Annotated in this window: 105 protein-coding genes and 2 pseudogenes (1 of these 107 cut by a window edge); 53 read left to right on the top strand and 54 right to left on the bottom strand. The window is 65.3% G+C overall.

Translation table 11 applies throughout. From position 1 onward, the window contains the following. The first annotated feature begins 337 nt into the window (after positions 1-337). The 5 genes from KAK09_RS07430 to KAK09_RS07410 all read left to right on the top strand — a co-directional run bounded on the left by KAK09_RS07430 (position 338) and on the right by KAK09_RS07410 (position 6,463). Positions 338-1,063 carry an alpha/beta fold hydrolase gene (locus KAK09_RS07430; RefSeq protein ID WP_210878286.1) on the top strand — a complete coding sequence of 242 codons (726 nt, stop codon included), beginning with the start codon at positions 338-340 and terminating at the stop codon, positions 1,061-1,063. Beyond that, positions 1,060-2,208, top strand: coding sequence for an alpha-D-ribose 1-methylphosphonate 5-triphosphate diphosphatase (locus tag KAK09_RS07425; protein ID WP_210878285.1), 1,149 nt, complete (start codon positions 1,060-1,062; stop codon positions 2,206-2,208). The genes KAK09_RS07430 and KAK09_RS07425 overlap by 4 nt, the downstream gene beginning before the upstream one ends. Before the next feature lie 41 nt (positions 2,209-2,249). After that, positions 2,250-2,972, top strand: a complete 723-nt coding sequence (locus tag KAK09_RS07420) for a metallophosphoesterase family protein (RefSeq protein WP_210878284.1) — start codon at positions 2,250-2,252, stop codon at positions 2,970-2,972. Positions 2,973-3,044: 72 nt separating this feature from the next. Next, positions 3,045-4,220, top strand: coding sequence for an acetyl-CoA C-acyltransferase family protein (locus KAK09_RS07415; RefSeq protein WP_210878283.1), 1,176 nt, complete (start codon positions 3,045-3,047; stop codon positions 4,218-4,220). A gap of 80 nt (positions 4,221-4,300) precedes the next feature. After that, positions 4,301-6,463, top strand: a complete 2,163-nt coding sequence (locus KAK09_RS07410) for a response regulator (RefSeq protein ID WP_210878282.1) — start codon at positions 4,301-4,303, stop codon at positions 6,461-6,463. Here KAK09_RS07410 and yaaA read toward each other — a convergent pair. The 4 genes from yaaA to KAK09_RS07390 all read right to left on the bottom strand — a co-directional run bounded on the left by yaaA (position 6,448) and on the right by KAK09_RS07390 (position 11,297). Then, positions 6,448-7,212 carry a peroxide stress protein YaaA gene (gene yaaA / locus KAK09_RS07405; RefSeq protein ID WP_210878281.1) on the bottom strand — a complete coding sequence of 255 codons (765 nt, stop codon included), beginning with the start codon at positions 7,210-7,212 and terminating at the stop codon, positions 6,448-6,450. The two genes, KAK09_RS07410 and yaaA, sit on opposite strands and share 16 nt — an antisense overlap. 132 nt (positions 7,213-7,344) lie before the next feature. Next, positions 7,345-8,694 carry an NADP-specific glutamate dehydrogenase gene (gene gdhA, locus KAK09_RS07400; RefSeq protein WP_210878280.1) on the bottom strand — a complete coding sequence of 450 codons (1,350 nt, stop codon included), beginning with the start codon at positions 8,692-8,694 and terminating at the stop codon, positions 7,345-7,347. 175 nt (positions 8,695-8,869) lie between these two features. Then, the gene (gene recQ, locus KAK09_RS07395) at positions 8,870-10,930 is read right to left on the bottom strand and encodes a DNA helicase RecQ (protein ID WP_210878279.1); all 2,061 of its coding nucleotides are present in this window, start codon (positions 10,928-10,930) and stop codon (positions 8,870-8,872) included. A 79-nt stretch (positions 10,931-11,009) separates the two neighbouring features. Beyond that, positions 11,010-11,297 (bottom strand): YggT family protein, encoded by a 288-nt coding sequence (locus tag KAK09_RS07390; RefSeq protein WP_210878278.1) that lies wholly within the window; start codon positions 11,295-11,297, stop codon positions 11,010-11,012. Between the two features lie 137 nt (positions 11,298-11,434). Between KAK09_RS07390 and KAK09_RS07385 the strand changes: the two genes are divergently transcribed. The 9 genes from KAK09_RS07385 to rplP all read left to right on the top strand — a co-directional run bounded on the left by KAK09_RS07385 (position 11,435) and on the right by rplP (position 17,855). Continuing rightward, positions 11,435-11,971: an acyl-CoA thioesterase gene (locus KAK09_RS07385; RefSeq protein ID WP_210878277.1), complete on the top strand. Its 537-nt coding sequence runs from the start codon at positions 11,435-11,437 to the stop codon at positions 11,969-11,971. Positions 11,972-12,029: 58 nt separating this feature from the next. Beyond that, on the top strand, positions 12,030-13,412 hold the full coding sequence (locus KAK09_RS07380; protein ID WP_210878276.1) for an MFS transporter: 1,383 nt from the start codon (positions 12,030-12,032) through the stop codon (positions 13,410-13,412). Next, positions 13,394-14,314 carry a penicillin-insensitive murein endopeptidase gene (gene mepA / locus KAK09_RS07375; protein WP_210878275.1) on the top strand — a complete coding sequence of 307 codons (921 nt, stop codon included), beginning with the start codon at positions 13,394-13,396 and terminating at the stop codon, positions 14,312-14,314. The genes KAK09_RS07380 and mepA overlap by 19 nt, the downstream gene beginning before the upstream one ends. A gap of 258 nt (positions 14,315-14,572) precedes the next feature. Then, positions 14,573-14,995: an alternative ribosome rescue aminoacyl-tRNA hydrolase ArfB gene (gene arfB, locus KAK09_RS07370; RefSeq protein WP_210878274.1), complete on the top strand. Its 423-nt coding sequence runs from the start codon at positions 14,573-14,575 to the stop codon at positions 14,993-14,995. Positions 14,996-15,212: 217 nt separating this feature from the next. Then, positions 15,213-16,055: a 50S ribosomal protein L2 gene (gene rplB / locus KAK09_RS07365; protein ID WP_210878273.1), complete on the top strand. Its 843-nt coding sequence runs from the start codon at positions 15,213-15,215 to the stop codon at positions 16,053-16,055. Between the two features lie 3 nt (positions 16,056-16,058). Next, positions 16,059-16,337, top strand: a complete 279-nt coding sequence (rpsS, locus tag KAK09_RS07360; protein ID WP_210878272.1) for a 30S ribosomal protein S19 — start codon at positions 16,059-16,061, stop codon at positions 16,335-16,337. Between the two features lie 3 nt (positions 16,338-16,340). After that, positions 16,341-16,721 carry a 50S ribosomal protein L22 gene (rplV, locus tag KAK09_RS07355; protein WP_210878271.1) on the top strand — a complete coding sequence of 127 codons (381 nt, stop codon included), beginning with the start codon at positions 16,341-16,343 and terminating at the stop codon, positions 16,719-16,721. Then, the gene (gene rpsC / locus KAK09_RS07350) at positions 16,721-17,428 is read left to right on the top strand and encodes a 30S ribosomal protein S3 (protein WP_210878270.1); all 708 of its coding nucleotides are present in this window, start codon (positions 16,721-16,723) and stop codon (positions 17,426-17,428) included. The genes rplV and rpsC overlap by 1 nt, the downstream gene beginning before the upstream one ends. A 13-nt stretch (positions 17,429-17,441) precedes the next feature. Further along, a complete protein-coding gene (rplP, locus tag KAK09_RS07345; protein WP_210878269.1) occupies positions 17,442-17,855 on the top strand; it encodes a 50S ribosomal protein L16 in 414 nt (137 codons plus the stop codon). 315 nt (positions 17,856-18,170) lie between these two features. Here rplP and KAK09_RS07340 read toward each other — a convergent pair whose 3' ends face one another. The 3 genes from KAK09_RS07340 to nth are packed head-to-tail and all read right to left on the bottom strand — an operon-like array spanning position 18,171 to position 20,075. Further along, positions 18,171-18,440 carry a DksA/TraR family C4-type zinc finger protein gene (locus KAK09_RS07340; RefSeq protein ID WP_210878268.1) on the bottom strand — a complete coding sequence of 90 codons (270 nt, stop codon included), beginning with the start codon at positions 18,438-18,440 and terminating at the stop codon, positions 18,171-18,173. A gap of 10 nt (positions 18,441-18,450) precedes the next feature. Then, entirely contained in the window at positions 18,451-19,434 is a 984-nt protein-coding gene (locus KAK09_RS07335; RefSeq protein ID WP_210878267.1) for an adenosine kinase, read from the bottom strand. Beyond that, positions 19,431-20,075, bottom strand: coding sequence for an endonuclease III (gene nth / locus KAK09_RS07330; protein WP_210878266.1), 645 nt, complete (start codon positions 20,073-20,075; stop codon positions 19,431-19,433). Before nth ends, KAK09_RS07335 begins: the two co-directional genes overlap by 4 nt. Before the next feature lie 96 nt (positions 20,076-20,171). On the opposite strand from nth, the gene KAK09_RS07325 reads away from it, so the two are divergent. Together KAK09_RS07325 and KAK09_RS07320 are read left to right on the top strand one after the other, a co-directional pair. Next, positions 20,172-21,047 carry a methylated-DNA--[protein]-cysteine S-methyltransferase gene (locus KAK09_RS07325; RefSeq protein WP_210878301.1) on the top strand — a complete coding sequence of 292 codons (876 nt, stop codon included), beginning with the start codon at positions 20,172-20,174 and terminating at the stop codon, positions 21,045-21,047. Positions 21,048-21,108: 61 nt separating this feature from the next. Beyond that, entirely contained in the window at positions 21,109-21,768 is a 660-nt protein-coding gene (locus KAK09_RS07320) for a YiaD family glycine zipper/OmpA-like lipoprotein (protein ID WP_210878265.1), read from the top strand. Between the two features lie 81 nt (positions 21,769-21,849). Here KAK09_RS07320 and fdhF read toward each other — a convergent pair whose 3' ends face one another. From fdhF to rpmB, 5 genes are all read right to left on the bottom strand, one after another. Further along, positions 21,850-24,624 carry a formate dehydrogenase subunit alpha gene (fdhF, locus tag KAK09_RS07315; RefSeq protein ID WP_210878264.1) on the bottom strand — a complete coding sequence of 925 codons (2,775 nt, stop codon included), beginning with the start codon at positions 24,622-24,624 and terminating at the stop codon, positions 21,850-21,852. Between the two features lie 143 nt (positions 24,625-24,767). Continuing rightward, positions 24,768-25,220, bottom strand: a complete 453-nt coding sequence (locus tag KAK09_RS07310; protein WP_210878263.1) for a copper chaperone PCu(A)C — start codon at positions 25,218-25,220, stop codon at positions 24,768-24,770. A gap of 208 nt (positions 25,221-25,428) precedes the next feature. Beyond that, complete coding sequence (locus tag KAK09_RS07305) at positions 25,429-25,884, bottom strand: copper chaperone PCu(A)C (protein WP_210878262.1); 456 nt, start codon at positions 25,882-25,884, stop codon at positions 25,429-25,431. 40 nt (positions 25,885-25,924) lie between these two features. After that, the gene (locus KAK09_RS07300; protein WP_210878261.1) at positions 25,925-26,293 is read right to left on the bottom strand and encodes a hypothetical protein; all 369 of its coding nucleotides are present in this window, start codon (positions 26,291-26,293) and stop codon (positions 25,925-25,927) included. A gap of 82 nt (positions 26,294-26,375) precedes the next feature. Then, complete coding sequence (gene rpmB / locus KAK09_RS07295) at positions 26,376-26,666, bottom strand: 50S ribosomal protein L28 (protein ID WP_210878260.1); 291 nt, start codon at positions 26,664-26,666, stop codon at positions 26,376-26,378. A gap of 201 nt (positions 26,667-26,867) precedes the next feature. Between rpmB and KAK09_RS07290 the strand changes: the two genes are divergently transcribed. Continuing rightward, on the top strand, positions 26,868-27,266 hold the full coding sequence (locus tag KAK09_RS07290) for a (R)-mandelonitrile lyase (protein ID WP_210878259.1): 399 nt from the start codon (positions 26,868-26,870) through the stop codon (positions 27,264-27,266). Between the two features lie 11 nt (positions 27,267-27,277). Here the strand turns inward: KAK09_RS07290 and KAK09_RS07285 are convergent, their stop codons facing one another. From KAK09_RS07285 to KAK09_RS07245, 9 genes are all read right to left on the bottom strand, one after another. Continuing rightward, complete coding sequence (locus KAK09_RS07285) at positions 27,278-28,324, bottom strand: threonine aldolase family protein (protein ID WP_210878258.1); 1,047 nt, start codon at positions 28,322-28,324, stop codon at positions 27,278-27,280. Then, the gene (locus KAK09_RS07280; RefSeq protein ID WP_210878257.1) at positions 28,321-28,794 is read right to left on the bottom strand and encodes a YcgN family cysteine cluster protein; all 474 of its coding nucleotides are present in this window, start codon (positions 28,792-28,794) and stop codon (positions 28,321-28,323) included. Before KAK09_RS07280 ends, KAK09_RS07285 begins: the two co-directional genes overlap by 4 nt. Then, positions 28,791-29,729 (bottom strand): bifunctional riboflavin kinase/FAD synthetase, encoded by a 939-nt coding sequence (locus tag KAK09_RS07275; RefSeq protein ID WP_210878256.1) that lies wholly within the window; start codon positions 29,727-29,729, stop codon positions 28,791-28,793. The genes KAK09_RS07280 and KAK09_RS07275 overlap by 4 nt, the downstream gene beginning before the upstream one ends. A gap of 20 nt (positions 29,730-29,749) precedes the next feature. Next, a complete protein-coding gene (locus tag KAK09_RS07270) occupies positions 29,750-33,097 on the bottom strand; it encodes an efflux RND transporter permease subunit (RefSeq protein WP_210878255.1) in 3,348 nt (1,115 codons plus the stop codon). Between the two features lie 4 nt (positions 33,098-33,101). After that, positions 33,102-34,442, bottom strand: a complete 1,341-nt coding sequence (locus KAK09_RS07265) for an efflux RND transporter periplasmic adaptor subunit (protein ID WP_210878254.1) — start codon at positions 34,440-34,442, stop codon at positions 33,102-33,104. A 102-nt stretch (positions 34,443-34,544) separates the two neighbouring features. Beyond that, positions 34,545-35,087 carry a molybdenum cofactor biosynthesis protein B gene (gene moaB, locus KAK09_RS07260; RefSeq protein WP_210878253.1) on the bottom strand — a complete coding sequence of 181 codons (543 nt, stop codon included), beginning with the start codon at positions 35,085-35,087 and terminating at the stop codon, positions 34,545-34,547. A 4-nt stretch (positions 35,088-35,091) separates the two neighbouring features. After that, on the bottom strand, positions 35,092-35,712 hold the full coding sequence (locus KAK09_RS07255; RefSeq protein ID WP_210878252.1) for a LysE family translocator: 621 nt from the start codon (positions 35,710-35,712) through the stop codon (positions 35,092-35,094). Then, positions 35,709-36,491: a uracil-DNA glycosylase gene (locus tag KAK09_RS07250; RefSeq protein ID WP_210878251.1), complete on the bottom strand. Its 783-nt coding sequence runs from the start codon at positions 36,489-36,491 to the stop codon at positions 35,709-35,711. The genes KAK09_RS07255 and KAK09_RS07250 overlap by 4 nt, the downstream gene beginning before the upstream one ends. Before the next feature lie 50 nt (positions 36,492-36,541). Next, on the bottom strand, positions 36,542-36,997 hold the full coding sequence (locus KAK09_RS07245) for a YaiI/YqxD family protein (RefSeq protein WP_210878250.1): 456 nt from the start codon (positions 36,995-36,997) through the stop codon (positions 36,542-36,544). 120 nt (positions 36,998-37,117) lie between these two features. On the opposite strand from KAK09_RS07245, the gene KAK09_RS07240 reads away from it, so the two are divergent. The 6 genes and pseudogenes from KAK09_RS07240 to KAK09_RS07220 all read left to right on the top strand — a co-directional run bounded on the left by KAK09_RS07240 (position 37,118) and on the right by KAK09_RS07220 (position 39,938). Beyond that, positions 37,118-37,693 carry a carboxymuconolactone decarboxylase family protein gene (locus KAK09_RS07240; RefSeq protein WP_210878249.1) on the top strand — a complete coding sequence of 192 codons (576 nt, stop codon included), beginning with the start codon at positions 37,118-37,120 and terminating at the stop codon, positions 37,691-37,693. A 5-nt stretch (positions 37,694-37,698) separates the two neighbouring features. After that, positions 37,699-37,905 (top strand): hypothetical protein, encoded by a 207-nt coding sequence (locus KAK09_RS07235; protein WP_210878248.1) that lies wholly within the window; start codon positions 37,699-37,701, stop codon positions 37,903-37,905. 4 nt (positions 37,906-37,909) lie between these two features. Beyond that, positions 37,910-38,755, top strand: a complete 846-nt coding sequence (locus KAK09_RS07230) for an urea carboxylase-associated family protein (protein WP_210878247.1) — start codon at positions 37,910-37,912, stop codon at positions 38,753-38,755. Between the two features lie 87 nt (positions 38,756-38,842). Then, positions 38,843-39,343: pseudogene (locus KAK09_RS18695) on the top strand (ISKra4 family transposase); the annotation flags it as partial. Beyond that, positions 39,338-39,635, top strand: a pseudogene (locus KAK09_RS07225) (helix-hairpin-helix domain-containing protein); the annotation flags it as partial. The pseudogenes KAK09_RS18695 and KAK09_RS07225, both read left to right, overlap by 6 nt. A 66-nt stretch (positions 39,636-39,701) precedes the next feature. After that, positions 39,702-39,938, top strand: coding sequence for an Lrp/AsnC ligand binding domain-containing protein (locus KAK09_RS07220; RefSeq protein WP_210878246.1), 237 nt, complete (start codon positions 39,702-39,704; stop codon positions 39,936-39,938). Between the two features lie 193 nt (positions 39,939-40,131). On the opposite strand, the gene KAK09_RS07215 is transcribed toward KAK09_RS07220, so the two are convergent. After that, entirely contained in the window at positions 40,132-40,467 is a 336-nt protein-coding gene (locus KAK09_RS07215; RefSeq protein ID WP_210878245.1) for a hypothetical protein, read from the bottom strand. Positions 40,468-40,725: 258 nt separating this feature from the next. On the opposite strand from KAK09_RS07215, the gene rfbC reads away from it, so the two are divergent. From rfbC to KAK09_RS07180, 7 genes are all read left to right on the top strand, one after another. Further along, positions 40,726-41,289, top strand: a complete 564-nt coding sequence (rfbC, locus tag KAK09_RS07210) for a dTDP-4-dehydrorhamnose 3,5-epimerase (RefSeq protein WP_210878244.1) — start codon at positions 40,726-40,728, stop codon at positions 41,287-41,289. Between the two features lie 3 nt (positions 41,290-41,292). Continuing rightward, positions 41,293-42,336 carry a dTDP-glucose 4,6-dehydratase gene (rfbB, locus tag KAK09_RS07205; protein WP_210878243.1) on the top strand — a complete coding sequence of 348 codons (1,044 nt, stop codon included), beginning with the start codon at positions 41,293-41,295 and terminating at the stop codon, positions 42,334-42,336. After that, positions 42,333-43,199, top strand: coding sequence for a dTDP-4-dehydrorhamnose reductase (gene rfbD / locus KAK09_RS07200; RefSeq protein WP_210878242.1), 867 nt, complete (start codon positions 42,333-42,335; stop codon positions 43,197-43,199). Before rfbB ends, rfbD begins: the two co-directional genes overlap by 4 nt. Next, the gene (gene rfbA / locus KAK09_RS07195) at positions 43,196-44,068 is read left to right on the top strand and encodes a glucose-1-phosphate thymidylyltransferase RfbA (RefSeq protein ID WP_210878241.1); all 873 of its coding nucleotides are present in this window, start codon (positions 43,196-43,198) and stop codon (positions 44,066-44,068) included. Before rfbD ends, rfbA begins: the two co-directional genes overlap by 4 nt. Positions 44,069-44,217: 149 nt before the next feature. After that, complete coding sequence (locus KAK09_RS07190) at positions 44,218-44,484, top strand: spike base protein, RCAP_Rcc01079 family (RefSeq protein WP_210878240.1); 267 nt, start codon at positions 44,218-44,220, stop codon at positions 44,482-44,484. A gap of 50 nt (positions 44,485-44,534) precedes the next feature. Beyond that, entirely contained in the window at positions 44,535-45,776 is a 1,242-nt protein-coding gene (locus tag KAK09_RS07185) for a phage head spike fiber domain-containing protein (RefSeq protein ID WP_210878239.1), read from the top strand. Then, on the top strand, positions 45,773-46,240 hold the full coding sequence (locus KAK09_RS07180; RefSeq protein ID WP_210878238.1) for a hypothetical protein: 468 nt from the start codon (positions 45,773-45,775) through the stop codon (positions 46,238-46,240). Before KAK09_RS07185 ends, KAK09_RS07180 begins: the two co-directional genes overlap by 4 nt. Here the strand turns inward: KAK09_RS07180 and KAK09_RS07175 are convergent. Both KAK09_RS07175 and KAK09_RS07170 read right to left on the bottom strand, forming a co-directional pair. Then, on the bottom strand, positions 46,230-46,991 hold the full coding sequence (locus tag KAK09_RS07175; RefSeq protein ID WP_210878237.1) for an ABC transporter permease: 762 nt from the start codon (positions 46,989-46,991) through the stop codon (positions 46,230-46,232). The two genes, KAK09_RS07180 and KAK09_RS07175, sit on opposite strands and share 11 nt — an antisense overlap. Beyond that, the gene (locus KAK09_RS07170) at positions 46,988-47,917 is read right to left on the bottom strand and encodes an ABC transporter ATP-binding protein (RefSeq protein WP_210878236.1); all 930 of its coding nucleotides are present in this window, start codon (positions 47,915-47,917) and stop codon (positions 46,988-46,990) included. The genes KAK09_RS07175 and KAK09_RS07170 overlap by 4 nt, the downstream gene beginning before the upstream one ends. A gap of 194 nt (positions 47,918-48,111) precedes the next feature. On the opposite strand from KAK09_RS07170, the gene KAK09_RS07165 reads away from it, so the two are divergent. After that, a complete protein-coding gene (locus tag KAK09_RS07165) occupies positions 48,112-48,831 on the top strand; it encodes an SGNH/GDSL hydrolase family protein (RefSeq protein WP_247651105.1) in 720 nt (239 codons plus the stop codon). 66 nt (positions 48,832-48,897) lie between these two features. On the opposite strand, the gene KAK09_RS07160 is transcribed toward KAK09_RS07165, so the two are convergent. Beyond that, positions 48,898-49,425 (bottom strand): CoxG family protein, encoded by a 528-nt coding sequence (locus tag KAK09_RS07160; RefSeq protein WP_210878235.1) that lies wholly within the window; start codon positions 49,423-49,425, stop codon positions 48,898-48,900. A 143-nt stretch (positions 49,426-49,568) separates the two neighbouring features. Here KAK09_RS07160 and KAK09_RS07155 point away from each other — a divergent pair, with 143 nt between their 5' ends. Beyond that, on the top strand, positions 49,569-50,639 hold the full coding sequence (locus KAK09_RS07155; protein ID WP_210878234.1) for a CaiB/BaiF CoA transferase family protein: 1,071 nt from the start codon (positions 49,569-49,571) through the stop codon (positions 50,637-50,639). Between the two features lie 148 nt (positions 50,640-50,787). Here KAK09_RS07155 and KAK09_RS07150 read toward each other — a convergent pair whose 3' ends face one another. Further along, positions 50,788-51,507, bottom strand: a complete 720-nt coding sequence (locus KAK09_RS07150) for an NYN domain-containing protein (protein WP_210878233.1) — start codon at positions 51,505-51,507, stop codon at positions 50,788-50,790. 54 nt (positions 51,508-51,561) lie between these two features. Continuing rightward, the gene (gene yghU, locus KAK09_RS07145; RefSeq protein ID WP_210878232.1) at positions 51,562-52,431 is read right to left on the bottom strand and encodes a glutathione-dependent disulfide-bond oxidoreductase; all 870 of its coding nucleotides are present in this window, start codon (positions 52,429-52,431) and stop codon (positions 51,562-51,564) included. 156 nt (positions 52,432-52,587) lie between these two features. Between yghU and KAK09_RS07140 the strand changes: the two genes are divergently transcribed. Continuing rightward, positions 52,588-52,836 carry a hypothetical protein gene (locus tag KAK09_RS07140; RefSeq protein ID WP_210878302.1) on the top strand — a complete coding sequence of 83 codons (249 nt, stop codon included), beginning with the start codon at positions 52,588-52,590 and terminating at the stop codon, positions 52,834-52,836. Between the two features lie 59 nt (positions 52,837-52,895). Beyond that, a complete protein-coding gene (locus KAK09_RS07135) occupies positions 52,896-53,240 on the top strand; it encodes a DUF2794 domain-containing protein (RefSeq protein ID WP_210878231.1) in 345 nt (114 codons plus the stop codon). Here KAK09_RS07135 and KAK09_RS07130 read toward each other — a convergent pair. From KAK09_RS07130 to KAK09_RS07115, 4 genes are read right to left on the bottom strand one after another with little or no spacing between them, the layout of a single operon-like run. Beyond that, positions 53,221-54,192 (bottom strand): agmatinase, encoded by a 972-nt coding sequence (locus KAK09_RS07130; protein ID WP_210878230.1) that lies wholly within the window; start codon positions 54,190-54,192, stop codon positions 53,221-53,223. The genes KAK09_RS07135 and KAK09_RS07130 overlap by 20 nt on opposite strands. After that, positions 54,189-54,965: a C40 family peptidase gene (locus KAK09_RS07125; RefSeq protein WP_210878229.1), complete on the bottom strand. Its 777-nt coding sequence runs from the start codon at positions 54,963-54,965 to the stop codon at positions 54,189-54,191. The genes KAK09_RS07130 and KAK09_RS07125 overlap by 4 nt, the downstream gene beginning before the upstream one ends. After that, positions 54,962-56,341 (bottom strand): leucyl aminopeptidase family protein, encoded by a 1,380-nt coding sequence (locus KAK09_RS07120; protein ID WP_210878228.1) that lies wholly within the window; start codon positions 56,339-56,341, stop codon positions 54,962-54,964. Before KAK09_RS07120 ends, KAK09_RS07125 begins: the two co-directional genes overlap by 4 nt. 57 nt (positions 56,342-56,398) lie before the next feature. Next, the gene (locus KAK09_RS07115) at positions 56,399-56,779 is read right to left on the bottom strand and encodes a hypothetical protein (RefSeq protein WP_210878227.1); all 381 of its coding nucleotides are present in this window, start codon (positions 56,777-56,779) and stop codon (positions 56,399-56,401) included. 157 nt (positions 56,780-56,936) lie between these two features. Between KAK09_RS07115 and KAK09_RS07110 the strand changes: the two genes are divergently transcribed. Next, on the top strand, positions 56,937-57,587 hold the full coding sequence (locus tag KAK09_RS07110; protein WP_210878226.1) for a carbonic anhydrase: 651 nt from the start codon (positions 56,937-56,939) through the stop codon (positions 57,585-57,587). A gap of 42 nt (positions 57,588-57,629) precedes the next feature. On the opposite strand, the gene KAK09_RS07105 is transcribed toward KAK09_RS07110, so the two are convergent. The 8 genes from KAK09_RS07105 to KAK09_RS07070 all read right to left on the bottom strand — a co-directional run bounded on the left by KAK09_RS07105 (position 57,630) and on the right by KAK09_RS07070 (position 65,997). Next, positions 57,630-59,828 carry a 3-hydroxyacyl-CoA dehydrogenase NAD-binding domain-containing protein gene (locus KAK09_RS07105; RefSeq protein WP_210878225.1) on the bottom strand — a complete coding sequence of 733 codons (2,199 nt, stop codon included), beginning with the start codon at positions 59,826-59,828 and terminating at the stop codon, positions 57,630-57,632. Between the two features lie 15 nt (positions 59,829-59,843). Beyond that, positions 59,844-61,055, bottom strand: a complete 1,212-nt coding sequence (locus KAK09_RS07100; protein ID WP_210878224.1) for an acetyl-CoA C-acetyltransferase — start codon at positions 61,053-61,055, stop codon at positions 59,844-59,846. A gap of 15 nt (positions 61,056-61,070) precedes the next feature. Continuing rightward, a complete protein-coding gene (locus KAK09_RS07095; RefSeq protein ID WP_210878223.1) occupies positions 61,071-61,706 on the bottom strand; it encodes a glutathione S-transferase family protein in 636 nt (211 codons plus the stop codon). A gap of 151 nt (positions 61,707-61,857) precedes the next feature. Further along, the gene (locus tag KAK09_RS07090; RefSeq protein ID WP_210878222.1) at positions 61,858-62,991 is read right to left on the bottom strand and encodes an acyl-CoA dehydrogenase family protein; all 1,134 of its coding nucleotides are present in this window, start codon (positions 62,989-62,991) and stop codon (positions 61,858-61,860) included. A 25-nt stretch (positions 62,992-63,016) separates the two neighbouring features. After that, on the bottom strand, positions 63,017-63,229 hold the full coding sequence (locus KAK09_RS07085) for a hypothetical protein (RefSeq protein ID WP_210878221.1): 213 nt from the start codon (positions 63,227-63,229) through the stop codon (positions 63,017-63,019). Positions 63,230-63,254: 25 nt separating this feature from the next. Beyond that, positions 63,255-65,033, bottom strand: coding sequence for an acyl-CoA dehydrogenase C-terminal domain-containing protein (locus tag KAK09_RS07080; protein WP_210878220.1), 1,779 nt, complete (start codon positions 65,031-65,033; stop codon positions 63,255-63,257). Between the two features lie 30 nt (positions 65,034-65,063). Further along, positions 65,064-65,465, bottom strand: coding sequence for a MerR family transcriptional regulator (locus tag KAK09_RS07075; protein WP_210878219.1), 402 nt, complete (start codon positions 65,463-65,465; stop codon positions 65,064-65,066). A gap of 163 nt (positions 65,466-65,628) precedes the next feature. Beyond that, a complete protein-coding gene (locus tag KAK09_RS07070) occupies positions 65,629-65,997 on the bottom strand; it encodes a MerR family transcriptional regulator (protein WP_210878218.1) in 369 nt (122 codons plus the stop codon). A 113-nt stretch (positions 65,998-66,110) separates the two neighbouring features. On the opposite strand from KAK09_RS07070, the gene KAK09_RS07065 reads away from it, so the two are divergent. The 3 genes from KAK09_RS07065 to KAK09_RS07055 are packed head-to-tail and all read left to right on the top strand — an operon-like array spanning position 66,111 to position 68,363. Beyond that, on the top strand, positions 66,111-66,533 hold the full coding sequence (locus tag KAK09_RS07065; protein ID WP_210878217.1) for a PaaI family thioesterase: 423 nt from the start codon (positions 66,111-66,113) through the stop codon (positions 66,531-66,533). After that, on the top strand, positions 66,533-67,042 hold the full coding sequence (locus KAK09_RS07060; RefSeq protein WP_210878216.1) for a PaaI family thioesterase: 510 nt from the start codon (positions 66,533-66,535) through the stop codon (positions 67,040-67,042). Before KAK09_RS07065 ends, KAK09_RS07060 begins: the two co-directional genes overlap by 1 nt. Continuing rightward, complete coding sequence (locus KAK09_RS07055; RefSeq protein WP_210878215.1) at positions 67,035-68,363, top strand: MATE family efflux transporter; 1,329 nt, start codon at positions 67,035-67,037, stop codon at positions 68,361-68,363. Before KAK09_RS07060 ends, KAK09_RS07055 begins: the two co-directional genes overlap by 8 nt. On the opposite strand, the gene KAK09_RS07050 is transcribed toward KAK09_RS07055, so the two are convergent. Next, positions 68,347-69,981 (bottom strand): MFS transporter, encoded by a 1,635-nt coding sequence (locus KAK09_RS07050; protein WP_210878214.1) that lies wholly within the window; start codon positions 69,979-69,981, stop codon positions 68,347-68,349. The two genes, KAK09_RS07055 and KAK09_RS07050, sit on opposite strands and share 17 nt — an antisense overlap. Continuing rightward, positions 69,978-70,652, bottom strand: coding sequence for a thiamine diphosphokinase (locus KAK09_RS07045; protein ID WP_210878213.1), 675 nt, complete (start codon positions 70,650-70,652; stop codon positions 69,978-69,980). The genes KAK09_RS07050 and KAK09_RS07045 overlap by 4 nt, the downstream gene beginning before the upstream one ends. Positions 70,653-70,801: 149 nt before the next feature. On the opposite strand from KAK09_RS07045, the gene KAK09_RS07040 reads away from it, so the two are divergent. Then, on the top strand, positions 70,802-72,640 hold the full coding sequence (locus KAK09_RS07040; RefSeq protein ID WP_247651104.1) for a hypothetical protein: 1,839 nt from the start codon (positions 70,802-70,804) through the stop codon (positions 72,638-72,640). A 63-nt stretch (positions 72,641-72,703) separates the two neighbouring features. Here the strand turns inward: KAK09_RS07040 and KAK09_RS19005 are convergent, their stop codons facing one another. From KAK09_RS19005 to KAK09_RS07025, 4 genes are all read right to left on the bottom strand, one after another. Further along, on the bottom strand, positions 72,704-72,838 hold the full coding sequence (locus KAK09_RS19005; RefSeq protein ID WP_272491250.1) for a hypothetical protein: 135 nt from the start codon (positions 72,836-72,838) through the stop codon (positions 72,704-72,706). Positions 72,839-72,979: 141 nt separating this feature from the next. Next, the gene (gene mutT / locus KAK09_RS07035; protein ID WP_210878212.1) at positions 72,980-73,378 is read right to left on the bottom strand and encodes an 8-oxo-dGTP diphosphatase MutT; all 399 of its coding nucleotides are present in this window, start codon (positions 73,376-73,378) and stop codon (positions 72,980-72,982) included. Then, positions 73,375-74,604: a bifunctional glutamate N-acetyltransferase/amino-acid acetyltransferase ArgJ gene (argJ, locus tag KAK09_RS07030; RefSeq protein WP_210878211.1), complete on the bottom strand. Its 1,230-nt coding sequence runs from the start codon at positions 74,602-74,604 to the stop codon at positions 73,375-73,377. The genes mutT and argJ overlap by 4 nt, the downstream gene beginning before the upstream one ends. A gap of 3 nt (positions 74,605-74,607) precedes the next feature. After that, a complete protein-coding gene (locus tag KAK09_RS07025) occupies positions 74,608-75,459 on the bottom strand; it encodes a peptidylprolyl isomerase (RefSeq protein WP_210878210.1) in 852 nt (283 codons plus the stop codon). Positions 75,460-75,648: 189 nt separating this feature from the next. Between KAK09_RS07025 and secA the strand changes: the two genes are divergently transcribed. From secA to KAK09_RS07010, 3 genes are all read left to right on the top strand, one after another. Beyond that, positions 75,649-78,339 carry a preprotein translocase subunit SecA gene (secA, locus tag KAK09_RS07020; protein ID WP_210878209.1) on the top strand — a complete coding sequence of 897 codons (2,691 nt, stop codon included), beginning with the start codon at positions 75,649-75,651 and terminating at the stop codon, positions 78,337-78,339. A gap of 92 nt (positions 78,340-78,431) precedes the next feature. Continuing rightward, complete coding sequence (locus tag KAK09_RS07015) at positions 78,432-79,385, top strand: hypothetical protein (RefSeq protein WP_210878208.1); 954 nt, start codon at positions 78,432-78,434, stop codon at positions 79,383-79,385. A gap of 24 nt (positions 79,386-79,409) precedes the next feature. Continuing rightward, a complete protein-coding gene (locus KAK09_RS07010; protein WP_210878207.1) occupies positions 79,410-80,975 on the top strand; it encodes a substrate-binding domain-containing protein in 1,566 nt (521 codons plus the stop codon). Positions 80,976-80,977: 2 nt separating this feature from the next. Here the strand turns inward: KAK09_RS07010 and radC are convergent, their stop codons facing one another. From radC to dnaK, 3 genes are read right to left on the bottom strand one after another with little or no spacing between them, the layout of a single operon-like run. Then, positions 80,978-81,730 carry a RadC family protein gene (gene radC / locus KAK09_RS07005; RefSeq protein WP_210878206.1) on the bottom strand — a complete coding sequence of 251 codons (753 nt, stop codon included), beginning with the start codon at positions 81,728-81,730 and terminating at the stop codon, positions 80,978-80,980. A gap of 47 nt (positions 81,731-81,777) precedes the next feature. Continuing rightward, positions 81,778-82,932 carry a molecular chaperone DnaJ gene (dnaJ, locus tag KAK09_RS07000; protein ID WP_210878205.1) on the bottom strand — a complete coding sequence of 385 codons (1,155 nt, stop codon included), beginning with the start codon at positions 82,930-82,932 and terminating at the stop codon, positions 81,778-81,780. A 60-nt stretch (positions 82,933-82,992) separates the two neighbouring features. Next, positions 82,993-84,906: a molecular chaperone DnaK gene (dnaK, locus tag KAK09_RS06995; RefSeq protein ID WP_210878204.1), complete on the bottom strand. Its 1,914-nt coding sequence runs from the start codon at positions 84,904-84,906 to the stop codon at positions 82,993-82,995. Between the two features lie 337 nt (positions 84,907-85,243). Between dnaK and phnF the strand changes: the two genes are divergently transcribed. Genes phnF through KAK09_RS06940 form a run of 11 tightly spaced genes read left to right on the top strand, consistent with a single transcriptional unit; the run spans position 85,244 to position 94,523 of the window. Next, on the top strand, positions 85,244-85,999 hold the full coding sequence (gene phnF / locus KAK09_RS06990; RefSeq protein WP_210878203.1) for a phosphonate metabolism transcriptional regulator PhnF: 756 nt from the start codon (positions 85,244-85,246) through the stop codon (positions 85,997-85,999). A gap of 55 nt (positions 86,000-86,054) precedes the next feature. Further along, positions 86,055-86,981: a phosphate/phosphite/phosphonate ABC transporter substrate-binding protein gene (locus KAK09_RS06985; protein WP_272491249.1), complete on the top strand. Its 927-nt coding sequence runs from the start codon at positions 86,055-86,057 to the stop codon at positions 86,979-86,981. Continuing rightward, on the top strand, positions 86,981-87,808 hold the full coding sequence (locus KAK09_RS06980; protein ID WP_210878201.1) for a phosphonate ABC transporter ATP-binding protein: 828 nt from the start codon (positions 86,981-86,983) through the stop codon (positions 87,806-87,808). The genes KAK09_RS06985 and KAK09_RS06980 overlap by 1 nt, the downstream gene beginning before the upstream one ends. Beyond that, complete coding sequence (gene phnE / locus KAK09_RS06975; protein WP_210878200.1) at positions 87,801-88,832, top strand: phosphonate ABC transporter, permease protein PhnE; 1,032 nt, start codon at positions 87,801-87,803, stop codon at positions 88,830-88,832. Before KAK09_RS06980 ends, phnE begins: the two co-directional genes overlap by 8 nt. Positions 88,833-88,842: 10 nt before the next feature. Further along, positions 88,843-89,292 (top strand): phosphonate C-P lyase system protein PhnG, encoded by a 450-nt coding sequence (gene phnG, locus KAK09_RS06970; protein WP_210878199.1) that lies wholly within the window; start codon positions 88,843-88,845, stop codon positions 89,290-89,292. Further along, a complete protein-coding gene (gene phnH, locus KAK09_RS06965) occupies positions 89,289-89,846 on the top strand; it encodes a phosphonate C-P lyase system protein PhnH (RefSeq protein WP_210878198.1) in 558 nt (185 codons plus the stop codon). The genes phnG and phnH overlap by 4 nt, the downstream gene beginning before the upstream one ends. Positions 89,847-89,849: 3 nt before the next feature. Beyond that, the gene (locus KAK09_RS06960; RefSeq protein WP_210878197.1) at positions 89,850-90,956 is read left to right on the top strand and encodes a carbon-phosphorus lyase complex subunit PhnI; all 1,107 of its coding nucleotides are present in this window, start codon (positions 89,850-89,852) and stop codon (positions 90,954-90,956) included. Continuing rightward, entirely contained in the window at positions 90,943-91,842 is a 900-nt protein-coding gene (locus KAK09_RS06955; protein ID WP_247651103.1) for an alpha-D-ribose 1-methylphosphonate 5-phosphate C-P-lyase PhnJ, read from the top strand. The genes KAK09_RS06960 and KAK09_RS06955 overlap by 14 nt, the downstream gene beginning before the upstream one ends. Beyond that, positions 91,839-92,669 (top strand): ATP-binding cassette domain-containing protein, encoded by an 831-nt coding sequence (locus KAK09_RS06950; RefSeq protein ID WP_210878196.1) that lies wholly within the window; start codon positions 91,839-91,841, stop codon positions 92,667-92,669. Before KAK09_RS06955 ends, KAK09_RS06950 begins: the two co-directional genes overlap by 4 nt. A gap of 7 nt (positions 92,670-92,676) precedes the next feature. Next, positions 92,677-93,381: a phosphonate C-P lyase system protein PhnL gene (phnL, locus tag KAK09_RS06945; protein ID WP_210878195.1), complete on the top strand. Its 705-nt coding sequence runs from the start codon at positions 92,677-92,679 to the stop codon at positions 93,379-93,381. Next, entirely contained in the window at positions 93,378-94,523 is a 1,146-nt protein-coding gene (locus tag KAK09_RS06940; RefSeq protein ID WP_210878194.1) for an alpha-D-ribose 1-methylphosphonate 5-triphosphate diphosphatase, read from the top strand. Before phnL ends, KAK09_RS06940 begins: the two co-directional genes overlap by 4 nt. Before the next feature lie 58 nt (positions 94,524-94,581). Here KAK09_RS06940 and KAK09_RS06935 read toward each other — a convergent pair whose 3' ends face one another. From KAK09_RS06935 to KAK09_RS06910, 6 genes are all read right to left on the bottom strand, one after another. Beyond that, positions 94,582-94,929, bottom strand: a complete 348-nt coding sequence (locus tag KAK09_RS06935; protein WP_210878297.1) for a hypothetical protein — start codon at positions 94,927-94,929, stop codon at positions 94,582-94,584. A gap of 119 nt (positions 94,930-95,048) precedes the next feature. Further along, positions 95,049-95,639, bottom strand: a complete 591-nt coding sequence (locus KAK09_RS06930) for an extensin-like domain-containing protein (RefSeq protein ID WP_336244433.1) — start codon at positions 95,637-95,639, stop codon at positions 95,049-95,051. An 8-nt stretch (positions 95,640-95,647) separates the two neighbouring features. After that, entirely contained in the window at positions 95,648-96,565 is a 918-nt protein-coding gene (locus tag KAK09_RS06925) for a prephenate/arogenate dehydrogenase family protein (protein WP_210878192.1), read from the bottom strand. Further along, positions 96,565-97,647 carry a histidinol-phosphate transaminase gene (gene hisC / locus KAK09_RS06920; protein ID WP_210878191.1) on the bottom strand — a complete coding sequence of 361 codons (1,083 nt, stop codon included), beginning with the start codon at positions 97,645-97,647 and terminating at the stop codon, positions 96,565-96,567. Before hisC ends, KAK09_RS06925 begins: the two co-directional genes overlap by 1 nt. A 66-nt stretch (positions 97,648-97,713) precedes the next feature. Continuing rightward, on the bottom strand, positions 97,714-97,869 hold the full coding sequence (locus KAK09_RS06915) for a hypothetical protein (RefSeq protein ID WP_210878190.1): 156 nt from the start codon (positions 97,867-97,869) through the stop codon (positions 97,714-97,716). 55 nt (positions 97,870-97,924) lie between these two features. Beyond that, positions 97,925-98,038, bottom strand: partial view of a hypothetical protein gene (locus KAK09_RS06910; RefSeq protein WP_210878189.1) — the 3' portion only. It continues 24 nt past the right edge of the window; only the last 114 of its 138 coding nucleotides appear in the window; its start codon lies off the right edge, out of view; it ends in the stop codon at positions 97,925-97,927.

Below are 98,038 nucleotides of genomic sequence, written 5' to 3'. Positions count from 1 at the left end.
CGATCATCGGTCCGCTCAAAATGCATGTCTGCAGGACAGGTCTCCAATCCGTCGCATATCGCCTCAGTCAACCAACCAGACAGAGAATACCGCAAATGGCTCAGGGCTTAAGTTAGCGCCTATGGGGATGGCCCCCCGCCCGCGTCATCCCCGCGAAGGCGGGGATCTTGCGCCGACCGGAGATCCTCTGGTCGAGCCAGAGGATGACAGAGCACAAGACACCCCCCGTCATCCCCGCGAAGGCGGGGATCTCCTTGTTGCAAGAGATCCTCCGACCGAACCGGAGGATGACACATCGCCCCTGTTCAAGGGCGTCCTTACCCCCTATCTCCGCACCATGATCCGCCTTGCCCTTCTTGCCCTCCTGCTCTGGAGCCCGCCCGCCCGCGCCGATTGCGTGGTGCTGCTCCATGGTCTTGCCCGTTCCGAGGCCTCGTTTCTGCTGATGCAGGAGGTGCTCGAGGTCAAGGGATATGACGTGTTCAGCCCCGGCTACCGCTCCACCGAGGCCGACATAGACCGTCTCGCGCGCGAGACGCTGCCCTTTGCCTTGCGGGTCTGTGGCGAGACGACCGTGCATTTCGTCACCCATTCCATGGGCGGCATCCTTCTGCGTCACTGGCTGCGCGACAACCGGCCCGAGACCCTTGGCCGTGTGGTCATGCTCGCGCCGCCCAATCACGGCAGCGAGTTGGTGGACGAGTTGGGCGGGTTCGAGCTTTTTTCCTGGATCAACGGACCTGCGGCGCAACAACTCTACACCGGCCGAGAGAGCTTTGCCGAGGGTCTGCCGCCGGTGGATTTCGAGCTTGGCGTGATCGCCGGTAACCGCTCGCTTAACCCGATCTATTCGAACCTGATCGAGGGGCCGGACGATGGCAAGGTTTCGGTCGCCTCGACCATGATCGAGGGCATGGCCGATCACATCACCCTGCCGGTGACGCATACGTTCATGATGAACAACCCGCTGGTCATGGCGCAGGTGCTGGAATTTCTCTCCCATGGCCGGTTCGACCACGAATTGACGCTTGGCGACGCGCTGACCGACCGGCTGCTGGAATGAGGGCGCTGTCGCTGACGCTGCGTGGGGCCGAGGTGCTCTGGCCCGCTGGCCCCGGTCCCGGCAATCTGGCGCTTGACGGAGGCCGGATCGTGACGGGGCGGGGCGGGCGAGTCGTGGACCTGTCAGGGTTCATGATCCTGCCTGGTCTCATTGATCTGCATGGCGACGGGTTCGAGCATCACCTGGCACCCCGGCGCGGCGCGCTCTCGGACCTTGGCGCGGGGCTGTTGAGCGCCGAGGCGGAGTTGGCCGCGCATGGCATCACCACGGCGGTGCTGGCGCAGTTCCTCAGTTGGGAGGGCGGGATGCGCGGCGCGGGTTTTGCCGCGCGGATGCTGGACGCGCTTGACGCGGTGCGCGCCGAGGTGGCCACCGATCTGCGGGTGCAGTTGCGGCTGGAGGTGACAGCGTTCGAGGATTACCCGGCGCTGGAGGAGATGGTGGCGCGGCATGGCGTGGGCCACGTCGTGTTCAACGATCACCTGCCGCATGACGCGCTGGCAAGGGCTGCGCGCCCGCCGCGCCTGACCGGGCAGGCGCTCAAGGCCGGACGCAGCCCGGAGGCGCATCAGGCGCTGTTGCAGGAACTGCACGGGCGGATGCCCGAGGTGCCGGACCGCCTCGCCGCGCTGGCCGCGCGGCTGCGCGCGCAGGGCGTGCGCCTTGGCAGCCATGACGATGCCACCGCCGAGGACCGCCGCGCCGCCCATGCCCTTGGCGCGCATATCGCGGAATTCCCCGAGACGGTGGCCGCCGCCCGGGCCGCCCGCGCGCAAGGTGATGCGGTGATCATGGGCGCGCCCAATCTGGTGCGGGGCGGCTCGCACAAGGGCAATGCGGGCGCGCGCGCGATGGTGGCCTTGGGCCTCGTCGATGCGCTGGCCTCGGATTATCACGCGCCTTCGCTGGCGCGCGCGGCGTTCTGCCTTGTCGATGAGGGCATCTGCGATCTGGTGGCGGCCTGGGCGCTGGTTTCCTCCGGCCCCGCGCGGATCATGGGGCTTGCGGATCGCGGCACGCTGGCCGAGGGCAGCCGCGCCGATCTGGTGGTGATCGAGCGGGCCACGCGCCGGATCGGGGCCACCATCGCGGGCGGGCGCATCAGCTATCTGACCGGCGTGGCGGCGGCGCGGTTTCTGGGCTGACGGGCTGGACAATCGCCGCGCACTCTGGCCTTTCTGCGCGCATGACAGAGCCCATCTATGCCATTCCCGACATTCACGGGCAGGATGCCCTGCTCGATGAGGCGCTCGAGCGGATCGAGGCCGATGGCGGGCCGGGTGCGCGGGTGATCTTTCTGGGCGATCTGGTGGATCGCGGATCCGACAGCCGCGCGGTGATCGAGCGGCTGATGGCAGGACAGGCCGAAGGGCGCGACTGGACCGTGCTGCGCGGTAATCACGATCAGCTTTTTCTCGATTTCCTCGATCACGGGACGATCCATTCGCCGCGTATCTTGTCGGGAAAGTCATGGCTGCATCCCCGGCTGGGCGGGGCCGGGACGCTGGCCTCCTACGGGGTGCGGGCGAGTGAAGGCGCGCCCGCATGGTCCGAGGCCCGCGCCGCCGTGCCGCGCGCGCATCGTGACTGGCTGGCGCGCCTGCCCTATTGGCACGACACAGGCGAGATGCTCTTTGTCCATGCCGGGATCAGGCCCGGATTGCCGCTGAGCGGTCAGGACCCCGCCGATCTTTTGTGGATCCGAGACGGATTTCTCGACCATGTCGGGCCGCATCCCTGGCTTGTGGTGCACGGCCATACCGCGCTCGACCACCCCACACATTTCGGCAACCGGATCGACCTTGACGGCGGCGCGGCCTATGGCCGCCCGCTCTGGCCGGCGGTGTTCGAGGGGCGGGACTGCTGGCTTTTGTCAGAGACGGGACGGATGCCGCTCGCCCCGTCGTGACCGGACATCGCCCTTGCAATGCCGTAGCCGCATAGCCAATCTGCCCTCAGGCTTGAAGAGTGGAGGACAACCATGGACGATATCGTGATTCTCGACGGGTGCCGCACGGCAATCGGCACCTTTGGCGGCGCGCTGGCGGGGACACCGCCGGGCAAGCTTGGGGCCATTGTTGCCAAGGAGGCGCTCAGCCGCGCGGGTGTGGAAGGCGGACAGATCGGCCATGTGGTCTATGGTCATGTCATCAACACCGAGCCGCGCGACATGTATCTCAGCCGCGTCGCCGCCATCGAGGCCGGTATCCCCGACACCGCGCCTGCGATGAACGTCAACCGGCTTTGCGGCTCGGGCGCGCAGGCGATCGTCTCGGTGATCCAGTCGCTCGCGCTTGGCGATGCCGATTTCGGCCTAGCCGGCGGGGCCGAGAACATGAGCCGCTCGCCGTTCATCATCCCCGATCAGCGCTGGGGCGCCAAGATGGGCGATATCAAGACGCTCGACATGATGCTCGGCGCGCTCAACTGCCCCTTCGGCACCGGCCATATGGGCGTGACCGCCGAGAACGTGGCCGCCGAACACGGCATCAGCCGCTCCGATCAGGACGCCTTTGCGCTCGAAAGCCAGCGCCGCGCGGCGCTGGCGATCTCCGAAGGGCGGTTCAAGTCACAGATCGTGCCGGTAGAGGTGCGCGTCAAACGCGATACCGTGGCCTTTGACACCGATGAACACCCCAAGGCCACCACGCCCGAGGCGCTCGCCGGCCTGAAAGCTGTGTTCCAGAAGGATGGCAGCGTGACTGCGGGCAACGCCAGCGGCATCAACGATGGCGCGGCGGCGGTGGTGCTTGCGCGCGCCGAGGCGGCGGAAAAGGCCGGGCTGAAGCCGCGCGCGCGTGTGCTCGGCTATGCCCATGCCGGGGTGCGCCCCGAGGTCATGGGGATCGGCCCGGTTCCGGCGGTGGAAAAGCTGCTGGCGCGCATCGGTCTGACCGCCGCCGATTTCGACGTGATCGAATCGAACGAGGCCTTCGCCGCTCAGGCGCTTGCCGTCAACAAGGGGCTTGGCCTTGACGCGGGCCGCGTCAACCCCAATGGCGGGGCCATCGCGCTTGGGCATCCGGTGGGCGCGACCGGGGCGATCCTCACCATCAAGGCGCTCTATGAGCTGGAGCGCACAGGTGGAAAACGCGCCATCATCACCATGTGCATCGGCGGCGGGCAGGGCATCGCGCTGGCCATCGAGGCGCTGTGAGGCACGAGCCGCGTTAAGCCAATCTTCACCGCGATGCCGGATGGTGGGCCAAACACCATCCGGCATCGCGGAGGAGGGGCATGAGCCTGGCAAACAAGCTGGCCGAGGAGCGGCGCGCGCGACTGGCCGCCGAACGTTTGCTGGAACAAAAACAGGCCGAATTGCAGGACGCCAACCGCAAGCTTGGACTGCATGCGCGCGCGCTCAGCCACGAGATTCACGAGACCCGCGCCGAGGTGGCCGAGGTTCGCGACGAGAACCGGCGCGTCAAGTCCGACCTCACCGTGGCCCACCAGAAGATCGAGATCGCCGAGCGGCGGCTCTGGCATTCGATCCAGACCATCGAGGGCGGCTTTGCCTTTTTTGACGCCGACAGCCGGATGATCGCGGCCAACCACGCCTGGCTTGCGGTGTTCGAAGGCATCGAGGATGTGAAACCGGGGATCAGCTATGTTGAAATCCTCCAGATCATCACCGAGGAGGGGATCGTCAACATTGGCGATATGACCCCGCAGGGCTGGCGCGAGCGGATGCTCGACCGCTGGCAGGGCACAACACCCCAGCCCGAGGTGCTGCGGCTGTGGAACGGGCAGTATATCCGCCTCATCGATCAGCGCGGCCATGGCGGCGACGTGGTCAGCCTTGTGCATAACATCACCGGATCCATCCGCCAGGAGAAGGAGTTGAGGGAGGCGCGCCGCCGCGCCGAGGCCGCAAGTCGCGCCAAATCGGCCTTTCTCGCCAACATGAGTCACGAGATCCGCACGCCGCTCAACGGGGTGGTGGGCATGGCCGACCTGTTGATGGAAAGCACGCTGGACGAAGAACAGAGCCTGTATGTCAACACGATCAGGCACTCCGCCGAGGCGCTGCTGGTCATCATCAACGATGTGCTCGACTACTCCAAGATCGAGGCCGACAAACTGGTGCTGCACCCTGAGCCATTCGATCTCGAGGTGTGCATACAGGAGTTGGTGACGCTGATGCAGGCCCATGCCCGCGACAAGGGCATAGATCTGCTGGTGGATTACGATCTGTTCCTGCCGACGCGGCTTGTGGGCGATCCTGGACGGGTTCGGCAGATTCTGACCAACCTTCTGGGCAATGCGGTCAAGTTTACAGAGGCCGGTCATGTGTTGATCCGCGTGACCGGGGTGCAGGCGGGCGAGGGGGCGGAGGTCGATCTGCGCATCAGCATCGAGGATACCGGCATCGGCATTCCCGCCGACAAGATTGGCCACATATTCGGCGAGTTCAACCAGGTGGACGACGCGCAAAGCCGCAAGTTCGAGGGCACCGGGCTGGGCCTTTCGATCACGCGGAAACTGGTGCGTCTCATGGGCGGCGACATCTGGGTGGAATCCGAGCCGGGGCAAGGCTCGACTTTCGGGTTCTCTTTGCTTCTGCCGGTCGCCGAGGCGGGCCAGCCTGAGGGGTTGCCGCTTGCCCCCGGCCTGCGGCGCGCGCTTGTGGTAGAGCCGCACGACATCAGCCGGGCGCTGCTCGAACGTCAGCTTGGCGCGCTCGGGTTTGTGGTGACCGCGTGCCGGAACGGGGCTGCGGCGCTTGATATTGCACCGGGTGCCGATCTTGTGGTCACCGCCCATGCGATGAGCGGTATGGACGGGATCGAGCTTACGCAGGCGCTGCGCGGGGCCGGGCACGCCATGCCGATCATTCTGCTGACCGCAAGTTCCGGCAGCCTTGCGCAGCACCCGGTGCGCACCCTCTTGCAGGCGGTGCTCCAAAGGCCGCTGGCGCGGCGCGATCTGATCGCGGCGCTCGCGGCCCTCGCGCCCCCCGATGGCGCGCCCGCCGACCCGGCGCGCGCCATGCGTGTGCTGGCCGCCGAGGACAACAAGACCAATCGTCTGGTGTTCTCAAAGATGGTGCAGGCGCTCGATATCGACCTGCATTTCGCCGAGAACGGGCGCGAAGCGGTGGCGCTGTTCCAGAGCCTCGCACCCGATATCGTGTTCATGGACATCTCGATGCCCGAAATGGACGGCAAGGAGGCCACCCGCGCCATCCGAACCATCGAGGCGCGCGAAGGTGGGCATGTGCCCATCGTGGCGATGACGGCTCATGCCATGAGCGGCGACGATGCCGATATCCTCGCCGCCGGGCTGGACCACTACCTGACCAAGCCGCTGTCGCGCGCGGTCATCGTCGATCACATCCGCGCCGCCGCGCCGTTCGATGCGCGCCCGCCCGAGGCCGAGGTGGTTCAGGTGGCAGGCTGATCGCGCAGGAACACGGGGCGGTCGGGTTCCGAAAGGTCAGGCGCATGGGCATAGCCGCCGGTGTCGAAATCCAAAAGGCTGGCCGGATCGCTCAGGCGCTTCTGGATGATGAACCGCGCCATCGCGCCGCGCGCGCGCTTGGCGTAAAAACTCACGATCTTCGCCTCGCCACCGCGCGCTTCCATGAACACCGGCGTGATCACCCGAAGGCCAAGGGCCGCTTTATCGACCGCGCCGAAATATTCCTGACTGGCGCAGTTCACGAGGGTCTCGGTCCGGATCTCTCTGGCCTGATCCTTCAACGCCTTTGCAATCCGGTTGCCCCAGAAGTCATAGAGCGTCCGGCCCCGTTCCGTCGCCAGCCGGCTGCCCATTTCGAGCCGGTAGGGCTCGATCGCATCAAGCGGGCGCAACACGCCATAAAGCCCCGAGAGAATACGCAGATGATCCTGCGCCCAGGCCATCTCGTCAGGGTCGAGCGATCCGGCTTCCAGCCCCTGGTAGGTGTCGCCCGCAAAGGCGAGCGCGGCGGGTTTCTCGTCCATCGAGCCAAAGGCTGCGAACCGGCCGGCGTTGAGTCGCGCGAGGTTTTCTGAAATCTTCATGAGCTTTTGCAAGCCCTCGGCATCAAGCCCGCGCGCCACCTGCGCCAGTTTCTCTGCCTCACCACGAAACTCGGGGCGCGTGGCGGTGATGCCCGTGATCGGGGCCATGTCCATCTTCTTGGCGGGCGAAACGACGATCAGCATTCTTTTCCTCATTCTCCACGGATTTCCGTCAGTGCCAGAGCAGGCCCCGCACGCCACGATGTAACGGCGTGCGGGGGCGCTTCAAGCCGGAAATCGGGGAGCGCGGGATCCGTCGCGTTCCGCCTTACGCGATCAGATCACGCCCTGTGCGCGCATCGCCTCGGCCACGCGGATGAAACCGCCGATATTGGCCCCCAGCACATAGTCGCCCGGCGCACCGTATTCCTCGGCGGTGTCGGCGCAGGTGTCGTGGATGTTGCGCATGATCAGGCCAAGCCGGTCCTTCGTCACCTCGAAGGTCCATGCGTCGCGGCTGGCATTCTGCTGCATTTCCAGCGCCGAGGTCGCCACGCCGCCGGCATTGGCCGCCTTGCCGGGCGCAAACAGAATACCCGCCTTCTGGAACGTTTCGACCGCGTCGGGGGTGCAGGGCATGTTGGCCCCTTCCGCCACCAGCCGAGCGCCATTCCCGATGAGCGCGCGGGCATGGGCGGCGTTAAGCTCGTTCTGGGTGGCGCAGGGCAGGACGATCTCGCAGGGCACATCCCAGATCGAACCCTTGTCGGAGGGATAGAACTTTGCCCCCTTGCGCTCCTTGACATATTCGGAGATCCGCGCGCGGCGACGTTCCTTGATATCTTTCACAAGATCGAGGTCGATGCCGTCCTCGTCCACGACATAGCCACCGCTATCGGACATCGCCACGACCATGGCGCCAAATTTCTGCGCCTTCTCGACCGCGTAGATCGCCACGTTGCCAGAGCCGGAGACGACCGTGCGCCGTCCCTCGAAATCCTCTCCGATCCGTTCCAGCATGGCCTTCGCGAAATAGACTGTGCCATATCCCGTGGCCTCGGTGCGCGCGAGCGAGCCGCCGTAGCTCAGCCCCTTGCCGGTCAGAACGCCCGCCTCATAGCGGTTGGTCAGGCGCCGATACTGGCCGAACATCCAGCCCACCTCGCGCCCGCCGACGCCGATATCGCCCGCAGGCACGTCGGTCTTGTCGCTGATATGGCGGTAAAGTTCGGTCATAAAGGACTGGCAGAAGCGCATGATTTCGCCGTCCGAACGGTCCTTGGGGTCGAAATCAGAGCCGCCCTTGCCGCCGCCGATCGGCAGGCCGGTGAGCGCGTTCTTGAAAATCTGCTCGAAGCCGAGAAACTTGATGATCGACAGGTTCACCGACGGGTGGAACCGCAATCCGCCCTTGTAGGGGCCGAGCGCCGAATTGTATTGCACGCGAAAGCCGCGATTGACGTGGACCTGACCCTTGTCATCGGTCCATGGCACGCGAAAGATGATCTGGCGCTCGGGTTCGCACAGCCGGTCGATCAGGCCCTGTTCAAGATAGCCGGGGTGCTTGGCGATCACGCGGCCAAGGCTTTCCATCACCTCGCGGAGCGCTTGATGGAACTCGGCCTCGCCGGGATTGCGTTTCAGGACTGTCGAAAAGACGGGTTCAAGTTTTTCGTCAATGCTCATGGTGGATCTGTCCCTTGTTGCCGGTTGTTTTTCAGTCTGTTTCAGACCCGGCCCATGCCATGCAGCACTGGCGTTTATTGTGTGCGGTTTGTGAGCAGATAGCCTGAAATTTAAGCAACGGAACATGGCATCGGCCCGACATTGTCCAGAGCACACTTTGCCGCAGGGCTATGGATCAGCGATGGCCAACGGCCTCGTCACTCATCGTCAGAACATCCAGGAACGCCGCGCCAAAGCGTTCGGTCCTTTGCGGTCCCATGCCCGGCATCCGCTCAAGCGCGTCGAGCGTCGCGGGCCGCCGTTCGGCGATCTGGCGCAGCGTGGAATGGGTGCAGGACAGCGGCCGGAGCGTGCCGCAATCCCCGCGCGCCAGATCGCGGCTCACCTCTGCCAGCCGGTCATAAAGCGCGCCCTCGGGCCGCCCGGCGAGTTTGCGGCGGGTGGGGTGCATTTCCTCTGTCGCGCCGGTGATGACCTCGAGAAAGGCCCCGCCGTAACGATCCAACTTGGTTGCCCCCACGCCGCCGATCCGTGCCATGGCATCAAGCGTGTCGGGGCGCGTCTCGGCCATCTCTATCAGCGTGCGGTCGGTGAAGACGATATAGGCGGGAACGCCCGCTGCCTCTGCCAGAGCGCGGCGTTTCGCCTTGAGCGCCGAGAGCAGCGGCGCGTCCTCGTCCGCGACCAGCGCGCGGGGCGCGGGGCGGGCGGCGGCCTTGAGGGTGTCGCGCCGCAGCCGGATCGTGGCCTCGCCGCGCAGGATCGGGCGCGCGGCCTCGCACATCACCAGCGCGCCGTGGCGCTCGGGGTCAGGGCGCACAAGGTCGTGCCCCATCATCTGCCGGAACACCCCCTGCCAGAGCCGTTTGTCATGGGCGCGCCCGACACCGAAGGTCGGCAGCGCATCATGGCCGCGCGTGCGCACCTTTTCGGTGGCGGTGCCGGTCAGGATGTCGATGAGATGGCCCGCGCCAAAGCTTTCGCCCGTGCGCAGGATCGCCGAAAGCGCCATGCGCACCGCCTCGGTGCCGTCAAAGGTCTCGGGTGGGGCGTCGCACAGATCGCAATTGCCGCAAGGGTTGGCCTCCTCCGCGAAATAGCGCAAGAGGCTCATACGGCGGCATTCCAGCGCCTCGGCCAGACCAAGAAGCGCATTGAGCCGTCCGTGATCGGCGCGGCGGCGCTCGGGCGGGGCCAGCCCCTCGTCGATCTGGTTGCGGCGCAGGCGGATATCGTCGGGACCGTAAAGCGTCAGCGTCTCGGCGGGGGCGCCGTCACGGCCTGCACGCCCGATCTCCTGATAATAACTCTCGATGGATTTGGGCAGGTCGGCATGGGCGACCCAGCGGATATCGGGTTTGTCCACCCCCATGCCAAAGGCGACCGTGGCCACGACGATCAGCCCGTCCTCGGTGTTGAACCGCTCCTCCACCGCGCGGCGGGCGGGTGCCTCCATCCCGCCGTGATAGGCGCAGGCGGCGTGCCCGGCGTCAATGAGTGCCTGTGCCAGCGTCTCGGTCCTGGCGCGCGTGCCGCAATAGACGATGCCCGATTGCCCCCGGCGCGCGGCGGCGAAATCGAGGATCTGGCGGCGGGGAGTATCCTTGGGGGCAAAGGCGAGGTGGATATTGGGCCGGTCAAAGCCGTAGAGAAAGGTCTGCGGCGCGGTCCCGTCAAAGAGTTTCTCGACGATTTCGGCCTGTGTCTCGGCGTCGGCGGTGGCGGTGAAGGCGGCGAGCGGCACACCTAGCGCACGACGCAATTCGCCGATGCGCAGGTAATCGGGGCGGAAATCATGACCCCACTGGCTTACGCAATGGGCCTCGTCCACGGCGATGAGGCTGACCCCGATCCGCCGCAGCATCGCCGTTGTCCCCGAGGAGGCGAGTCGCTCGGGGGCGAGGTAAAGCAGCTTGAGCCGCGCCTCGTCGAGCGCGCGCCAGACCTCGGCTGTCTCGTCCTCGGTATTGCCGGAGGTCAGCGCGCCCGCCGCCACACCCACGGCCCTCAGCGCGCGCACCTGATCGCGCATCAGCGCGATGAGCGGCGAGACCACCACCGTCACACCGTCGCGCAGAAGCGCGGGCAGTTGGAAACAGAGCGATTTGCCGCCCCCCGTGGGCATGATCGCAAGCGTGTTGCAGCCCGCGGCGACGGTTTGCACGATCTCTTCCTGACCGGGGCGGAACGCGTCGAATCCGAAGACATCGCGCAAAAGCGTGGCAGCGCCGGACATGGGGTTCCCTGCAAGATTTGACTATATCTGCTCTTGCAGAGACTGTTTCATACTAAGATTTGGTGAACAAGTCCCCGGCTCAGTAAAAAACCGCTGCGTTGTTCATCAGAACGATGCGCAGGGCATAGACACCGATCAGCACGGCAAGCGGCGCAAGGTCGATGCCGGACATGGGGGGCAGGACACGCCGCACCGGGGCATAGAGCGGCTCCAGTATCCGGTTCAGCCCATACCAGATTTGCGCCACGAGTTGCTGGCGGGTGTTGAGCACCTGAAAACTGATCAGCCATGACATGATCACATGCGCGATGATGAAGAACCACAGCACATCGAGAAGCAACATCAGGATCTGGAAAAGCGATTGCATGGGGCGCGTGTCCTCTGGTCCGGGTCGGGAACAGACCTAAGCGGGCTGCGCCCCGAGCGCAAGCCTGACGCGCGGTCGCGGTTGACGGGGCGCGCGCGGGCTGACAGGTCGGGACCAACACAGCGCGGAGACCGCCCATGTATCCCTTTGCCCGCATGATCTGGCAGCTTTACCTGCATCGCAGATCACCACCCCTGCCTGTGACGGGAACCCATGTCTCTTACCATTATTGCCTGCCTTGGGATATCGACCTCTGGCGCGAGTTGAACAACGGGCGCACGCTCACGCTTTACGATCTGGGGCGTATCCCGCTGGCGGGGCGGGTGGGCCTTATCGGCGTGCTGCGGCGCAAGGGCTGGGGGCTGACCATGGCCGGGGCAAGTGTGCGCTATCGGCGCCGGGTGCGGGCGTTCGAGCGGGTCGAGATGCGTTCGCGCCTTATCGGATGGGATGCGCGGTTCATGTATCTGGAGCAATCCATGTGGAACAGGACGGGCGAGTGCACGAGCCACATCCTCTATCGCGGGGCCGTCACCGGGCGGTCGGGCATCGTGCCCCCCGAGGAGGTGCTGGCCGCGCTAGGGGAAACGCAGGCGGCACCAGCCCTGCCGGATTGGGCCCGCGCCTGGATCGCGGCCGATGATACGCGCCCCTGGCCACCCATGCAGGAATAGCTTGCCAGTGCGGGGCCAAGCCTGTCTTATCACGGAAAAATTGAGGCCGGGAACGGGCATGGCAGAGATATCGCAGCGCAAGCGCATTTGGGGCTGGTATTTCTTCGACTGGGCCAGCCAGCCCTATCATACCTTGTTGGTCACGTTCGTTTTCGGACCCTATTTCGCCTCGGTTGCCTCGGCACATTTTCTGGGCGCCGGGCTGGATTCCGACGCGGCGGCGGCGCGGGCGCAAACAATGTGGTCGCAGGCACTGATGATCTCGGGGCTGATCATCGGCTTTGGTGCGCCGTTCATGGGGGCGTTTGCCGACCGGACCGGGAGGCGCAGGCCGTGGATTGCAGTGTTTTCCCTCATGTATGTGGTGGGCGCGGCGGCGATCTGGGGGATGCTGCCGGATGGGTCAAACCTCTGGTGGGGGCTGATGGCCTTTGCCTTCGGCTTCATCGGGGCCGAATACGCGCTCATCTTCATCAATGCGCAACTTCCCTCGCTCGGCACCGAGGAAGAGGTGGGCGCGATCTCGGGCTCGGGCTTTGCCTTCGGCTATGCGGGCGGCGTGCTGTCGCTGTTTCTCATGCTGCTGCTCTTTGTCGAACAGCCCTCGGGCAAGACGCTGATCGGGCTTGATCCGCTGTTCGGGCTGGACGCGGACGCGCGCGAGGGCACGCGCCTTGTGGGGCCGTTCACGGCGATGTGGTATGCGCTGTTCATGATCCCCTATTTCCTCTGGGTGCGAGAGAGCGGCCCGGCCACGCGCGGCGCGCGGGTCTCCGAGGCGCTCGGCTCGCTCTGGCGCACGGTGAAGGGGTTGCGCCACCGGCTCAGCCTCAGCGCCTATCTCGGCTCATCCATGTTCTACCGTGACGCGCTCAACGGGCTCTACGGGTTTGGTGGCACCTATGCGGTGCTGGTGCTGAAATGGTCGATCGTCTCGGTCGGGATCTTCGGCATCATCGGGGCGATCTCGGCGGCGCTGTTCAGTTGGGCAGGCGGACGGCTGGACAAACGCTTTGGCCCCAAGCCCGTGATCACCGTGGCGATATGGGGGCTGATCCTCGTTTGCGTGACGGTGGTGAGCATGGACCGCAGCCAGATTTTCGGCATCACGCTCTCTGAGGGTTCGCGTCTGCCCGATATCATCTTCTTCGGTTGCGGGGTGCTTATCGGCGGGCTGGGCGGCACGCTCCAGGCGGCGAGCCGGACGCTCATGGTGCGCCACACAGACCCAGACCGCCCCACGGAAAACTTCGGGCTATACGGCCTTTCAGGGCGGGCGACCGCCTTTCTGGCGCCGATGCTGATCGGGCTGGCTACGACGTTTTCGGGCAGTGCGCGGATTGGGATTTCCCCGGTCATCCTGCTTTTCCTGATCGGCCTCTTTCTGCTACGCTATGTCACGGCAGAGGGAGATCGCGGGCCATGTCGCGTGTCACGGTAATCGGCACTTTGTTTCTGGCCCTTGCGGGCTGCATGGAGCCGAAAGAGACCACGCCCGCAGCGGCGGTCGTGTCGTCTCAGAACGTGCCCGTGGCAATGCGCGGTGTGCCCGCGAAACAGCTTTTCGGGGCGCAACCGAGGGCCTCGGCGCAAGGGCCCGCGCCCCATGGCGGCTATGCACGGGGATGTCTGGCCGGTGGTGTGGAACTACCCGAGACCGGGCCGACATGGCAGGCGGTCCGCCTAAGCCGGAACCGCAACTGGGGTCATCCGAAAGCCATTGATTTCGTGAAGGACCTGTCGCGTTTCGCGGCAACGCAGCCGGGTTGGAACGGGCTTTATGTGGGCGATATCAGCCAGCCGCGCGGGGGGCCGATGCTGACGGGGCATTCGAGCCATCAGTCGGGCCTCGACATCGATATCTGGCTGCGCCCGGCCACCGATCTGACCCTCAGCCGCACGGCGCGGGAAAATATCTCCTCGGTGTCGATGCAACGTGCCGATGGGGCCTATACCAACAGCCAGTGGACCCGCGCCCATCACGAGATCGTCAAGGCGGCGGCAAGCGATCCGCGCACGGGGCGAATCTTCATTTTCGCCGGGGCCAAGGCACAGATGTGCCGCGACGAGACCGGCGACCGGGCCTGGCTGCGCAAGGTGCGGCCATGGTGGGGGCATCACTACCATTTCCATGTCAGGCTGAATTGCCCCGATGGAGCAAGAGGTTGCGAGGCGCAGGACGCCCCGCCGTCAGGCGATGGCTGCGCCGAGGCGGATCAGTGGGTGCGCAACATCCTCAACCCGCCGCTGCCCGATCCGGACGCGCCCAAGCCCAGGCCGAAACGCGACCTGACCATTCATGACCTGCCTCAGCAATGTGTGGCCGTTCTCCAGTCTCAGTAACAGATTTCGTTTTGAAATCCGGGCGATCCGTGGCAGATTTGAATCAACGGCAACAAAGCGAAAGGAGGTGGTCCAGTGTCTATGAAGGGATTGGAGCGTGAGGTCGGAACAGTTCGGGGGGCGCGCGCCTAGAGCAGCCTCGGGGCGTGATGGCCCCACTCGGATTGGTGCGCCTAACCGGCCCACCTCCGCGACTTCAGGAAGGCCGCTCCGCGAGGGGCGGCCTTTTCAATCGGGCAAGGACTGGACCGACCGGGTATGCTGAAGATCACCGACGAGATCGCCATCGAGGACTGGGAGTTGACCGAGCAGTTCATCCGCGCCTCGGGGCCGGGTGGGCAGAATGTCAACAAGGTGGCGAGCGCGGTGGAGTTGCGGTTTGAGGCTGCGCGCTCGCCGAACCTGCCCTCGCCGGTCAAGACGCGGCTCGAACGGCTGGCGGGGCGGCGCTGGACCGGGGAAGGCGCGATCGTGCTGCAATGCGACGAGACCCGCAGCCAGGCACGCAACCGCGAGATCGTGCGCGAGCGGCTGGCCGAACTGATCCGGAAGGCGCTGGTGGCACCCAGGCGACGCATCCCGACGCGGCCCACGCTTGGCGCGAAGAAACGCCGCCTCAAGGCCAAGAAGGTGCGCGGCGAGGTCAAGGCGCTGCGCGGCAAGGTAGACGGGGAGGAATAAGCGAGATTGGACCGAAAACCGGGCAATACCCTTGACGCCGGGGCCGCTCTCCCCTAACAGACCCCATCCGCAAGGCCCCGGATTCGTCCGGGGCTTAGCTGTTGTTCGCAAGAGCAAACCGAGCCGGGGACCTTCGGGGCCCTATAACCAAAGGTGGGTCCGCCCACCCGACATACAGGCGGGGCAACCCGCCATTAGCTAACGGAAGACAGAAAGCATGGCACTCAAGTCGTACAAGCCGACGACGCCGGGCCAGCGCGGGCTGGTGCTGATCGACCGTTCGGAGCTGTGGAAAGGCCGTCCGGTCAAGGCCCTCACCGAGGGTCTGACCAAGAACGGTGGCCGCAACAACACCGGACGAATCACGATGCGCCGCAAGGGCGGCGGGGCGAAACGCCTCTATCGGATCGTTGATTTCAAACGCACCAAGTTCGACATCCCGGCAACCGTCGAGCGGATCGAATACGATCCCAACCGAACCGCCTTTATCGCGCTCATCCGCTACGAGGATGGCGAGCAGGCCTATATCCTTGCGCCGCAGCGCCTTGCTGTCGGTGATCAGGTGATTGCTTCGGCCAAGGCCGATATCAAGCCGGGCAACGCGATGCCGTTCTCGGGGATGCCCATCGGCACGATCGTCCACAACATCGAGCTCAAGGCCGGCAAGGGCGGGCAGATCGCGCGCGCTGCAGGCACCTATGCGCAATTCGTCGGCCGCGATGGCGGCTATGCGCAGATCCGGCTCTCCTCGGGCGAGTTGCGCCTCGTGCGGCAGGAATGCATGGCCACAGTCGGCGCTGTCAGCAACCCGGACAACTCGAACCAGAATTACGGCAAGGCTGGCCGGATGCGCCACAAGGGCATTCGCCCGAGCGTCCGCGGCGTGGTGATGAACCCGATCGACCACCCTCATGGTGGTGGCGAGGGCCGCACCTCGGGTGGCCGTCATCCGGTCACGCCCTGGGGCAAGCCCACCAAGGGCGCGCGCACCCGCAACACGAACAAGGCGTCGCAAAAGCTCATCGTGCGCTCGCGTCATGCCAAGAAGAAGGGCCGCTAACACATGGCACGTTCTGTATGGAAAGGCCCCTTCGTCGATGCCTACGTCCTGAAAAAGGCCGAGGCGGCGCGCGAATCGGGGCGTAACGAAGTCATCAAGATCTGGTCGCGCCGCTCGACCATCCTGCCGCAATTCGTGGGTCTCACGTTTGGCGTCTACAACGGACACAAGCACATCCCGGTGAACGTCACCGAGGACATGATCGGCCAGAAGTTCGGGGAATACTCCCCCACCCGCACCTATTACGGGCATGCGGCCGATAAGAAAGCGAAGAGGAAGTAAGCCATGGGCAAGGAGAAGAATCCCCGCCGCGTGGCGGATAACGAAGCGATGGCCAAGTTGCGCATGCTGCGCACGAGCCCGCAGAAACTCAACCTCGTTGCCGCGATGATCCGGGGCAAGAAGGTGGACAAGGCGCTGACCGACCTGACCTTTTCGAACAAGCGGATCGCCCAGGACGTCAAGAAGTGCCTGCAATCGGCGATCGCCAATGCCGAGAACAACCACGGGCTTGATGTGGACGAGCTGATCGTCGCAGAGGCATGGGTCGGCAAGAACCTCGTGCTCAAGCGCGGTCGTCCGCGCGCACGCGGCCGGTTCGGCGCGCTGCGCAAGCCGTTCTCGGAACTCACGATCAAGGTGCGTCAACTCGAGGAGCAAGCCTGATGGGTAACAAAGTCAATCCGATCGGCATGCGCCTTCAGGTCAACCGCACCTGGGATAGCCGCTGGTATGCCGACACCAAGGACTACGGCAATCTTCTTCTCGAGGATCTCGCCATGCGCGATTTCATCAAGGAAGAATGCAAGCAGGCCGGCATCAGCCGTGTGATCATCGAGCGTCCGCACAAGAAATGCCGCGTCACGATCCACACCGCGCGTCCCGGCGTGATCATCGGCAAGAAAGGCGCCGATATCGAGACCCTGCGCAAGAAGCTCGCCGCGATGACCGCAAGCGAGCTGCATCTCAACATCGTCGAGGTGCGCAAGCCCGAGCTTGACGCCGCGCTTGTGGCCGAAAGCATCGCGCAGCAGCTTGAGCGCCGGGTGTCGTTCCGCCGCGCCATGAAACGCGCGGTGCAGAACGCCATGCGCATGGGGTCGCTCGGCATCCGGGTGAACGTGTCGGGTCGCCTTGGCGGCGCCGAGATCGCCCGAACCGAGTGGTATCGTGAAGGCCGGGTTCCGCTGCACACGCTGCGCGCCGACATCGACTACGCCCTTGCCGAAGCCTCGACCCCTTACGGGATCATCGGCATCAAGGTGTGGATTTTCAAGGGCGAGATCCTCGAGCACGATCCCGGTGCACGTGATCGCAAGGCCCAGGAACTCCAGGATGGTCCCGCGCCCCGTGGCGCCGGCGGCCGTCGCTGAGGAGGACTGAAAAATGCTTCAACCAAAGCGCACGAAATTCCGCAAGCAGTTCAAGGGCCGCATCAAGGGCGAGGCCAAGGGCGGCTCGGACCTGAACTTCGGCACCTATGGCCTCAAGGCGACCGAGCCGGAGCGTGTCACCGCGCGCCAGATCGAAGCCGCCCGCCGCGCCATGACCCGCCACATGAAACGTCAGGGCCGCGTCTGGATCCGCATCTTCCCGGATGTGCCGGTCTCGGCCAAGCCCATCGAGGTTCGTATGGGCAAGGGCAAGGGTTCGGTGGATCGCTGGGTCTGCAAGGTCAAGCCCGGCCGCGTGATGTTCGAGATCGACGGCGTGGGCGAGGCGGTTGCGGTCGAGGCGCTGCGCCTTGCCGCGATGAAACTGCCGATCAAGACCCGTGTGGTGGTCCGCGAGGACTGGTAAGATCGGCGGGTTGACACCCACCCTACGGACTGGCCCCGTGCGAGAGATCGCGCGGGGCTTTTCATATCGCGCATCGCGCCTGTGGCAGGCGGCGGAGCCTCCGGCGGGGATATTTGAGGCCAGAAGAAACGCGGGGAGAGCGCAAAATTCCCCCCGCGCGAAACACCTGCGTGCTTCTCCTGGCGCGGTCATCGGCGTCCCCGCCTGTACCGCGCCCCGATCTTGTCGGAAAATGGTAAAGAAACCGTTGTTTCTTCTGGCTGAAAATATCCTGGGGTGAATTGGCCGAAGGCCAAGAGGGGCAAGGCCCCTGCCTTACTTCAACTGGCTGTCCTTCGAGCCGCGCCGGTTGATGCCGCCGCGCGGACGCGTCGTCGGGTCGTGCTCGGCGGCGCAGTCCAGGCAGAGCTTGACGCCGGGAATGGCCTGCCTGCGCGCCTCGGGGATGGGCTCCCCGCAATCGGCGCAATGCGCCAGGCTCTCGCCTTGCGGGGTGCGGCGGGCGCGCAGGCGTTCAAGTTCGTCGGCAATGGATGCCTCGATCTGCTCGTTCACCGCCCCGTCGCGTGTCCAGCCGCCCGCCATTGCGCCCCTCTCAGATCAGCCCTTCGGCCGCGAAAAGTGTTGCCACATCCGCCTCGGGGCGCGCGCCGTAATGGCCGATGACCTCTGCCGCCGCGATACAGCCCATGCGCCCGGCAACCGCCAGCGGCCTGTCCGTGGCCAGACCGTAGAGGAAGCCGGCGGCGAACTGATCGCCCGCGCCTGTCGTATCGACCGGATCAACGCGTGTGACGGGCACGGTCACAGTGTCGTTGCCCTCGACCATCACCACATCATGCCCCGAGCGCGTGCAGACGATCAGACCGCTCTCGGCGGCGGCCTGTTCCAGCGCCGCGCCAAGATCGTCGGTCTGGTAAAGTGAGCGCCATTCATGCTCGTTTCCGATGACGAAATCGAGTGATCTGACCAGCCCGCGGAAATCCTCGCGGTGCCGATCGACACAGAACGGATCGGAGAGCGTGATGCCCGCCTTGCCACCACCCGCGCGTGCCGCCTGCGCCGCCGCCTCGAAGGCCGCCTTACCCTTGGGTTTGTCGTAGAGATAGCCCTCGAGAAAGAGGATCTGCGCCTGCCCCGCCACCGCCGCGGGCACATCGGCCTCGTCAAGGTCGGTCGAGATGCCAAGATATGTGTTCATCGACCGCTCGCCATCGGGCGTCACGAAGATCATCGAGCGCGAGCTGGGCAGCGCACCCGCACGCGGCGGGTTCACGAACTCTGTGCCCACGGCGTGCATCCCCTCGGCGTAATAGCGGCCAAGCGCGTCGTCGCTCACACGCCCGATGAAGGCCGTCGAGAGGCCAAGCGCGCTAAGGCCCGCAACGGTATTGGCTACCGATCCGCCGGGCATCTGCCGCCGTTCGGGCATCTGATCATAGAGGTATTCTGCGCGTTCGGTCTCGATCAGTTGCATCACGCCCTTTTCGATCCCCATGCGGGCAAGAAAGGCGTCGTCGCAGCGGCCGATCACATCGACGATGGCATTGCCGATGCCGACAATCTGATACTTGGTCATAGGGTCTTGTCCTCATAGGGGCAGAGATCGCGGATCAGGCAGGTGCCGCAGGCAGGTTTTCGCGCCTTGCAGGTATAGCGGCCATGCAGGATCAGCCAGTGATGCGCGTGGCGCTGGAAATCGACGGGAACATTGTCCTCGATCGCGCGTTCGACGGCCTCGACATCCTTGCCGGGGCAGATGCCGGTGCGGTTGCCGATGCGAAAGATATGGGTATCGACCGCCTGCGCCGGATGGCCCCACCACATGTTGAGCACGACATTGGCGGTCTTGCGCCCGACGCCGGGCAGGGCCTGAAGCGCGGCGCGGGAATTGGGCACCTCGCCGCCGTGTTCCTCGACAAGGATGCGGCTGAGTTTGAGCACGTTCCTGGCCTTGTTGCGGTAAAGGCCGATGGTCTTGATGTGGGCGATCAACCCATCTTCGCCAAGTGCCAGCATCTTGTCCGGCGTGTCGGCGATCTGGAAGAGCGCGCGGGTGGCGCGGTTCACGCCTACGTCAGTCGCCTGTGCAGAGAGCGCGACCGCGACCAGCAAGGTGAAGGCGTTGACATGATCGAGCTCGCCCTTCGGCTCGGGCTCTGCCGCCTGAAAGCGGGTAAAGATCTCGCGGATCGTGTGATAATCGAGTTGGCGCACCATGGCCTGTCTATGACGCGAAACCGGGGATTGCGCAACATTCGGGTCGCGGGGCGCGTGCGCGCGGCCTATCTTGTGGCAAAACCACCGGGGGCCGCTATGTCCGAGAGCTATCATTACAATGTCATGCGCCGGGCCATCGCCCTTATCGACGCGGGCGGCGAGGGGCTGACGCTTGAGGCACTGGCAGGCGAGATGGGGATGAGTGCGGCGCATTTCCAGCGGCTGTTCTCGGCCTGGGTCGGGGTTTCGCCGAAGCGCTATCAGCAATATCTGGCGCTTGGTCATGCGCGTGAGATGCTGGCGCAACGCTTTACCACGCTGGAGGCGGCGGAGGCGGCGGGGCTGTCGGGGACGGGGCGGCTGCACGATCTGTTCCTGCGCTGGGAGGCGATGCGCCCCGGCGAGTTCGCGCGCGGCGGCGCGGGGCTTGTGATCCGCTATGGCTGGTTCGACACGCCTTTTGGCGAAGCGCTGGCCATGGGGACGGAACGCGGCCTCTGCGGGCTGGCCTTTGCAGCCGAGACGGGGCGGGAGGTCGCCATGGCGGACATGCGCGCGCGCTGGCCTGAGGCGCAGTATGCGGAGGCGCCCGGGGCGATTGGCGCTTGGGTCACGGCGGCCTTTGCCGGGCACGGCGAGGCGCGGCTCTGCATGATCGGCGCGCCGTTTCAGATCAAGGTATGGGAGGCGCTGCTCAGTATCCCGTCGGGCCATGTCACCACCTATTCCGAGATAGCGCGCGCCATCGGCCATCCCCGCGCCGTGCGCGCCGTCGGCACCGCCGTGGGGCGCAACCCGGTGAGCTATCTCATCCCGTGCCACCGGGCGTTGCGCAAAACCGGCGCTCTGGGCGGATATCACTGGGGGCTGCCGGTCAAGCGCGCGCTTCTGGCGTGGGAGAGCGCGCGCGCTGACGGCTCGGCGGGAAACCGCGCGAAATTTCCCCCCGATGAGCCTTGGGTGCCGGATTGATATTGAATATCATGAGATCACTCCCGACTTGATCGGGCAGGTTCATCAAAGAGGCATTCCAATGATCCGAGCGAACAAGACCCTTCTCGCCTTCTCCGGCGCGGCCCTTCTTCTGGTGACGGCCTGCACCGATCCAAATCAGGTGGGTGGCGGGACCGATTCGAACCAGAAAGCCAAGCAGGGCGCGATCATCGGCGGCATCATCGGTGCGGGCACCGGTGCCGTGGTCAGTGACAGCAAGGGCAAGGGCGCGGTACTCGGCGGCGTGATCGGCGCGCTTGGCGGCGCGGCCATCGGCTCGGCACTCGACCGGCAGGAGGCGGAACTGCGTCAGCAGCTCAATGACGATGTCCGTATCGTCAATACCGGCGACCGGCTGATCCTGACCATGCCGCAGGACATCCTCTTTGCCGTCGACAGCTTCGCCGTGACGCAGACCCTGCGTAGCGATCTGTTCCGGGTGGCGCAAAGCCTGCAACGGTATCCCGACACAACGGTTCAGGTGGTGGGCCATACCGACAGCACCGGTGCCGCCAGCTATAACCAGCAGCTTTCCGAGCGGCGCGCCAGTGCGGTGGCCAATGTGTTGATGGAGGGCGGCGTGCCCGGTTGGCGCATCCGCGCCATCGGGCGGGGCGAGGACCAGCCGGTTGCCTCGAATCTGACGCCAGAGGGCCGGGCGCTGAATCGCCGGGTGGAAATCGTCATCCTGCCCAACTGAGGCGGCGCTGGCCCCGAGGGCGGCTGGATATTTATGGCAAGATGAAGCGGGGGCGGTCACATGGGGGCCGCCCCCGTTGCGTCATTGGGCGGCCATCTCCACGGCCTCGACGCGCACCGCCGAGAATTTGAACTCGGGGATCTTGCCGTAAGGATCAAGCGCCGGGTTGGTGAGGATATTCGCCGCCGCCTCCACATAGGCGAAGGGCAGAAACACCATGTCGGGGGATATCGCGCGGTCGGCGCGGGCCATCACCGTGATCGAGCCCCGCTTGGTGGTGAGGCGCACCATGCCGCCCGGTTCCACCCCGAGGCGGCGCAGCGTGGAGGGGTGCAGCGAGCAGTTCGCCTCCGGCTCCACCGCGTCGAGAACCGTGGCGCGGCGGGTCATCGAGCCGGTATGCCAGTGCTCCAGTTGCCGCCCCGTGGTGAGCACCATGGGATAGTCGGCGTCGGGCACATCGTCGGGCGGGATGATTGCGGCGGGGGTAAAGCGCGCGCGCCCCTCGGGACGCGGAAAGCCGTCGCCGAATACCACCGCGTGGCCCGGATGATCGGGGGCGGGACAGGGATAGGTGACGGCGCTCTCGCGTTCCAGCCGCTCCCATGTGATGTTGTCGAGCGAGCGCATGTTGTGCTTCATCTCGGCGAAGACATCCGCCGGGCTGTCATAGCGCCAGCCAAGGTCAAGCCGGTTGGCAAGCGCCATGGTGATTGCCCAGTCCTCGCGCGCATCACCCGGCGGCGGCACGGCCGGGCGGCCCATCTGCACCTGACGGTTGGTGTTCGTCACGGTGCCGGACTTCTCGTAGAAGGCCGAGGCGGGCAGGATCACATCGGCATAGTTCGCCGTCTCGGTCAGAAAAATATCCTGCACCACGAGATGTTCGAGCTTGGCCAGCGCGTCGCGGGCATGCTCCACATCCGGGTCGGACATGGCCGGGTTCTCGCCAAGGATATACATGCCCCGGATCGTGCCCGCGTGGACCGCATCCATGATCTCGGTCACGGTGAGACCCTTTTCGGAGCTGAAGTCCTCTGTGCCCCAGACCTGCGTGAAGGCGCCGCGCACCGCGTCACTTGTCACGGTCTGGTAATCGGGCAGGAACATCGGGATGAGGCCCGCGTCTGAGGCCCCTTGCACGTTGTTCTGCCCGCGCAGCGGGTGCAGCCCGGTGCCGGGGCGGCCGACATGGCCGCACATGAGCGCAAGTGAGATAAGGCAACGGGAATTGTCGGTGCCGTGGATATGCTGGGAAATGCCCATTCCCCAGAAGATCATGCCCGCCTTGGCTGTGGCGAAATCGCGCGCCACGGCACGCAGCGTCTCGGGCGGAATGCCGCAGATCTCCGCCATCTTTTCAGGCGAAAATTGCGCGAGATGCGCCTTCTCCGCCTCCCAGTTCTCGGTGAAGGCGGCGATATACTGCTGGTCGTAAAGCCCCTCCTCGACAATGACGTGCATGATCGCGTTGAGCATCGCCACATCCATGCCCGGCTTGAATTGCAGCATGTGGGTCGCAAAGCGGCGCAGGCCCACGCCGCGTGGGTCCATCACGATGAGCTTGCCGCCGCGCTTTGTGAACTGCTTGAAGAAGGTGGCGGCGACGGGGTGATTCTCGATCGGGTTGGCACCGATGACAATGGCCACATCGGCGTTCTCGATCTCGTTGAACGTGGCCGTGACCGCCCCCGAACCGACATTCTCGATCAATGCGGCCACCGAGGAGGCATGACAAAGCCGCGTGCAATGGTCCACGTTGTTGTGGCCAAAGCCCTGCCGGATGAGTTTCTGGAACAGATAGGCCTCTTCATTGGTGCATTTGGCGCTGCCGAAGCCTGCGACGGAAGGCCCGCCATGCGTCTCCTTGAGCCGCTTGAGGCCATCTGCGGCAAAGTCCAGCGCCTCGTCCCACGACGCCTCGCGGAAGAACGCCCGCCAGTTGCCCGGATCGACGTTGAGGCCCTTTTCGGGCGCGTCCGCGCGGCGGATGAGCGGTTTGGTCAGGCGGTGGGGGTGGTGGATATAGTCGAAGCCGAACCGCCCCTTGACACAAAGCCGCCCCTCATTGGCGGGGCCGTTTATGCCCTCGACATACTTGACGCGATCGCCCTTGACCTTGAGTGAGACCTGACAGCCCACCCCGCAGAAGGGGCAGATGCTGTCCACCGCGCGGTCGAAATCGGCGCTGTCGCCCTGCTGCGAATCGTCCAGAACGGTGGCGGGCATCAGCGCGCCGGTGGGGCAGGCCTGCACGCATTCGCCGCAGGCGACACAGGTGCTCTCGCCCATCGGGTCTGCGAAGTCGAAGACGGGATAGGTATCGTGGCCCCGCCCCGCCATGCCGATCACGTCATTGACCTGCACCTCGCGGCAGGCGCGCACACAAAGACCGCACTGGATGCATGCGTCGAGATTGACGCGCATTGCCACATGGCTGTCATCCAGAAGCGGGATGCGGTCTTTTTCCAGTTTGGGAAAGCGGCTGTGCGTGACGCCGTTCGCGTCGGCCATGTCCCACAGATGGCTGGAGGTGTCACGGGCGGTCTCGCGGGCGGGCTGGTCAGCCAGAAGCATCTCGACCACCATCTTGCGCGCGGTCGTGGCGCGGTGCGAATTGGTGGTCACGACCATGCCCTCGCGCGCCTCGCGGATACAGGAGGCCACGAGCGTGCGCTCTCCCTCGACCTCGACCATGCAGGCACGGCAATTGCCGTCGGGGCGATAGCCGGGGGCGGGCTTGTGGCACAGATGCGGTATCTTGAGGCCGCGGCCATTGGCCACCTCCCAGATGGTCTGGCCTTCCTCGGCATCGACCTCGCGTCCATCAAGCGTGAATCGGATCGTGCTGCCCATGCGTTCCTCCCTCGCCTCTCATGACGGGTAGATCATGGGCGAGGGCTGCGCTCCGTGTCAATTCCGACCTTGGGCAAGGATTTTGCGCCAGTCTTGCGCCAGGGCCGCCGGTTTCACCCGGCTGCCCTGACCGTTTGGGGCGGCTAGTGACCGTGCCCTTTCGCCTTGCGCGCAAGGTCAACAGGGATGTCGAGCGTGATCTCGCCGGATTTCTCGAAGATGAGGGTGAGGGGGATCTCTTTGCCCTGCTCGAAGCTTTCGGTCAGCCCCATGAACATCAGGTGATGGCCCCCGCGTTCGAGAATCACAGAGTCCCCGGCGCCGATGGGCAGGCCCTCGGTGAGATGAAGCATCTTCATCACGCCGTCCTCTTCGCGGTGCGTGTGGATCTGCACCATCTGCGCGACAGGCGAGGCAGCCCCGACGAGCCGGTCATCGGCATCGCCGATATTATCGATCAGCATGAAGGCGGCACCGGTCGTGGCGGCGGGGCTCGCCGCGCGGGCATAGGGATCGAGGATGTGGATTTCCTGCGCAAGGGCAGGGGCGGAAACGGCAAGGCCGAACGCGGCGGCGAAGAAAATCCTGAGGGACACGCGGCTCTCCTTTTCATCCGTTACTTGGCTAACGCTTTTCCTGCGCCCGGGGCAAGCCCGGATGCAGGCAGGCTCTTGCCTCGGGCTTTATCGGCGATGCGCGCAACGCCAATAGTGCCGTCGGGGTATCGCGCGGGATCGAGGCGGGTCGCGTCATCGGTCGGTTGTCTTCCGTTTCCCGACGCTTGCGCCACTAGATCCGAAGGCTTTAGTTGCTCTTGGCGTGATCCCCGGCCTTGCGCTCCATATCCACCGGAACCTCCAGCGTCACCTCGCCCGACTTCTCGAAGATCAGCGTCAGCGGCACGCTGGCACCATGCTCGAAGCTGTGAGTCAAGCCAATGAACATCACATGGTTGCCGCCGCGTTCAAAGTTGATCGTGCCGTGGGCGGGCAAGGGAAACCCCTCTTCGACATGGATCATGCGCATCACGCCGCTGCCATCCTCGCGATGGGTATGAAGTTCGACCTTCTGCGCGGCGGGGGACTTGGCGCCAATCAGGTGGTCGGCCTTGTCGCCGTGATTGTGCAGGGTGAAAAACGCGGCCCCGGATGCCGCGGACGCCGCACGGGCATAAGCGTCGTGCACTTCGACGTGCTGAGCAAGGACAGGCGTGGAAAAAGCAAGGCCGCACGCGACCGCAATGGTGAATTTCAGGGACATGATGTCGCTCCTGTTGGTCTGATGATGAGAGATGAGGGGATCAGACCGATCGGGGCGGCGCGCGCGCACGCCGCAGGGGGTGCGGCAGGGTGGTGACGTGGCGCGCTCCGTCCAAGGAATAGCGCGCAGAGGTTTCGGCCAGTTGCGGCGCGGGCAGCGGATCGCTCGGGGCGGTGGCATGAAAGGCCAGCAGGCAGTCGGGGCAGACATGCGGCGGCGCGACGGGTTGACCCTCTGCCCCCACGAGGACGGCCCGTGTGCCCTCTCCGGTGCAGAGCACGACCTGCCCCGCAGGTTGTGGCGCGCCACGCGCCACGGCCTGCCCGACGCTGGTCAGCGCCAGAAAGAGGCAGAGGCCAAGGGCCGTGATCGTGCGCAGGCGGCTCATCGGGATCAGGTATAGGGCCACCCGCGTGCCCGTGCCAAGCGACAAAAGGAAACAGCCCCGCCGCAACGCGGCAGGGCTGTTGTCAGGGGTGCCGAAAGGCGGTTCAGGCGGTGGCGGCCTGCGCCTTGGCGATTTCCTTCTTTACCTTCAGCGCGTTCGGCGAAAGCTCGACATCCTTGGCCTTGGCAAGGAAGGCATCAAGCCCGCCGCGGTGGTCGACGCTGCGCAGCGCATGCGCCGAGATCCGCAGCTTGATACCGCGATTGAGCGTCTCGGATTGCAGCGTCACGTTGTTGAGGTTCGGCAGATACCGACGCCTGGTCTTGTTGTTGGCGTGGCTCGAGTTGTTGCCAACCATCGGGCCTTTTCCAGTCAGTTCGCAGCGGCGCGACATGGGTTCATCCTCGTCTTGGGGTGAGGGCGCGTGCAGGCCCTTCTTAACACAAGCGGGCACCGCCACAGGCGACGCCCCGAATTCCGTCAGCGGTCTTTAGGCGCAAAGGCGGGGGGCGTCAAGGGATTCGGGGGTGAAATCCACGCATTGCATCGCAGCGTGCGCGCCCTAGGATCAGAGCGGATCATGAGGGAGGACGTCATGGAGATCATCAGGACCGAGAGCATCGGCAGCCGCCTGGCCGAACCTGCCTATTTTACCGGGCGGGTCTGGCATGAGGCGGTGATCGAGGCCGCCGCGCCCGCGCGGGTGCGCGTGCTGCGCGTGACTTTCGAGCCGGGCGCGCGCACCGCCTGGCACACACATCCGCTGGGCCAGACGCTGCATGTGGTCTCGGGCGTGGGCCTCATAGGCACGCGGGGTGGCCCGGTCGAAGTGATCCGCGCGGGCGACACGGTCTGGATTCCGCCGGGCGAGGAGCATTGGCACGGGGCAAGCCCGGACCGGATGATGTGTCATCTGGCGATTCAAGAGGCGCAGGATGGGCGCGCGGCGGACTGGCTCGCCCATGTCACCGACGCGGAATACGGCGCGCCCTGAGCGCCGCCCGGTCAGCCGCGCAGGAGCGCCAGGAACCGGGCGATGTCCGTCTCGGTGATGGACCAGTCACAGACGAAACGTGCCAGCAGCGGCGTGTCGCCGGGGCCCTGGTCGAGCGGACCCTCGTAGAGCGCATAGCTCGCCCCCGCCGCGCGCAGCCGCTGATGGGTGGCACGCGGCAGGCGGGCAAAGATCATGTTGACCTCTGGCTCAAAGGCAAAATCCACCTCCGCCACCTCGCGCAGCCCCTCGGCCAGATAGGCCGCGCGCGCATTGGCGGTGCGCGCGGCGTCAAGCCATGTCTCGCCCTCGAGAAAGCCCAGCATCTGGGCCGACAGGAACCGGTGCTTGGAAAACAGATGCGCCGAGCGCTTTCGGCGCAGCTCGAATTCCCAGGCGTTCTCGGGGGAGAAGAAGATCACTGCCTCGACGCCCAGACAGCCGTTCTTGGTGCCGCCGAAGCTCACCGCGTCGATGCCCGCACGCCAGCTCATCTCGGCGGGGGTGCAGCCGAGCGCGGCGACGGCATTGGCAAAGCGCGCGCCATCGAGATGGGTGGGCATCCCGTGCGTGCGCGCCACATCGCAGAGGGCCGCGATCTCGGCGCAGGTATAGAGCCGCCCGCGTTCGGTTGCCTGGGTAAGTGCGAGCGGTCCGTATTGCGGCGCGTGCACATCGCCCGCGGGCCAGGCGGCGATGGCGGCCTGCAACTCGGCGGGGGTCATCTTGTCGGCCTCGCCCACAAGGCTCAGCTTGGCGCCGCCGGTAAAGAACTCGGGCGCGTTGCACTCGTCCACATGGATATGGGCAAGCGGCGTGCAGAACACCGTCTGCCAAGGCTGCGACAGCGTGGCGAGGCCGAGCGCATTCGCCGCCGTGCCGGTGCCGACCAGATAGACGCTGGCCTGCGGGGCCTCGAACAGCTCGCGCAGCCGGTCGCGCACCCGGCCCATCAGCGCATCCTCGCCATAGGAGGGCATGAACCCCTCGTTGGCGGCGATCATGGCCTGCATGACCTGCGGCAGGGCAGGCCCGGCATTGTCGGAGGCAAAGTTCATGGGATTGGCTCCTCGATGATGTGGTATTCCCAGTCCTCTTCGGGGACTTCGTGTTCCGGCAGGGTGCGGTGCTGCATCGACACGCCCGCATCATGCACGCTCTGCGAATCGCCGGATATGAGCGGGTGCCACCGGTAGAGCGGCTTGCCCTCGTGCAAGAGCTTGTAGGCGCAGGTCTCGGGCAGCCAATAGGCGTGGCGCTCGATCGTGTGGGGCTTGAGCGAAATGCATTCGGGCACGAACTGATGCCGGATCGGATATTGCCCGCAGCGGCAGGTGCTGTCATCGAACAGGCGGCAGGCGACGCGGGTGAACGCGACCTCGCCGGTCTCGTCATCCTCCAGCTTGTTCATGCAGCATTTGCCGCAGCCATCGCAGAGCGCCTCCCATTCCCTCTGAGTCATGCGGGAAAGCGGCGTCGTTTCCCAGTAGCGGGGGCGCAGGCCCGTGCGGTCGATGGGATCGCTCATGATATGGCCAGGATGGTGCGGGCGCGGGCGCAATCGGCGTCCATCTGCGCGATGAAGGCGTCGAGGCTTTCGAATGTCTCCTCGGGGCGCAGATAGTCCACGAGACCCACCGAGAGATGCGCGCCATAGAGATCGCCGGAGAAATCGAACAGGAAGGTTTCGAGATTGGCCGCCTCGCCCTTGAACATGGGCCGCACCCCGAGCGAGGCCGCGCCGTGATAGTGCCCCTTGTGCGGCCCGTCGAGCACTTCGACAAGCACCGCATAGACGCCAAAGCGTGGCGGGTGCAGCCCGGCGATGGACATGTTGGCGGTGGGATAGCCAAGTGTGCGCCCGCGCTGCTCGCCGCCCACGACAGGCCCCTCGATCCGATGCCAGTGGCCCAGCATGGCGGCGGCGTCGCGCGGGCGGCCTTCGGTCAGGGCCTGCCGGATCGCGGTAGAGGAAACCTGCCCCCCCTCGCCCTCAAGCAGCGTGGCGATGGTCACGCCAAAGCCCATCTCGGTGCCGAACGCCTGCAACATCGCGGCATTGCCCGCACGCCCCTTGCCAAAGCAGAAATCTGCACCGACGACCACATGGGCAAGGCCGAGGCCGTCGGCCAGCACCTCCTGCGCAAAGGCGCGGGGGGTGAGCGCGGCCATGGCGGCGTTGAAGTTGAGCTCATAGAGCCGCTCGACGCCCAGTTTTTCCAGCCGGTGCGCGCGCGCCTCGGCGCTCATCAGGCGAAAGGGCGGGGCGTCGGGGGCGAAGAATTCACGCGGGTGCGGCTCGAAGGTCAGGATGCCGAGCGGGGCGCCGATGGCCGCTCCTGCCTTGCGCGCAAGCTCGATCACCGAGCGGTGACCAAGATGGACACCGTCGAAATTGCCAATGGCGCAGGAGGCACCCCGATCGGCACTTGTGGCAAAGCTGTGGTCGCGCAGGATCCGCATGGCCGAGGGGTAGCGCCGGATCAGGACCGGCGCAAGACCGATCCGGGGGCAAGAGTTCCGCCCGCGAGGAGCGCGAGGAGTGCCGCGCCGCCCGCGATGAAGAGCGCAAGCGCAGCAGGAACCGGGTCGAGCGGCAGCACCGCGAGAGCTGCGGGCAAGGCGCCCGTCATCAGAACCCAGCCAAGCGTGGCGGCAAACCAGAGCGCCAGCGCCCCCGCCGCCCCGCGCAGCACCAAAGCCGCCCCCGGTGCGCGCCAGCCTCGGCGCAGCGCCACCCAGGGCCGTGCCAGATCGCGCCCGATGGCCAGAAGGGCGGGCACCACGACAAGCACCAGCACCATGCCGAAGCCCAGCCCGTAAACCAGCGTGATCACCGTCGGCTTGAGGAATTGCGCCTGAGTGGACCGCTCGAACAGGAGCGGGGCCAGTCCCAGCACCGTGGTGAGTGTGGTCAGCAGGACGGGTCGCAGCCGGTCCGCCGCGCCCTCGATGATCGCGGGGATGAGGCCACGCTTGCGCGCATGTTGGTCAATCGAGGTCACCAGCACGATGGAATCGTTGATGATGATACCGGTCATCCCAAGAAGTCCGACGACCGAGAACATCGACAGCGGCACATCCCATTGAATATGCCCCCAGATCGCGCCGACAAGGCCGAACGGGATCACCGCCATGATCACCATGGGCCGTGTCCAGCTTGCAAAGACCAGCGACAGCACGAGGTAGATGCCCAGAAGCGTGAGCATGAGGCCAAGGCGCGCGTCCGAAAGGAATTCGCTCTCCTGCTCGCTCAGCCCGCCCATGCGGTATTCAACCTGATAGGTGCCCGCGATCTCGGGCAGGATCTCGGCCTCGAGCACGCGCATGATTTCGGCGGCGCGCTCGGGGTCATCCTCGGAGATGTCGCCGGTCACGTTGACATGGCGCAGCCCGTTTTCGCGCCGCACGGTGGCAAAGCCGGTGCGTGTGGTGACGGTGACGATATCGGCGAGCGGCACATAGTGGCCCGAGGCACTGCGCAACTGCATCGTGTCGAGGAAATCCGCCGAAAGATCCGCGTCGGGCAGTTCCACCCGGATCGCGGCGGATCGCGGCCCGTCGGGATAGGTCGCGGCCTCGATCCCGTTCACGCGGTTGCGCAAGGTGCGGCCCAACTCGTCGATGGTAAAGCCAAGCGCCTGCCCGTGCGGGGTGAGGTCAAGCACCAGTTCGGCCTTGTCCCAGGCAAGGTTGTCCTCCAGCGCTGACACTTCCGGGTAGCGCGCGAGCCGGGACTTGAGCGCCTCGGCGGCGGATTTGAGCGTCTCAGCCTCGGCCCCGTAGAGCGCGATGTCGAGCGCGTCGCCGCCGGGGCCGGAGCGCGCGCCGCGAAAGCTCAGCTCTTCGGTGAGCGGTAGGCGCGGCACGCGATCCTGCAGGTCGGCCACGAAGGCAAAGCTCGAATAGGGGCGCAGATCGGGGTCGATCAGTTCAATCGAGATGCCGCCCACCAGATCGGCGTCTCGCGTGTCGGCACCGGCCATGCCGCGCCCCGCAGCACCGCCCACCTGCGCCATGACATGCTCGATGGGGTTCAGCCCGTGCTCGGCCTCATACTCTGCCCCGAGCGCCAGAACCGCCTCTTGCAGCGCGCGCATCTGCGCCACCGCGTCGGCGCGCGTGGCCCCCGGCACCATGGCGAAGTTGCCTGAAACGCTGCCCTGCTCTGGCGCGTTGAAAAACCGCCATGTCACATCGCCGCGCAGGAAGGCGCCTACTTGCAGGGCCAGCAGCAGAACCACCCCGGCGATGACCGCATAGCGCGCTCGGATGACAATCCCCATGATCGGGCGAAAGGCCCGGTCGCGGAACACGGCAAATCCGCGATTGACCACGCGGCTTGGCCAGTCATACCAGTGCTCTTTCGCGGAATGGGTCAGGGCGTGCGCCATGTGGTTGGGCAGGATCAGGAAACACTCCACAAGGCTTGCCACCAGAACGGCGATGACGGTGAAGGGAATATCATAGATCAGGTCCCCGAAACGTCCGCCGATCACCGCTAGCCCGAAGAATGCGATGAGCGTGGTCAGCGTGGCCGAAAAGACCGGAAGCGCCATGCGCCCGGCGGCGCGTTCGGCGGCGACAAAGGGTGGCTCGCCCAGGGATCTGTGGCGCGCGTCGGCGTGCTCGCCCACCACGATGGCATCGTCAACCACGATCCCCAGCGTGATGATCAGCGCGAAAAGCGAGATCATGTTAAGCGTGAGCCCGGCGGCATACATGATCGCCAGAGCCGCGAGCATCGCCACGGGGATACCCGCCGCCACCCAAAAGGCCGTGCGCGCGTTGAGAAACAGAAACAGCAGCCCGACCACCAGCGCCAGCCCCATGGCGGCATTGTCGAGCAGCATTTTCAGACGCCCCGAGATCGCCTCGGCGCGGGTGCGCACGAGCTCGATGCGCGCGCCCTCGGGCAGCGCGCGCAGCATCTCGGCAGCGACCTCCTCGACCTGCGCCTGAATGCGCAACGCATCACCCTGAGCAGAGCGGCTCACCTGCACGGCGATGGCGGGCTGTTCGCCAATGAAATAGGCCAGCCCGCGGTCCACCGCGCCGGTGCGCACCGTGGCCACATCGCCGATGATAAGCGTGCTGCCATCGGGATTGAGCCGCAGTGGAATGGCGGCAATCTCGGGCGCGCCGCGCGTGGCCTTGCCGGTGCGCAGTCGCGCATTGGCCCCGGTCACGTCGCCCGCAGGCGCGGCATCGACGCGCGCGGCGATGGCAGAGGCGATCCCGGCCATGGTCACGTCATGGGCGATGAGCGCGCGGGCGGGCACCTCGACCAGCGTCTCTGGCGCGGCGACGCCCTGAATGGTGGCGCGGGTGACGCCAGCGGCAAACAGGCGGGCCACGAATTCATCGGAGATGCGCGCCAGTTGCGGCGCCTCCATTGGCCCGGTGATGACCACATCCGTCACCCGGTCGAGCCAGGCCCCGCGCCGTACCAACGGCTCGTCGGCCTCATCTGGCAAGGTGGTGATCTGATCGAGCGCGGCCTGCACCTCGTCGGCGGCGCGGCCCATGTCCCACCCCGGCTCGAACTCGAGCGTGAGGCTGGCGCGCGCCTCGCGCGAGGTGGCGCGGGCGCGGGTGACGCCCTCGACCGCCAGAAGCGCAGGCTCGACAAGCTGGACGATGGCGCTGTCCACGTCCTCGGCGCTCGCCCCCTCCCAGGTGATCGAGACGGTTACGTTATCGACCACCACATCGGGAAAGAACTGCGCCCGCATGTTGGGCAGGGACATGAGACCAAGCGCCACCAGAAGCACCAGAAGCAGGTTGGCCGCGGTGCGGTGACGGGTGAAATACGAGAATACGGTCGCCACGGGCCTAGCCCCCCATCCGGGGCGCGCGCCGCGCGGCGGCGCTGGTCGCGTCCTCGTCCGCCCCGGAGGTGGCGGCCTCGGGGGTCAGGCGGCGCACCTTGAGACCGGGGCCAAGGGCGGGGCTGCGCTCGGTCACGATTTCGCGGCCCGTCACGTCAGCGGCGCGCACCAGCACGTCATTGCCCTGCCGCCGCAAAAGCGTGACCGGCAGCCGTTCAAGCCGGTCGTCGGCGCCGAGTGCCAGCACCGCACCATCGGAGCCAAGCGCCGAGGCGGGCAGGCGGGCGACATCCGTGAGCGGCGGTTCTTCCACGGTGACAGTGACGAAATCGCCCGGTTTCATCGCCGGGGCATCGTCGAGCGCGGCGAAGATCATGCGCCCGCTCTCACCCTCGGCCAGGGCCGCCGCCTCGCGCGCGATACGCCCGGTTGCGGTGATGCGCACGTCGCCGCTGTCAAGCGCAACGGTGACAGGGGCGGGGCGCAGCGTGCCGTTTGCGTCGATGAGCTGCGCGTATTGGGCATTCGAGACGCGAAACGCCACTTCCAGCGCGCGCCCGTCCACCAGCCGCGCAAGCTGTTCATTGGCCGACACAAGACGGCCCTCGATCACGCTCACCTGGCTCAGCCTGCCAGAAAACCCGGCGGTGATCCGGGTCTCGGCCAGCCGCCTCTCGGCCTCGGAGAGCGCCAGGTCGGCGCGGGCGCTCGCGGTGGCGGCCTGATCGACGCGCGCCTCGGCAAGCGCCAGCGCCTGTCGGCCGGAAAGCACGGCCTGACGCGCCTGAACCAGGTTGTATTCGGCGGCCTCGATCGCTGTCAGCGTGCCGACGCCGCGCGATTCAAGATCGCGCTGCCGGGCAAGCGCGCGGGTCTGGATATCGGCCTGTTCCTCGCGCGCGGCCAGTTCATCGCGCGCCAGCGCCAGCGCACGCTCGGCCTCGCGCACCTCGGCGCGGGCATCGGCCAGGTCGGTGCGCGCGCGCGCCAGCGCGGCCTCGGCATCCGCAGGGTCGATCCGCGCCAGAAGCTGCCCCGCCGTGACCGTGCCGCCCTCGACGAAACCGGGCGCAAGTTCGGTGATCACGCCCGCGGCCTGCGTGCGGATCTCCAGCGTGCGGCGGCTCTCGATCCTGCCAAAGGCTGTCATGGTGGGCGTCACGGTCTCGGCCTCTGGCCGGACCACGCGCACGGCAAAGACGCGCTCGCGCCGCTCGGGCATGCGCGCCTCGCGGTTTATCCGGTCTTCGATGGCGAGGCGCAGGGTCTGCCCCGCATAGGCCAGAAGCCCGAGCGTGACCGAGAGCAGAAAGAGACCCAGAAGCCCCTGGCGGAGAAAGCGCATGACGCGGACCCTCAAGACGCGGCGCCGGGATGCAGCGCCTTGCACAATGTAACCGCGACGGGCCGAAAACCAAGTCACGCCTCGGTAATACGGAGGCGCGCGCTATTTCCGGCGTTGATGTTCATCAAGCCGGGGCATGATCTCGACGAAGTTGCAGGGCAGGTGGCGGTAATCGAGCTGAAGGCTGAGAATCTCGTCCCAGGCGTCACGGCAGGCCCCCGGACTTCCGGGCAGGGCAAAGAGATAGGTGCCCCCCGCCACCCCGCCGGTGGCGCGGCTCTGCACCGCCGAGGTGCCGATCTTGCCCATCGAGACCATGGTGAACACCGTGCCGAAGGCGTCGATTTCCTTTTCATAGACATCGCGATGCGCTTCGACGGTGACATCGCGGCCGGTCAGGCCGGTGCCGCCGGTGGAGATCACCACATCCACGCCCGGATCGGCGATCCACTCGCGTAGATGTGCTGCGATCTGGTCGCGCTCGTCGCGCACGATCATGCGGTCAACGAGGAGATGGCCCGCTGCCTCGATCCGCTCGGCGAGCACGTCGCCAGAGCGGTCCTGCGTCAGGTCGCGCGTGTCCGACACGGTCAGAAGCGCAATGCGCACGGGGATGAAATCCTTGCTTTCGTCGATGCGCGACATGGGGTCAGCTCCTTTGCATGAGGGCGAGGCGGGCGGCGAGGCCCGCAAAAATCGCCGCTGAGGCGAGGCCAAGGCCGCGTGCGAAGCGTGCCGAGGTGGCAAGTCGCCGCCCGATACCCCCCGCCGAGACCCCGACCGCACCGTTGATAACCAGCCCGCCAATCGAGAGCACCGCGCCATAGATCAGGAATTGCGGCAGGATCGAGCGCGCGGGATCGACAAATTGCGGCACGAAGGCCAGCACGAACAGGATCACCTTGGGATTGGTGAGATTGACCATGATGCCCTGACGAAAGGCGTGCGTGGACGCAAGGACCGGGGCATCGGGGCGCAGCGGGCCTTGCCGCAGACATTGCACTGCCAGCCACAGCAGATAGGCCACGCCAAGCCAGCGGATCGTATCAAGCGCCCAGGGTGCTGCGGCTATGGCGGCGGCAAGGCCAAGCCCTGCCAGCGCAACATGCACCATTCCACCCGTCGCGATCCCGGCGCTGGCGGCCAGGGCCGGGCGCGGCCCACTGCGCAGGCCAAGCCCGAGGCAGAACATCATGTCCGCCCCCGGCGTGAGGTTGAGCGCAAGGCTTGCCGGGATAAAGGCCAGAAGCGTGAGCGGGTCAACGATCATGGATGGTCTCCGAGGCGCTCACGAAGGCTGAGCAGATCGGCCCAGGCTTCGCGCTTGGACGCCGGGTTGCGCAGAATGTAGGCGGGGTGAAACATGGGCAGAGCGGGCGTGCCATGGGCCTCGGTCCAGTGCCCGCGCAGCCGGGTAATACCGCGCCTGCCGAGTCCCGCCTCGCAGCTTATGTTGCCCATGAGAATGAGAACCTCGGGCGCGACCAGCGCCACGTGGCGCGCCAAGAAGGGACGCATCATGGCGATTTCGTCGGGCTGCGGGTCGCGGTTCTGTGGCGGGCGCCAGGGCAGGACATTGGTGATGTAGACGCTGCACACCGGGTCATCCGAGCGGCGGTCAAGGCCGATGGCGGCGAGCATCCGGTCCAGTAACTGCCCGGCGCGACCGACGAAGGGGCGGCCCTCCAGATCTTCTTCGCGGCCCGGGGCCTCTCCGATGATCATCACGCGCGCCTGCGGGTTGCCATCGGCAAAGACCAGGTTGCGCGCGCCGCGGCTCAGTTCACAATGGGTATAGGCGGCCAGCGTCTCGCGCAGCGCGTCCAGAGTGGTGGCAGCGCCGGCTGCGGCCTCGGCCTCGGCTACGGGATCGGTTTCGGCCAGCGGGGCGATGGGGGCCGTCTCGGCGGGCGGGGTCGCGGGTTTTGCGGACCTGTCGGGCAATTCGTAACGGTTCAGTGGCGCGTCGCCGATCGCCTCGGTCGCGCCAAGCTCGATCTGCCAGGCAAGGCTTGCCAGCGCCGCCTCGGGGGTAAGGGCCGATTCCATGAAGCGAGGCTACCCTGTGGCGTGGGCGGGCGAAAGGGGGCGCCCTTACCTCAGCCGCCCGCCTTTCCCGAACGGCGCACCGCCTGTTCCAGCGCGTCGAGAAACCGCGAGCGGTCAGCCCGGGAAAATCCCCTGCCGCCGCCCTGTCGGAACGGATCGGCGGCGCGCAGATCGGCCATGAGATCGCGCATGGCCAGCACGTTGCCGATATTGGCGCGCGTCAGCACCTCGCCATTGTGGCGCAGAACCTCGGATCCGGCCTCGACGCATTTTGCGGCAAGCGGAATGTCCCCGGTGATCACCACATCGCCGGGGCCAACACGTTCGGCGATCCAGATATCGGCCATGTCCGGCCCTTGCGGCACGATCACCGTCTCGACAAGCGGGTTGGCCGAAGGGCGCAATCCCCCGTTCGAGACCAGCACCATGCGCAGCCGGTGCCGTGTGGCGACTTTCTCGGCCTCGGCCTTGACCGGGCAGGCATCTGCATCGACGTAGATGGTCATTTTGCTTTCCCTTGTCATGCGCCCGCGATCACAACCGCGACAGCTTCGCTTGTTCCGGCATACAAATCCTGCGCGCCCTGGTCTATGACTGTCGGTAGACCCTTTGCAAAGGAGACCCCCATGCCGCTCTTGCCAAGCTTGCCCGACCCCGCGCATCTGAAAGATCTTTATGCGCGCTTTCCGCAGAATGTGCGCCCGCTGATGGAGTATACCGACGGCCTGTTGCGCAGCGAAGGAGAGTTGAGTGTGGGCGAGCGGGAGTTGATCGCCACCTATGTCTCGGCGCTCAATGCCTGCACCTTTTGCGCAGGCGCGCATCGCGCCTATGCCGAGGTGTTCGGGATCGACGGCGATCTGATCGACGCGCTGATCGCGGATTTCGACAGCGCGCCGGTGGACGACAAACTGCGCCCGGTCCTTGCCTATGCGGCCAAGCTCAATACCTTGCCGAGCCGGATGGTGCAGGCGGATGCGCAGGCGGTCTATGATGCGGGCTGGTCCGAGGCGGCCCTTTACGAGGCGGTTCAGGTCTGTGCGCTGTTCAACATGATGAACCGGATCATCGAAGGCACGGGCATCAATTTCGACTATGCGCAAGCACCCGAGGGGCATCCGGCGGCGGGCTCTCGCCCCGAGGAGCAGGCGGACAGCTATGCGAAATTCGGTGCGATGGTCGAGGCGATGGTGAAGGGTTAAGGCCAGTGCTGATCGTCATTGGCCTGATCGTCGCCTTTGTCCTTGTGGCGGTGTTTTCCAACCGGGCCACGCGCGGTTGCCGCTGGCGGGAATACCGCGTGAGCGGCTGCGATCTGCGAACACGCTGGCAGTGCGTGGCCTGTGGCGCGGAGGTCTTTACAAGCGACGGGGCCGCGCCCAAGGTCTGTCATGCCCCGCACCGGACCCGATAGCGCCATGACCCAAACCCCGCCCGACGCCGATACCCGCCGCGCGATCCCGCCGGTGATCTGCTACCCGAACAACACGCTGCCCCGGCCCGATCTGATGCTCTACCGTGCTGCGCGCGAGTGGGCTGAGAAGGTGGACGAAGTTTTGGTGCCCCCGCGCGAGGCCGCCTGCTTTCGCGTGGGCGCGGGGCAGTTCCTTCGCATCACAAGCATCGACGGCCCGCAGGTGGGCGATCTCAACCTGTGGAACGCGGCGGACCTGTCGGAGCGGTTCTATTCCGGCAAGACGCGGGCGCTGCATGGCACCCATGTGACGGCGGGCGAGCGGCTCTGGTCATCGTTTCCGCATCTGCGTCCGATGGCGACGATCATCACCGATACGCTCGGCTGGTATGGGATCGACGAACATGGCGGCTCGGTCCATGACGTGATCGGCACGCGCTGCGATCCCTATACAGGTAACCTGCTGAGCGGGGTGCAGTATCACCATTGCTGCCATTCGAACCTGACCCGCGCGCTGGCCGATGAGATGGGCGTGCCGCTGGTCGAGGCCGAACCCCATGTGCATGACGTGCTCAACGTCTTCATGTGCACCGGCTTCACCCGCGACACCGGGCAATATTTCATGAAGGCCAGCCCCGTGCGCCCTGGCGATCACCTCGAGTTTTTCGCCGAGATCGACCTTTTGGGGGCTTTGAGCGCCTGCCCCGGCGGCGATTGCTCGGCGGAGCATACGAGCGATGCGGCGTCGTGTTATCCACTGCTGGTGGAGGTGTTCGCTCCCAAGGCGGGAACGCTCGAAGGCTGGCAGGCGCCAGATGTCAACGGCTATGACCGAAGCCACGGGCGGTAACATGCGGATGCGCGCCGCCGCCCGTGGTGCGGGCAAAACTTGGGGGTCTTCGGTTGCGATGTTGTTTTTACTGTCAGGGAAACGACCATGGATGTTCGGATAATCGTCAAGACGACCTTTCAAAGCGAACCCAAAAACGCAAAATCTTATCCGCATGTCCGATCCGCTTCGGCAAGCCCAGCCCGAGGAAATCGGTCTCCGGCTAGAGGATGCGAAGACATTGCTTGCGCTGTTGCAGAAGGCCATACTTGATAATCAGATAGCTGAGATATCAGAGGCGAGGCGGATCTGCTCTGACTGCGGCAAGATCAGGGCCATCCATGATTATCGGCCAAGGGTTCTCGACACCTTGTTCGGCCGATTCCGTGGCAAGGTATCGCGCGTTCGCCGGTGTGCCGGTAGTGTCCAGATCGGAGTCTATTCCCGCCAGGCCGCTTTCGCTGCTCGCAGACTTGTTTCCACATCGGTCAACCCCGGAATTGCAGCGCCTTTCAGGCCGGACTCGGGGCACGCTATTCGTTCAGGGAAGCTGCGCGAATTCTGGAGACTTTTCTGCCATGCGTGGGGCAGGTGAACACCACGGTGCGCCCCGTCTGCGTCAACGCGTCGTGCTGGGACAACACGGTAGAGCAGGACGGGCGCGGCGGACTGGCGCTGCGGCTGGGGTTCCGACAGGTGCGGGGGTTGACGCGGGTCGAGGCCGACTGGATCGCAGCGCGGCGCGCTCTGGCAGGCGCGCGCGATCCGCAGCCCCGATCCGCTGCCGCTCTTTGCGCGCGATCTTGATGGCGAGGAGATGATCGAGGATTGCGCCGCGCTGCGCCTTTCCCTGCGCGCGCATCCGCTGGCGCTTCTGCGGCCGCTTCTCACCCCGACCTGAGATCATGGACAATCGCACGCGTTGCGGAAATACTCGGGCGCGAACCACCATACCGGGAGAGCCTCAATGCGCTGCGTCTTCATCAATATCCGCTGCAAGCCCGGCCAGTCCTATCGCGTGGCCGAGGCCATCGCGCTACGCGAGATCCATTCAGAGCTTTATTCGACCTCCGGGCCTTTCGATCTGCTGCTCAAGCTCTACATCCCCGAGGCCGAGGATATCGGCAAGTATATCAACGACAACCTGCTCGATATCGAAGGGATCGAGCGGACAGAGACCACGCTGACCTTCAAGGCGTTCTGACGGCTCGGGCCGGGCGTAGCCGATGGCGCGGCTCTCGTCGCACAGACGCTTCTGCACCAGGATATGGTGGACCAGGCGGCGCTCGACCCTGCCTTGGCCAGCATCATCGGCCTATAGGCCCTGCCCCGCGCCAGCCACAGGGGCCAAAATCACAGGCGGCCGGATATCCGGCCGCCCGAATTGCAACGCCAGGTCAGTTGGTTCCGGTCGAGCTTGAAGAACCGCCACCCGAAGCCGCTGCCGCGATGATGGCGATGCCGACAACGCCTGCGGCAACCGCACCCGCCGAGCCGAGGCCGCCGGAAAGATCGCCACCGGTGCCCGCGGCACATCTGACCTCAAGCAGCGACCCGCCCTGGGCAAAGTTGGCGCTTGCAATGCTTGCGCCGTTGCCACATGCGCCGATGCGGCTTGCCATCTCCAGCGCGGTTTCGCTTCCCTGTCGGGCGAAGGCCTGTTGTGCCACCACCGGCAGGCTTGACGAAATTCCGAGAATTGCGGCCAAAGCCAGTGTTCCGAATTTTATCATGACGTGTAAATTCCTCTGTTGCTGCAATCAGAAGCATAGCGGTTTGGCGCATGCAAGCAAAGAGTGAAATGGGATCGGCGTCGCGTTCGGCGGATAGTTTCAATCGCGGCCCTTGCCGGGTCCGCCGTGCAAAGCCGGGTCGCGCGACGGCTCTTGGCATTCTCCGCACAATGACGTTAACCTGTACGCGACAGGTATTCCGACATCGGGCGCGGCCCCGTGCCCCCTTGAAGCAACAGGCTGGACCTTCGGCGCGCCATGAAAATCCGGCTGACAGCCTTGCAGGATCTTGTTGTCCTCGAACCTGCGCGTTTTGGTGACCGGCGGGGATTCTTCAGCGAAAGCTGGAACCGCCGCCGGATGGAGTCTGCGGGGCTGCATTGCGATTTCGTGCAGGATAACCATTCCCTTTCGCACGAGGTGGGCACGGTGCGGGGCCTGCACTTCCAGTCGCCCCCCCATGCGCAGGCCAAGCTGGTGCGTTGCGGACGCGGGCGGCTGTTCGATGTGGCGGTCGATATCCGGTGCGGCAGCCCGAGCTATGGCCGCTGGTTCGGGGTGGAACTGAGCTTCGAGAACGGCAGGCAACTCTTGATCCCCGAAGGATTTCTGCACGGCTTTGTCACCCGCGAGCCGGATACCGAGATCATATACAAATGCAGCGATTACTATGCGCCCGACTGCGATGGCGCGGTCCGCTTCGACGATCCCGCGCTTGGTATCGACTGGGGGCTGGAGGGGCGCGCGCCGGTTCTGTCGGACAAGGATGCCGCCGCGCAGGGCTTTGCGGAGTTTGTGTCACCATTCGAGTGGAAAGGGTAGGGTATGAGGCTGCTGATCACGGGCGGGGCAGGGTTCATCGGCTCGGCGGTGGTGCGCCGTGCCATTGCGCAGGGCCACGAGGTGATCAATCTCGATGCGCTGACCTATGCCGCCTGTCTCGACAATGTGGCGGAGGTGGCGGACAGTCCGCGCTACTGCCTTGAACATGCCGACATCCGGGACAGCGCCGCACTGGACCGGATATTCGCCACTCATGCGCCCGATGCGGTCATGCACCTTGCCGCCGAGAGCCATGTGGACCGCTCGATCGACGGCCCCGGCACATTTGTCGAGACCAACATCACCGGCACCTACAACATGCTCGAAGCCGCCCGCGCCCACTGGACACGCGCAGGCAGGCCCGGCAGCTTTCGTTTCCACCATATCTCGACCGACGAGGTATTCGGCAGCCTTGGTCCCGAGGGGCTTTTTACCGAGGATACGCCCTACGACCCGCGCTCGCCCTATTCCGCCTCCAAGGCGGCCAGCGACCATCTGGTGCGTGCCTGGCACGAGACCTATGGCCTGCCGGTGGTTCTTACCAACTGTTCCAACAATTACGGCCCCTACCATTTTCCCGAGAAACTGATCCCGGTGATCATCCTCAACGCTCTTGCGGGCCGGCCGCTGCCGATCTACGGCGACGGCTCGAACGTGCGGGACTGGCTGTATGTGGAGGATCACGCCGAGGCGCTGCTTCTGGTCGTCCAGAGCGGGCAGGTCGGGCGCAGCTACAATATCGGCGGCAATGCCGAGCGCAGCAATCTGGATCTTGTGCGCGCGCTGTGCGCCTGCCTCGATGATCGCCGCCCGCGTGCGCAGGGCGCTTATGCCGATCTGATCACTTTCGTGGCCGACCGCCCCGGCCATGACGCGCGTTATGCCATCGACGCCACGCGCATCCGCGACGAACTTGGCTGGCGGCCCTCGGTGACGCTGGAAGAGGGGCTGGCGCGCACGGTAGACTGGTATCTCGCCAACGAGGGCTGGTGGCGCGCGCTGCTTGACCGTCATGGGGTGGGGCAGAGGCTGGGCGTCTCGGCATGAAGATCCTGGTTTTCGGCAAGACCGGGCAACTGGCCACCGAACTCGGACGGCGAGCGCGTGACGGCGTGGACATCGTGCGCGCAGGGCGAGACCGCGCCGATCTGGGTGTGCCTGACAGCTGCGCGGTGCTGATCCGCGCCACGGCCCCCGACGCGGTGATCAATGCCGCCGCCTATACAGCCGTCGATCGCGCCGAGCGGGACGAGACGCTGGCCACCACGATCAACGGGACGGCGCCAGGGGCGATGGCGGCGGCCTGCGCGGCCTGCGGTATTCCGCTGGTTCATGTCTCGACCGATTATGTCTTTGACGGCTCTGGCACTGTCCCGTGGAAGCCAGATGACGCCCCCGCCCCGCTGGGGGCCTACGGTCGCAGCAAGCTCCAGGGTGAAGAGGCGGTGCGTGCCGCTGGCGCAACCCACGCCATCCTGCGCACCTCCTGGGTGGTGTCGGCCCATGGCGCGAATTTCGTGAAAACCATGCTGCGTCTGGCGCGTGAACGCGACGTGCTGCGCGTGGTCGCCGATCAGGTCGGCGCGCCCACACCCGCGACCGCGCTGGCCGATGCCTGCCTCGGCATTGCGCTTGCGCTGCGCGCGTCCCCCGAAAAGTCCGGGACCTATCATTTCAGCGGCGCCCCCGAGACAAGCTGGGCCGGGTTCGCCCGCGCCATTCTTGACGCAGCGGGAATTGTCTGCACGGTCGAGGACATCCCGACCGCCGAATACCCCACCCCGGCGCGGCGCCCGCTGAATTCGCGTCTTGATTGCCGCGCGACCGCGGCCACCTTCGGCATTGAGCAACCGGACTGGCGCGCCGGTCTGAACGACATTCTTGAAGAGATCGGAGAGGTTTCCCGATGACGATACGCAAGGGCATCATTCTGGCCGGCGGCTCCGGCACGCGGCTTTATCCGATCACCATGGCCATCTCGAAGCAGCTTTTGCCGCTTTATGACAAGCCCATGATCTATTACCCGTTATCGGTGCTGATGCTGGCGGGCATCCGCGAGATCGCCATCATCACCACGCCACAGGATCAGGCGCAGTTCCGTCGCCTGATGGGCGACGGCGGGCAATGGGGGCTTGTGTTCACCTATATCGAACAGCCCTCGCCCGACGGGCTGGCGCAGGCCTATCTGCTGGCGGAAACCTTTCTTGATGGCGCGCCCTCGGCCATGGTCCTGGGCGACAACGTGTTCTTTGGCCATGGCCTGCCCGAGATCCTTGCCGCCGCCAATGCGCGTGACTCGGGTGGCACGGTGTTCGGCTATCGCGTGTCTGATCCTGAACGCTATGGCGTGGTGGATTTCGACGCCGAAGGCCGCGCCCGCGCCATCATCGAGAAACCCGAGGTGCCGCCGTCGAACTATGCGGTGACGGGGCTGTATTTTCTCGACGGAACCGCGCCTGCGCGGGCGCGCGGGGTGACACCCTCGGCGCGCGGCGAGCTGGAGATCACCACGCTTCTGGAAAGCTATCTGCGCGACGACACGCTTGAGGTGCAACTGATGGGGCGCGGCTTTGCCTGGCTCGATACCGGCACTCATGCCAGTCTTCTGGATGCGGGCAATTTCGTTCGCACCCTGACCGAACGGCAGGGGCTTCAGGTCGGTTCGCCCGACGAGATCGCGTTCCGCGCGGGCTGGATCGACGCCGAGGCGCTGCGCGCCCGCGCCGATCAGTTCGCCAAGAACGACTATGGCCGATATCTTTCGGCGCTGGCCGACTGAACACCGGCGGTCCGACCGCATCCGGTCCGTTGAGAAGGGCGTTGCGCAAACCGTCCCCGGCGCGCGCCGTCTTAACACTTTCTTCGTGTCGTCAACCAAGTGTCGCCCCTGTTGATTTCCGTCCTCACGACACAGCAGGAGTTGCCCTCATGAACGATCCTTTCGCTACCCGTATGCCCTCTCTCGCAGGTCCGGCGCGTGATATTCTTCCGGTCGTGCCGGACGACACGAGCGACCTTCCCGCCGTGGCTGTCGCGCTTTACGTCGAACAGGGCGGGGCTGTCCGGATCACCACCGCCACCGGAGCGCAGCGCACGCTGAATGTCGCGGACTGGTCGATCCTTCCAGTCGGGGTGCGCCGGGTCTGGGCCACCGGCACCACCGCTGGCGGAATCGGCGCGATGGTGGTCGCATGAAGTTCGTCGCGGACCTTTCGCTTACGGCGCATCGCCGCTATCCGCGCGGATTGGCCGCCCCCGGTCTCGTGCTCGATTTCAGGTCGGGCCGTCATCTGGCCAACGGCGAAGCAATTCCCCTGTCGCAGGTGCTGGGCTTTTCGCGGCCAGGCAACGCGACCTATGCGGACGCCACGGGCACGATCCAGACGGCGGCAGCTGACGAGGCGCGGACGCAACACCACGTCTGGCGCGACGGGGCATGGCGACGGCGGCTTCTGATCGAGCCGCAGCGGACAAACTCGTTGCTCAATTCCTCGAACTTTCCGGCGTGGACAGTCCAGGCCGCGTCGGTCAATGCAGATGCGGCTGTCGCCCCGGATGGAACGCTGGCGGCGGATCGGCTTGTCGAGAATACGGCAACCGCAGAACACCGTGTGTTGCAGAACGTCCCTGTGACCACAGGTCAGAGATTTTCATTCTCGGTCTACGCCAGATCGGCCACGCGCGGCATAAGCATAATGTCCTGGAACAGCGCATGGAGCGCGCGCGTGTTCGTCGATTTGCAGACAGGCGAAATCACCGGCACGACCAATGGAGCCGGTGCGCTTGCGGCCTATGGTGTCGAACATGCCGGCAATGGTTGGCATCGCATCTGGGTGTCGGCGGTGGCGCAGTCAGACGGAAACGCGACGAATGTCATCCGTCTGACCGATAACGGAGAGTCCATATATGCCGGCGACGGTGTGTCTCATGCCGAAATCTGGGGCGCCCAGTTCGAGATCGGCCCAACCCCTTCAAGCTATATCCCGACAACCGACGCGCAGGTGACACGGGCGGCGGACGTGGTGCAGATCGACGCGGGCAGGTGGCCCTTCGCGGCGGGCGGCTTTTCCGTCGCGATGAGCGGCGAGGCAACATACTCGGATAATGACCTCCCTGCCGAATTGAGGATCTACAGCGGGCGGCTTAGCGGCACGAGTTTCACAAACCTTGATATTCAAACTCTGGGCGCGGACACTGGCCGGGTCGTTGCATTGCAGCGGGTCGGGGGCGCTCCCGGGGTGTCTTTCACGGGGCCTGATGCCATGACGCCGGGCGTCAATGTGCCATTCAGCGTAGCGGCGCGACATTCTTCTGATGATGTTCAGTTAGCTTCCTTCGGCGTGTCGTTTCCGCCTGCATCAATAGGACTGCCCGATCTGAGCACGGCGCCCTTCCATATCGCGCCGATCGGAATTGTCGCGGTGGAACGATTGCGCATCTGGGCCGCGCCGCTTGAGGATCAGCAACTTCAGGATGCAAGCCGGTGAGCTTGTCGATCAACGGGATCGAGACATTCCTCGCCCGAACCGGCCCATTCGTGGATACGGTCGTGCGCGCCGCAACCGAGGCGGATTGGGTGCGGGGCGCGGTGTTCTACGGGCTTATGACGCCGGGTGAGGAAGGCGACATGGCCCGCAGCCCCGGCGTCCATGTGGATGTGATCGGGCCGGTGGTGATCGAGGAGGGCGATGATGAGACGGGCCGCGCCCCGGTCCTTGACCCGCGTTACCACGTCACCCTGCGCCTTTCCGGTCCTGCGCTGGAAGCGGTGGATGAGAGCGGCGCGCTGAAATGGCAGGCGATGGCAGTGGCGTGGTCCGCCCTGGGCGATTCTGCCCCGGTCCAGAACGCGGCCGAGGAAGCGCGCGTGCTGCACGACGTGGCGCTGATCAACCCCGACAGCCTCCGCACGCCACTGAGGGTCTGGGCCTGGGCGGGTTTCACGCCTTGATCCGGTAGCCGGTGCGAAAGATCCACCACACAATGGCAAGGCAGAGCCCGAAAAACACCGCGATGGCCAGAAGGCTCCAGCCCACGGCCACATCCGCGACCCCGAAGAAGGACCAGCGAAACCCCGAGATAAGGTAGACCACCGGGTTGAACAGCGTCACCACCTGCCAGCCGGGGGGCAGCATCGCCACCGAGTAGAACGCGCCGCCAAGAAAAACGAGCGGCGTGATCACCAGAAGCGGCACAAGCTGCAACTGCTGGAAATTCTCAGACCAGATACCGATGATGAACCCGAAAAGCGCAAAACTGACACAGGTCATCAGCAGGAACGCAAGCATCATCGCCGGATGCCGGATGTCCAGATCGACGAACAGCCCCGCCGTAAGCAGGATCACCCCGCCAATGAGCAGCGATTTCGTGGCCGCCGCGCCGACATAGCCCAGGACGATCTCGAAGAAGTTGACCGGCGCGGACAGCAGTTCGTAGATCGTGCCGATGAACTTCGGGAAGTAGATGCCGAAAGAAGCGTTGGAAATGGCCTGCGTCATCACGCTCAGCATGATCAGCCCCGGCACGATGAAGGCACCATAGCTCACACCCTCCACCTCTTCGATGCGACCGCCGATGGCCGCGCCGAAGACCACGAAATAGAGTGTGGTGGAAATGACAGGCGACAGAAGGCTTTCGAAAATCGTGCGAAAAAACCGCTTCATCTCGTAGACATAGATGGCCCAGACGGCATGCAGGTTCATGCGGTGCCCTCCCTTACCAGACCTACGAAAATTTCTTCGAGGCTGCTTTGCCTTGTCTCGATGTCGCGCAAGGAAATTCCCTCCTGCGCCAGCGCCTGCAAGAGCCGGGTGATTCCCGTGCCCTCGCCACGCGTGTTGTAATGGTAAAGAAGCGCGTGGCCGTCCTCGGCCAGTTCGAGATCATAATGCGCCAGCGCCTCGGGCGCGCCCGCCACTGGCGCGGCAAGGTCGATGCGCAGCGTCTTGCGCCCCATCCGGCGCATCAGGTCGGCCTTGTTCTCCACCAGCAGGATCTCGCCCTTGCTGATGACAGCGACGCGGTCGGCGATGGCCTCGGCCTCCTCTATGTAATGCGTGGTCAGGATGATGGTGACGCCCTGCGCTTTCAGCCCCCGCACCACGTCCCACATGTCGCGGCGCAACTCCACATCGACGCCCGCCGTCGGTTCGTCGAGGAAAAGAACGCGCGGCTCGTGGCAAAGCGCCTTTGCGATGAGCACCCGCCGTTTCATGCCACCCGACAGTTCTCGGAGGCGATTGTCGCGCTTGTCCCAGAGCGACAGTTGCCGCAGGATACGTTCGATCAGGGCATCATCGCGCCCGTGCCCGAATAGACCGCGCGAGAACCGCACCGTGTTGATGACCTTCTCGAACGGCTCAAGCGCCACCTCCTGCGGCACGAGGCCCACGAGGCGGCGTGCGGCGCGATAATCCGCGATCACGTCATGCCCGCCGATCCGCGCCTGCCCGCTCGTGGGCGTCGTGATCCCGCATAGAGCCGAGATGAGCGTGGTCTTGCCCGCGCCATTGGGGCCGAGCAGGGCGAGGATCTCGCCCTCGGCAATCGTCAGATCGACACCGCGCAGCGCGGTGAACCCGTCCTTGTAGGTCTTGCTGAGATTGGTCACCTCGACGATGGCAGTCATGCTGGTTCCTCGCTGTTAAGAGCGAACCTAGAGGGTGCGCACGCGGCTGCAAGCGGTCTTGGGCGCAAGAGGGATGTGCGCGCCCGCGCAGCTTCGATCTGGAAACAGTCTTTTCGCCATCTTTCGTTCATCCTTCATTCCACACTCTGATACGGTCTTACCCGGGTGGGACGGATTGATCCTGGAGAGGCAAGATGTACGCGCGGATCCTGACCGCTGTTGTCCTGGCTGTTTCACTGGCCGCAGGTCCGGCCTTTGCCGAGGGGCGGGCCCGCATCCTGATGATGGGCGATTCGCTTTTTGCCATGCACAAGCTGGCGGGGCAGTCCGTCGGTGCCACGCTGCGAAGCACACTGGCAGAGCCGGTGGTGGACAATTCCATCGCCGGGGCGCGATTCTTCTACAAACTGCCGATTTCGGGGGCCATTGGCCTCAGCATTCCGAAACAGCATCGCGGCGGTTCCTGGGATTGGGTTGTGCTCAATGGCGGCGGCAACGATCTGTGGCTGGGCTGCGGCTGTTCGCGCTGCGAGCGGCGGATGGACCGGCTGATATCGGAAAACGGGCGGCGCGGGGCGATTCCCGGTCTTGTCTCGCGTTTGCGGCAATCGGGGGCGCAGGTGATCTATGTGGGGTATCTGCGCACGCCGGGGGTGAATTCCCCAATCGAGCATTGTGTCGATGAGGGTGATGAGATGGACGCCCGCATGGCGCGCCTTGCGGCGCTGGATCAGGGCGTGCATTTCGTTCCTCTGGCCGACATGGTGCCCCATGGCGACCTCAGCTATCATGCGATGGACCGCATCCATCCCTCGATGAAGGCAAGCCGTGCGATCGGGCTGCGGATCGCGCGGCTGATTGCCGAGACAGAGGGCCGGACTATGGTGTCGCTCAATACCGCGCGGCTTGACTAGAGAGCGTCGCACCTGTTCCGAGTCTTGCCCGGGGCGGGTTTCCGGTTCAATGCGACATGCGCGGGGTCAGCTGATCAGCTTCTTGAACCAGCCCTTCTTCTTGCCTTCGGCCACCCCCTCTTCCTCCCCCTCCGGCGTGTCCTCGGGCGCTTGCGGGCCTTCGATCACCTCTTCGAGCCGGGCAAAGAACTGATCGGCCATCTTCTTGGCAAAGCCGTCCACGATCCGGCTGCCCAGCTGCGCGAGCTTGCCGCCGACGCTGGCCTCGACATCGTAATGAAGCCGCGTGCCGCCTTCGATCTCTTCGAGCCGCACATCCGCGCCGCCCTTGGCAAAGCCTGCAGCGCCGCCCTTGCCCTCGCCGCTGAGCGTGAGGCTTTCATGCTCGACCATGTTCGAGATGGTGACCGCGCCCTTGAACGTGGCCTTTACCGGGCCGACCTTTTGCACCACGGTGGCCTCGAAGCCGTCTTCGGGTGTGCCGGTCACCTCCTGCGCGCCGGGCACGCACTCCTTCAGCACCTCCGGGCTGAGCAGCGCTGCCCAGACTGTTGCACGGTCTGCCTTGATCTCGCGGCTGTCGGACATTTTCATTGGCGTGGCTCTCTTCCTGCTTCAGAGAGCAAACTAGACCAGAGAAAGCCCCGTGAAAAGCGGTCCTTAAGTCGGAGAGGGGCTGTTTTCGGGCGGTGGGTGGCGTTAGGCTCCGGGCTGGATCGACGGTCGGGAACGGAAAGATGCTGCACGGCACGCGCGTGGTGGAATTCGAGGGGCTGGGGCCTGCGCCCTTTGCCGCGATGATGCTGGCCGAACTGGGGGCCGAGGTGGTGGTCATCCATCGCCCCGGCGCGGGCAGTCCGGTCGCGGGCGTACGCAACCTTCTTGACCGGGGCAAGCGCTCGATCGTGCTCGACGTGAAGAACGCGGGGGATCTGGCCGTCGCGCGTGCCCTTGTCGCCCGCGCAGATGCGCTGATCGAGGGGCTGCGCCCCGGCGTGATGGAGCGGTTGGGTCTGGGGCCAGAGGAGATGCGCGCCGCCAATCCGGGCCTCGTCTATGGCCGGATGACTGGCTGGGGGCAGGACGGGCCGCGCGCGCATCAAGCCGGGCATGACCTCAATTACATCGCCACCTCCGGCGCGCTGTGGTATGCGGGTGTGCCCGGCACGCCGCCACTCACCCCGCCGACGCTGGTGGGCGATGTGGGCGGTGGCGCGCTTTATCTGGTGGCGGGGGTTCTGGCGGGGCTGATCCATGCCGCGCGCACCGGGCAGGGCACGGTGGTGGATGCGGCCATTGTCGATGGCTCGGCGCATATGATGGCGCTGCTGATGTCGATGAGGCCCACGGGGAACCTCTCGATGGTGCGGGGGCAGAGCCTGCTTGACGGGCCGCACTGGGCCCGTGTCTATGCCTGCGCCTGCGGCGGCTGGCTCTCGGTGCAATGCCTCGAGCCGCAATTCTACGCCACGTTTCTGGGGTGTCTCGGGCTGTCGGACGATCCCCGCTTTGCCGCGCAGAATGATCCCGCGCAATGGCCCGCGCAGACCGAGGCGCTGGCCGGGATCCTTGCCGCCGAACCGCGCGCGCATTGGGAGGGGGTCTTTGCCGGGTCAGATGCTTGCGTGGCCCCGGTGTTGCGCCCCGATGAGGCGGCGTGCGATCCGCACATGGCGGCGCGCAGGGTGTGGGGCGAGGGGCTTGCGCCCGCTCCCGCGCCGCGTTTCGACGGGGTGGTGCGGGAGGTGGGCGCGCCGCCCGAGCGCGGCGCGGACGGGGCGGCGATCCGGGCTGAGCTTGGGCTGTGAGGGGCGGCGAGTGGTCTGAAGCTGGCGCGGAGCTACGGAATCTTGAAAAAATTCCGCTCAAGAAAATTTTGAACTTTCTTGGTCTTGCCCGTCGGCAGGGACATCAAGTGCGCGGCCTCGCAAGACTGCTTCAGGCCCATCATCCCCCTCAATCCACCCGTCGGACCAGAAGTTGATTGCCCGATCCCGGCTTGGTCTCGAACACCTTCAACTCGGCAATGAGGTCGCTCAACTTCTTCTTGCCATAGCTGCGCGTGTCGAAATCTGGCTTGTCGGCCTGAATTTGCTGGCCGAGGCGCCCCAGCGGATACCACTCGTCCTCGCTGTCGATCTTTTCCATCGCGTCAAAGATCAGGCGACGCGCGTCGGCGATCCGCGCGCTGTCAAGCCGCGCCTTGGGCGCGCTCGCGGGCGTATCGCCCGCCTCCTCATAGATGTTCTCGATGGCCACGAACCGATTGCAGGCGTTCTTGAGCGCGTCGGGCGCCTTGGCCTCGCCGATGCCGATGACCGTCAGTCCCTGTTCGCGGATGCGGCTGGCCAGCCGGGTGAAATCGCTGTCCGAGGAGACCAGAACGAAGCCATCGAAATGGCCCGCGTGCAGGATATCCATGGCGTCGATCACCAGCCCGATATCCGAGGCGTTCTTGCCCTTGGTATTGGCCGTCTGCTGGTATTGCACAAGGCCCAGCTTCTGCGCCGTCTTGGTCCAGCCTGAAAGCTGCTGGCTCGACCAGTCGCCATAGACGCGGCGCAGCCCCGGCTCGCCATAGCTTGTGACCTCGCGCAGGATCGCGTCGGCGAATTTCGCGGGCACGTTGTCGGCGTCGATCAGGACGGCCAGAAGGGGGGTGTCGCGGCTGGGCATGAAGGGGCTCCTTTTGCCCCATTCATGCCCGATCCCGTGCGCGGGCGAAAGCAATTAGGCGCTCTCGCCGATCTTGTCCTGGGTTTTCGTGTCGAAATCCTCGGCCGAATGGCGTTCGTGAAGCTGCATGTGCGGCTCGCCAAAGCTGCGATTGACCATGCGGCCGCGTTGCACGGCCTTGCGCGCGTCGATCCTTTCGGCCCAGGCCATGACATGCGTGTAGCTGGCGACGTCGAGGAAGGTCGCGGCACTGTAAAGCCGCCCGAGGCACAATTGCCCATACCACGGCCAGATCGCCATGTCGGCGATGGAATAGTCCTCACCGGCGATGAAGGGCCTGCTCTCAAGCGCGCGGTTGAGAACGTCAAGCTGGCGCTTGGCCTCCATGGCAAAACGGTCGATCGGGTATTGCCATTTCTCGGGCGCATAGGCGTAGAAATGGCCAAATCCGCCGCCGAGATAGGGCGCGCTGCCCATCTGCCACATGAGCCAGTTGAGGGTTTCGGTGCGCGCAGGCCCTGAAGCGGGCAGGAAGGCCCCGAATTTTTCGGCCAGATGGATGAGGATAGAGCCGCTCTCGAACACGCGGACAGGTTCCGCGCCGCTGCGATCCACAAGCGCGGGGATCTTGGAATTGGGGTTCACCGCGACAAAGCCCGAGCCGAACTGTTCGCCCTCGCCGATGTCGATCTTCCAGGCGTCGTATTCTGCGTCATGGCCAGCGGCCAGCAACTCCTCGAACATCACGGTGACCTTGACGCCATTGGGCGTGGCCAGCGAATAGAGCTGGAACGGATGGTCGCCCACGGGCAATTCCTTGTCGTGGGTCGCGCCCGCGACGGGGCGGTTGATCGAGGCGAACTGTCCGCCCGAGGGCTGATCCCATGTCCAGACCTCGGGGGGCGTATAGGTGTCGTCGCTCATGCTGTTGGTCCTCTGGTTGGTTGGTCGCAAGGTATATGCGCCGGCGCGCCCCGCAAGGGGGCAAGCCGCACAAGGCGTTGTGCAGGGCCGCGCGACCCGACTCTGGCAGATCTGTGCCCTGTTTTGAAACAAAAGAGGAACAAATCTGCTGTCGCCATGCCCGCCCGTCGCATCCTGTCCATCTGGTTTCCCCGGCCGGGGGCCGGGCGCCTCATGCGGCGGCGCGCCACCCGTACCCGCGCGGCAAAACGCGGGGCAAGACACCAGGCCCCGCCGCCTGCACATCTGCTGACCATCGCGCCACCGGGGCTGGTGCTGACCACGCGGGGCGAGTGGCTCTGGCTCTATCAGGCGCACGGCGCGGCGTTTTCGGGGGGCTGGTTCTGCCACGGGCGCTTTGCCTGAGCCATCATTCTCCTGTGAATTTGCTTGATTTGCGGGACATTTGGCGCAACTCTTTATCCATGAACGCGCAACCGCCGATCCCGTTCACGCAGACCCAGGGGGTCGAGCAGGTCGCCTTTCAACGCGACGAACTGGGCGCGATCCTGTCGCTTTACGGGCGCATGGTGGCGGCGGGTGAATGGCGCGATTACGGCATCTCCTGCCTGCGCGAGGTGGCGGTGTTCGCGATTTTCCGCCGCACCGCCGAACACCCGCTCTACCGTATCGAGAAACGCCCCCGCCTGCGCGAGCGGCAGGGGCAATATGCGGTGATCGGCCTTGACGGTCGGATCCTCAAGCGCGGGCATGACCTGCGCACGGTGCTGCGCGTGCTTGAGCGCAAGCTTATCCGCGCGATCGAATAGAGCGCGCCATCACGCAGAGCAGTTCGAACATGATCGACGCGCCCAGAAAGGCCGTGCCGCCCGAAGGATCGAAGGGCGGCGAGACCTCGACCAGATCGGCCCCCGCGATCCGCACGCCGTCAAGTCCGCGCACCACTTCGAGCGCCTGAAAGCTGGTTGGCCCGCCCACCTCCGGCGTGCCGGTGCCCGGCGCGAAGGCGGGATCGACGAAGTCGATATCATAGCTCACATAGGTCTCGCCTGCGCCTGCGATCCCGCGCGCCTCGGCCATCACATCGGCGGGCCCGCGCGCATGGAACTCCTCGATCAGGATGAGGCGGATACCCTCTGCGCGGGCAAAATCGCGGTCCTCGGTGTCATACATCGTGCCGCGCAGCCCGATCATCACCACGCGTTTCGGATCGAGCAACCCCTCCTCCACGGCGCGGCGAAAGGGGGTGCCGTGCGTATACATCGTGCCGCCGAAATAGGAATGATAGAGGTCTGTGTGGCTGTCGAAAAGGATCATGCCCAGAGGCGCGCGGCGCGCCAGCGCGCGCAGCACCGGCAGCGTGGTCAGGTGATCGCCCCCCGCCGTGAGCGGCGTGATGCCCGCCTGTGTCACCCGGTCATAAAAGGCGGTGATCCGCGCCATGCTGTCGGGGATATCGGCGGGATTGGGGCCGACATCGCCCAGATCGGCGCAATTCATCGCCTCGAACGGGCGCATTCCGCTTGTGGGATGCTGCGCGCGGATCATGGTCGAGGCGTCGCGCAACTGCCGTGGCCCGTGGCGCGGGCCGGGGCGGTTGGTGGTGCCCGAGTCCCAGGGCACGCCGATGAGGCCCACCTGTGTTTCGGCAAAGCGAGGATGATCCGGCGTGAGATACGGCAGGCGCATGAAGGTCGGCACCCCGGCAAAGCGCGGCAGATCGAAGCCCGAGACGGGGTGAAAGAAGGGGTCTCTGGTCATGTTGGTCCTTTCAGTCGCTTGCGTGCCGTGACCGGCCCGCCGTCCTGCGCCGCGATGCGGGCGATGGCCTTGGGGATCGGTTCATGGGCCACGGCCATGTGATGCGCGTTGGCGTGGAGGAGCGTGCCGTGGTCGCAGACCCAGGCCACATGGCCCTTCCAGAACAGCAGGTCGCCACGTTCGAGGGGCGCCTCCTCGGGCAGGGCCTCCCCAAGCGCGGTCTCCTGCGGGCCGCTGTCGCCGGGGCAGGGGAGCGCGCAGGCCAAAAGCGCGATCTGCACCAGTCCCGAACAATCGATCCCGAGCGCCGAATTGCCGCCCCAGAGATAGGGCGTGCCGAGAAGGCGCTCGGCCACCGCGACGGGATCGGTCTCGGGCACGTCGAGCGGCGCGAGATGGGCAAGCGGCACAAATCCCTGCGGCGTCTGGGCGAAGCTGCCGGTTTGCCCGATCACCTCCAGCCGTGCGTTGAGGCTGAGCATGGCACGCTCTCGCGCCTTGATGTCCGGCGCGGGGTAGAGATGGGTGGCGCGGCTGCGCACCCGGTGGGTCATGCGCCCCGTGGTCAGGGCGGCCTCGGGGATGAAACCCTCATAGCCGTCACGCGCGGCGCGGACCTCTGCCCAGCCGGGGGAAGATCCTCGGGTCAGGCCCGAGGATGACGGGGCGCGTATCTCGACCGCTTCGCCCATGAGCAGTTGCCGGTCGCGTGGCCCGTTTGGTGTGCGGCAAAGATCGACAAGCGGCCAGGCGATAAGGCGCGTTCCGTTCACAGCCCCAGCACCTCCGGCAGCGCCGCAAGCAGCGCGCGCGCGCCCATGCCCACCCCGCCCTTGGGGCGCGCGGGCGCGGCCACGGGTTGCCAAGCGTAGATGTCGAAATGCGCGAAAGGAAGACCCCCGGCAAAGTGGCGCAGGAACAGCGCGGCGGTGATAGAGCCCGCCATGCCGCCCGAGGGCGCGTTGTCGAGATCGGCGATACCTGGCTCGATCATCGCCTCATAGGGGGTATGGAAGGGCATCCGCCAGACCGGATCGGCCACGCGCGCGGCGGCGCTTTCCAGCGCCCGCGCCAGCCCCGCCTCGTCGGTGTAATAGGGCGCAAGATCGGGGCCAAGCGCCACCCGCGCCGCGCCTGTGAGCGTCGCCATGGAGATCATCAGATCGGGCGCGCCCTCGGCCCCAAGACTGAGCGCATCCGCGAGCACAAGCCGCCCCTCGGCATCGGTATTGTTGACCTCCACAGTTGCGCCATTGCGCGCGGTCAGGATGTCGCCGGGGCGGAACGCGTCTGCGCTCACCGCGTTTTCCACCGCCGGGATCAGCACCCGCAGGCGAATGTTAAGCCCGAGCGCCATGATCATATGCGCCAGCCCCAGCACCGTCGCCGCCCCGCCCATGTCCTTTTTCATCAGCCCCATGCTGTTGCCCGGCTTGAGGTTGAGCCCGCCGGTATCAAAACACACGCCCTTGCCGACAAGGGTAAGGGCGGGTCCCGCCTCGCCCCACTGCATGTCGATAAGCCGGGGCGCCTGCGCCGCGGCGCGCCCGACGGTGTGGATGAGCGGCAGGTTCTGCGCCAGCAGATCCTCGCCGGCGGTGACTGTGACCGATGCGCCGTGGTCCGTGGCAACCTTGCGGCACGCGGCCTCAAGCGCGTCAGGCCCCATGTCATTGGCGGGCGTGTTGACCAGATCGCGGGTCAGGCACTCGCCCGCGGCGATGATTTCAAGCCGCGCGGCGTCGATCCCCTCGGGTGCGATGAGCCGTGCCTTGGCGGGGCTTTGCGCGCGGTAGCGGTCAAAGGCGTAGTGCGAGAGCAGCCAGCCGAGCGCTTCGGTCTCGGCCTGCGCGTTGGCCAGCCCCTCAAGCCGGTAGGTGCCTTCGGGCAGCGCGCTTGCAACGCTGGCAAGGTGAAACCGGCCGCGCACGCGGCTCTTCTCTGTGCCAAAGCCCGCGACGGTCAGCGCGATCCCGCCCACCTCGTCCGGGACCAGAGCCAGCTTGCCCAGAGCGGCGGCAAAACCCGTGGCGCGCAGCCAGTTCGCGACGCGGGGCTGTTGCGCGCCAAGCCAGCCATCAAGCGCACCCTCCTCCACCACATGAAGCGGGATGGCGGGCGTGCCGGGGGCGGCGAAACTCGGGCGCATGGCGGGTCTCCTTGAGATCTGGTCAGAGCCTAGCGGAGATTGCGCCGCCTGCAAGGCTCAGAACGGGCTGTCGGCCATGTCCCAGATCTCGCAAAGCGAGCGGTCGGCGATCCGCAAAAGCCGCGCAAAGGTGGCGGCGAGGGCGATGCCGTCGTCTGCGTCGATGCAGCCTGTCACATCGCCCGCCACCCGCGCCAGCAGCGACATGCCCACCTGATCGGCCATGGCGATCAGACTGCGGCAGCCCTTGCGCATTTCCGAGACACGTGCGGCGCGATAATCGCGCTCGGCCTGAGCGAGCCGCGTGGCGATCTCTTCAAGCGCGCGACAGACCACATCCTCAGCCCCTCGCACGCCCAACTGTCTGTAAAGTGTTTCCAGCCGGTCGGCATCGAGCCGGACCCGCTCCTGCTGTTGCAGCGGTGTCACTTGTTCCACGGTCTCACCCGTCCCATTCCCCTTGCACCCCCACGGCACGCGCCATCATGGCGCGATCGGGGTTCCCAAATCGTTGATGCGCGCCGAAATAATCTCTCGAATTCGCGGCGAATGCGCCTTATATCGCCGCAAGGCCGAGCCAGAAACCGGAGAGACCATGAATTACGTCCGACCGTTGCCCACGCATCTTGCCCGCCGCTATCTTGGCTGGAAGGCCACCAGTTTCGCCGAGAACGAATCCTGGTATCGCCACCTTGCCCAACAGGGCCAGCACCCGCGCGCCATGATGATTTCCTGCTGTGACAGCCGGGTTCACGCGGCCTCGCTGTTCAATGCCGAAGCCGGAGAGTTCTTTACCCACCGCAACATCGCCAACCTGATCCCGCCCTACGAGCCCGATGGCGGCAAGCACGGCACCTCGGCGGCGCTGGAATTCGCCGTGACCGCGCTTGAGGTGGCGCATGTGATCGTGGCGGGGCATTCGGCCTGTGGCGGGGCCAAGGGCTGTCTTGACATGTGTTCGGGACATGCGCCGGAACTGGAGCAAAAGACCAGTTTCCTCGGGCGCTGGCTTGATGTGCTGCGGCCCGGTTACGAGCGGGTCAAGGATATCGGGGATGATGCCGAGAGGCTGCACGCCATCGAGCGGCAGACGGTGGTTGTCTCGCTGGAAAACCTGATGACATTTCCCTTCGTCGCCACGGCGGTCGAGGATGGGAGGCTCACGCTGCACGGGCTTTGGATCGACATCGGCACCGGCAAGCTGGAGCAATATGATCCGGCGCAGAACGGGTTCGCGCCGCTCTGAGCGGGACGGCCCCGCGCGCCCGAGACGCGCGGGGCTATCATGTTACGCCGCCTCTGAATGACCGCCAAAGCGGGCGTAAAAGCCCTGCCCCTTGTCAGCCATTTCACGCAAAAGCGCGGGCGTGGTGAAACGCGGCCCGAATTTCTCGGCCAACTGGTCACACCGTTCGGCGGCATAGGGCGTGCCGATGATGTCGAGCCACGAGAACGGCCCGCCCGACCAGGGCGCAAAGCCCCAGGCCAGGATCGCGCCCACGTCGCCCTCGCGGATGTCCGTCAGCACGCCCTCGTCAAGCGCGCGCACCGCTTCCAGCACCTGCGCGAACATCAGGCGATGCTGCACCTCGTGCAGGTCGGGCTGGTCTGCCGCGCGGGGGTATTTGGCGGCCAGACCCGGCCAATAGCCCTGCCGCTTGCCCTTGTCGTCATAGTCAAAAAACCCGGCACCCGCCTTGCGGCCCAAGCGCCCCTCGCTCTCCATCCAGAAGATCACCGCGTCAACGGCCTCGTCGGGATAGGCATCGCCCATGGCGGCCTTGGTCGCCCGCGCGATCTTGGCGCCCAGATCAATCGAGGTCTCATCGACCAGTTGCAGCGGCCCCACCGGGAAACCCAACTGCCGCGCCGCGTTGTCGATCAGCGCGGGCGCGACGCCCTCGGCCACCATGCGGATACCCTCGTTGATATAGGGGATGATGCAGCGGTTGCAGTAGAAGAACCGCGCATCGTTCACCACGATGGGCGTCTTGCGGATTTGCCGGACATAATCGAGCGCTTTGGCCACGGCGCGCGGGCCGGTTTTTGCACCCTTGATGATTTCCACCAGCAACATCTTTTCCACCGGCGAGAAGAAATGGATGCCGATGAAATTCTCGGGTGTGTCGGACGCCTGCGCCAGATCGGTGATCGGCAGGGTCGAGGTGTTGGTGGCAAAGATGCAGTCCTCGCCCACCTCGGCCAGCGCCTGTTTCGTCACCCCGGCCTTGACGCCGGGATCCTCGAACACCGCCTCGATGATCAGATCACAGCCCTTCAAGGCGCTGTAATCCGTGGTGGCGGTGATCCGGTCCAGCACCTCGGCCTTCTTCGCCTCGGTGGCCTTGCCGCGCTTGATGCCCGCATCCATGAAGCTGGCGCTATAGGCTTTGCCCTTGTCCGCCGCCTCCTGTTTCTGGTCAATCAGGACAACCTCTATCCCGGCCTGCGCCGAGACAAGGGCGATCCCTGCGCCCATCATGCCCGCGCCCAGAACGCCCAGTTTCCTGACCTTCTGATCGGGGGCGTCGGGGCGGTTCGCGCCTTTCTCCAGCGCCTCCTTGTTGATGAAGAGCGAGCGGATCATCGCGCTTGACGAGGGGTTCATCAGCACATTGGTGAACCAGCGCGCCTCGATCTTGAGGGCGGTGTCAAAGGGCACCAGCGCGCCCTCATAGACCGCACTGAGCAGCGCCTTGGCCGCCGGGAACGCGCCCTGGGTCTTGCCGTTGACCATGGCGGAGGCCCCGACAAAGGTCATGAAGCCCGCCGGATGATAGGGCGCGCCGCCGGGCATTTTATAGCCCTTGTCGTCCCAGGGCTTGACGATGGCGGGGTTGCTCAGCACCCATTCGCGCGCCTTCTCGATCAGCTGATCGGCGGGCACCACCTCATCCACCACCCCGGCGGATTTGGCCTTTCTCGGATCATTGAGCTTGCCTTCGAGCAGCAGCGGCGAGGCGGCCATGGCCCCCAGCTTGCGCACAAGGCGCGTGGTGCCGCCCGCGCCGGGGAAAATCCCCACCATGATCTCGGGCAGGCCGATCTTGGCCGACGGATTGTCAGCGGCAAAGATGCGGTGACAGGCAAGCGGGATCTCAAGCCCGATGCCAAGCGCGGTGCCGGGCAAGGCTGCGGCAATCGGCTTGCCGCCCTTCAAGGTCTTGGGGTCCATGCCCGCGCGCTCGATCTTGCGCAGGATGGCGTGCATCCCCATCACCCCGTCAAAGAGCCCCTTGGCGGGGTTGTCGCCCGCGTCATCGCGCATCTTGGCGATGATGTTGAGGTCCATGCCACCCGCGAACGATCCCGGCTTGCCGGAGGTGAGGATCACGCCCTTGACGGCATCATCCGCCAGCGCATCGTCAATCAGCGCCTCAAGGTCCAGAAACCCTTGGGCATTCATCACGTTCATGGACTTGCCAACCGTGTCCCAGGTGATGATCGCGACGCCATCGGCGCCTTTTTCCATCGTGAAATCAGTCATTTTGGTCATCTCCTCTTACACGCGCTCGATGATGGTGGCGGCACCCATGCCGGACGCGATGCACAGCGTCGCCAGCCCCGTGCCCTTGCCGGTGCGCTCCAACTCATCCAGAAGCGTGCCGATGATCATGGCCCCGGTGGCCCCCAGCGGATGGCCCATGGCGATGGACCCGCCGTTCACGTTCACAAGCCCCGGATCGACATTGAAGGCCTGCTGAAACCGCAGCACCACGCTGGCAAAGGCCTCGTTCACCTCGAACAGGTCAATATCGCCAATCGCCATGCCGCTGTCGCGCAGCGCCTTTTCGGTGGCGGGCACCGGGCCGGTCAGCATGATCGTCGGATCGGTGCCGATCTTGGTGGTCTGCACGATGCGTGCGCGCGGCTTCAGGCCCCATTTCTCGCCAAACGCCCTGGAGCCGATCAACACGCCCGCCGCGCCATCGACGATGCCAGAGGAATTGCCGGCGTGGTGGATATGGTTGATCCGCTCCAGATGCGGATATTTCATGCGGGCCACGGCGTCAAAGCCCGGCATCACCTCGCCCATCGCCTGAAAGGCGGGGGTGAGCGCGCCCAGCGTCTGCATGTCGGTGCCGGGACGCATGTATTCGTCATGGTCGAGAATGGTCAGCCCGTTCTGATCCTGCACCTCGATGATGGATTTGGCGAACCGCCCGTCATCCCAGGCCGCCTTGGCGCGACGCTGCGATTCCACGGCCAGCGCGTCAGCCTCATCGCGGGTGAAGCCGTATTCGGTGGCAATGATGTCCGCCGAAATGCCCTGCGGCACGAAATAGGTCTCCATCGCGATCGAGGGATCGACGGCAATCGCCGCCCCGTCGCTGCCCATGGGCACGCGGCCCATCATTTCGACCCCGCCGGCGATATATCCCTCACCGGCGCCGCCGCGCACCTGATTGGCGGCAAGGTTCACCGCCTCCATGCCGCTCGCGCAAAAGCGGTTGATGGCAAGGCCGGGGATACGCTCATCCAGATCAGAGGCCAGAACGGCGGTGCGCGCAAGGCAGCCGCCCTGCTCCATCACCTGCGTGACATTGCCCCAGATCACATCCTCGACGGCATGGCCCTCAAGCCCGTTGCGCGATTTCAGCGCGTTGAGCACCTGCGCCGAGAGCCGCGCGGCGGTCACCTCGTGCAGCGCGCCATCCTTGCGGCCCTTGCCGCGCGGCGTGCGCAGGGTGTCATAGATATAGGCGTCAGACATATCGGTCTCCTTCATTCAGGCGCGGTCAGCGGGGCTGCCGGGCATCAGGTCATAGGGGTGTTTCCAGCCGGGGGTGGCGCTGATATTGCGCAGCCAGCGGTCGATATTGGGCCAATCCTTGCGGTCAAAACCGAAAGGCTCGGGGTAATAGAGATAGCCGCAGCACGACAGATCGGCATTGGTAAGGCCCGCGCCCACGATCCAGTCGCGTCCCGCAAGATGGGCGTCGAGCGCACTATAGGCGGTCTTGAGGCGCGCCTGGGTAAAGCCGATCACCTCCTTGGGCCGCTTCTCCTCGGGCAGGAAGTTCATCAGAAACCGCACCATCCCCGCCGGAGAGCTGAGCTTGTGATTGTCCCAGAACATCCAGCGCAGCACCTCGCGGCGCTCCTCGGGCGTCTCACCGCCGAATTTTCCCGTCTTTTCGGTAACATAGCCCTGGATCACGCCCGATTGCGTGAGCGTCACATCGCCATCCACCAGCACCGGCACCTCGCCCATGACGTTGAGCGCGCGAAACGCGGGCTGGCGCGTCTCGCCGCCAAAGAAATCGACAAAGACCGGCGCCCAGTCGAGACCGGAAAGTTCCAGCGCCAGCGCCGCCTTGTAGGCATTGCCGGATTCGCCGAAACAGGAGAGTTTGATGGTCATGGCGTCGGCTCCCGTTGTGGTGTTGGATTTGAGTATTTGAAGAACAGTGAAAGCGCGGTGTGTGTTTCATTGTTCCACAAATACTCCACGGGGGTCCGGGGGTGTGAAACCCCCGGACCCGCACGCATCAGACAGAGCGCCGCCCGGAGCATCACAGCGCCCTCGCAATCAGATCCTTCATGATCTCGTTGGTGCCGCCATAGATGCGCTGCACGCGGGCATCGGCCCACATTTCGGCGATGTCATATTCCTGCATATAGCCATAGCCGCCATGCAGTTGCAGGCACTCATCCAGCACCTCGCCCTGGGCATCGGTCAGCCAGTATTTCGCCATCGCGGCCTTTTCCACGCTGAGGTCGCCGCGCAGATGCTCGGCGATGCAGGCATCGAGAAAGGCACGGGCGACGGTGGTCTTGGTCCGGCATTCGGCCAGCTTGAAGCGGGTGTTCTGGAATTGCAGGATCGGGCCGCCAAAGGCCTGACGCTCCTTGGCATAGGTGATGGTGCGGTCCACCGCGCCCTCCATGGCGCCTTGCGCGCCGCAGGCGATGATGAGGCGTTCCTGCGGCAATTGCTGCATCATCTGGTAAAAGCCGCGCCCCTCCTCTTGCCCGAGAATATTCTCGGGCGGGATTTCGACATTGTCGAAGAACAACTCTGATGTATCGCCCGCGTGCATCCCGACCTTTTCGAGATTGCGCCCGCGTGTGAAACCTGTCGCGCCCTCGGTCTCGACCACAACCAGAGATATGCCTTTTGCGCCCTCCTTGGGGTCGGTCTTGGCCGCGACGATGATCAGGTCGGCGTGCTGCCCATTGGTGATGAAGGTCTTTTGCCCCGAGAGGCGGTAGGCGTTGCCATCCCGAATGGCGCGCGTCCTGATGCCCTGCACATCCGATCCGGCGGCGGGTTCGGTCATGGCGAGCGCGCCGACCATCTCGCCCGAGACCATTTTCGGCAGCCATGTCTGTTTCTGCGCCTCGGAGCCATAGGCGAGGATGTAATGGGCGACGATGCCGGAATGGATCGGGTTGCCCCAGCTTGCCAGATTGGCGCGGCCCTGTTCGATGCAGATCACCGCCTCATGGCCGAAATCACCGCCCGCGCCGCCGTATTCCTCCGGGATCGACGGGCACAAGAGGCCCAAGGCACCCGCCTCACGCCAGCACTCGCGGTCCATGATCCCGGCCTTGCGCCAGCGCCCGAAATGCGGGCGCCATTCCTCGGTGATGAACCGGGCGGTCATCTCGCCGAGCATCCGGTGCTCGTCGGTCATCCATGTCATGGCCGGGCCTCCCTTCCCTGTGGTTTCAGCGTTTGCGCGCGTCCAGCTCCGAATTGAACAGCCGGAGCCGGTGCGCGAACGTGTCCTCATTGATCACGCTGTCGAAGTTCTCGAACAGAAAGGACAGCGCCTCGCCCTCATCCAGCCCCGCCTCCTGCGCGAAGCGGCGCAGGCGGCGATAGCCGTCCTCGGTCATCGCCGCGTTGAAGCGGCGGGTGAGGCGAAAGCGTTTCGGCATCTGTCCCTCCCTTGTGGTCGTTTCCTCAGAACGCCTCGGCCTCCAGCGCCATGACGGTATCCGCACCGCTCTGGATGCGCGCGAGGTGCAGCGCCGTGGCGGGCAGGCGGCGTTTCATGTAGTAGCGCCCGGTGGCCAGCTTGGTGCGGTAGAACCCCTCGTTCGAGGTGCCCGCCGCCAGAGCGCCATTTGCCGCCCTGGCCATCCGCGCCCACATCAGCCCAAGGCAGACATGGCCGAAAAGGTGCATGAAGTCATAGGAACCGGCAAGCGCCGCGTTGGGGTTCTTCATGCCCTGCTGCATGAAGAACATCCCCGCCGCCTGCAAATCCTTGGACGCCGCCTTGAGCGGGTCGAGGAAATCGGCCTTGAGCGCCGCGTCGTCCTCGTTTTCCTTGAGGAAGGTCTTGACCAGATCGAAGAAGGCCATGACGTGTTTGCCGCCGTCCTGCGCCAGCTTGCGGCCCACCAGATCGAGCGCCTGCACGCCGTTGGCGCCCTCGTAGATCATGGCAATGCGCGCGTCGCGGGTGAATTGCGACATGCCCCATTCCTCGATATAGCCGTGGCCGCCATAGACCTGCTGCGCGCGCACGGTCATGTCATAGCCTTCATCGGTGAGAAAGCCCTTGATGACGGGCGTCATCAGCGAGATCAGCCCCTCAGCGGCGGCGTCATCGCCGCGATGCGAGCGGTCGATAAGCTCCGCCCCCCACAGCATGAAGGCGCGCGCGCCCTCGATAAAGCTCTTTTGATCCATCAGCGAACGGCGGATGTCGGGATGCACGATCAGCGGATCGGCGGGGCCATTCGGGTTTTCCGTGCCGGTGACGGCGCGGCCCTGAAGCCGGTCCTTGGCATAGGCGAGCGCGTTCTGATAGGCGACCTCGGCCTGTGCCAGCCCCTGCATGCCGACGCCGATCCGCGCCTCGTTCATCATGGTGAACATGGCGCGCATGCCCTTGTGTTCCTCGCCCAGGAGGTAGCCGGTTGCGCCGTCATAGTTCATCACGCAGGTGGAATTGCCGTGAATCCCCATCTTTTCCTCGATCTTGCCGCAGGTCACGGCGTTGCGCGCGCCAAGGCTGCCATCCTCGTTCACCAGGAATTTCGGCACGATGAACAGCGACACGCCCTTGATTCCCTCCGGCCCGCCGGGGATTTTGGCCAGCACCAGATGGATGATGTTCTCGGCCATGTCATGCTCGCCCGCCGAGATGAAGATCTTCTGACCCGTCACCTTGAAGCTGCCGTCGCCCTGGCGTTCGGCCTTGGCGCGCATCAGGCCCAGATCGGTGCCGCAATGCGGCTCGGTCAGGTTCATGGTGCCGGTCCAGTCGCAGGCGGCCATTTTCGGCAGGTAGGTGGCCTTTTGCGCGTCAGAGCCGTGCGCAAGGATCGCCGAAGCCGCGCCATGGGTCAGGCCCTGATACATCGTAAACGCCTGATTGGCGCCCGAGAACATCTCGCCCACCGCCGTGCCAAGGACATAGGGCATGTATTGCCCGCCAAATTCCTCGGGCAGGTCGAGCGCGGTCCAGCCGCCCTCTTTCATCTGCTCGAACGCCGCCTTGAACCCCGTGGGCGTGCGCACCACGCCGTTTTCCAGATGACAGCCCTCGGTATCGCCCACGGCATTGAGCGGCATCAGCACTTCGGACGCAATCTTGCCCGCCTCTTCCAGAACGGCCTTGGTAAAGTCAGGCTCAAGATCGGCATAGCCGGGCACGTCCTGTTCCGAAACGTCGAGAACCTCGTGCAGGATGAACTGCATGTCGCGGGTGGGGGCGGTATAGCTGGGCATGTCTTCTCTCCCTTGAGACGGTCACGCCGCTTATTCGGCGGCTTTCCTGGTGTCCTTGAGCGAGGCGAGCATCCGCGCGCCCCAGGTTATCTGTTCGCGCAGCTCGGCGATGGCGGCGTCAAGCTCGGCGCGCTCGGCTTCCATCGCGGCAAGGCGGGTCTGCGCCACCTCATAGGCGGCTGTGATCTGGGTGTATTGCTGGTCGCCCTTGTCGTAGAGGTCGAGCAACTGGCGCAGCTCCTCGAGGCTGAAGCCGAAGCGCTTGCCGCGCAGGATGAGCTTGAGCCGGGCGCGGTCGCGTCGGGTGAAAAGCCGCCTTTGCCCCTGCCGGATCGGCGCCAGAAGCTCCTTTGATTCGTAGAACCGCAGGGTGCGGGGCGTCACGTCGAATGCCTCACACATCTCGCGGATGGTCATGGTGGTCTCGCTCATGGCTATGCCCTTGCCGCACAGGATATGCCGACAATCTGAGGGCCTTTGGCCATGGTTACAACAGGCGTGCGGCTTGACGTAACCGCTACGTCGCGTCACTTTCAAGTTGACGTAAGATCAGGCAAGGTAAGGCGATGCGCGACGTAATTATCGTATCGTAAGGTCAGCCGAGACTCGCCTCGGTTTCGTCGCGCAGCTTGCGCAATTCGGCCATCGCGTCCTCGATCTGCGCGCGTTGTTCGGCCAGTTCGGCCAGCTGGCGATCGGCAAGCTCGATCCACTGGCGCATCTGTGCCTCGGTGCCCTCTTTCTCGTAGATGAGCAGCCATTGCCGGATTTCCTCGAGCGCAAAGCCGAATTTGCGGCCCCGCAGGATCAGCGTCATGCGCGCGCATTCGCGTGGCCCATACCAGCGCGCGCGCCCGTCGCGCTCGGGCTGCAAAAGCTCGATATACTCGTAATAGCGCAGCGTTCGCGGCGTCACATCGAAGCGCGTGCACATTTCCTTGAAGGACAGCCTCTTGTCGGACATTCCTTCCCTCCCTTTGGGGGAAAGTTAGGACCAACACGCGCGCCGCGCAACAGCCACCCTTGCAGCCGCGCTGATTTGACCGCCATAAAGGGCGCACGAACGGCGGAGGCGACATGGCAACCCAGAAGGACAGGATCGCGCGGCAGTTCATGGCGGCGCTGCCCCATGCGCGTGCACTCGGCATGCGGCTGACGCTTCTGGAGGACGGGCATGCGTGGATCGAGATGGATTACGACCCGCGCTTCATCGGCGACCCGGAGACGGGCGTGATCCATGGCGGCGCGGTCTCGGCGCTCATGGATACTTGCTGTGGCGCGGCCGCGATGAGCCATCCTGACTCGCCCGGCGGCACGGCCACGATTGATCTGCGCATCGACTACATGCGCCCCGCCACGCCGGGCCAGACGATCCGGGCGCGGGCCGAGTGCTATCACATCACCCGTTCCGTGGCCTTCGTGCGCGCCCGTGCGATGGACGATGACGACGCCCTGCCCGTGGCCACCGCCACCGGCGCCTTCACCGTGGAGGGCAAGTGATGGCGCGGCCCCGTCCCGAACCCGTGCAGGTGGTCAAGCAGCGCCGCGATGCCGCGCTAAAGGCGTTGGTGGATGGCGTGCCCTATATCGGCTTTCTCGGCGTGCAGTTCGACCGGCGCGGCGACGAGTTGACGGCGATCATGCCGTTTGACGAGAAACTCATCGGCAATCCGCTTCTGCCCGCGCTTCATGGCGGGGCGACGGCGGCGTTTCTGGAGATCACGGCAATCATCGGGCTGAGTTGGGGGATGCTCTGGGAAGAGATCGAGAGCGGCGGCTTCGACCCCGAGGCCATTGTCGGCGGCAAGCTGCCGCGCCTGCCGAAAACCATTGATTTCACGGTGGATTACCTGCGCTCCGGGCTGCCGCGCGATGCCTATGCGCGCGCGCAGGTCAACCGCTCTGGCCGCCGTTATGCCTCTGTGCATGTCGAGGCGTGGCAGGACAACCGCGCGCGCCCCTTCGCACAGGCCACCGGGCATTTCGTGATGCCGCGCCGCGATGGCTGAGACCACCCGGCCCGTCACCCATGGCCGGGTCCTCAAGATCGCCGTTCCGATCGTCATCTCCAACGCCACCGTGCCGATCCTCGGCGCGGTGGATACCGGCGTGGTGGGGCAATTGGGCCTCGCCGCGCCGATCGGCGCTGTGGGGCTGGGGGCGATCGTCCTCACGGGTGTCTACTGGGTGTTCGGCTTTCTGCGCATGGGCACCACGGGGCTGACAAGTCAGGCGGTGGGGGCCGGGCAGGCGGGTGAGGTGGCGGCGCTTCTGACGCGGGCGCTGATGATCGGGGTCGCGGGGGGGCTTGCGGTGATCGCGCTGCAGCTTCCGCTGTTCTGGGCCGCGTTCCGGCTTGCCCCCGCCAGCGATGAGGTCGAGGGGATGGCGCGCGGCTATATGGCCATTCGGGTCTGGTCGGCCCCGGCGATGATCGCGCTTTTTGGCGTCACCGGCTGGCTTATCGCACAGGAGCGCACCCGCGCCGTGCTTGCCATTCAGGTGTTGATGAACGGGGTCAATGTCGGGCTTGACCTATGGTTCGTGCTGGGCCTCGGGTGGGGCGTCGAGGGGGTCGCGCGCGCCACCGTGATCGCCGAATGGGGCGGGCTGGCGCTTGGGCTTTGGTTGTGCCGCGCGGCCTTTGGGGTGCCCGCATGGCGCGACTGGCCGCGCGTGTTCGACCGCGCGCGCCTGCGCAACATGGCTTCGGTCAATGGCGATATCCTGCTGCGCTCGCTCATGCTTCAGGCGATCTTCATTTCCTTCCTGTTCCTCGGCGCGGGGTTCGGTGATGTGACGCTCGCGGCCAATCAGGTGCTGTTGCAGTTTCTGAACATCACCGCCTATACGCTCGACGGCTTCGCCTTCGCCGCCGAGGCGATTGTCGGACAGGCCTATGGCGCGCGCGCCCTCACGGTGCTCCGGCGGGGCGCGCTTTTGTCGAGCCTGTGGGGCTTTGTCATCTGCCTCGGGATCGCGACGGGCTATGCGCTTTTCGGCGGCGCGCTCATCGACCTGATGACGACCGCGCCCGAGGTCCGGGAAGAGGCGCGCCGCTTCCTGCCCTATACCGTGGCCGCGCCCCTGCTTGGCCTTGTGCCCTTCATGCTGGACGGGGTGTTCATCGGTGCCACCCGCACCCGCGACATGCGCAACATGATGGCGGTGAGCCTCGTGATCTACATTGCCACCGTGGCGGCGCTCATGACCCCACTGGGCAATCACGGCCTCTGGCTCGCGCTGCTCATCAGCTTCGTCGCGCGCGGCATCACGCTGGGCCTGCGCTATCCGGCATTGGAGCGGGCGATGGTCAGTCCACACTCCTGAGCCGCGTGCGCTGCACCAGCGCCACCGCCACAAGTGGCAGGGCCACGGTCAGGCCGCTCACGATCAGGATCAGAAGACCCAACTGGCTGTAATCGGCGGGGGTGGTGACCGCGCCGCTCACCGGGTCATGCACCTCGCGCGCCACCACGAAAATCTGGTTGAGATACTTGGTGAAAAGCGAACTGGCCGACAGCGCCAGATTGGTGAATGAGGCCATCACGGCAAAGAACGTGGCCTTGAGATCGGGCGGCGCGTTGCGCGCGATCCAGGCCAGCATCGGGATCATCGCGATCTGCCCCAGAGGCGATTCAAGCGCGGTATCCATGATCGCGATGAACCGCGCATCGACAATGCCGCCCGTCAGCGGCGCGGTCACGTCCTGAATGCCGTAGTAAAGCCCGATATTGGGCAGCGACAGCACGCCCCCCGCCACGGTCAGGATCACGATGATATAGACAATGGTGTGATTGGCGATAAGCGGGCGCAGGATCACCATGCCCACAAGCGTCAGCACCGAGGCGATGAGCGACAGCACCGACAGGAACTGCTGGTCGAAGCCTAGCACGTCGATGGAAAACCAGGTATAACCGTCGCCCACACGGGGCACGGCGCGGAAGATGAAGATGATGAGCGCCGTGCCGATGAGCGCGCGCGCCTGTGCCACCGGCAGCACCGTCACAAGCTGACGCATGAGCAGCAGGACAATCGCCATCGACCCGGCAAAGATGATTTCCTGCCCGAAGGGAATATCGCTCAGCCCGACGGTGAGCGAGAGCGCGACAAACCCCGCGCCGCCGATGAAATACCACGGATTGGGCGTGGTCTCCTCGTCCGACCGCTCAAAGAGCGCGTCGGCCTCTGCCTCGGTAAGGCCGCGCCCCAGAAGCCCCCGGCGCGCACGCCATTTCTGCACCCCCGCCAGCACCACCCCTGACACCGAGACCAGCGGAATAGCCAGCGCCGCCAGATATATACTGGCATAGACCGCGCGCTTGCCCTCGGCGTCGAGCGCCTCGATCCCCGCGAACATCGACAGGTTCAGAAGCGCCACCGCCAGCGTGCCGGTGATCAGCGCAAATCGCCCCAGCGTCTGCATCGTGGTATGCAGCGCGCGCGAGGTCTCGGGGTCGAGCGGCGCGCCGGTCTCGTCAAAACGCGGCACCGCCTCGACCGACATGGCATCGGCCACCGCGTCCTGAACCACCAGGCCCGCAGGCGCGAGCAGATAGGAGGTCACATACCACGCGCCCATCGGCATGATCGCCACCATCGCCTCGGTCTGCGTGAGCAGCAGATACATGATGAAGACCGATCCCGCGATCAGTCCCGCGCCAAGATAGATAAGCAGCCATTTCCACCGCCACATGATATCGACCAGATGACCCAGCGGCATCTTGAGCGCCCAGGGCAGCCCCGCCCAGAAGGCGAGCCCGGCAAGGAAGGCGGCCGACAGATCAAGGTATTCCTTCACAAAGAAGGTGCCCACGATCATCGTCAGCCCGGAAAATCCGGCGGCGAAATAGACCATCAGGGGCGGCAGGAAGGTCCAGCGCATCTGCCGCCAGAGATCGAATACGACTGCATCGGCCCATTGCGCGGCGCGCGTGGCGGGGCTCATGCGGTGGTCCATGTGGCAGGGGTGGCGCGCAGGGCCGGCACGACGATGTCAAGCGTTTCGGCGGGCAGGATGACCAGCATCTTCGGCGCGGTCACGGCAAGGCTCACCGGCCCGACCGACAGGTTCGAAGTGGCAATGCGGCCATCCGGGGCCAGGTTTAGCCCGCCGATGGGCCAGCGCAGCCCGTCGGACGCCCCCTCGACCGCGCCCATGGGAAAGAGCGACACGCGACAGCCTTCGGCCAGAGGCAGCACGAGCGACGGCGGACACAGGAACATGAGGTCCGCCTCGCCCAGAAGGATACAGCGTTGCGCGGCGTGGCGCACAAGCGCCGTGCAGGCGGCCATCTGGTGATCGAGCCTGTCTCCGACAAAGCCCAGACCGATCAGCAGCGGTGCGGTCACCTGCGTCAGGCATTTCTCGAAATCGGTCGTTTCCTGATCCTCGAAATGGTGCAGCACATCCTCGGGAAGCCGGGCGCGGGTCTGCGCAGTGATGCTGTCGAAATCGCCGATGACCGCGCGGGGCACAAGACCAGCCTCGACCGCCGTATTGGCCCCGCCATCGGCGGCCACCACGACCGGCGCAAGCCGCAACGCGGCCCTGAGAATGGCGGGGGAAACGCTCGCCCCGCCGATCAGGGAGATTGGCTCCTTTTCGCGGACAATCATTTCCCTTTGGCCTTTATCGTTGCGTTGAAACTTCTGATGACACATTCCGACCACGAAATGATACAGTAAAGACCGAAGAATCGGACCTCTTTGGTCGTTGAGGTCATGGTAAATACTGTCTTTGCGGGCAAGCAAAGCGAGCGATTGACATGGTAGGTTCAAGCAAGATTCTCACGGTTTCCTACGGCACGTTCTCGTGCACGCTGGAAGGTTTCGATGATTCTTTCGAGACTATGAAGGCGATTGCCGAGTATTTTCGGGATCTGGCCGCCGATGATCGCTATTTTGGCGCAGAGCCGCCGACGCCGGACGCCGAAATGCTGGCCCGGATCGCCCAGCGCGAGATCACGCGCCGGGTGGAAGCGCACGAGCATCAGGGGCGAATCGTGCTCAAGGCGCAGGACGACACGGTACCGGTCGCGCCCGTAACGCCGGCCACCGCGCATGCCGCCGCTGCCGTGAACGAGCAGGCCGCGCCGCCGGAGTTTCCGCAAGACGCGTTGCAACCCGAGGGGCTTGAGGCCGAGGACAGCGGCATATGGCAGGATGAGGATGTCGTTGCGACCGGACAGACCACCGATCAGGCGCAGCCGTCCGAGGCCACCCAGGCCGTCGAGGCGGATAGCCTTGCCGCGAAACTCAACCTGATCCGCTCGGTTGTCGGCGGTGACACGCAATACAGCGAAGACGAGCACGCGCAGGACTTCGCCGAGCCGGACGCGATGAAAGAGCCGCTCTGGACGGACAGCGCCGAGGGTGATGCCGACGCCGCGCAGGACGACATCGCTTCGGTCGCCATGCCGGAATTCTCCGAGCAGCACGAGGCAGAGAAGGCCATCTTCGACGATGAGGCCCCCGAGGCAGACGCCTTCGACGAAGCCGACAGTGCGATCCGTGACGAGATCCCGGCCCTCGCTGATGCCCCCGATCAGGCTGTTTTCGAGGATACGCTCGCGGCCCTGATGGCGGATGCCGCGCCGGGATCCGAGGCCGCCTTCGCATCTGGCATCGCGCACCACGAGCACAAGATCTTGGACGACGAGGCTGCAATGCCGGACGCGCGTGTGCTCAAGGTCAGGCGCGAGGATTTCGATGCCGCCCTGGCCGATGACATCTTCGACGAGACCACGGACGAGATGCCTGATGTCGATCACGATGCGGCCTCGAATATCTTCGATGAGGACGACAGTGACCTGAGTCCCGAGGAAGAGGAGGAACTTCAGCGCGAGCTTGCCGAGCTTGAAGCGGAGCTTCTGGACGAGGAGCCCGAGATCGCGGCGCAAACCCCGCCCGCCCCGGAGCAGCCCGAGCGTGACCTGCCGGCCGATGTGGCGCAGGACAGCGACCTCGAAAGAATTTTCGACAAGGCCGCCAGCCAGATGGCGGCACCCGAGACCAGCCGGCGCCGCAACACGATCCAGCACCTGCGCGCCGCGCTTGCCGCCACCCGCGCCGAAAAAGAGGCCGGGGCCGATCTGACCCGCAAGATCGACGACAGTCCGTATCGCGGCGATCTTGCGGCGGTCGTGCGCCCGCGTCGGCCCGAGCGTGCCGCGACGACCGCCCGAGGCGAGCGTCCCGCAGAAGTGCGCCCGGCCCCACTGAAGCTCGTGGCCGAACAGCGGGTGGACGCCGAGCACCTGGCTGTGCGCCCGCGCCGCGTCGCGACGCCGCAGCCAGAGGTGTTTGAGGCGACCGGAAACGGCTTTGCGGAATTCGCCGAGGAACAGGGCGCCACCGCGTTGCCCGACCTGCTTGAAGCCGCCGCCGCCTACCTCGCGGATGTCGAGGGGCGCACGCAATTCTCGCGACCGATGCTCATGGGCAAACTGAGAGAGGTCGATGAGGCGGGCTTTTCCCGCGAGGAAGGGCTGCGCTCTTTCGGCAAGCTTCTGCGCGAGGGCAAGTTGCAAAAACTTTCGGGTGGCCGCTTTGCCGTGACCGAGGAGACCGAGTTTCGCGCCTCCGGATGCCGCCGGGCAGGATAACCCCCAGAGGCCGCCGTCCGAACAAAGCGCGTCCGGATCACTTGTGCCGGCCCGATCAGGTGGTCAGGCGGCGCGTGACACCGGGCGGCCGGTATAGATCCGCGTGCCCACACGCACCTGCATCAGCCCGTTGTCGAGCAAGCGCACGAAAATCCCCTGAATGGACGCGGCAGATCCGATCTGGATGGTGCGAATCATGATCCCCCCGATCATGAAGTGGCACGATACGCTTGTGTGACAGAACAACTGGCATCATCATGCCGGAGTTTTGAAAAACGTCCATCAAAATCGCAAAAATTATCGCGATCCGCGATCAGGCAGACGAGGGGCCGCCCGGCGTCACAGCCAGTCGCGCAGGATCGGGATCAGCGGCAGGTCTGCAGGGGGCATGGGATAGGCGCGCAGATCCCGCGCGCGCACCCATTTCAGCGCCTGCCCCTCGCGCCCCTGCGGCACGCCCTCCCATTTGCGGCAGGCAAAGAGCGGCATGAGCAGGTGAAAGCTGTCGTAGCTGTGGCTGGCGAATGTCAGCGGCGCGAGGCACGAGGCCCAGGTGTCGATGCCCAGTTCTTCGTGCAACTCGCGGATGAGCGCGGCCTCGGGGGTTTCTCCCGGCTCGACCTTGCCGCCGGGAAATTCCCACAGCCCCGCCATGGACTTGCCCTCGGGCCGCTGCGCCAGAAGCACACGCCCTTCCACGTCGATCAGCGCCACAGCCGAGACAAGAATGGTCTTCACGACCGGTAATCCGCGTTGATTTCGATATAGCCGTGGGTCAGGTCGCAGGTCCAGACCCGCGCGGTGCCGCCGCCAAGACCGAGATCGACATGGATCACGATCGTCTGGTTCTTCATGTAGGCGGCGGCGCGGGCCTCGTCATGCATCGGGCTGATCTCGCCTTCGCGCGCCATCTCCAGATCGCCGAACCAGATCGAGAGCCGGTCGCGATCCGCCTGCGCACCAGATTTTCCGACCGCCATGACAACGCGGCCCCAGTTCGGATCCTCACCGGCGATGGCGGTCTTGATCAGCGGCGAATTGGCGATGGATTTGGCGTGGATATGCGCCTCTGCATCCGAGGCTGCGCCGGTCACCGATATCTCGACGAATTTCGTCGCCCCCTCGCCGTCGCGCACCACCTGATGCGCCAGATCGAGCATCACCCGGCGCAGCGCCTCCATGAAGCCCACATTGGTTCCGGTCACGCGCACGCCCGAGGCCCCCGTAGCGGCCAGCAAGAGCGTGTCGGAGGTCGATGTGTCGCTATCGACGGTGATGCAGTTGAAGGTGCTGCAATTGAGGGCGCTTACCATGTCCTGCAACACTGCCTGCTCCATCGCGGCATCGGTGAAGATATAGACCAGCATCGTCGCCATGTCGGGTGCGATCATCCCCGACCCTTTGGCAATGCCCGCGATGCGCACGCTTTGCCCGTCAATGGCGATTGTCTCGCTCGCGCCCTTGGGGAAGGTGTCGGTGGTCATGATCGCGCGCGCGGCATCGGCAATGCCGCCGGGCGCAAGGCGCCCCGCCAGATCGTCAAGGCAGGCGGTGATGCGCTCATGTGGCAAAGGCTCGCCGATCACGCCGGTAGAGGAGGTAAAGACGCGGCCCGCCGGAACGCCAAGGCGTTCGGCCACCGCCGCCGTCACCGCCTCGACCGAGGCCACGCCGCGCCGCCCGGTAAAGGCGTTGGCATTGCCCGAGTTGACAAGGATCGCCGCACCGGGTGCGGAATCGCCGCCGATCTTGGCCTGACAGTCCAGCACCGCCGCCGAGCGCGTGGCCGAGCGGGTGAACACCCCGGCCATGGTCGTGCCCGGCGCGAGACTGACGAGCATCACATCGGTGCGCCCCTTGTAGCGGACCCCCGCCTGCGCGGTTGCGAACCGCACACCGCCGATCTCCGGCAGGTCGGGAAAGGCCGCAGGGGCGAGCGGTGAAACAGGTGCGGGCTTGCCCATGGCTCAGTTCTCCAGAAGATCGAACCGGTTGATCAATTCGGGATCGGCGGCATCGCCGACCGCGCGCTCGATCCGGGTTTCGGCCTGAAGCGAGGCGAGATAGGCCTCGAACGCCTGCCGCTGAAGGTCATCGGTCAGTTCCGGGCGCACCTCGTCCAGCGTCGGGCGCTCCTTGATGCGGGTCTCGTTGAGCCTGATCACATGCCAGCCGAACTGTGTCTGCACCGGGCCCGAGACGGCGCCGACCTCGAGCGCGGCAACCGCGTCAAAGAATTCCTGCACCATCACGCCTTCTGAAAACCAGCCAAGTTCACCGCCCGAGGGGCCGGAGGGGCCGATGGAACGTTCCTGTGCCAGCGCGGCGAAATTCGCGCCGTCCTCGATCTCGGTCACGAGGCGCGCGGCCTCTTCTTCGGTTTCCACAAGGATATGGGCCGCGCGATACTCGGTCTCGTCCTCGGCCTCGGCGAATGCGGCGTTATAGGCGGCCTGCAGATTCTCCTCGGTCGCTGCGTCGTCCGTCACCTTCTGGATCACTTCGGAAGCAAGGATCGCGCGGCGTTCGTTGTCGAGCCGCAGCAGCGTGACCGCCGAAGGCGCGCCATCGAGTGCCTGCATCAGCAGGGTTTGCTGCACAAGCTGATCAAGCACGCCGCGAAACAGGATCTCAGCTGGCAACTGGGCATATTGCTCGGGCAGGCTCGCGCGAAGCGCAAGCATATGGCCAAGCGTGATCTCGGTCTCGCCCACCGTCGCCATCACGGTATCAAGCGCGGGCGCGTCTTCCTGCGCCATCGCGGGCGCACCGAGGGTCAGTGCCGCCACCGCGACCGAGGAAAGAAACTGTCGGAACATCAGGCCATCCTTTTTCCAAAGAGCCGCAGCGCCGTCCGGGCTCGCGACGTTGACACTTCTCGGGCCGCCGCTTACATCGCCTTGAGTTGTGGCGCGCGGGGCCAATCCGCGCCCGTTCTAGGGCGCAGGCGCAGGCGGGGCAAGCGATTGCCGGTCACGAACGGATAAAACGGCGGGAACGGACAGAACATGCTGGGTATTGGAACGCTTGCCAGAAAGGTCTTTGGCACGCCGAACGACCGCAAGATCAAGGCAACCCGCCCGCTGATCGCGCAGATCAACGCGCTCGAGCCGGAATTCGAGGCACTGAGCGATGCCGGGCTGATCGAAAAGACCGAAGAATTCCGCAGGCGCATCGCCGGGGGCGAGAGCCTCGATGCGCTTCTGCCAGAGGCATTCGCCAATTGCCGCGAGGGCGCGCGCCGCGCGCTTGGCCTGCGCGCCTTCGACGTGCAGCTGATGGGCGGGATTTTCCTGCATCAGGGCAATATCTCCGAGATGAAGACCGGCGAGGGCAAGACGCTTGTCGCCACGCTGCCCGCCTATCTCAACGCGCTGTCGGGCAAGGGCGTGCATATCGTCACGGTCAACGATTACCTGGCGAAACGCGATGCCGAATGGATGAGCAAGGTCTTTGCCGCGCTTGGCATGACCACCGGCGTCGTCTATCCGCAGCAGCCCGAGGCCGAGAAAAAGACGGCCTACGGCGCCGACGTGACCTATGCCACCAACAACGAGCTTGGCTTCGACTATCTGCGCGACAACATGAAGGCGTCGCTCGAGGAAATGAGCCAGCGCGGGCACAATTTCGCCATCGTGGACGAAGTGGATTCGATCCTGATCGACGAGGCGCGCACGCCGCTGATCATTTCCGGTCCCAGCCAGGACCGCAGCGATCTCTACCGCACCATCGACACCGTGATCCCCGAGTTGCGCGAAGAGCATTTCAAACTCGACGAAAAGACCCGCAACGTCACCTATACCGACGAGGGCAACGAGTTTCTCGAAGATTTGCTGCACCAGCGCGGCCTGCTGCCCGAGGGCCAGTCGCTCTACGATCCCGAGAGCACCACGATCGTTCACCACGTCAATCAGGGCCTGCGCGCGCACAAGCTGTTTCACAAGGACAAGGAATATATCGTCCGCGGCGGCGAGGTGGTGCTGATCGACGAATTCACTGGCCGGATGATGGCCGGGCGGCGGCTCTCGGATGGCCTGCACCAGGCAATCGAGGCCAAGGAGGGCTGTCAGATCCAGCCCGAGAACGTGACCCTCGCCAGCGTGACCTTCCAGAACTATTTCCGGCTCTATGACAATCTGTCGGGCATGACCGGCACTGCGCTGACCGAGGCCGAGGAATTCATGGAGATCTACGGGCTTGGCGTGATGGAGGTGCCCACCAACCGCCCCATCGCCCGGATCGACAAGGATGACGCCGTCTATCGCACCGCACGCGAGAAATACGAGGCCATCGTCGCCGAGATCGCCAAGGCGCATGAAAAGGGCCAGCCGATCCTTGTCGGCACCACTTCGATCGAAAAATCCGAGATGTTGAGCGGGCTTCTGACGCAGGCGGGCATCCCCCACAGCGTGCTCAACGCGCGCCAGCACGAACAGGAAGCGCAGATCGTCGCCGACGCGGGCAAGCTGGGCGCGGTCACCATCGCCACCAACATGGCCGGGCGCGGCACCGACATCAAGCTTGGCGGCAATGTCGAGTTCAAGATCATGGAGGCCATCGCCGCCGACCCCGACACCGACCCCGAGGCGATCCGGGCCCGGATCGAAGAGGAGCACGCCGCCGATGAGGAAGCGGTGAAACAGGCGGGCGGTCTCTTTGTGCTGGCCACCGAACGCCATGAAAGCCGCCGCATCGACAACCAGTTGCGCGGGCGTTCTGGGCGTCAGGGCGATCCGGGGCGATCGGCCTTCTATCTCAGCCTCGAAGACGATCTTATGCGTATCTTCGGCTCGGAGCGGCTCGAGAAAGTGCTCTCGACCCTTGGCATGAAAGAGGGCGAGGCGATCATTCACCCCTGGGTCAACAAATCACTGGAACGCGCGCAGGCCAAGGTCGAGGCGCGCAATTTCGACATCCGCAAGCAATTGCTGAAGTTCGATGACGTGATGAACGAACAGCGCAAGGTGATCTTCAAGCAGCGCCTCGACATCATGAAGGCCGAGGATCTGAGCGGCATCATCGGGGATATGCGCGGTGAGGTCATCGCCGATCTTGTCGATGAGTTCATGCCGCCTAAAACTTATGCAGATCAATGGGATACCGAGGGTCTGCGCGACGCGGTGCGCGCGCGCCTCAACATGGACCTGCCAGTCGTCGAGTGGGCCGCCGAAGAGGGCGTGGATGACGAGGAGATCATCGAACGCCTCGAGACGACCGCCAACGAGATGATGGCCGCCAAGGCCGCGCAATTCGGTCCAGAGACCATGCGCATGATCGAAAAGCAGATGCTGCTTCAGACCATCGATGCCAAGTGGCGCGAGCACCTGCTGACGCTCGAACATCTGCGCTCGGTGGTGGGCTTCCGTGGCTATGCGCAGCGCGATCCTCTCAACGAATACAAGACAGAGGCGTTCCAGCTTTTCGAAACGATGCTTGACAGCCTGCGCGCCGACGTGACGCAGAAACTCGCCCAGATCCGCCCGATGACCGAAGAGGAACAGGCCGCGCTGATGCGCGATCTGACGCAGCAACGCGCGGCGATGGAGGCGGCGGCAAAACCCGAGGGCGAGGATTTCCCCGATGCGATCCCCGGTTTCAATGCGGCTGATCCTGCCACCTGGGGAAATCCGGGGCGCAACGATCCCTGCCCCTGCGGATCGGGCAAGAAGTTCAAGCATTGCCACGGGCGCCTTGCCTGATCCTGCCTGAATGACTCCGTGATCGTGCCTCGGCCCGGCCTTTTTTGACCGCTATCCCCTGCCCGATAACGAGCAGGGGAATGGAGGGCAGGATGGCCTCTGGCAGACGTTACATCATGGCAGGCGGCACGCTGGCCTGCGCGCTGGGCATTGCCTATCTGATGCAGGCCAGGCCGGGCCCCGCCGCGGTGGCGCCCGTGACCCCGGTGGCCGATGCCCCGCTTGAAATCACCGGGATCGTGCTGACGGCGGCCCCGGCCCTGCCCGATGTCCAGCCCCCTGCGCCTGCAATATTGCCCGCAGTGCCGGTGACGCGGGTGGTCGCGCGCGATATGCCCATGCCCGACGCCTTTCCCGCTGACGAATCGATACCAGGTCTCGCCTGCGAGGTCACAATGAGCGCCACCGTGATCGAGGCCGCCATGGCGCGCCTTGATATCGCGGCACCCTGCAAGCCTGGCGCGCGGTTCACGCTGCACCATACCGGCATGATGGTTTCGGCCATGACCGACGCGCAGGGATATGGCCGTATCACGGTGCCCGCACTGTCGGAGGCGGCTGTGTTCATCGCGTCGTTCGAGGGCGGAGAGGGGGCCGTGGCCGTCGCGCAGGTGCCCGATCTGGCCGGCTATGACCGGTTTGTGGTGCAATGGCATGGTGACGCCGACAGCCTGAGGTTGCACGCGCTGGAATACGGGGCCGATTTCGGCCAGCCCGGCCATGTCTGGAGCGGTGTCGAGGCAGCCGATGGCGACGGAACGCTGTCCCGGCTTGGCGGGGGCGTGCCCGCGCCTGCCCATCACGCGGAGATCTACACCTTCCCGACGGCGGCGGCCCTGCGGGGGGGCTCGATCACGCTGCGGCTCGAGGCGGAAGTGACATCCGCCAATTGTGGCCGTGATCTCGAAGCGCAAAGCCTGAGCGCGGGTGCGCCTGGCGGCCTTGTCGTGCAGGATGTGCTTCTGCCCATGCCGGATTGCTCGGCGATTGGAGAGTTTCTCGTGTTGCAAAACCTGTTTGATGACCTGAAGATCGCGCAGAACTGACGGTACGATTTCAGGGGGCAAACCATGGCGGGACTGCGGGCGGCCAGCCTCGCTGCGGGGTTCATCCTTGTCTTGATGGCAGCGCCGCTTGCGGCGCAGGATGTCACCTTGCTGTCTCATGACCGCAAGGTCGAGATCGAAGGCGATCTTCTGGGCTACGACGGAGAGTTCTACCGTGTCGAGACCGCCTATGGTGAACTGACCGTCGATGGCTCCGGCGTCACCTGCGAGGGTCCGGGCTGCCCGGATCTCGAAGCCTTCATTGCGCGGCTGGTGGCGTCGGGCGCGCCCGCGATCGGCCGTGTGCTGATGCCCGCCCTGCTCGAGGCCTTTGCCGTTCGCGACGACTATATCCTGCATCGCCACGACAGCGGGCCGGATGTGCTGCATTTCACATTGCATGCGCCCCGGACCCCGGAAATCGTGCTTGGTGATTTCCGGTTCCTTTTGACCAATTCCGAAGAGGGCTTTGCCGACCTTCTGGCCAATGAGGCCGATATCGCGATGACATTGCGCGAGGCACGCCCGGATGAGCGCGCGCGGGCGCGCGATGCGGGCCTGGGTGATCTGGGCAAGCCGGGACGGATGCGCGTGCTCGCGCTTGACGCGCTTATTCCGGTGGTCGCGCCTGCCAATCCGGTGCAAGGCATCAGCCTGCAACAGCTTGCGGCTATTCTGACCGGCGAGATCGACAACTGGTCCGGCCTGAGCGGCCTGGACGCGCCCATCGATCTGCATCTCTGGGCCGCCGATACCGGGATTGGTCAGGCCAGCAAGGATATGATCCTCGCGCCCACGGCGCAGACCTTTACCAGTCGGATCACGCGGCACAGCGACGGGGCCGCCTTGTCCGAGGCCGTGGCGCGCAACCCCTTCGCCCTGGGCCTTACTACCCGCTCCGAGCAGGGCGCAACATGGGAGGTGCCGCTGGTCGGGGCGTGCGGATTCGCCCTGCGCGCGCATCGGCGCACGGTCAAGACCGAGGATTACCCGCTGACCGCGCCGCTTTTCCTTTATCTGCCCGCGCGGCGGATGCCGAAACTTGCGCGCGATTTCCTGGCCTATCTGCGCGACCCGTCCGCGCAACTGGTGATCCGGCGCGCGGGCTTTGTCGATCAGTCCCCCGAGGAAATCGAGATCAATGCGCAGGGCGACCGCTTTGCCAATGCCATCGCGCAGGCGGGCGAGGAGGTCGGGCTGGACGAATTGCAGCGCATGGTGGCACTGCTGGCCCCGCTCAAGCGGCTGACCACGACATTCCGTTTCGAGGCCGGGTCCGCGCGCCTTGACGCGCAGTCGCGCTCGAATGTCGAACAACTGGCGGCCGCGCTTGAACTGGGGCTTTACGACAATCGGCGGCTTGTCCTTGTCGGGTTTTCCGACGGGCAAGGCCCGGCAGAGACCAACCGCAAAATCGCGCTGCGCCGGGCCGAAGCGGTGCGCGAGGCCGTCACCCGCGCCGCCGAGACGGCACGGTTCGACCGGATCGACCTGTCGGTCGATGCCTTTGGCGAGGCGATGCCGATGGCCTGCGATGATACCGCCTGGGGTCGACAGGTGAATCGCCGCGTCGAGGTCTGGGTGCGCTGAGATCACAGGTAGCCCTCGCTGCGAAAGCTGACCTCGGACGATTTGCCGATCACCACATGATCATGCAGCATGATCCCGAGCGCCACCGCCGCGCGCTGCACCTCGGCGGTCATGGCAATATCAGCCTGCGACGGCGTGGGGTCGCCCGAGGGATGGTTGTGCACAAGGATAAGGGCACTGGCATCCAGCAGCAGCGCGCGTTTGACCACCTCGCGCGGATAGACCGGGACGTGATCGACCGTGCCGCGCCCCTGTTCCTCATCGGCGATGAGCACGTTCTTGCGGTCGAGGTAGAACACGCGGAACTGTTCGGTGCCGCGATGTGCCATGCTGGCGCGGCAATAGGCGATGAGCGCGTGCCAGGAGGAAATCACCGGCCGCCCGATCACCCGCGCCTGCGCCAGACGGTGCGCCGCGGCCTCGACAACCTTCAACTCGGTCACGACGGCGGGTCCGATCCCGGCCACTTCCGACAGGCGTTCTGGCGGGGCGGAAATCACGCCGCTGAAATCGCCGAACCGGTCAATCAGGGCGCGCGCCAGCGGTTTCACGTCACGTCGTGGAATGGCGCGAAAGAGCACAAGCTCCAACAGCTCGTAATCCGGCATTGCCGCCGCGCCGCCGCCGAGAAATCGTTCCCGCAACCGGCTGCGATGGTCGCGGATATAGGAGGGCAGGCGCGCCGGACCCGCCAACGGGGGCGAACCCGCAAACAGCGGCAGGGCAAGATCGTGAAAGGCGCGTTCCGTGCTCATGCCCCCTTATCGCACCGGGGCCTTAGCAAAGCGTTAACGCGCGCCCGTCAGCTCTTCATCGAATCCCAGAAGCTGCGCACCGAGGAGAAAAAGCTGTTGCTTTTCGGGTTGTTATCCTCGCTCAACGCTTCGAATTCGCGCAGCAGATCCTTTTGCCGCGCGGTGAGGTTCACCGGGGTCTCCACCGCAAGCTCGATCATCATGTCGCCTTGTGGGCCACCGCGCAGCGCGGGCATCCCCTTGCCGCGCAGGCGCATCTGACGGCCCGATTGCGAGCCCGCCGGGATCGTCACGCGCGAGCGCCCGCCGTCGATCGTCGGCACCTCGATGTCACCGCCCAGGGCGGCCTTGATCACCGAGACCGGCACGCGGCAATAGAGGCTCGTTTCCTCGCGCTCGAAAATCTCGTGCGGGGCCACTTCGATGAAGATGTAGAGATCACCCGCCGGACCGCCGCGCATCCCGGCCTCGCCCTCGCCCGAGAGGCGGATGCGGGTGCCGGTCTCGACGCCCGCGGGGATGTTGACGCTGAGCGCGCGTTCCTTCTGCACCCGGCCCTGGCCCTGGCAGGTCTTGCACGGGTTCTTGACGATCTGGCCTATGCCAGAGCAGGTCGGACAGGTGCGCTCGACGGTGAAAAAGCCCTGTTGCGCGCGCACCTTGCCCATGCCCGAACAGGTCGGGCAGGTGACCGGCTGTGCGCCGCCCTCGGCGCCCGAGCCGTCGCAGGCGTCGCAGGTCGTGGCGCTGGTGACCTTGATGGTCTTTTGCAGGCCAGAGAACGCCTCTTCCAGCGTCACGCGCAGGTTGTAGCGCAGGTCCGCGCCGCGCGCCGCGCGCGGCCGCCCGCCGCCGCGCCCGCCGCCCATGAAATCGCCGAAAAGATCGTCGAACACATCGGAAAATGCCGAGGCGAAATCGCCTTGCCCGCCAAAGCCGCCCGCACCGGGGCGCGGTCCGCCATTGCCCATGCCCCCCTCGAAGGCGGCATGGCCGAAGCGGTCATAAGCGGCCTTCTTGTCGGGATCCTTGAGCACGTCATAGGCTTCGCCCGCCTCCTTGAAGAGACGTTCGGCCTCGGGGTTGTCCTTGTTGCGGTCGGGGTGCAGGTCCTTGGCCTTCTGGCGGTAGGCCTTCTTGATCTCGTCCGCGGAGGCGCCCCGCTTGAGCCCGAGCACCTCGTAATAATCGCGTTTGGCCATCGGGGAACTCCTTCAAACGAAGGCCGGGGCCGCTTGGGCCCCGGCTCGCAGGCTGTGGCCTCAGCGGCGCTTGTCGTTGTCGAGATCCTCGAAATCGGCATCGACGATGTCGTCCTCGCCGGGGCCCGCATCGGCGGCCTTGATCTCGTCCTCGTCCGCCTGCTGGCTGGCCTTGTAGATCGCTTCGCCCAGGCGCATCGACACCTCGGCGACGTTCTGGATGCCGGACTTGATCTTGTCGGCGCTGGCATCCTCTTTCTCAAGGTCATCCTTCAGTGCGGCAATGGCCAGTTCGATCGCCTCGATCGTGGTCGGATCGACCTTGTTGCCATGTTCCTCGATGGATTTCTCGGTCGAGTTGATAAGGCTCTCGGCCTGGTTGCGGGCCTCGACAAGCTCGCGCCGGGCCTTGTCGGACTCGGCGTTTTCCTCGGCCTCGCGCACCATGCGCTCGATATCCTCATCCGAAAGGCCGCCCGAGGCCTGGATGGTGATCTTCTGTTCCTTGTTCGTGCCCTTGTCCTTGGCGGAAACCGAGACAATGCCGTTGGCGTCGATGTCGAAACTGACCTCGATCTGCGGCATGCCGCGCGGCGCGGGCGGGATGTTCTCAAGGTTGAACTGACCGAGCATCTTGTTGTCGGCGGCCATTTCACGCTCGCCCTGGAAGACGCGGATGGTCACGGCGCTCTGGTTGTCCTCGGCGGTCGAGAAAATCTGCGACTTGTTGGTGGGGATCGTGGTGTTGCGGTCGATGAGGCGGGTGAAAACGCCGCCAAGCGTCTCGATCCCGAGGCTGAGCGGCGTCACGTCGAGCAGAACCACATCCTTGACGTCACCCTGAAGCACGCCGGCCTGGATGGCGGCCCCCATGGCCACCACCTCGTCGGGGTTGACGCCCTTGTGCGGCTCGCGTCCGAAGAATTTGGTCACTTCCTCGATCACGCGTGGCATCCGCGTCATGCCACCGACAAGCACCACCTCATCCACGTCAGAGGCCGAGAGCCCGGCATCCTTGAGCGCGGCCTTGCACGGCTTGAGCGAGGCGGCGATGAGATCGCTCACCAGGCTTTCGAGCTTGGCACGGGTAAGCTTGACCACCATGTGCAGCGGCTGGCCGTTCGCGCCCATCGAGATGAAGGGCTGGTTGATCTCGGTCTGGCTGGCGCTCGACAGTTCGATCTTGGCCTTCTCGGCGGCCTCCTTGAGACGCTGGAGCGCCATCTTGTCCTGCGTCAGGTCAACGCCATGCTCTTTCTTGAACTCCTCGGCGAGGTAATTGACGATCCGCATGTCGAAATCCTCACCCCCGAGGAACGTATCCCCGTTGGTGGATTTCACCTCGAAGAGGCCGTCGTCGATTTCAAGAATGGTCACGTCGAAGGTGCCGCCGCCAAGGTCGTAGACCGCGATGGTGTGGGTGTTTTCCTTGTCGAGACCATAGGCGAGCGCCGCCGCTGTCGGCTCGTTGATGATGCGCAGCACCTCAAGCCCGGCGATCTTGCCGGCATCCTTGGTGGCCTGACGCTGGGCGTCGTTGAAATAGGCGGGCACTGTGATGACGGCCTGCGTCACCTCTTCGCCAAGATAGCTTTCGGCGGTTTCCTTCATCTTGCCGAGGATGAAGGCGGAAATCTGAGACGGTGAATATTTCTCGCCCCGCGCCTCTACCCAGGCATCGCCATTGCCGCCGTCGATGACATTGAACGGCATGTTCTTCTTGTCCTTGGCCAGATCGGCGTCGTTGGCACGCCGCCCGATCAGGCGCTTGACGCCGAAGACCGTATTTTCCGGGTTGGTCACGGCCTGCCGCTTGGCGGGCTGGCCAACCAGCCGCTCGTTCTCGGTGAAGGCGACGATGGAGGGGGTGGTGCGCGCGCCCTCGGAATTCTCGATTACGCGCGCCTGACTGCCGTCCATGATCGCGACGCAACTGTTGGTGGTTCCGAGGTCAATACCAATGACTTTGGCCATGTTTTCGATCCCTTCTTATTCAGGCGATGTGGCAGAGACCTGACCCGTTTCGGCATCCGGTCCCCGGTTTTGGAACGGAGGCGACAAGCTGTCGCCCCCGCGTGTCCCGGCGTATATAGGCGGGGGGTTTGCGCCCTGCAAGCGTTGCAACCCGCGTCTTTCGCTCAATTTTGGCGAAACGTGAGGCCATGTGTCGGACGAGGGGATCACGCCAATGACGCGCGCGGTCGCGCGCTCTTCACGTTTGGCGTCTTTCAACGGCACAGCGGCCCTGCTGTCATACCTCTGTCATGCTACACATCTAGATGTCCCCACGAAAAGATTCGGGAGACGCCCAATGCCTCAGCTTGTCAGACAGTCTGGCCTTGCCGTCTGGGCGCAGATCGCCGCAGCATTGCGCAGCGAGATCGAGCGCGGCTTTGACGAGGGCGACTGGCTCGCCTCCGAGCCGGAACTGGCCGCGCGCTTTGGCGTGAACCGCCATACCCTGCGCCGTGCGGTGGATGATCTGATTGCCGAAGGGCTGGTCGAGCGGGTGCACGGGCGCGGCACGCGGGTTCTGGCGCGCGGGCTGATCTATGGCATCGGGCGCGACACGAAGTTTACCGAGCGGCTGGCGGCCAGCGGGCGGCGCGCCGAGGTGACGCTCTTGGACAAGCAGGAGGTGGTCGCCGACGGCGGTGTCGCGCGCCGGTTGCGGGTGGCCGAAGGCGCGCCGCTGCTACGTCTGCGCACGCTGCGCGGCGATGGCGATGTGCCCTATGCCCTGACCCTGCATTTTCTGACCGGCGACGCGGCGCAGGCCGCGCGGGATTACACGGGCGGTTCGCTCACCCGCCATCTGCGCGCGGTTGCGGGCATCACGCTTGACCGCATCGAGAGCCTCATCACCACGCGCCTGCCTCTGCCCGAGGACGCGCTTGCCCTGCGGATGCCGCGCACCCAGCCGGTGCTGCGCGTCAAGGGCGTGAATGCCTGCCGCGAATGCGGTTTGGTGCAGGAATACGCGATCAGCCAGTTTCGCGGCGATCGCATCCAGCTTTCGGTGGCCGAGCCAGTGCAGGCCGCCAAAAACCCGCTGCCGGACGGATAGGTGCGGCCGCAACCCTGACTCCCCAGTCAATCAACAATCATCAAGAGGAAGACAGATGTCTCTGCTCAGGACTTTTGCCGCGGCTGCGACCGCGACTGCCATGTCTATCACTGCCGTCATGGCGCAGCAAGCCGACGGCTCTGCGTCCAGCCCCTACCGGGTCATGCTGGTGCCCGCGGATGGCGGCACCGAGGACGGCACCCGCGCCGATTTCAAGCCGGTGTTCGATGCCGTGACGCAGGCGACCGGCGTGCATTTCGACATCAAGGTGGGCCAGACCTATGCCACGGTGATCGAGGCGATCTGTTCGGATGTCATCGAAATCGCGTGGTTCGGCCCCGCCTCCTATCTGCCCGCCAAGGAACGCGGCTGCGCCGAATTGCTCGCCGTCGATGTGAACAAGGGCGCGTCGGTCTATTACTCCGGCATCTATGCCCACAAGAACAGCGGCATTGCCACCGTGGCCGATCTCAAGGGCCGCGAAATGGCCTTTGGCGATGCCAATTCCACCTCGTCCTTTGTCTATCCGGTGGCGATGATCGTGGAGGCGGGGCTTGATCCGGTGAACGATCTGGGCACCATCCGCATCACCGGCAGCCATGCCAACAGCCTCAAGGCGCTGGCCGAGGGCCAGGTCGAGGCCGCCGCCGCCTCTTTCGACAGTTTCGAAAAGGCGATCAACGGCGGCACGATCAGCGCTGCGGATTTCGTGGTCGTGGGCAAATCCGACCCGATCCCCAACCCGCCGCTGGCCATGTCCATCAAGCTGCCTGCCGATGTGAAGGACAAGCTGCGCGCCGCGCTCAACACCGTGCACGAGGCCCCCGGTGTCACGCCCGAGATGATCCGCGGCTATGGCGGCAAGCAGGTTGACCGCTATGATGCCAGCATCTCGGAAGAGATGATGGCCCCGGCGCTGGTCACGCTCTCGGGCGTCTCGGGCGATCTGCGCGCGGCGATCATCGAGAAGGCGTCGAACTGATGTCGGCGGCGGCGATCCTTTCCGCCGCGCTGGGCACCGGAGGGGAGGGGCAGGCGCACCTCTCCTTTCGGAACCTGCGCAAGGTCTATGCCGACGGGGTTGCCGCGCTTGACGGCGTGTCGGCCCATGTTGCGCGCGGCGAGTTCTGCGTCGTGCTTGGCCCTTCCGGCTCTGGCAAATCCACCCTTTTGCGGGTGGTGAACGGGCTGACCGATCTTTCTTCGGGTGAAATGCTGCTGGGCGATACGGCGCTGTCGCCGAAAACCCTGCGCGGCATCCGTCGCCGGGTGGCGATGGTGCATCAGCAATTCAATCTGGTGGAACGGGCGACTGTTTCGTCCAATGTGCTGTCGGGCGCTGTGGCCGAGGTGGCGGGCTGGCGCGCGATGCTGGGCTGGTATCCGCCCGAGTTGCGCGCGCGCGTCTGCGAGGTTGTGGCGCGCGTGGGACTGGACGAGATCCACCTGCCGCGCCGCGCCGCAGCCCTGTCGGGCGGGCAACAGCAACGGGTGGGCATCGCCCGCGCGCTGCTGCTGCGCCCCGAGGTGATCCTTGCCGACGAACCGGTGGCGAGCCTTGATCCGGCGATCAGCCGCGAGGTGCTGGGCCTTCTGCGTGAGGCCGCCCGCGAACAGGGCGCGACCGTGCTGTGCAGCCTGCACCAGACGGACCTCGCGCGCGAATTCGCCGACCGCATCATCGGGATGCGCAAGGGGCGCGTGGTGTTTGACGGCAAGCCTGCCCTCTTTGACGCCCGCGCCGAGGCCGAACTTTACGAAGGTCTGGCCGTGCCGGGCCATGAGCCGAAGGAGAAGGCCTATGCGTGAGGCAATTCTGGAAACCGGCGGGCATCCGCGCCCCGCCTCTGAATGGCACCTGCGCGCGCCCTATGACTGGCGCGCGGCGCTGGCCGTGCTGCTGATCGCCACCGCGCTTCTGTGGTCGGGGCAGCGCATGGAAGTGGGCAAGATGCTCAGCCTGAGCGGCGAGGCGGTGGTTGCGGGCGTGGGCCTGAAGGAAGAAAGCCAGGTCGGCAAGGGGCTGGGCCGGATGATCGGCGCGCTTTTCCCCTTTGTGATCGAGGACCGCCGCGAACTGGCGCGGATCACCGATTTGGACCGTGACGCCCTGCCGATTTTCACCCGGATCGAGGCGGTCGAGGTCACGACCTATCACCTCAACGCCGACACGCTTCAGGTTGAGCAACAGGTCGAGGTGAAGGAATATCTGGTCCATCCCTTCGGTTATCTGACCAAGGTGCTGAGCAAGATGGTCGAGACCTTCGAGATCGCCGTCTGGGCCACGATCATCTCGGTCCTGCTGTCGATCCCGCTGGCGTTCTTTGGCGCGCGCAACTACACGCCCAACCGTTTTGCCTATTCCGCCAGTCGGGGCGTGGTCAGTTTTCTGCGCTCGATGCCGGAACTTATCATCGCGATGTTTCTGGTGCTGGGCTTCGGGTTCGGGGCGATTGCGGGCTATCTGGCGCTTGGCCTGCACGGCGCGGGCTTTCTGGGCAAGTTCTATGCCGAGGATATCGAGGCCGCCGACCGCAAGCCGCAAGAGGCGCTGACCGCGCTTGGCGCGGGCAAGCTGCGGGTGCTGCGCGCCGCCGTGCTGCCGCAGGTGGCGCCGTCCTATGTGGCCTACACGCTCTATGTTCTGGATCGCAACGTGCGCATGGCCGCCGTCATCGGCCTGGTCGGTGCGGGTGGTATCGGGCAAGAGCTGAAGGGCCGTTATGACACGTTTGACTATGGCCATGTCGGCACGATCCTTTTGGTGATCTTTCTCACCGTTTTCGTGCTGGATCAGGTTTCGGCGCGGGTGCGTTCCCGCCTGATTGGATAAGGAATTGATGATGAGACCGGAAAGAGAAGACTGGGCCGCAGCACTGGCCGCCGCCGATGCGGGGCGGGTGGCGGCATTGGCCGACCGCATCCGCGACCGCGCCACGGTGGAACCGCTGGCCCCGCCCCGTGAAGGGCTGATGCTGATGCAGTTGCGTGACTCGGTCGCGGGCGCTGCGTTTCATCTGGGCGAGATCCCCATGGCCCGCGTGCATCTGCGCCTGACCACGCCTGAAGGGATGGCCGAAGGCGGTGCGGCGTTGATGACCGACGATCTGGCCCTTGTCACCCGGCTGGCCATTCTGGACGCGGCCTTGATGGCTGATCTGCCCGAGGCGCCCGAGATCGAAGCGCTGCTGGCGATGGGCATGGCGGCGCGCGCCGAGGTGCAGGCCCGCCGCGCGCTGGCGCTGGACCGCACCCGCGTCGATTTCCAGCTTCTGTCGGAGGACGGCGAATGAGCGTGCTTGACCTGCCCCGCCTCTGGCGGCCCGAGACGCATCAGGCCCTTTTCCGCCGGATTCTGGACGCCACCGCGCGCCCCGGCACGCTGGCCGATACCGCCGATCTGACCGAAGGTGCCCCTGCCGCGCTGGCGGCGCTGGCCACTTTCTGCGACAATACGCAGACGCTGGCAGACCTGACCGGCAGCCTTGGCGCGACCGACTGGGCCTTTCTGGACGTTGCCCGCGCCGCGCCCGAGGCGGCGGATTTCATCCTTGCCGATGGTGCCACCGCGCCCGGTTTCACCCCGCGCCTCGGCACGCTTGATCTGCCCGATGGCGGGGCCACGGTGATCGTGACCGTTGCGGCGCTGGACGGCGGCGCGACGCTTGTCCTGCAAGGGCCGGGTATCAAGGACAGCCGCAGCATCGCGCCCAGGGGTCTTGCGCCCGGCTGGCTGGCGGCGCGTGCGCGCTGGTGCGCCGATTTCCCGATGGGGGTGGATTTCGTTCTGGCCGATGGCCAGAGCCTGATGATCCTGCCCCGCACAACCCAGATCACAGGAGCCTGAACCATGGCCTATGTAGCCATTCGCGGCGGCGCTGACGCGATCAAGGGGTCGTCCCGCCTGATGGACGCAATGCGCGCCATGGGCGAGAGCGCCCCGCTGGAATTGGACCAGATCGAACGCCAGATGCCGCTGTTGCATTCCAAGGTGCTGTCCGAAGGCAGCCTCTATCACCCGCGCCTTGCCTCGCTGGCGTTGAAACAGGCGTTGGGCGACAGTCTGGAGGCGGCGTTTTTTCTGCGCGCCTATCGCTCGACCAAGCCGCGCCTTGGCGAAACAGCACCCCATGACACACGACATATGCGCGTGGTGCGCCGTGTCTCTGCCGCGTTCAAGGATATTCCCGGCGGTCAGATGCTGGGGGCGACGCCCGATTACCTGCACCGGCTGTTCCGGTTCGAGTTGATGGACGAGGGCGCAGAGCGGTTCGACGAGATCACCCGCGACTGGCTGGGCAACCGCGCCGCAAGCGACACGCCGCTGACCTTTCCCAAGGTGCTGGACAGCTTGCGCGACGAGGGCCTGCTCGCCCCGCTGGAAAACAGCGACGAGACGCCTTTTGACATCACCCGCGAACCGCTGATCTTCCCCGTGCCGCGTTCGGCGCAACTGGCGACCATGGCACGCGGGGAAACCGGCGGTCTGCTGGCGCTCGCTTATTCCAACATGCGCGGCTACGGCGATGTGCATCCCACGGTGGGCGAGTTGCGCGTGGGCTATGTGCCGGTGATGGTGCCGCATCCGGTCACCGGCAAGCCGATGGAGGCGGGCGAGGTTCTGGTAACGGAATGCGAGATCGTCGCCATGTTCGAGAAATCCGATGATGGTGCGCCCGTGTTCACGCTCGGCTATGGCGCGTGCTTTGGCCATAACGAGGTCAAGGCGATTGCCATGTCGGTGCTGGACCGCGCGATCAGCGTCGCCAAGGACAAGGGCCGTATCAACAACCCCTCGGAAGACCCCGAATTCGTGCTGCTGCATGTGGACGGGATCGAGAGCATGGGGTTCTGCACCCATTACAAGATGCCCCATTACGTCACGTTCCAGTCCGACATGGACCGCCTGCGCGCAGCACAGGGCAAAGCCGAGGAGGCCACAGATGCACCCCGTTGACACCATGGGCCAGACCCGCGAAGGCGCGGAATACGGCTTTGCCTTCCTTGATGAGGACGCCAAGCGTGAATTGCGCCGCACGATCTTCAAGGCGGTCTGCATCCCCGGCAATCAGGTGCCCTATGCCAGCCGCGAAATGCCCATTGCGCGCGGTTTCGGCACCGGGGGGATGCAGTTGACGCTGGCGCTGCTTGGTCCCGATGATACCTGCAAGGTGATCGACCAAGGGGCGGATGACAGCGTGAACGCGGCCAATATCCGCAACTTTTTCGCGCTGACCTGTCCGGGCGTCACCGGCACGCTGCGCACCGAGGCGGCAAGCGTGATCCAGACCCGCCACCGCATTCCCGAACTGCGCTTGCGCGCCGATCAGATATTGGTGTTTCAGGTGCCTTACCCCGATCCGCTGGTGGTGGTGGAACCCAACGCCGCCACCCGCCGCCGGATGCACGGGCGCGCCGATTACGCGCGGCTCTGGGTCAAGCTTTACGAGGATATGGTCGCCTTTGACGAGATCACCATCTCGCATCGCTATCCCACGCGGATCAACGGGCATTACATCATCGACCCCTCGCCGATCCCGCGTTTTGACGTGCCGAAACTGCATCAGGCCGATTGCCTCTATCTGTTCGGCGCGGGCCGCGAAAAGCGTATCTATGCCGTGCCGCCCCATACCGATGCGGTGCCGATCACCTTCAACGATGTGGCCTTCGCGGTGGAAAGCTTCCGCGACAAGGCCACCGGCAAGCGCCATTGCTGCCGCCGCTGCGGGGCTGATGACAGTTTCCTTGATGAATTCCTTGACGATGATGGCGCGCGCGTTTTCCAATGCTCGGATGCCGCCTGGTGCGACATGCGCCTCGAACGGCTGGAGGCCGCAGAATGAAACCGATCCTTGACGTTGACAACCTGACCCGCATCCACGGCCCCGGCTGCCCGGCGTGCCTCGACGTGACCGGCCCCGTGCATGACACCAACATCTGCCGCCATTGCGGGTCTGTCGTGGCCGTGGCGGGCGCGTCCTTTCGCCTGCACAAGGGCGAGGTGCTGGGCATCATGGGCGAGAGCGGCTCGGGCAAGTCATCCCTCGTGAAGATGCTTTATTTCGATGACAAGCCGACCTCGGGCCGCGCGACATTCCACGACGAGGGCCAGGCGCATGACCTGTTTTCGCTCAACGAGGCGCAGCAATTGCGCCTGCGTGATACCCGCATGGGGATGGTCTATCAGAACCCGTCGCTGGGGCTGAATTTCGATATATCAGCGGGCGGCAACATCGCCGAGCGGCTGTTGATGTCGGATGAACTCAGCTACCGGGTGATCCGCGAAAAGGCGACCGCACTGCTCGCGCGCACCGAGGTGCCGCCCGCGCGCATGGACGAGCTGCCGCGCAATTTTTCCGGCGGGATGCAGCAACGGGTGCAGATCGCGCGGGCGCTCTCGACCGGCGCACCGCTTTTGCTGCTGGATGAGGTGACAACCGGCCTTGATCTGTCGGTGCAGGCGCGCATCCTCGATCTGATCATGGAATTGCAGGAGGTGACGGGCGTGTCGATGCTGGTGGTCACGCATGACCTTGGCGTGGTGCGCCACCTGACCACCCGCACCATCGTGATGAAATATGGCCGCATCATCGAATCCGGGCTGACCGACCAGATCCTTGAGGATCCGCAGGCGGCCTATACGCAACAACTTGTCTCCAGCGCATTGTGAGGGCCTGATGGACACCATTCTTTCCGTGCGCGATCTGGGTAAGGGGTTCTATATCCACGACCGCGCCAAACATGTGCCTGCCGCCGAGGGGATCAGTTTCGATCTGAAACCGGGGCAGTTGGCGGCGCTTGTCGGCCCGTCGGGGGCGGGGAAATCCTCGCTCTTGAAGGCGATCTACCGCACCTATGTGCCCTCAACGGGGCAGGTTCTCTATCGCACCGCCGCCGGTGATCTGGTGGATCTTGTCACAGCGCCCGAGACGCAGATAACCGATCTGCGCCGGTCCGAGATCGGCTTTGTGACGCAATTCCTGCATTGCCTGCCGCGCCTCTCGACGCTGGACGTGGTGGCCCGGCCCCTGCTGCAACAAGGCGTCGCGCGTGACGCCGCCCATGACAAGGCGGCGAAAATGCTGGCCGCGCTGGCGATCCCGGAGCAGCTTTGGGATGCCACCCCCGCGACCTTTTCCGGGGGCGAGCGGCAGCGCGTCAACATCGCGCGGAGCTTTACCCAAGGCGGGCGCCTGATGCTGCTGGACGAACCCACCGCCAGCCTCGATCCGGTGGCACGCGAAAACGTCTGCGCGATGATCGAGGCCGCCAAGGCCGAGGGTGCCGCCATGGTCGGTATCTTTCACGATATGGCCATCGTTGACCGGCTGGCCGATGTAAAGATCACCGTAGAACGCCGCGCATTCGAGGCGGTGGCATGACACAGCATCTGGAAAACGCCCGCATTGTCACGGCTGACGGGGTGCACCATGGCAGCCTGACAATTGAAAACGGCCAGATCGCGGCCCTTGGCGCGGACGCGCCCAAAGGGGCCGCGCGGATCGACCTGCACGGTGATCTGCTCTTGCCCGGTCTGATCGACCTGCACGGCGATGCGATTGAAAAAGAGGTGGAACCCCGCCCCAACGCCTTTTTCCCGCTGCCCGTGGCGCTGGATGCCATCGACCGGCGCATGGCGGCGGCGGGCGTCACCACCGCCTTTCACGGCATCAGCTTTGCCGAGGGCGAATTGGGTGTGCGCGACGTGGACTTCGCGGAAACGCTGGCGCGGGCGTTGCACGGGTTTTCAGGCGCGGTCGATCACCGCGTGCATATCCGCTATGAGCTGACCGATGCCGGATCAGAGGCGCGGGTGACGCGGCTGATTGATGAGGGCGTGGCGTCCTTGCTGTCCTTCATGGACCACACGCCGGGGCAGGGACAGTTCAAGGATGCCGCCGCCTATGGCGCCTATCTGTCCCGCGTCTATGCCAAGGACGAGGGCGAAATTCTCGACCGGATCACCGCCAAACAGGCCGAGGCCGGCAATCTGGTGGCGCGTGTCGAGCGGCTGGCCGATCACGCCCGCCCGCATGGCGTGGCGCTGGCCGGTCACGATGACGAGGGGGCGGACCGCGTGGCCTTCATGGCCCGCGTGGGCGCGACGATCAGCGAGTTTCCCCTTGATCTGCCGACGGCGCAAGCCGCGCGCAAGGCCGGGCTGGTGGCGCTCTTTGGCGCGCCCAACGTGCTGCGCGGGCGCAGCCAGTCCGGCGCGCTCTCGGCACGCGAGGCGATCGCGGCGGGGGTGGCGGGCGCGCTCTGCTCGGACTATGCGCCGCAGGCGATGCTGCCCGCGCTGGGCGTGCTCACGGGAGAGATGGGCCTGGCCTGGCCGGATGCTGCATCCCTGATGAGCGCAAACCCCGCCCGTGCCGCGGGGCTGACCGACCGGGGCGAGATTGCCCCCGGCAGGCGCGCCGATCTCATCCGGGTGTGCGACAGCGGGGCGCTGTCGGTCGTGGCCACCTGGGTGGCCGGGGCGCAGGTCTACTGTTTCGGCGCACCCATGATCGGGGCCTGACCCGACCCGTATCGGGGGCCTCTGCCTCTGTGGCAGCCCACCGGGCAAACCGCCCCCTTCATCGTTCCGAAAATACTCCGGGGGGTGCGGGGGGCTGGCCCCCCGCCTTGGCGCGGACGGGGACGGTGGCATAGTCGTGGCGCATCACCCGCTGACGACGGCCGCCACGCGGTTCATCATCGTCGTCATCCTTCATCTTCATGACGGCGATGGCGAATTGCACGCCGGCAAATACGATCCCATTGGCAAGCCAGAGGATCAGCACGGCCAGAACGCCCTTGTCCGAATGAGTGACAAGATGCCAGAGATTCGCGATATTGAACCACAGGAGCATCGCCACGAACACGCCCGCAAGGCCGAATCCGATGGCAACCTGCGTGATGTAAAGGCGAACGAGCTTGGGCATGGCGAACCTGGGCATGAAGAACCTCCGTTTCTGCCACTCCGAGCCTAAGCCGTTAAGACGGAATTACAACCGGTGAAACAGAGAAGTGATCCGGCCTGCGACATCACGCCCGCGCCGGGTCAACGGCAATAGGGCCCGCCACGATGGCGCGCGGTGTCGAAATGGAAGTGATCGCGGTGATAGCGGTCCGATTCGGGGCCAAGCACCGTGCCGAAGGGCCCGCAGGCATCGCGATGCACGCGCCGCAAGATGCGCCCTTTCTGCCCCTTGCCCCAGTCGTCGAGCACCGAAATTTCCGAGCCATCGCGCAGTTGCAGTGCGGCAATGTCGATGGCGCGGCCCTTGCCATGCTCGGAGATGCGCGCGCCGCTTTGATGGTTGCGGCTGCGGCAGGCGTAATGCGCGGGCACGCGCAGGCCCGCAAGACCTCCCCCCATGCGCCCCACTTCTGGCTGCGCGCTCTTGCGCACCCATCGGCCAAGGCTGCGCGCGGTCGGGCAATCGAGCGTGGCGGGCTGGCTGAGGCGCACGCCATGCACCGCCTCGAGCCGCACCGCGCGCTCCACCCCGCAACCCGAGATCGCACCGGGCACAAGCCCCGAGACAGTGCCCGAGAGACCCGGCACGCCGCAAAGCGCGCCCGCTCGGCTCACGTCCGTGTCACCGCGCCCGCAGGAAGTGGCGAAAACCCCGAGGGCAAGGGCGAGCACCGCCCGCCTCATGCCTTTGTGGCCCGGCCAAAATCCGGCGCGGCAGTGTCCTGACCGGCCTCGATGATGCCCCGCCGAATGGCGCGGGTGCGGGTGAAATAGGCGTGCAGGTGATCGCCATCGCCGGTGCGGATGGCGCGTTGCAGCGCGAAAAGCTCCTCGGTAAAGCGGCCCAGAATCTCCAGTGTCGCTTGCCGGTTGTTGAGAAACACATCGCGCCACATGGTCGGATCAGAGGCGGCAATCCGGGTGAAATCCCGAAAACCCGCAGCGGAATACTTGATCACCTCGGTATCGGTGACGCGGCGCAGGTCGTCGGCCACGCCCACCATCGTATAGGCAATCAGATGCGGCGCGTGGCTGGTGACCGCCAGCACCAGATCGTGATGCTCGGCGTCCATCTCATCGGTGTTCGAACCAAGCGCCTGCCAGAACCGCTCCAGCTGCTCCACCGCCGCCCGGTCGCTGCCCTCCTGCGGCACGATCAGACACCAGCGGTTGTCAAAGAGTTCCGCAAAGCCCGATCGTGGCCCTGAATGTTCGGTCCCCGCCAGCGGATGCGCAGGCACGAAATGCACGCCCGCCGGGATATGCGGTGCGACCGCCTCGATCACCGCCTTCTTGACCGATCCGACATCACTGACCGTGGCACCGGGCTTGAGCGCGCCCGCAATCTCGGCGGCAACCGCCCCCATCGCGCCCACCGGCACGCAGAGCACCACCAGATCAGCGCCCGCGCAGGCCTCTGCCGCGCTGTCGCACACCCGGTCACAGAGACCGATCTCGCGCGCCACATCCCGCGTCTCGGACGAGCGCGCATAGCCCGTGACCTCTCCGGCCACGCCCGCGCGCTTCATCGCCCAGAACATCGAACTTGCAATCAGCCCCAGCCCGATCAGCGCCACCCGGTCATAGATCTGCGCCATCACCGAACCCCCTTGAACTGTCCGATCACATGCGCCACCCGGCGACAGGCGGATTCCTCGCCCACAGTGATCCGCAACCCTTGGGGAAAGCCATAGCCGCCCACCCGGCGCACGATGATCCCATCGGCGCGCAACGCCGCGTCACAGGCCGCCGCCTCGTCGCCCGAGGCAAACCGCGCCAGCACGAAATTGGCGTGGCTCTCGTCCACCGCCACGCCTGTCTCGCGCAGCGTCTCGGTCAGCCACGCGCGATTGCGCAGCGTGTCGCTCACCACCCGGCTCAGCCATTCCCGATCCCGCACCGCCGCCTCGGCGGTCGCCAGTTGCGTGGGCGAGAGGTTGAAGGGCTGGCGAATACGGTTCAGCACCTCGATCATCGCACCCGGCGCATAGCCCCAGCCGATCCGCAGCCCGCCCAGACCATAAGCCTTGGAAAAGGTGCGCGTCATGATGACATTGTCGCGCGCCTCGACCAGTGCCACACCGCCGTCATAGCCCGCCGCAAATTCGGTATAGGCCCCGTCCAGCACCAGAATAGCGCCGTCGGGCAGGCCCTCCGCCAACCGCGCCACTTCCGCCTCGGGCAGGAGGGTGCCGGTCGGATTGCCGGGATTGGCGATAAAGACGATCCGCGTCCGCGCCGTGCAGGCCCGCAGGATCGCGTCCACATCGACCACGCGCTCCCGCTCGGCCACACAGACCGGCGTCGCCCCCACAGCATGCGCCAGAATGGGATACATGGCAAAGCCATGCGCGGTGTGGATCACCTCATCGCCCGCCCCGGCATAGGCCTGCGCCACGAATTGCAACACCTCGTCCGAGCCCACGCCACAGATCACGCGCTCGGGGTCCAGCCCATGCACCTCGGCAATCGCGCTGCGCAACTCGGCGTGGTCGGTGCCGGGATAGCGGTGCAGCGTCGCCGCCGTGCGCGCAAAGGCCGCCTTGGCCTCGTCCGACGGGCCATAAGGGCTCTCATTGGCCGAAAGCTTCAGGATCTCGGATTTGCCCGCGATCACGGCCTCGCCACTCTTGTAGAGCGCGATTTCCATGATGCCCGGCTGCGGCGTGATCTTGGTCATGGCGGGTCTCTCCTTGGCCGTCCCCGTATCTAGCCTCGGGCGCGGGTCAAGGAAAGATCGAAACTGTCACCATGCGGCCATGAGATCCCCGCCTGCGCGGGGATGACGGCCGAGGATGGGGATCTGCGGTCTTGTGTCGCGCGTCGTCACCCTCTGGCTTGCCCCAAGGGTCTCGTGCTGCGCGCCGTCACCCTCGGGCTTGACCCGAGGGTCTCGTGTCATTGTCGGATTCCCACTTGCGCGGGGAAGACGGTGCAAGGGGACGGGCCGCCTCGGGTCACGCAGTCTTGAGGCTGCGCAGCAACTCGAAAAGCTGCGACTGTCGCCGGGTCTGCCGGGCGTCGCGGTGATAGGGCAGCGCGGGCGCGGCGTCCGTGCTGTGCTTCACCAC

The sequence above is a fragment of the Roseovarius autotrophicus genome (genome assembly GCF_018069895.1).
In the GTDB taxonomy this organism is placed as follows: domain Bacteria; phylum Pseudomonadota; class Alphaproteobacteria; order Rhodobacterales; family Rhodobacteraceae; genus Roseovarius; species Roseovarius autotrophicus.
Note: the sequence above shows the minus strand (reverse complement) of the source record. Positions and strands in the feature narration are given on the sequence as shown.

What these genes read in the sequence shown, in the direction of transcription:
- KAK09_RS07430 (WP_210878286.1), top strand. Translation starts at nt 338, where the DNA reads ATGATCCGCCTTGCCCTTCTTGCCCTCCTGCTCTGGAGCCCGCCCGCC.
- KAK09_RS07425 (WP_210878285.1), top strand. Translation starts at nt 1,060, where the DNA reads ATGAGGGCGCTGTCGCTGACGCTGCGTGGGGCCGAGGTGCTCTGGCCC.
- KAK09_RS07420 (WP_210878284.1), top strand. Translation starts at nt 2,250, where the DNA reads ATGACAGAGCCCATCTATGCCATTCCCGACATTCACGGGCAGGATGCC.
- KAK09_RS07415 (WP_210878283.1), top strand. Translation starts at nt 3,045, where the DNA reads ATGGACGATATCGTGATTCTCGACGGGTGCCGCACGGCAATCGGCACC.
- KAK09_RS07410 (WP_210878282.1), top strand. Translation starts at nt 4,301, where the DNA reads ATGAGCCTGGCAAACAAGCTGGCCGAGGAGCGGCGCGCGCGACTGGCC.
- yaaA (WP_210878281.1), bottom strand. Translation starts at nt 7,212, where the DNA reads ATGCTGATCGTCGTTTCGCCCGCCAAGAAGATGGACATGGCCCCGATC.
- gdhA (WP_210878280.1), bottom strand. Translation starts at nt 8,694, where the DNA reads ATGAGCATTGACGAAAAACTTGAACCCGTCTTTTCGACAGTCCTGAAA.
- recQ (WP_210878279.1), bottom strand. Translation starts at nt 10,930, where the DNA reads ATGTCCGGCGCTGCCACGCTTTTGCGCGATGTCTTCGGATTCGACGCG.
- KAK09_RS07390 (WP_210878278.1), bottom strand. Translation starts at nt 11,297, where the DNA reads ATGCAATCGCTTTTCCAGATCCTGATGTTGCTTCTCGATGTGCTGTGG.
- KAK09_RS07385 (WP_210878277.1), top strand. Translation starts at nt 11,435, where the DNA reads ATGTATCCCTTTGCCCGCATGATCTGGCAGCTTTACCTGCATCGCAGA.
- KAK09_RS07380 (WP_210878276.1), top strand. Translation starts at nt 12,030, where the DNA reads ATGGCAGAGATATCGCAGCGCAAGCGCATTTGGGGCTGGTATTTCTTC.
- mepA (WP_210878275.1), top strand. Translation starts at nt 13,394, where the DNA reads ATGTCGCGTGTCACGGTAATCGGCACTTTGTTTCTGGCCCTTGCGGGC.
- arfB (WP_210878274.1), top strand. Translation starts at nt 14,573, where the DNA reads ATGCTGAAGATCACCGACGAGATCGCCATCGAGGACTGGGAGTTGACC.
- rplB (WP_210878273.1), top strand. Translation starts at nt 15,213, where the DNA reads ATGGCACTCAAGTCGTACAAGCCGACGACGCCGGGCCAGCGCGGGCTG.
- rpsS (WP_210878272.1), top strand. Translation starts at nt 16,059, where the DNA reads ATGGCACGTTCTGTATGGAAAGGCCCCTTCGTCGATGCCTACGTCCTG.
- rplV (WP_210878271.1), top strand. Translation starts at nt 16,341, where the DNA reads ATGGGCAAGGAGAAGAATCCCCGCCGCGTGGCGGATAACGAAGCGATG.
- rpsC (WP_210878270.1), top strand. Translation starts at nt 16,721, where the DNA reads ATGGGTAACAAAGTCAATCCGATCGGCATGCGCCTTCAGGTCAACCGC.
- rplP (WP_210878269.1), top strand. Translation starts at nt 17,442, where the DNA reads ATGCTTCAACCAAAGCGCACGAAATTCCGCAAGCAGTTCAAGGGCCGC.
- KAK09_RS07340 (WP_210878268.1), bottom strand. Translation starts at nt 18,440, where the DNA reads ATGGCGGGCGGCTGGACACGCGACGGGGCGGTGAACGAGCAGATCGAG.
- KAK09_RS07335 (WP_210878267.1), bottom strand. Translation starts at nt 19,434, where the DNA reads ATGACCAAGTATCAGATTGTCGGCATCGGCAATGCCATCGTCGATGTG.
- nth (WP_210878266.1), bottom strand. Translation starts at nt 20,075, where the DNA reads ATGGTGCGCCAACTCGATTATCACACGATCCGCGAGATCTTTACCCGC.
- KAK09_RS07325 (WP_210878301.1), top strand. Translation starts at nt 20,172, where the DNA reads ATGTCCGAGAGCTATCATTACAATGTCATGCGCCGGGCCATCGCCCTT.
- KAK09_RS07320 (WP_210878265.1), top strand. Translation starts at nt 21,109, where the DNA reads ATGATCCGAGCGAACAAGACCCTTCTCGCCTTCTCCGGCGCGGCCCTT.
- fdhF (WP_210878264.1), bottom strand. Translation starts at nt 24,624, where the DNA reads ATGGGCAGCACGATCCGATTCACGCTTGATGGACGCGAGGTCGATGCC.
- KAK09_RS07305 (WP_210878262.1), bottom strand. Translation starts at nt 25,884, where the DNA reads ATGTCCCTGAAATTCACCATTGCGGTCGCGTGCGGCCTTGCTTTTTCC.
- rpmB (WP_210878260.1), bottom strand. Translation starts at nt 26,666, where the DNA reads ATGTCGCGCCGCTGCGAACTGACTGGAAAAGGCCCGATGGTTGGCAAC.
- KAK09_RS07290 (WP_210878259.1), top strand. Translation starts at nt 26,868, where the DNA reads ATGGAGATCATCAGGACCGAGAGCATCGGCAGCCGCCTGGCCGAACCT.
- KAK09_RS07285 (WP_210878258.1), bottom strand. Translation starts at nt 28,324, where the DNA reads ATGAACTTTGCCTCCGACAATGCCGGGCCTGCCCTGCCGCAGGTCATG.
- KAK09_RS07280 (WP_210878257.1), bottom strand. Translation starts at nt 28,794, where the DNA reads ATGAGCGATCCCATCGACCGCACGGGCCTGCGCCCCCGCTACTGGGAA.
- KAK09_RS07275 (WP_210878256.1), bottom strand. Translation starts at nt 29,729, where the DNA reads ATGCGGATCCTGCGCGACCACAGCTTTGCCACAAGTGCCGATCGGGGT.
- KAK09_RS07265 (WP_210878254.1), bottom strand. Translation starts at nt 34,442, where the DNA reads ATGCGCTTTCTCCGCCAGGGGCTTCTGGGTCTCTTTCTGCTCTCGGTC.
- moaB (WP_210878253.1), bottom strand. Translation starts at nt 35,087, where the DNA reads ATGTCGCGCATCGACGAAAGCAAGGATTTCATCCCCGTGCGCATTGCG.
- KAK09_RS07255 (WP_210878252.1), bottom strand. Translation starts at nt 35,712, where the DNA reads ATGATCGTTGACCCGCTCACGCTTCTGGCCTTTATCCCGGCAAGCCTT.
- KAK09_RS07250 (WP_210878251.1), bottom strand. Translation starts at nt 36,491, where the DNA reads ATGGAATCGGCCCTTACCCCCGAGGCGGCGCTGGCAAGCCTTGCCTGG.
- KAK09_RS07245 (WP_210878250.1), bottom strand. Translation starts at nt 36,997, where the DNA reads ATGACCATCTACGTCGATGCAGATGCCTGCCCGGTCAAGGCCGAGGCC.
- KAK09_RS07240 (WP_210878249.1), top strand. Translation starts at nt 37,118, where the DNA reads ATGCCGCTCTTGCCAAGCTTGCCCGACCCCGCGCATCTGAAAGATCTT.
- KAK09_RS07230 (WP_210878247.1), top strand. Translation starts at nt 37,910, where the DNA reads ATGACCCAAACCCCGCCCGACGCCGATACCCGCCGCGCGATCCCGCCG.
- KAK09_RS07220 (WP_210878246.1), top strand. Translation starts at nt 39,702, where the DNA reads ATGCGCTGCGTCTTCATCAATATCCGCTGCAAGCCCGGCCAGTCCTAT.
- KAK09_RS07215 (WP_210878245.1), bottom strand. Translation starts at nt 40,467, where the DNA reads ATGATAAAATTCGGAACACTGGCTTTGGCCGCAATTCTCGGAATTTCG.
- rfbC (WP_210878244.1), top strand. Translation starts at nt 40,726, where the DNA reads ATGAAAATCCGGCTGACAGCCTTGCAGGATCTTGTTGTCCTCGAACCT.
- rfbB (WP_210878243.1), top strand. Translation starts at nt 41,293, where the DNA reads ATGAGGCTGCTGATCACGGGCGGGGCAGGGTTCATCGGCTCGGCGGTG.
- rfbD (WP_210878242.1), top strand. Translation starts at nt 42,333, where the DNA reads ATGAAGATCCTGGTTTTCGGCAAGACCGGGCAACTGGCCACCGAACTC.
- rfbA (WP_210878241.1), top strand. Translation starts at nt 43,196, where the DNA reads ATGACGATACGCAAGGGCATCATTCTGGCCGGCGGCTCCGGCACGCGG.
- KAK09_RS07190 (WP_210878240.1), top strand. Translation starts at nt 44,218, where the DNA reads ATGAACGATCCTTTCGCTACCCGTATGCCCTCTCTCGCAGGTCCGGCG.
- KAK09_RS07175 (WP_210878237.1), bottom strand. Translation starts at nt 46,991, where the DNA reads ATGAACCTGCATGCCGTCTGGGCCATCTATGTCTACGAGATGAAGCGG.
- KAK09_RS07170 (WP_210878236.1), bottom strand. Translation starts at nt 47,917, where the DNA reads ATGACTGCCATCGTCGAGGTGACCAATCTCAGCAAGACCTACAAGGAC.
- KAK09_RS07165 (WP_247651105.1), top strand. Translation starts at nt 48,112, where the DNA reads ATGTACGCGCGGATCCTGACCGCTGTTGTCCTGGCTGTTTCACTGGCC.
- KAK09_RS07160 (WP_210878235.1), bottom strand. Translation starts at nt 49,425, where the DNA reads ATGAAAATGTCCGACAGCCGCGAGATCAAGGCAGACCGTGCAACAGTC.
- KAK09_RS07155 (WP_210878234.1), top strand. Translation starts at nt 49,569, where the DNA reads ATGCTGCACGGCACGCGCGTGGTGGAATTCGAGGGGCTGGGGCCTGCG.
- KAK09_RS07150 (WP_210878233.1), bottom strand. Translation starts at nt 51,507, where the DNA reads ATGCCCAGCCGCGACACCCCCCTTCTGGCCGTCCTGATCGACGCCGAC.
- yghU (WP_210878232.1), bottom strand. Translation starts at nt 52,431, where the DNA reads ATGAGCGACGACACCTATACGCCCCCCGAGGTCTGGACATGGGATCAG.
- KAK09_RS07140 (WP_210878302.1), top strand. Translation starts at nt 52,588, where the DNA reads ATGCCCGCCCGTCGCATCCTGTCCATCTGGTTTCCCCGGCCGGGGGCC.
- KAK09_RS07135 (WP_210878231.1), top strand. Translation starts at nt 52,896, where the DNA reads ATGAACGCGCAACCGCCGATCCCGTTCACGCAGACCCAGGGGGTCGAG.
- KAK09_RS07130 (WP_210878230.1), bottom strand. Translation starts at nt 54,192, where the DNA reads ATGACCAGAGACCCCTTCTTTCACCCCGTCTCGGGCTTCGATCTGCCG.
- KAK09_RS07120 (WP_210878228.1), bottom strand. Translation starts at nt 56,341, where the DNA reads ATGCGCCCGAGTTTCGCCGCCCCCGGCACGCCCGCCATCCCGCTTCAT.
- KAK09_RS07110 (WP_210878226.1), top strand. Translation starts at nt 56,937, where the DNA reads ATGAATTACGTCCGACCGTTGCCCACGCATCTTGCCCGCCGCTATCTT.
- KAK09_RS07105 (WP_210878225.1), bottom strand. Translation starts at nt 59,828, where the DNA reads ATGACTGATTTCACGATGGAAAAAGGCGCCGATGGCGTCGCGATCATC.
- KAK09_RS07100 (WP_210878224.1), bottom strand. Translation starts at nt 61,055, where the DNA reads ATGTCTGACGCCTATATCTATGACACCCTGCGCACGCCGCGCGGCAAG.
- KAK09_RS07095 (WP_210878223.1), bottom strand. Translation starts at nt 61,706, where the DNA reads ATGACCATCAAACTCTCCTGTTTCGGCGAATCCGGCAATGCCTACAAG.
- KAK09_RS07090 (WP_210878222.1), bottom strand. Translation starts at nt 62,991, where the DNA reads ATGACATGGATGACCGACGAGCACCGGATGCTCGGCGAGATGACCGCC.
- KAK09_RS07085 (WP_210878221.1), bottom strand. Translation starts at nt 63,229, where the DNA reads ATGCCGAAACGCTTTCGCCTCACCCGCCGCTTCAACGCGGCGATGACC.
- KAK09_RS07080 (WP_210878220.1), bottom strand. Translation starts at nt 65,033, where the DNA reads ATGCCCAGCTATACCGCCCCCACCCGCGACATGCAGTTCATCCTGCAC.
- KAK09_RS07075 (WP_210878219.1), bottom strand. Translation starts at nt 65,465, where the DNA reads ATGAGCGAGACCACCATGACCATCCGCGAGATGTGTGAGGCATTCGAC.
- KAK09_RS07070 (WP_210878218.1), bottom strand. Translation starts at nt 65,997, where the DNA reads ATGTCCGACAAGAGGCTGTCCTTCAAGGAAATGTGCACGCGCTTCGAT.
- KAK09_RS07065 (WP_210878217.1), top strand. Translation starts at nt 66,111, where the DNA reads ATGGCAACCCAGAAGGACAGGATCGCGCGGCAGTTCATGGCGGCGCTG.
- KAK09_RS07060 (WP_210878216.1), top strand. Translation starts at nt 66,533, where the DNA reads ATGGCGCGGCCCCGTCCCGAACCCGTGCAGGTGGTCAAGCAGCGCCGC.
- KAK09_RS07055 (WP_210878215.1), top strand. Translation starts at nt 67,035, where the DNA reads ATGGCTGAGACCACCCGGCCCGTCACCCATGGCCGGGTCCTCAAGATC.
- KAK09_RS07050 (WP_210878214.1), bottom strand. Translation starts at nt 69,981, where the DNA reads ATGAGCCCCGCCACGCGCGCCGCGCAATGGGCCGATGCAGTCGTATTC.
- KAK09_RS07045 (WP_210878213.1), bottom strand. Translation starts at nt 70,652, where the DNA reads ATGATTGTCCGCGAAAAGGAGCCAATCTCCCTGATCGGCGGGGCGAGC.
- KAK09_RS07040 (WP_247651104.1), top strand. Translation starts at nt 70,802, where the DNA reads ATGGTAGGTTCAAGCAAGATTCTCACGGTTTCCTACGGCACGTTCTCG.
- KAK09_RS19005 (WP_272491250.1), bottom strand. Translation starts at nt 72,838, where the DNA reads ATGATTCGCACCATCCAGATCGGATCTGCCGCGTCCATTCAGGGGATT.
- argJ (WP_210878211.1), bottom strand. Translation starts at nt 74,604, where the DNA reads ATGGGCAAGCCCGCACCTGTTTCACCGCTCGCCCCTGCGGCCTTTCCC.
- KAK09_RS07025 (WP_210878210.1), bottom strand. Translation starts at nt 75,459, where the DNA reads ATGTTCCGACAGTTTCTTTCCTCGGTCGCGGTGGCGGCACTGACCCTC.
- secA (WP_210878209.1), top strand. Translation starts at nt 75,649, where the DNA reads ATGCTGGGTATTGGAACGCTTGCCAGAAAGGTCTTTGGCACGCCGAAC.
- KAK09_RS07015 (WP_210878208.1), top strand. Translation starts at nt 78,432, where the DNA reads ATGGCCTCTGGCAGACGTTACATCATGGCAGGCGGCACGCTGGCCTGC.
- KAK09_RS07010 (WP_210878207.1), top strand. Translation starts at nt 79,410, where the DNA reads ATGGCGGGACTGCGGGCGGCCAGCCTCGCTGCGGGGTTCATCCTTGTC.
- radC (WP_210878206.1), bottom strand. Translation starts at nt 81,730, where the DNA reads ATGAGCACGGAACGCGCCTTTCACGATCTTGCCCTGCCGCTGTTTGCG.
- dnaJ (WP_210878205.1), bottom strand. Translation starts at nt 82,932, where the DNA reads ATGGCCAAACGCGATTATTACGAGGTGCTCGGGCTCAAGCGGGGCGCC.
- dnaK (WP_210878204.1), bottom strand. Translation starts at nt 84,906, where the DNA reads ATGGCCAAAGTCATTGGTATTGACCTCGGAACCACCAACAGTTGCGTC.
- phnF (WP_210878203.1), top strand. Translation starts at nt 85,244, where the DNA reads ATGCCTCAGCTTGTCAGACAGTCTGGCCTTGCCGTCTGGGCGCAGATC.
- KAK09_RS06985 (WP_272491249.1), top strand. Translation starts at nt 86,055, where the DNA reads ATGTCTCTGCTCAGGACTTTTGCCGCGGCTGCGACCGCGACTGCCATG.
- KAK09_RS06980 (WP_210878201.1), top strand. Translation starts at nt 86,981, where the DNA reads ATGTCGGCGGCGGCGATCCTTTCCGCCGCGCTGGGCACCGGAGGGGAG.
- phnE (WP_210878200.1), top strand. Translation starts at nt 87,801, where the DNA reads ATGCGTGAGGCAATTCTGGAAACCGGCGGGCATCCGCGCCCCGCCTCT.
- phnG (WP_210878199.1), top strand. Translation starts at nt 88,843, where the DNA reads ATGAGACCGGAAAGAGAAGACTGGGCCGCAGCACTGGCCGCCGCCGAT.
- phnH (WP_210878198.1), top strand. Translation starts at nt 89,289, where the DNA reads ATGAGCGTGCTTGACCTGCCCCGCCTCTGGCGGCCCGAGACGCATCAG.
- KAK09_RS06960 (WP_210878197.1), top strand. Translation starts at nt 89,850, where the DNA reads ATGGCCTATGTAGCCATTCGCGGCGGCGCTGACGCGATCAAGGGGTCG.
- KAK09_RS06955 (WP_247651103.1), top strand. Translation starts at nt 90,943, where the DNA reads ATGCACCCCGTTGACACCATGGGCCAGACCCGCGAAGGCGCGGAATAC.
- KAK09_RS06950 (WP_210878196.1), top strand. Translation starts at nt 91,839, where the DNA reads ATGAAACCGATCCTTGACGTTGACAACCTGACCCGCATCCACGGCCCC.
- phnL (WP_210878195.1), top strand. Translation starts at nt 92,677, where the DNA reads ATGGACACCATTCTTTCCGTGCGCGATCTGGGTAAGGGGTTCTATATC.
- KAK09_RS06940 (WP_210878194.1), top strand. Translation starts at nt 93,378, where the DNA reads ATGACACAGCATCTGGAAAACGCCCGCATTGTCACGGCTGACGGGGTG.
- KAK09_RS06935 (WP_210878297.1), bottom strand. Translation starts at nt 94,929, where the DNA reads ATGCCCAAGCTCGTTCGCCTTTACATCACGCAGGTTGCCATCGGATTC.
- KAK09_RS06925 (WP_210878192.1), bottom strand. Translation starts at nt 96,565, where the DNA reads ATGGCGCAGATCTATGACCGGGTGGCGCTGATCGGGCTGGGGCTGATT.
- hisC (WP_210878191.1), bottom strand. Translation starts at nt 97,647, where the DNA reads ATGACCAAGATCACGCCGCAGCCGGGCATCATGGAAATCGCGCTCTAC.
- KAK09_RS06915 (WP_210878190.1), bottom strand. Translation starts at nt 97,869, where the DNA reads ATGACACGAGACCCTCGGGTCAAGCCCGAGGGTGACGGCGCGCAGCAC.